Origin of the sequence: Croceitalea dokdonensis DOKDO 023 (assembly GCF_001306415.1) — a bacterium.
In the GTDB taxonomy this organism is placed as follows: Bacteria; Bacteroidota; Bacteroidia; order Flavobacteriales; family Flavobacteriaceae; genus Croceitalea; species Croceitalea dokdonensis.
This window is the reverse complement of the sequence record NZ_LDJX01000004.1, coordinates 210,515-325,857: the sequence shown is the minus strand read 5'-3', so window position 1 is coordinate 325,857 and position 115,343 is coordinate 210,515. Positions and strand designations below refer to the sequence as shown.

Annotated in this window: 95 protein-coding genes and 1 other RNA gene (2 of these 96 running past the window's edge); 47 read left to right on the top strand and 49 right to left on the bottom strand. The window is 42.9% G+C overall.

The genetic code is table 11. The features are described 5' to 3' along the window. The 9 genes from secE to I595_RS10405 all read left to right on the top strand — a co-directional run. Positions 1 to 12: the 3' portion of a preprotein translocase subunit SecE gene (gene secE, locus I595_RS10445; RefSeq protein ID WP_054559365.1), read on the top strand. 177 nt of this gene lie to the left of the window's left edge; only the last 12 of its 189 coding nucleotides appear in the window; its start codon lies off the left edge, out of view; the stop codon is at positions 10 to 12. Between the two features lie 4 nt (positions 13 to 16). Continuing rightward, positions 17 to 568 (top strand): transcription termination/antitermination protein NusG, encoded by a 552-nt coding sequence (nusG, locus tag I595_RS10440; protein ID WP_054559364.1) that lies wholly within the window; start codon positions 17 to 19, stop codon positions 566 to 568. A 149-nt stretch (positions 569 to 717) separates the two neighbouring features. Next, positions 718 to 1,155 (top strand): 50S ribosomal protein L11, encoded by a 438-nt coding sequence (gene rplK, locus I595_RS10435; protein WP_054559363.1) that lies wholly within the window; start codon positions 718 to 720, stop codon positions 1,153 to 1,155. 20 nt (positions 1,156 to 1,175) lie between these two features. Further along, complete coding sequence (gene rplA, locus I595_RS10430) at positions 1,176 to 1,865, top strand: 50S ribosomal protein L1 (protein WP_054559362.1); 690 nt, start codon at positions 1,176 to 1,178, stop codon at positions 1,863 to 1,865. Positions 1,866 to 1,891: 26 nt separating this feature from the next. After that, entirely contained in the window at positions 1,892 to 2,407 is a 516-nt protein-coding gene (gene rplJ, locus I595_RS10425) for a 50S ribosomal protein L10 (protein WP_054559361.1), read from the top strand. A gap of 52 nt (positions 2,408 to 2,459) precedes the next feature. After that, positions 2,460 to 2,840, top strand: coding sequence for a 50S ribosomal protein L7/L12 (gene rplL, locus I595_RS10420; protein ID WP_054559360.1), 381 nt, complete (start codon positions 2,460 to 2,462; stop codon positions 2,838 to 2,840). 130 nt (positions 2,841 to 2,970) lie between these two features. After that, positions 2,971 to 6,780 (top strand): DNA-directed RNA polymerase subunit beta, encoded by a 3,810-nt coding sequence (gene rpoB, locus I595_RS10415; protein ID WP_054559359.1) that lies wholly within the window; start codon positions 2,971 to 2,973, stop codon positions 6,778 to 6,780. A gap of 61 nt (positions 6,781 to 6,841) precedes the next feature. After that, on the top strand, positions 6,842 to 11,140 hold the full coding sequence (gene rpoC, locus I595_RS10410; RefSeq protein ID WP_054559358.1) for a DNA-directed RNA polymerase subunit beta': 4,299 nt from the start codon (positions 6,842 to 6,844) through the stop codon (positions 11,138 to 11,140). 86 nt (positions 11,141 to 11,226) lie between these two features. Continuing rightward, positions 11,227 to 11,538, top strand: a complete 312-nt coding sequence (locus tag I595_RS10405) for a DUF3467 domain-containing protein (RefSeq protein WP_054559357.1) — start codon at positions 11,227 to 11,229, stop codon at positions 11,536 to 11,538. A gap of 27 nt (positions 11,539 to 11,565) precedes the next feature. Here the strand turns inward: I595_RS10405 and I595_RS10400 are convergent, their stop codons facing one another. Beyond that, on the bottom strand, positions 11,566 to 13,155 hold the full coding sequence (locus I595_RS10400) for a peptide chain release factor 3 (RefSeq protein ID WP_054559356.1): 1,590 nt from the start codon (positions 13,153 to 13,155) through the stop codon (positions 11,566 to 11,568). 358 nt (positions 13,156 to 13,513) lie between these two features. Here I595_RS10400 and I595_RS17400 point away from each other — a divergent pair, with 358 nt between their 5' ends. From I595_RS17400 to I595_RS10345, 11 genes are all read left to right on the top strand, one after another. Beyond that, positions 13,514 to 17,965 carry a T9SS type B sorting domain-containing protein gene (locus tag I595_RS17400; RefSeq protein ID WP_054559355.1) on the top strand — a complete coding sequence of 1,484 codons (4,452 nt, stop codon included), beginning with the start codon at positions 13,514 to 13,516 and terminating at the stop codon, positions 17,963 to 17,965. Between the two features lie 25 nt (positions 17,966 to 17,990). Further along, complete coding sequence (locus tag I595_RS10390; RefSeq protein WP_083467569.1) at positions 17,991 to 18,926, top strand: PorP/SprF family type IX secretion system membrane protein; 936 nt, start codon at positions 17,991 to 17,993, stop codon at positions 18,924 to 18,926. A 14-nt stretch (positions 18,927 to 18,940) separates the two neighbouring features. Continuing rightward, positions 18,941 to 20,941, top strand: a complete 2,001-nt coding sequence (locus I595_RS10385) for an OmpA family protein (protein WP_054559353.1) — start codon at positions 18,941 to 18,943, stop codon at positions 20,939 to 20,941. Between the two features lie 361 nt (positions 20,942 to 21,302). Then, positions 21,303 to 27,743: a beta strand repeat-containing protein gene (locus I595_RS10380; protein ID WP_172675934.1), complete on the top strand. Its 6,441-nt coding sequence runs from the start codon at positions 21,303 to 21,305 to the stop codon at positions 27,741 to 27,743. 26 nt (positions 27,744 to 27,769) lie between these two features. Continuing rightward, positions 27,770 to 29,554, top strand: a complete 1,785-nt coding sequence (locus I595_RS10375; protein ID WP_054559351.1) for an autotransporter outer membrane beta-barrel domain-containing protein — start codon at positions 27,770 to 27,772, stop codon at positions 29,552 to 29,554. A gap of 29 nt (positions 29,555 to 29,583) precedes the next feature. After that, entirely contained in the window at positions 29,584 to 31,602 is a 2,019-nt protein-coding gene (locus I595_RS10370) for a T9SS type B sorting domain-containing protein (protein ID WP_054559350.1), read from the top strand. A gap of 32 nt (positions 31,603 to 31,634) precedes the next feature. Beyond that, a complete protein-coding gene (locus I595_RS10365) occupies positions 31,635 to 32,567 on the top strand; it encodes a PorP/SprF family type IX secretion system membrane protein (RefSeq protein ID WP_054559349.1) in 933 nt (310 codons plus the stop codon). Between the two features lie 66 nt (positions 32,568 to 32,633). After that, the gene (idi, locus tag I595_RS10360; protein ID WP_054559348.1) at positions 32,634 to 33,155 is read left to right on the top strand and encodes an isopentenyl-diphosphate Delta-isomerase; all 522 of its coding nucleotides are present in this window, start codon (positions 32,634 to 32,636) and stop codon (positions 33,153 to 33,155) included. 4 nt (positions 33,156 to 33,159) lie between these two features. Further along, the gene (locus I595_RS10355; RefSeq protein ID WP_054559454.1) at positions 33,160 to 33,567 is read left to right on the top strand and encodes a 6-pyruvoyl trahydropterin synthase family protein; all 408 of its coding nucleotides are present in this window, start codon (positions 33,160 to 33,162) and stop codon (positions 33,565 to 33,567) included. A 13-nt stretch (positions 33,568 to 33,580) separates the two neighbouring features. Further along, entirely contained in the window at positions 33,581 to 34,549 is a 969-nt protein-coding gene (locus I595_RS10350; protein ID WP_054559347.1) for a type I phosphomannose isomerase catalytic subunit, read from the top strand. Between the two features lie 28 nt (positions 34,550 to 34,577). Beyond that, positions 34,578 to 34,850: a hypothetical protein gene (locus I595_RS10345; protein ID WP_054559346.1), complete on the top strand. Its 273-nt coding sequence runs from the start codon at positions 34,578 to 34,580 to the stop codon at positions 34,848 to 34,850. A gap of 101 nt (positions 34,851 to 34,951) precedes the next feature. On the opposite strand, the gene I595_RS10340 is transcribed toward I595_RS10345, so the two are convergent. The 10 genes from I595_RS10340 to I595_RS10300 all read right to left on the bottom strand — a co-directional run bounded on the left by I595_RS10340 (position 34,952) and on the right by I595_RS10300 (position 45,152). Beyond that, the gene (locus tag I595_RS10340) at positions 34,952 to 35,650 is read right to left on the bottom strand and encodes a DUF4369 domain-containing protein (RefSeq protein ID WP_054559345.1); all 699 of its coding nucleotides are present in this window, start codon (positions 35,648 to 35,650) and stop codon (positions 34,952 to 34,954) included. A 348-nt stretch (positions 35,651 to 35,998) separates the two neighbouring features. Then, positions 35,999 to 36,361 (bottom strand): DUF3667 domain-containing protein, encoded by a 363-nt coding sequence (locus I595_RS10330; protein ID WP_245628265.1) that lies wholly within the window; start codon positions 36,359 to 36,361, stop codon positions 35,999 to 36,001. Between the two features lie 162 nt (positions 36,362 to 36,523). Beyond that, a complete protein-coding gene (locus I595_RS10325; RefSeq protein ID WP_054559342.1) occupies positions 36,524 to 37,786 on the bottom strand; it encodes a DUF819 family protein in 1,263 nt (420 codons plus the stop codon). Positions 37,787 to 37,959: 173 nt separating this feature from the next. Continuing rightward, entirely contained in the window at positions 37,960 to 40,158 is a 2,199-nt protein-coding gene (locus tag I595_RS10320; protein WP_054559341.1) for a DUF5916 domain-containing protein, read from the bottom strand. Positions 40,159 to 40,280: 122 nt separating this feature from the next. Next, positions 40,281 to 42,479, bottom strand: a complete 2,199-nt coding sequence (locus tag I595_RS10315) for a DUF5916 domain-containing protein (protein ID WP_054559340.1) — start codon at positions 42,477 to 42,479, stop codon at positions 40,281 to 40,283. A gap of 65 nt (positions 42,480 to 42,544) precedes the next feature. Beyond that, positions 42,545 to 42,718: a type II toxin-antitoxin system antitoxin gene (locus I595_RS17160; RefSeq protein WP_083467568.1), complete on the bottom strand. Its 174-nt coding sequence runs from the start codon at positions 42,716 to 42,718 to the stop codon at positions 42,545 to 42,547. Beyond that, on the bottom strand, positions 42,711 to 43,640 hold the full coding sequence (locus tag I595_RS10310) for an alpha/beta hydrolase family protein (RefSeq protein WP_054559339.1): 930 nt from the start codon (positions 43,638 to 43,640) through the stop codon (positions 42,711 to 42,713). The genes I595_RS17160 and I595_RS10310 overlap by 8 nt, the downstream gene beginning before the upstream one ends. Continuing rightward, positions 43,637 to 43,795: a DUF4177 domain-containing protein gene (locus tag I595_RS17155; RefSeq protein ID WP_083467567.1), complete on the bottom strand. Its 159-nt coding sequence runs from the start codon at positions 43,793 to 43,795 to the stop codon at positions 43,637 to 43,639. Before I595_RS17155 ends, I595_RS10310 begins: the two co-directional genes overlap by 4 nt. Further along, complete coding sequence (locus tag I595_RS10305; RefSeq protein ID WP_054559338.1) at positions 43,782 to 44,288, bottom strand: hypothetical protein; 507 nt, start codon at positions 44,286 to 44,288, stop codon at positions 43,782 to 43,784. The genes I595_RS17155 and I595_RS10305 overlap by 14 nt, the downstream gene beginning before the upstream one ends. Positions 44,289 to 44,291: 3 nt before the next feature. After that, complete coding sequence (locus I595_RS10300) at positions 44,292 to 45,152, bottom strand: SPFH domain-containing protein (protein ID WP_054559337.1); 861 nt, start codon at positions 45,150 to 45,152, stop codon at positions 44,292 to 44,294. A 323-nt stretch (positions 45,153 to 45,475) separates the two neighbouring features. Between I595_RS10300 and I595_RS10295 the strand changes: the two genes are divergently transcribed. Further along, the gene (locus tag I595_RS10295) at positions 45,476 to 46,249 is read left to right on the top strand and encodes a S1/P1 nuclease (protein WP_054559336.1); all 774 of its coding nucleotides are present in this window, start codon (positions 45,476 to 45,478) and stop codon (positions 46,247 to 46,249) included. Positions 46,250 to 46,445: 196 nt separating this feature from the next. On the opposite strand, the gene I595_RS10290 is transcribed toward I595_RS10295, so the two are convergent. The 3 genes from I595_RS10290 to I595_RS10280 form a co-directional block, all read right to left on the bottom strand. Next, complete coding sequence (locus I595_RS10290; RefSeq protein WP_054559335.1) at positions 46,446 to 46,724, bottom strand: TIGR03643 family protein; 279 nt, start codon at positions 46,722 to 46,724, stop codon at positions 46,446 to 46,448. Positions 46,725 to 46,803: 79 nt separating this feature from the next. Further along, entirely contained in the window at positions 46,804 to 47,403 is a 600-nt protein-coding gene (locus I595_RS10285; RefSeq protein WP_054559334.1) for an alpha-ketoglutarate-dependent dioxygenase AlkB family protein, read from the bottom strand. A gap of 1 nt (position 47,404) precedes the next feature. Next, entirely contained in the window at positions 47,405 to 48,292 is an 888-nt protein-coding gene (locus I595_RS10280; protein WP_054559333.1) for an AraC family transcriptional regulator, read from the bottom strand. A gap of 207 nt (positions 48,293 to 48,499) precedes the next feature. On the opposite strand from I595_RS10280, the gene I595_RS10275 reads away from it, so the two are divergent. Further along, complete coding sequence (locus I595_RS10275) at positions 48,500 to 48,871, top strand: hypothetical protein (protein ID WP_054559332.1); 372 nt, start codon at positions 48,500 to 48,502, stop codon at positions 48,869 to 48,871. A 57-nt stretch (positions 48,872 to 48,928) separates the two neighbouring features. Here the strand turns inward: I595_RS10275 and I595_RS10270 are convergent, their stop codons facing one another. The 4 genes from I595_RS10270 to htpG form a co-directional block, all read right to left on the bottom strand. Continuing rightward, entirely contained in the window at positions 48,929 to 49,561 is a 633-nt protein-coding gene (locus I595_RS10270; protein WP_054559331.1) for an MOSC domain-containing protein, read from the bottom strand. Between the two features lie 11 nt (positions 49,562 to 49,572). Continuing rightward, positions 49,573 to 49,932 carry a DoxX family protein gene (locus I595_RS10265; protein WP_054559330.1) on the bottom strand — a complete coding sequence of 120 codons (360 nt, stop codon included), beginning with the start codon at positions 49,930 to 49,932 and terminating at the stop codon, positions 49,573 to 49,575. Between the two features lie 3 nt (positions 49,933 to 49,935). After that, on the bottom strand, positions 49,936 to 51,267 hold the full coding sequence (locus I595_RS10260; RefSeq protein WP_054559329.1) for a tetraspanin family protein: 1,332 nt from the start codon (positions 51,265 to 51,267) through the stop codon (positions 49,936 to 49,938). A 105-nt stretch (positions 51,268 to 51,372) separates the two neighbouring features. After that, complete coding sequence (gene htpG / locus I595_RS10255) at positions 51,373 to 53,262, bottom strand: molecular chaperone HtpG (protein WP_054559328.1); 1,890 nt, start codon at positions 53,260 to 53,262, stop codon at positions 51,373 to 51,375. A 366-nt stretch (positions 53,263 to 53,628) separates the two neighbouring features. Between htpG and I595_RS10250 the strand changes: the two genes are divergently transcribed. Both I595_RS10250 and I595_RS10245 read left to right on the top strand, forming a co-directional pair. Then, positions 53,629 to 54,285, top strand: coding sequence for a TetR family transcriptional regulator C-terminal domain-containing protein (locus tag I595_RS10250; protein WP_054559327.1), 657 nt, complete (start codon positions 53,629 to 53,631; stop codon positions 54,283 to 54,285). A gap of 24 nt (positions 54,286 to 54,309) precedes the next feature. Then, complete coding sequence (locus I595_RS10245; protein WP_054559326.1) at positions 54,310 to 55,620, top strand: ABC1 kinase family protein; 1,311 nt, start codon at positions 54,310 to 54,312, stop codon at positions 55,618 to 55,620. Between the two features lie 118 nt (positions 55,621 to 55,738). Here I595_RS10245 and I595_RS10240 read toward each other — a convergent pair whose 3' ends face one another. Next, positions 55,739 to 58,180 (bottom strand): alpha/beta hydrolase family protein, encoded by a 2,442-nt coding sequence (locus I595_RS10240; RefSeq protein ID WP_054559325.1) that lies wholly within the window; start codon positions 58,178 to 58,180, stop codon positions 55,739 to 55,741. Positions 58,181 to 58,433: 253 nt separating this feature from the next. On the opposite strand from I595_RS10240, the gene I595_RS10235 reads away from it, so the two are divergent. Next, on the top strand, positions 58,434 to 59,441 hold the full coding sequence (locus I595_RS10235; RefSeq protein ID WP_054559324.1) for a 3-oxoacyl-ACP synthase III family protein: 1,008 nt from the start codon (positions 58,434 to 58,436) through the stop codon (positions 59,439 to 59,441). A 418-nt stretch (positions 59,442 to 59,859) separates the two neighbouring features. After that, a complete protein-coding gene (locus I595_RS10230) occupies positions 59,860 to 60,219 on the top strand; it encodes a CoA-binding protein (RefSeq protein ID WP_054559323.1) in 360 nt (119 codons plus the stop codon). Positions 60,220 to 60,382: 163 nt separating this feature from the next. Here I595_RS10230 and bglX read toward each other — a convergent pair whose 3' ends face one another. Further along, the gene (gene bglX, locus I595_RS10225) at positions 60,383 to 62,629 is read right to left on the bottom strand and encodes a beta-glucosidase BglX (RefSeq protein ID WP_157449719.1); all 2,247 of its coding nucleotides are present in this window, start codon (positions 62,627 to 62,629) and stop codon (positions 60,383 to 60,385) included. Between the two features lie 210 nt (positions 62,630 to 62,839). On the opposite strand from bglX, the gene mazG reads away from it, so the two are divergent. The 5 genes from mazG to I595_RS10200 all read left to right on the top strand — a co-directional run bounded on the left by mazG (position 62,840) and on the right by I595_RS10200 (position 67,641). Beyond that, entirely contained in the window at positions 62,840 to 63,625 is a 786-nt protein-coding gene (mazG, locus tag I595_RS10220; RefSeq protein ID WP_054559321.1) for a nucleoside triphosphate pyrophosphohydrolase, read from the top strand. Positions 63,626 to 63,809: 184 nt separating this feature from the next. Beyond that, a complete protein-coding gene (locus I595_RS10215; RefSeq protein ID WP_054559320.1) occupies positions 63,810 to 65,177 on the top strand; it encodes an MATE family efflux transporter in 1,368 nt (455 codons plus the stop codon). A gap of 3 nt (positions 65,178 to 65,180) precedes the next feature. Next, on the top strand, positions 65,181 to 65,408 hold the full coding sequence (locus tag I595_RS10210) for a hypothetical protein (RefSeq protein ID WP_054559319.1): 228 nt from the start codon (positions 65,181 to 65,183) through the stop codon (positions 65,406 to 65,408). A gap of 5 nt (positions 65,409 to 65,413) precedes the next feature. Beyond that, positions 65,414 to 65,986 carry a phosphatase PAP2 family protein gene (locus I595_RS10205; RefSeq protein WP_054559318.1) on the top strand — a complete coding sequence of 191 codons (573 nt, stop codon included), beginning with the start codon at positions 65,414 to 65,416 and terminating at the stop codon, positions 65,984 to 65,986. Beyond that, positions 65,983 to 67,641: an ArnT family glycosyltransferase gene (locus tag I595_RS10200; RefSeq protein WP_054559453.1), complete on the top strand. Its 1,659-nt coding sequence runs from the start codon at positions 65,983 to 65,985 to the stop codon at positions 67,639 to 67,641. Before I595_RS10205 ends, I595_RS10200 begins: the two co-directional genes overlap by 4 nt. On the opposite strand, the gene I595_RS10195 is transcribed toward I595_RS10200, so the two are convergent. The 3 genes from I595_RS10195 to meaB form a co-directional block, all read right to left on the bottom strand. Continuing rightward, positions 67,624 to 68,514 carry a lysylphosphatidylglycerol synthase transmembrane domain-containing protein gene (locus I595_RS10195; protein ID WP_054559317.1) on the bottom strand — a complete coding sequence of 297 codons (891 nt, stop codon included), beginning with the start codon at positions 68,512 to 68,514 and terminating at the stop codon, positions 67,624 to 67,626. The genes I595_RS10200 and I595_RS10195 overlap by 18 nt on opposite strands. After that, positions 68,495 to 69,451, bottom strand: a complete 957-nt coding sequence (locus I595_RS10190) for a glycosyltransferase family 2 protein (RefSeq protein ID WP_054559316.1) — start codon at positions 69,449 to 69,451, stop codon at positions 68,495 to 68,497. Before I595_RS10190 ends, I595_RS10195 begins: the two co-directional genes overlap by 20 nt. A 157-nt stretch (positions 69,452 to 69,608) precedes the next feature. Next, complete coding sequence (gene meaB, locus I595_RS10185; protein WP_054559315.1) at positions 69,609 to 70,634, bottom strand: methylmalonyl Co-A mutase-associated GTPase MeaB; 1,026 nt, start codon at positions 70,632 to 70,634, stop codon at positions 69,609 to 69,611. Positions 70,635 to 70,822: 188 nt separating this feature from the next. Between meaB and I595_RS10180 the strand changes: the two genes are divergently transcribed. From I595_RS10180 to I595_RS10165, 4 genes are all read left to right on the top strand, one after another. Beyond that, positions 70,823 to 71,245: an Ohr family peroxiredoxin gene (locus I595_RS10180; protein ID WP_054559314.1), complete on the top strand. Its 423-nt coding sequence runs from the start codon at positions 70,823 to 70,825 to the stop codon at positions 71,243 to 71,245. Between the two features lie 131 nt (positions 71,246 to 71,376). Then, complete coding sequence (locus I595_RS10175) at positions 71,377 to 71,919, top strand: RNA polymerase sigma factor (protein WP_054559313.1); 543 nt, start codon at positions 71,377 to 71,379, stop codon at positions 71,917 to 71,919. Further along, complete coding sequence (locus I595_RS10170) at positions 71,903 to 72,490, top strand: hypothetical protein (protein WP_054559312.1); 588 nt, start codon at positions 71,903 to 71,905, stop codon at positions 72,488 to 72,490. The genes I595_RS10175 and I595_RS10170 overlap by 17 nt, the downstream gene beginning before the upstream one ends. Then, entirely contained in the window at positions 72,462 to 74,075 is a 1,614-nt protein-coding gene (locus I595_RS10165) for a hypothetical protein (RefSeq protein ID WP_054559311.1), read from the top strand. The genes I595_RS10170 and I595_RS10165 overlap by 29 nt, the downstream gene beginning before the upstream one ends. An 8-nt stretch (positions 74,076 to 74,083) precedes the next feature. Here the strand turns inward: I595_RS10165 and msrA are convergent, their stop codons facing one another. After that, positions 74,084 to 74,758: a peptide-methionine (S)-S-oxide reductase MsrA gene (gene msrA, locus I595_RS10160; RefSeq protein ID WP_054559310.1), complete on the bottom strand. Its 675-nt coding sequence runs from the start codon at positions 74,756 to 74,758 to the stop codon at positions 74,084 to 74,086. A gap of 73 nt (positions 74,759 to 74,831) precedes the next feature. Next, positions 74,832 to 75,515, bottom strand: coding sequence for a metal-dependent hydrolase (locus I595_RS10155; RefSeq protein WP_054559309.1), 684 nt, complete (start codon positions 75,513 to 75,515; stop codon positions 74,832 to 74,834). A 94-nt stretch (positions 75,516 to 75,609) separates the two neighbouring features. Between I595_RS10155 and I595_RS10150 the strand changes: the two genes are divergently transcribed. Continuing rightward, complete coding sequence (locus I595_RS10150) at positions 75,610 to 76,278, top strand: peptidoglycan DD-metalloendopeptidase family protein (RefSeq protein ID WP_054559308.1); 669 nt, start codon at positions 75,610 to 75,612, stop codon at positions 76,276 to 76,278. Positions 76,279 to 76,462: 184 nt separating this feature from the next. After that, positions 76,463 to 76,705, top strand: a complete 243-nt coding sequence (locus I595_RS10145; RefSeq protein ID WP_157449718.1) for a hypothetical protein — start codon at positions 76,463 to 76,465, stop codon at positions 76,703 to 76,705. A gap of 167 nt (positions 76,706 to 76,872) precedes the next feature. Here the strand turns inward: I595_RS10145 and I595_RS10140 are convergent, their stop codons facing one another. The 9 genes from I595_RS10140 to I595_RS10100 all read right to left on the bottom strand — a co-directional run bounded on the left by I595_RS10140 (position 76,873) and on the right by I595_RS10100 (position 90,312). Then, positions 76,873 to 78,432 carry an amidohydrolase family protein gene (locus I595_RS10140; protein ID WP_054559306.1) on the bottom strand — a complete coding sequence of 520 codons (1,560 nt, stop codon included), beginning with the start codon at positions 78,430 to 78,432 and terminating at the stop codon, positions 76,873 to 76,875. A gap of 50 nt (positions 78,433 to 78,482) precedes the next feature. Further along, the gene (locus tag I595_RS10135) at positions 78,483 to 80,996 is read right to left on the bottom strand and encodes a M14 metallopeptidase family protein (RefSeq protein WP_054559305.1); all 2,514 of its coding nucleotides are present in this window, start codon (positions 80,994 to 80,996) and stop codon (positions 78,483 to 78,485) included. A 59-nt stretch (positions 80,997 to 81,055) separates the two neighbouring features. Further along, the gene (locus I595_RS10130; protein WP_054559304.1) at positions 81,056 to 81,934 is read right to left on the bottom strand and encodes a sensor histidine kinase; all 879 of its coding nucleotides are present in this window, start codon (positions 81,932 to 81,934) and stop codon (positions 81,056 to 81,058) included. A gap of 152 nt (positions 81,935 to 82,086) precedes the next feature. After that, positions 82,087 to 85,449: a preprotein translocase subunit SecA gene (gene secA / locus I595_RS10125; protein ID WP_054559303.1), complete on the bottom strand. Its 3,363-nt coding sequence runs from the start codon at positions 85,447 to 85,449 to the stop codon at positions 82,087 to 82,089. 223 nt (positions 85,450 to 85,672) lie between these two features. After that, a complete protein-coding gene (locus tag I595_RS10120; RefSeq protein WP_010520089.1) occupies positions 85,673 to 85,897 on the bottom strand; it encodes a DUF2795 domain-containing protein in 225 nt (74 codons plus the stop codon). Positions 85,898 to 86,017: 120 nt separating this feature from the next. Further along, positions 86,018 to 86,578, bottom strand: coding sequence for a cob(I)yrinic acid a,c-diamide adenosyltransferase (locus I595_RS10115; protein ID WP_054559302.1), 561 nt, complete (start codon positions 86,576 to 86,578; stop codon positions 86,018 to 86,020). 163 nt (positions 86,579 to 86,741) lie between these two features. Beyond that, on the bottom strand, positions 86,742 to 87,239 hold the full coding sequence (locus I595_RS10110) for a hypothetical protein (RefSeq protein ID WP_157449717.1): 498 nt from the start codon (positions 87,237 to 87,239) through the stop codon (positions 86,742 to 86,744). A gap of 29 nt (positions 87,240 to 87,268) precedes the next feature. Next, the gene (locus I595_RS10105; RefSeq protein WP_054559300.1) at positions 87,269 to 89,146 is read right to left on the bottom strand and encodes an ABC-F family ATP-binding cassette domain-containing protein; all 1,878 of its coding nucleotides are present in this window, start codon (positions 89,144 to 89,146) and stop codon (positions 87,269 to 87,271) included. Continuing rightward, the gene (locus I595_RS10100; protein ID WP_054559299.1) at positions 89,143 to 90,312 is read right to left on the bottom strand and encodes a lipoprotein N-acyltransferase Lnb domain-containing protein; all 1,170 of its coding nucleotides are present in this window, start codon (positions 90,310 to 90,312) and stop codon (positions 89,143 to 89,145) included. Before I595_RS10100 ends, I595_RS10105 begins: the two co-directional genes overlap by 4 nt. A gap of 95 nt (positions 90,313 to 90,407) precedes the next feature. On the opposite strand from I595_RS10100, the gene I595_RS10095 reads away from it, so the two are divergent. The 3 genes from I595_RS10095 (at position 90,408) to I595_RS10085 (ending at position 92,691) form a co-directional block, all read left to right on the top strand. Next, entirely contained in the window at positions 90,408 to 91,136 is a 729-nt protein-coding gene (locus tag I595_RS10095; protein ID WP_054559298.1) for a CDP-alcohol phosphatidyltransferase family protein, read from the top strand. Next, positions 91,133 to 91,735, top strand: coding sequence for a hypothetical protein (locus tag I595_RS10090; RefSeq protein ID WP_054559297.1), 603 nt, complete (start codon positions 91,133 to 91,135; stop codon positions 91,733 to 91,735). The genes I595_RS10095 and I595_RS10090 overlap by 4 nt, the downstream gene beginning before the upstream one ends. A gap of 149 nt (positions 91,736 to 91,884) precedes the next feature. Further along, on the top strand, positions 91,885 to 92,691 hold the full coding sequence (locus I595_RS10085; protein ID WP_054559296.1) for a DUF4198 domain-containing protein: 807 nt from the start codon (positions 91,885 to 91,887) through the stop codon (positions 92,689 to 92,691). 74 nt (positions 92,692 to 92,765) lie between these two features. Here I595_RS10085 and lptB read toward each other — a convergent pair whose 3' ends face one another. From lptB to I595_RS10065, 4 genes are read right to left on the bottom strand one after another with little or no spacing between them, the layout of a single operon-like run. Then, positions 92,766 to 93,506, bottom strand: a complete 741-nt coding sequence (gene lptB / locus I595_RS10080) for an LPS export ABC transporter ATP-binding protein (RefSeq protein WP_054559295.1) — start codon at positions 93,504 to 93,506, stop codon at positions 92,766 to 92,768. 55 nt (positions 93,507 to 93,561) lie between these two features. After that, on the bottom strand, positions 93,562 to 93,912 hold the full coding sequence (locus I595_RS10075) for a carboxymuconolactone decarboxylase family protein (RefSeq protein ID WP_054559452.1): 351 nt from the start codon (positions 93,910 to 93,912) through the stop codon (positions 93,562 to 93,564). Then, positions 93,902 to 94,738, bottom strand: a complete 837-nt coding sequence (gene tatC, locus I595_RS10070; protein WP_054559294.1) for a twin-arginine translocase subunit TatC — start codon at positions 94,736 to 94,738, stop codon at positions 93,902 to 93,904. The genes I595_RS10075 and tatC overlap by 11 nt, the downstream gene beginning before the upstream one ends. Further along, entirely contained in the window at positions 94,738 to 95,703 is a 966-nt protein-coding gene (locus I595_RS10065) for a KpsF/GutQ family sugar-phosphate isomerase (protein ID WP_054559293.1), read from the bottom strand. The genes tatC and I595_RS10065 overlap by 1 nt, the downstream gene beginning before the upstream one ends. A 196-nt stretch (positions 95,704 to 95,899) precedes the next feature. Here I595_RS10065 and recQ point away from each other — a divergent pair, with 196 nt between their 5' ends. Beyond that, a complete protein-coding gene (gene recQ / locus I595_RS10060) occupies positions 95,900 to 98,101 on the top strand; it encodes a DNA helicase RecQ (RefSeq protein WP_054559292.1) in 2,202 nt (733 codons plus the stop codon). 101 nt (positions 98,102 to 98,202) lie between these two features. Here the strand turns inward: recQ and I595_RS10055 are convergent, their stop codons facing one another. Genes I595_RS10055 through I595_RS10045 form a run of 3 tightly spaced genes read right to left on the bottom strand, consistent with a single transcriptional unit; the run spans position 98,203 to position 99,200 of the window. Then, positions 98,203 to 98,520 carry a CCC motif membrane protein gene (locus I595_RS10055; protein ID WP_054559291.1) on the bottom strand — a complete coding sequence of 106 codons (318 nt, stop codon included), beginning with the start codon at positions 98,518 to 98,520 and terminating at the stop codon, positions 98,203 to 98,205. A gap of 7 nt (positions 98,521 to 98,527) precedes the next feature. Next, a complete protein-coding gene (locus I595_RS10050; protein ID WP_054559290.1) occupies positions 98,528 to 98,866 on the bottom strand; it encodes a CCC motif membrane protein in 339 nt (112 codons plus the stop codon). 16 nt (positions 98,867 to 98,882) lie between these two features. Continuing rightward, positions 98,883 to 99,200, bottom strand: a complete 318-nt coding sequence (locus I595_RS10045; protein WP_245628264.1) for a DUF2752 domain-containing protein — start codon at positions 99,198 to 99,200, stop codon at positions 98,883 to 98,885. A gap of 89 nt (positions 99,201 to 99,289) precedes the next feature. On the opposite strand from I595_RS10045, the gene I595_RS10040 reads away from it, so the two are divergent. Continuing rightward, on the top strand, positions 99,290 to 99,829 hold the full coding sequence (locus I595_RS10040; protein WP_054559289.1) for a Smr/MutS family protein: 540 nt from the start codon (positions 99,290 to 99,292) through the stop codon (positions 99,827 to 99,829). Here I595_RS10040 and I595_RS10035 read toward each other — a convergent pair. Next, positions 99,826 to 100,335: a hypothetical protein gene (locus tag I595_RS10035; protein ID WP_083467566.1), complete on the bottom strand. Its 510-nt coding sequence runs from the start codon at positions 100,333 to 100,335 to the stop codon at positions 99,826 to 99,828. The genes I595_RS10040 and I595_RS10035 overlap by 4 nt on opposite strands. Before the next feature lie 114 nt (positions 100,336 to 100,449). On the opposite strand from I595_RS10035, the gene I595_RS10030 reads away from it, so the two are divergent. Beyond that, positions 100,450 to 101,598, top strand: coding sequence for a cysteine desulfurase family protein (locus I595_RS10030; protein ID WP_054559287.1), 1,149 nt, complete (start codon positions 100,450 to 100,452; stop codon positions 101,596 to 101,598). 104 nt (positions 101,599 to 101,702) lie between these two features. Here I595_RS10030 and I595_RS10025 read toward each other — a convergent pair whose 3' ends face one another. The 3 genes from I595_RS10025 to I595_RS10015 are packed head-to-tail and all read right to left on the bottom strand — an operon-like array spanning position 101,703 to position 106,526. Beyond that, the gene (locus I595_RS10025) at positions 101,703 to 102,365 is read right to left on the bottom strand and encodes a hypothetical protein (protein ID WP_054559286.1); all 663 of its coding nucleotides are present in this window, start codon (positions 102,363 to 102,365) and stop codon (positions 101,703 to 101,705) included. After that, on the bottom strand, positions 102,362 to 104,830 hold the full coding sequence (locus I595_RS10020) for a TonB-dependent receptor (RefSeq protein WP_054559285.1): 2,469 nt from the start codon (positions 104,828 to 104,830) through the stop codon (positions 102,362 to 102,364). Before I595_RS10020 ends, I595_RS10025 begins: the two co-directional genes overlap by 4 nt. 4 nt (positions 104,831 to 104,834) lie before the next feature. Further along, on the bottom strand, positions 104,835 to 106,526 hold the full coding sequence (locus tag I595_RS10015) for a M23 family metallopeptidase (protein WP_054559450.1): 1,692 nt from the start codon (positions 106,524 to 106,526) through the stop codon (positions 104,835 to 104,837). Positions 106,527 to 106,806: 280 nt separating this feature from the next. Between I595_RS10015 and I595_RS10010 the strand changes: the two genes are divergently transcribed. From I595_RS10010 to rny, 4 genes are all read left to right on the top strand, one after another. Next, on the top strand, positions 106,807 to 107,097 hold the full coding sequence (locus I595_RS10010) for a hypothetical protein (protein WP_054559284.1): 291 nt from the start codon (positions 106,807 to 106,809) through the stop codon (positions 107,095 to 107,097). Positions 107,098 to 107,113: 16 nt separating this feature from the next. Continuing rightward, positions 107,114 to 107,410, top strand: a complete 297-nt coding sequence (locus I595_RS10005; protein ID WP_054559283.1) for a cell division protein ZapA — start codon at positions 107,114 to 107,116, stop codon at positions 107,408 to 107,410. 50 nt (positions 107,411 to 107,460) lie between these two features. After that, positions 107,461 to 107,571: non-coding RNA, 6S RNA (gene ssrS, locus I595_RS17150), on the top strand. A gap of 51 nt (positions 107,572 to 107,622) precedes the next feature. Beyond that, positions 107,623 to 109,194, top strand: a complete 1,572-nt coding sequence (rny, locus tag I595_RS10000; RefSeq protein ID WP_054559282.1) for a ribonuclease Y — start codon at positions 107,623 to 107,625, stop codon at positions 109,192 to 109,194. 76 nt (positions 109,195 to 109,270) lie between these two features. On the opposite strand, the gene I595_RS09995 is transcribed toward rny, so the two are convergent. The 4 genes from I595_RS09995 to I595_RS09980 form a co-directional block, all read right to left on the bottom strand. After that, the gene (locus I595_RS09995) at positions 109,271 to 110,533 is read right to left on the bottom strand and encodes an amidohydrolase family protein (RefSeq protein ID WP_054559449.1); all 1,263 of its coding nucleotides are present in this window, start codon (positions 110,531 to 110,533) and stop codon (positions 109,271 to 109,273) included. A gap of 124 nt (positions 110,534 to 110,657) precedes the next feature. Then, positions 110,658 to 113,597: an amidohydrolase family protein gene (locus I595_RS09990; protein WP_054559281.1), complete on the bottom strand. Its 2,940-nt coding sequence runs from the start codon at positions 113,595 to 113,597 to the stop codon at positions 110,658 to 110,660. 68 nt (positions 113,598 to 113,665) lie between these two features. Next, positions 113,666 to 114,742 carry a DUF3810 domain-containing protein gene (locus I595_RS09985; RefSeq protein ID WP_083467564.1) on the bottom strand — a complete coding sequence of 359 codons (1,077 nt, stop codon included), beginning with the start codon at positions 114,740 to 114,742 and terminating at the stop codon, positions 113,666 to 113,668. A gap of 109 nt (positions 114,743 to 114,851) precedes the next feature. Beyond that, on the bottom strand, positions 114,852 to 115,343 hold the end of the coding sequence (locus tag I595_RS09980) for a peptidylprolyl isomerase (RefSeq protein ID WP_054559280.1). The gene runs 621 nt beyond the window's last position; only the last 492 of its 1,113 coding nucleotides appear in the window; its start codon lies beyond the right edge, outside the window; the stop codon is at positions 114,852 to 114,854.

The following is a 115,343-nucleotide window of genomic DNA, read 5'->3' as shown; positions in this document are numbered from 1 at the left end:
TTAATAGGGTAAGGCGATGTCTGAGGTATTGGAAAAAAAATGGTATGTGGTTCGTGCAGTAAGCGGACAGGAAAACAAAATCAAAGGGTATATTGAAAGTGAGGTCGAGAGACACGGTTTCGCAGACTATCTAGAGGAAGTTCTTGTGCCTACTGAAAAGGTAGTTCAAATAAGGAACGGCAAAAAAATCAATAAGGAAAAAACCTATTTCCCAGGTTATATTATGATTAAGGCCAATTTGGGAGGTGAAATGATTCATATCATACGTTCCATTACCAATGTCATAGGTTTTCTTGGTGAGACCAAAGGCGGTGATCCCGTTCCATTAAGAAAGTCGGAGGTAAACAGAATGTTAGGAAAAGTAGATGAGCTTGCAGTGAACACAGATAGTGTGGCCATCCCTTTCATCATTGGCGAAACCATAAAAGTGATAGACGGTCCTTTCAACGGTTTTAATGGTACCGTGGAAAAAATAAATGAAGAGAAACGTAAACTTGAGGTCATGGTGAAGATTTTCGGAAGAAAGACACCATTGGAATTAAGTTATATGCAAGTAGAGAAAGTATAATTGAAGAATAACGGTAAACCAATCCAATATCTGTTGATTAAGGGTTACTCGTATTCTTATTTTTTAGGTAGAAAGTAAAAAACAGAGAGCTGTTACATATAGAAATTGTGTCGCTTCCAATTGGCACAGATTTACATTAATTAGAAACAATGGCAAAAGAAGTAGACAAGGTAGTTAAATTACAAGTTAGGGGAGGTGCAGCGAATCCGTCGCCACCGGTTGGACCCGCCTTAGGTGCTGCCGGTGTTAACATAATGGAGTTCTGCAAGCAGTTTAATGCTAGAACCCAAGACAAGCAGGGAAAAGTTTTGCCTGTGGTTATCACGGTATACAAAGACAAATCTTTCGAATTTGTTGTTAAGACACCTCCAGCGGCAGTTCAATTGATGGAAGCAGCTAAGATCAAAAAAGGATCTGGCGAACCTAACAGAGTTAAAAATGGTTCTGTATCCTGGGATCAGATAAAGCAAATCGCCGAAGATAAAATGGTGGATTTAAATGCTTTTACCGTGGAATCAGCAATGAGTATGGTTGCTGGGACCGCAAGGTCCATGGGATTAAAGGTAGCCGGTAAGAGACCCTTTTAAGAATCTTAAAGCAATTTCAAATGGCAAAATTGACTAAAAAACAAAAAGAAGCGCAAGCTAAAATCGATAGGAATAAATTGTATTCCATTGATGAAGCTGCGGCTTTAGTAAAAGAAATAACCAACGTTAAATTTGATGCGTCGATTGATTTAGCTGTTCGTTTGGGTGTAGATCCCAGAAAGGCAAATCAGATGGTTCGTGGGGTGGTAACATTGCCCCATGGTACTGGTAAGGACGTAAAGGTTTTGGCCTTGGTTACACCGGATAAGGAAGCAGAAGCGACAGAAGCTGGTGCGGATTACGTAGGACTGGATGAGTACTTGGATAAAATCAAAAGTGGTTGGACGGACGTAGATGTCATCATCACCATGCCTAGTGTTATGGGGAAGTTGGGTCCGTTGGGACGTATCTTGGGTCCAAGGGGCTTAATGCCAAATCCAAAGACTGGAACGGTTACCATGGATGTTGCCAAAGCGGTATCTGAGGTTAAAGCTGGTAAAATTGATTTTAAAGTTGATAAAACTGGAATCGTCCACGCTGCCATCGGTAAGGCTTCTTTTTCTCCTGATAAAATTGCAGGAAACGCTAAGGAGCTTATTGATACTTTGAACAAACTAAAGCCTGCAGCGGCTAAAGGCGTGTACATGAAGTCACTTTACATGTCAAGCACTATGAGTCCTAGCATTCAACTTGACCCTAAAGCAGTTTAATTACTGGGTAGTCTAAAAATAGAACAATGACAAGAGAAGAAAAAGCAACGGTAATTGAAGATTTGACTGCACAGTTGGCCGAAACCCCTAATATTTACCTTGCGGATATTTCGGGGCTGGACGCATTGACCACTTCTAACCTTAGAAGGGCATGTTTCAAGGCAAATATTAAACTTGCAGTCGTCAAGAATACATTGCTCTCAAAAGCAATGGAAGCTTCTGATAAGGAGTTTGGCGAACTACCTGCGGTGCTCAAGGGGAATACATCCTTGATGCTGTCTGAAACAGGGAACGCTCCGGCGAAACTTATCAAAAACTTTAGAAAGAAATCGGACAAACCTTTATTGAAAGGGGCGTTTATAGAGGAAGCCGTTTATATTGGCGATGAGAATTTGGAGGCTTTGGTTAACATCAAATCCAAGGAAGAGGTCATCGGAGATATTATTGGTTTATTACAGTCACCAGCCAAAAATGTTATTTCTGGACTTAAATCTGGAGGTGGTAAACTAGCTGGTATCCTTAAGACGTTGTCTGAAAAATAAATAGTACGCACTTAACAATTATATATTAAGAATTTTATTAAACGATAGAAAAATGGCAGATTTAAAAGATTTTGCAGAACAATTGGTCAACCTTACCGTAAAAGAGGTAAATGAATTGGCTGATATTTTAAAAGAAGAGTATGGTATAGAGCCTGCTGCTGCGGCGGTAGCTGTAGCTGCTGGTGGAGCTGCAGGTGGTGGCGAGGAAGCTGCTGAGGAGCAAACAGAATTCGATGTAATTTTGAAAGCTGCCGGTGGTTCTAAATTAGCTGTTGTTAAATTGGTAAAAGAATTGACAGGTCTTGGTCTTAAGGATGCAAAAGAGATTGTTGATAGCGCACCAAAAGCAGTAAAAGAAGCTGTCTCAAAAGATGAGGCAGAAGGTATCAAGAAATCTTTGGAAGAAGCAGGAGCAGAAGTTGAGCTTAAATAATAGCTTTCACATAGACACTATGGTTAAGGTCTTTCCGCTAAAAACGGTCAGACCTTAGCCTGTTTTTATAGCAGCATGTGAAGGCACATGCTTCCCGTAAAGAGAATTCACTATCAAAATTTGTCCATAGATGTTCACAAATCAGACTGAAAGAGTAAATTTTGCATCCGCTAAGAACATACCGGAATATCCGGATTTCTTGGACATTCAGATTAAATCTTTTCAAGACTTTTTTCAACTTGAAACTAAATCTGACGAAAGAGGCAACGAAGGTTTGTACAATACCTTCATGGAAAACTTTCCAATCACAGATACCCGTAACCAATTCGTACTTGAGTTTCTAGACTACTTTATAGATCCACCAAGATATTCCATCCAAGAATGTATTGAGCGTGGACTAACGTATAGCGTTCCTTTAAAGGCACGTTTGAAACTCTACTGTACCGATCCGGAACATGAAGATTTTGAAACTATTGTGCAGGATGTATATTTAGGTACCATCCCATACATGACGCCTAGTGGTACCTTTGTTATCAATGGTGCGGAACGTGTAGTGGTTTCTCAATTGCACCGTTCACCAGGGGTATTTTTTGGACAATCCTTCCACGCCAATGGAACAAAATTGTATTCAGCAAGGGTGATACCGTTTAAGGGGTCTTGGATTGAATTTGCTACAGATATCAATAGCGTTATGTATGCGTATATTGATAGAAAGAAAAAATTGCCGGTAACCACCCTTTTCCGTGCCATCGGCTTTGAACGGGATAAGGATATTCTTGAAATTTTTGACCTTTCAGAGGAGGTAAAAGTTTCAAAGGCCGGCCTAAAAAAGGTATTGGGTAGAAAATTGGCCGCTAGGGTGTTAAATACCTGGCATGAGGATTTTGTGGATGAAGATACCGGAGAGGTAGTATCCATTGAACGGAACGAAATTGTTTTGGACCGTGATACCATTCTTGAAAAAGAGCATATAGATGAAATAATTGATGCTGACGTAAAAACAATACTCCTTCACAAGGAGAACAATACGCAATCTGATTATGCGATTATTCATAACACATTGCAAAAAGACCCTACAAACTCCGAAAAGGAAGCCGTAGAACATATATATAGGCAACTACGTAATGCCGAGCCACCAGATGAAGAAACGGCACGCGGGATTATTGATAAATTGTTCTTTTCCGATCAACGTTACAACCTAGGGGAGGTTGGTCGTTATAGAATGAACAAAAAACTGGGTCTTGATATTGGTATGGATAAGCAAGTGCTTACCAAGGAAGATATCATTACCATAATCAAATATCTTATCGAGTTAATCAATTCCAAAGCTGAAATTGATGATATTGACCACTTATCCAATCGTCGTGTAAGGACAGTTGGAGAACAATTATCGTCTCAATTTGGCGTTGGTTTGGCGCGTATGGCAAGAACCATCCGTGAACGTATGAACGTTCGTGACAATGAGGTATTTACCCCAATTGATTTGATCAACGCAAAGACCTTGTCTTCCGTAATCAATTCTTTCTTTGGGACCAACCAGTTGTCTCAGTTTATGGATCAAACCAATCCGTTAGCTGAAATCACCCATAAAAGAAGATTATCCGCACTAGGTCCTGGTGGTCTATCAAGGGAACGTGCAGGTTTTGAGGTACGTGATGTCCATTATACACATTACGGAAGATTATGTCCCATCGAAACCCCGGAAGGTCCAAATATTGGTTTGATATCTTCCTTGTCCGTTTTTGCCAAGGTGAACCCTATGGGCTTTTTGGAAACACCTTATAGAAAAGTTAAGGATGGTAAAGTAGATACCAAAAACTTCACCTACCTAAGTGCTGAGGAGGAAGAGGGAATGAAAATTTCACAGGCCAATATTCCGTTGAAGGAAGATGGTTCCATTGATCAAGAAAAGGTTATTGCAAGGGAAGAAGGGGATTTTCCGGTGGTAGATCCTTCCGAAATTAATTACACGGATGTTGCGCCTAATCAGATTGCCTCCATATCGGCCTCATTGATTCCATTTTTGGAACATGATGATGCCAACCGAGCACTAATGGGCTCAAACATGATGCGCCAAGCGGTTCCATTGTTAAAACCGCAGTCACCTATTGTCGGTACAGGTCTAGAACGCCAAGTTGCCACAGATTCCAGGGTATTGATCAATGCGGAGGACAACGGGGTCATTGATTACGTAGACTCGCAAAAAATAACTGTGAAATACAGCAGGACTGCTGAGGAAAAATTAGTAAGTTTTGAAGATGACTATAAGTCTTACAACTTAATTAAGTTCCGTAAGACCAACCAAGGAACCAGTATTAACCTAAAGCCAATTGTTAAAAAAGGTGATAAGGTTAAAAAAGGACAAGTGCTTTGTGAGGGTTATGCCACGGAAAAAGGAGAACTTGCCCTTGGTAGAAATATGAAGGTGGCCTTTATGCCTTGGAAGGGGTACAATTTTGAGGATGCCATCGTAATTTCTGAAAAAGTGGTTCGTGAAGACATCTTTACGTCTATCCATATTGATGAGTACTCTCTGGAGGTTAGGGATACTAAGTTGGGTGCGGAGGAATTGACCAATGACATACCCAACGTCTCCGAGGAAGCTACCAAAGATTTAGATGAACATGGTATGATTCGGATTGGAGCGGAAGTAAAACCAGGAGATATCCTCATCGGTAAGATTACACCTAAAGGAGAATCAGACCCTACGCCCGAAGAGAAATTACTTCGTGCTATTTTTGGTGATAAAGCTGGTGATGTAAAAGATGCATCATTAAAAGCCTCACCTTCATTAAGAGGTGTTGTCATAGACAAAAAATTATTTTCCCGTTCCATTAAGGATAAGCGCAAGCGTTCTGAAGATAAAGAGGCCATCGCTAAATTGGAATTGGAGTATGAGGTAAAATTCCAACAGTTAAAAGATGTGTTGGTAGAAAAACTGTTCACCTTGGTAGGTGGAAAAACGTCTCAGGGAGTGATGAACGATTTGGGTGAGGAGGTACTGCCAAAAGGCAAAAAGTACACCATTAAAATGTTGAATTCCGTAGATGATTTTGCTCACTTGGTGAGTGGAAGTTGGACTACAGATGACAAGACCAACCAGCACGTTGCGGATTTGTTGCACAACTATAAAATTAAATTGAACGACCTTCAAGGAAACCTTAGGCGCGATAAGTTTACCATCTCTGTTGGGGACGAGTTACCTGCGGGTATCATGAAATTGGCAAAAGTTTACATTGCCAAAAAACGAAAGTTAAAAGTTGGTGATAAGATGGCCGGGCGTCACGGTAATAAAGGTATTGTGGCCCGTATCGTTAGGCAAGAAGACATGCCATTTTTAGAAGATGGAACACCGGTGGATATTGTTTTGAATCCGCTTGGGGTACCTTCCCGGATGAATATTGGCCAAATCTATGAAACAGTGTTAGGCTGGGCCGGAGAAAAGTTGGGCCGTAAATTTGGCACCCCTATTTTTGATGGGGCTACCTTGGACCAAATCAACGAGCTTACGGATGAGGCTGGGGTTCCTAGATTTGGACATACTCATCTATATGATGGTGGAACAGGTGAACGTTTTGACCAAGCAGCAACGGTAGGTATTATCTACATGTTAAAGCTAGGGCATATGGTAGACGATAAAATGCACGCGCGATCCATTGGGCCGTACTCGTTGATCACGCAACAGCCATTAGGCGGTAAAGCACAGTTTGGAGGTCAACGTTTTGGTGAGATGGAGGTTTGGGCACTTGAGGCTTATGGTGCTTCATCTACCTTACGTGAAATTTTAACAGTAAAATCCGATGATGTCATAGGTAGGGCCAAAACATACGAGTCTATCGTAAAAGGTGAAACCATGCCAGAACCTGGGTTGCCAGAATCTTTTAATGTATTGATGCACGAACTTAAAGGTTTGGGCTTGGATATAAGATTAGAAGAGTAGTAGTATAGTTCAAGGACTATTTTAAAGAGAACATTTTTAACATTTACATCTTTATAGCATTATGGCTAGAATAAAAGATAATAACGCACCTAAAAGGTTTAATAAAATTTCAATTGGGCTTGCCTCCCCAGAATCTATTTTGGCAGAGTCAAGAGGTGAAGTTTTGAAACCGGAAACTATTAACTACAGAACCCACAAACCTGAGCGTGACGGACTCTTTTGTGAGCGTATTTTTGGGCCTGTAAAGGATTACGAGTGTGCCTGTGGTAAATACAAACGGATTCGATATCGCGGGATCGTTTGTGACCGTTGTGGGGTAGAGGTAACCGAAAAAAAGGTACGCCGTGATAGGGTGGGCCATATTAATCTTGTGGTACCCGTTGCCCATATTTGGTATTTCCGATCGCTTCCCAACAAAATAGGATATTTATTAGGTCTACCGTCCAAGAAATTGGATATGATCATTTATTATGAGCGTTATGTGGTGATACAGCCTGGTATTGCCAAAGGGCCAGAAGGGGAGGAAATCAATAAAATGGATTTCTTGACCGAAGAGGAGTACCTAAATATTTTGGAAACAATACCAGCTGAAAATCAGTATCTAGAGGATTCTGACCCCAACAAGTTTATTGCTAAAATGGGCGCGGAATGTTTGATTGATCTTTTGGGAAGAATTGACTTGGAACAACTCTCCTATGACCTAAGGCACAAAGCCAATACGGAGACTTCAAAGCAGCGTAAGACAGAAGCTTTAAAAAGACTCCAAGTGGTTGAGGCACTTAGGGAGTCCCAGGAAAATCGTGAAAATCTTCCAGAATGGATGATCATGAAGGTAATTCCGGTAATTCCGCCAGAACTTCGGCCATTGGTTCCATTGGATGGGGGGCGTTTTGCAACTTCCGATTTAAACGATTTGTACCGTCGTGTCATTATACGGAACAATCGATTAAAACGATTGATGGAAATTAAAGCACCGGAGGTAATCTTAAGAAACGAGAAGCGGATGCTTCAAGAATCTGTGGATTCTTTATTTGATAATACCAGAAAGGCCTCTGCTGTGAAAACGGAATCTAACCGACCACTGAAATCGCTTTCTGATTCGTTAAAAGGTAAACAAGGTCGTTTTCGTCAGAACCTATTAGGTAAGCGTGTGGATTACTCCGCCCGTTCGGTCATTGTCGTTGGTCCAGAAATGAATCTTTACGAGTGCGGACTGCCTAAGGACATGGCTGCGGAACTCTACAAACCTTTTGTCATTAGAAAGTTAATAGAAAGAGGTATTGTAAAGACGGTAAAGTCGGCCAAAAAAATTATTGATAAAAAAGAGCCTGTTGTTTGGGACATACTGGAAAACGTATTGAAAGGGCACCCAGTTCTATTGAATAGGGCTCCAACTTTGCACCGCTTGGGTATCCAAGCGTTTCAGCCTAAATTGATAGAAGGTAAGGCAATAAGATTACACCCCTTGGCCTGTACGGCTTTTAACGCAGATTTTGATGGCGATCAAATGGCGGTACATTTACCCTTGGGCCCAGAGGCTATTTTAGAGGCACAATTGTTGATGCTCGCCTCACAGAACATATTGAACCCTGCAAATGGATCGCCAATCACGGTACCTTCACAGGATATGGTCTTGGGTCTGTATTATATGACCAAACACCGTAAATCTACTGATGAGGTTAAAATTAAGGGAGAGGGCTTAACTTTTTACTCTGCAGAGGAAGTGGAAATTGCCTTTAATGAGAAAATGGTAGACCTTAACGCAGGGATTAAAGTACGTGCAAAAGATTTTAATGAAGACGGGGAACTTGTTAACCAAATTATAGAAACTACGGTTGGTAGGGTGTTGTTCAATAGCCATGTTCCGGAAGAAGCTGGTTTTATCAATCAAGTATTGAACAAGAAAGCACTTCGTAATATTATTGGTGATATTTTGGCGGTTACCGATGTACCCAGAACAGCAGAATTTTTGGATAAGATCAAGACCATGGGATATCAGTTTGCCTTTAAAGGAGGATTATCTTTCAGTTTAGGTGATATTATTATTCCAAAGGAAAAGATTGATATGATAGAGGAGGCCAATGGCCAAGTTGATGGTATCATGATGAACTACAACATGGGGTTGATCACTAACAATGAACGTTACAACCAAGTTATTGATGTTTGGACTTCAACAAACGCCATGCTAACAGAGTTGGCCATGAAACGTATTCGTGAGGACCAGCAAGGATTTAACTCGGTGTACATGATGCTGGATTCTGGTGCAAGGGGTTCCAAGGAGCAGATTCGCCAGTTAACAGGTATGCGTGGTTTGATGGCCAAGCCAAAAAAATCGACTGCTGGTGGGGGCGAAATTATTGAAAACCCCATTCTTTCCAACTTTAAGGAAGGATTATCTATTTTGGAATATTTTATTTCTACCCACGGGGCTCGTAAAGGTTTAGCGGATACCGCACTGAAAACGGCCGATGCGGGGTACCTTACCAGAAGATTGGTGGATGTGTCACAAGACGTAATCATCAACATAGAAGATTGTGAAACACTCAGGGGAATTGAGGTTCAGGCACTAAAGAAAAACGAGGAAATCGTTGAGACTTTGGGCGAACGTATCGTTGGAAGGGTTTCCTTGCATGACGTATACGATCCTATCACGGAGGAACTATTAGTTGCTGCAGGACAGCAAATTACTGAGGTGGAAGTAAAGAAAATTGAAGCTTCCCCAATTGATAAAGTGGAAGTACGTTCCCCATTAACATGTGAAGCCCCAAAAGGGATTTGTGCAAGATGTTATGGCCGTAACCTAGCGACCAATAAAATGGTCCAGCGAGGCGAAGCCGTTGGGGTGGTAGCGGCACAGTCCATTGGTGAGCCCGGTACGCAGTTAACTTTGCGTACGTTCCATGTGGGAGGTATCGCAGGAAATATTTCAGAAGAAAGCAAGTTAGAGGCTAAATTTAGTGGTATCGCGGAAATAGAGGATCTTAGGACTGTAGTTGGTGAAATCAATGATGGGGAAAAGGCAACCATCGTGATCTCAAGGACGTCTGAGGTTAAGATAGTGGATGAAAAAACGGGAATCACATTAAGCACCAATAATATTCCTTACGGTTCGCAGCTGTTTATTAAGAACGGTGCCAAGGTCACCAAAGGAGATGTTATCTGTTCTTGGGACCCTTACAATGGGGTCATAGTTTCGGAGTTTACCGGTCAAATCGCTTATGAAAACATTGATCAAGGGGTAACCTATCAAGTGGAAATTGATGAACAAACGGGCTTCCAGGAAAAGGTGATTTCAGAATCTAGAAACAAAAAGCTCATTCCAACCCTCTTAATAAAAGACGGTAAAGGAGAGACCTTGCGTTCGTATAACTTGCCTGTAGGCTCCCATATTATGGTAGATGACGGGGAAAAAATAAAAGAAGGTAAAACTTTGGTTAAAATACCACGTAAATCGGCTAAGGCCGGTGATATTACCGGTGGTCTTCCAAGGGTTACCGAGCTTTTTGAGGCCCGTAACCCGTCCAACCCAGCGGTTGTTTCTGAAATTGATGGTGTGGTCTCTTTTGGTAAAATCAAGAGAGGTAACCGTGAAATCATCATCGAGTCTAAGTTAGGCGAGATAAAGAAATATTTGGTAAAGTTATCTAATCAGATATTGGTTCAGGAGAATGACTATGTTAGGGCTGGTATGCCATTATCAGACGGTTCTATAACACCAGAGGATATCTTGGCCATCAAAGGCCCAAGTGCCGTTCAACAGTACCTCGTGAATGAAGTACAAGAAGTATATCGTTTACAAGGGGTGAAAATCAATGATAAGCACTTTGAGGTAGTAGTAAGGCAAATGATGCGTAAGGTTCGTATCCAAGACGCCGGTGATACCATCTTTTTGGAGAACCAATTGGTTCATAAAGACGACTTTATCCATGAGAACGATGAGATATTTGGTAAAAAGGTCGTTGAGGATTCAGGAGATTCCGAAAACTTGAAAGCTGGCCAAATTATATCGGTTAGGGAACTTAGGGATGAAAATTCCTTGTTAAAACGTGCAGACAAGAACTTGGTAACGGCAAGGGATGCGGTTGCTGCCACTGCCACGCCAATTCTGCAAGGGATAACAAGGGCTTCTTTACAGACCAAATCCTTTATCTCTGCGGCCTCTTTCCAGGAAACCACTAAAGTGTTGAACGAAGCTGCGGTAAGCGGTAAGGTGGATACCTTGGAGGGCTTAAAGGAAAATGTAATTGTGGGCCACAAGATTCCCGCAGGTACAGGTATGCGGGATTATGATAGTATTATTGTAGGGTCCAAAGAGGAGTACGATGAAATCATGGCGCGTAAAGAGGAGTTTAAGTTTTAACGAATAATTAGAATGGTTCAGGAGGGTCAAAGCTTAGGTTCGATAACTCAACCTGGTTTTGGCCCTTTTTTATAAAGTAATGAACAATGGCAGAGCAGGATAAAAAACAGAAGCAAATTAATATAGAGTTGGATGAGAAGACGGCGGAAGGGGTGTACTCCAACCTGGCGATAATTAACCATTCCGTTTCGGAATTTGTGGTCGATTTCATTAGCATGATGCCGGGTGCGCCTAAAGCCAAGGTTAAAAGCAGGATTGTGCTTACCCCACAACATGCCAAGAAATTTTTAAAGGCATTGAACGATAATGTCAATCGTTTTGAAAAAGCGCATGGTACAATCAAAGACTATGATCAGCCACCCATTCCAATGAATTTTGGACCTACTGGTGAAGCCTAATTCCCAAAGAACAGGACAAGGGCATCGTTAATCTCCAAATTCAGAGGTAAAGTGTAGCTTCACAGAAGGGTATTTCTGCTGCGTCATTTGAAGGGAAAAGGCTGAATCTGCCAAAAATACAAGTTGCCCCCTTTTGTCCTTAGCTAAAAACTTCTGTTTAATCCGTTTAAATTCCTTGAATTCCTCATTGTTTTCCTTCGCTTCAACCCAGCACGCCTTGTATACGGGAAAATTTTCATAAGTACATTTTGCGCCGTATTCATGTTCTAGGCGGTATTGGATGACTTCATATTGTAAGGCTCCAACGGTACCTATCACCTTACGTCCGTTTAGCTCGAGCGTAAATAGCTGTGCAACCCCCTCATCCATTAACTGGTCAATACCTTTGTACAACTGTTTGGCCTTCATTGGGTCCGCATTGTTGATATACCTAAAATGCTCGGGTGAAAAACTCGGAATCCCTTTGTAGTTTAATTCTTCCCCTGCGGTGAGGGTGTCACCTATTTTAAAGTTACCAGTGTCATGAAGTCCAACAATATCCCCCGGATAAGAGATATCAACAATTTCTTTTTTCTCAGCGAAAAAAGCATTTGGACTGGAGAATTTTAATTTTTTACCATGTCTCACATGTAAATAAGGCTTATTGCGTTCAAAAGTACCCGAAACAATTTTTACAAAAGCCAGCCGGTCCCGGTGTTTTGGATCCATATTGGCATGTATTTTAAAGACAAAGCCGGAAAAATCTGTTTCGTTGGCCTTTACTTCACGTTCTTCTGCCATTTTTGTTTTTGGTGGTGGGGCAATATCAATAAAACAATCCAATAACTCCCTAACCCCAAAATTGTTCAAGGCAGAACCAAAAAACACAGGTTGCTGTGAGCCGTTAAGATAAAGTTCCCTGTCAAAAGCAGTATATACCCCTGAAACAAGTTCTAGATTGTCACGCAGCTCTAAAGCCGCCTTCTCGCCTATAATCTTCTCTAGTTGGGGGTTGGTAATGTCGTCAAATGCTATGGTATCTTCAATGTTTTTTTTACTGTTTCCGCTAAAAAGGTTAATATTTCTTTCATAGATATTGTAAATGCCTTTAAAATCATACCCCATACCAATGGGAAAGCTCAACGGGGTCACGGAAAGCCCTAACTTTTGTTCTACCTCGTCCAATAAATCAAAGGCGTCTTTACCCTCACGGTCCAATTTGTTGATAAAGACAATCATTGGTATTTTGCGCATCCTACAAACCTCCACTAACTTTTCCGTTTGCTCCTCTACGCCTTTGGCTACGTCAATGACCACGATTACACTATCAACGGCCGTGAGCGTTCTAAAGGTGTCTTCTGCAAAATCCTTATGACCTGGGGTATCCAGAATGTTGATTTTCTTATCACGGTAAATAAAAGCAAGAACGGATGTAGCCACAGAGATACCCCTTTGCCTCTCTATCTCCATAAAATCACTAGTGGCAGCCTTTTTTATTTTATTATTCTTAACTGCTCCCGCCTCTTGGATGGCACCTCCAAAAAGGAGTAGTTTTTCAGTCAATGTAGTTTTTCCCGCATCTGGATGGGAAATAATTCCAAAGGTTCGTCTTTTGGCAATTTCTGTTTGGAAACTCATCCTAATAGTTTGGGCAAAAATAAACTAAATTCTCTTGTGACTTTACAATTGTGGGGGTGTCTTAAATGTTGATATGTTGAGTAAAAAAAGTACATTTGGTAAGGGAAATCGGTAAAAATCAGCTTATATTTCCACACCAATCCAAACTTTAAAAATAGGGAATGAACTATTATTGCCGCGGTGGACGTATATAGTTAAGGGATGGAAAGAAGTAGTTTGTCGAATAAAATCGTAGGGCTCATGTGAATGGAGTAATTATGTAATACAGAACACCTTATGGGTGTTTTTGAGATTTCCCAAAATCTTACTTTTAAATCTGCAAAGGCTGTGGTGATAAGTTTCAACTAAACTGTCATTTATGAAAACACAGATTGCCCCTTTGAAAAAAAGTGCGACAATTACCTATCTGTCATTCCTTTTAGCGATAGGACCGTTTTTTACGGTTGCTGTTCACGCAAAAAATCCATCCATTTTATCAGAATCCGCATATAACTCTTTGGATGACGACGGGGACGGTATTTTAAATGCTACAGAAGATGCGAACCTGGATGGTGATAACGACCATTTAACAAACCCAACGGATTCCGATGGGGACGGCGTTCCCAATTATTTGGATATTGATTCCGATAACGATGGAATCTTGGACAATATAGAAGGACAATCATCATCGAGCTACGTGGCACCATCTGGTGTGGATAGCAACGGTAATGGTCTGGATGATGCCTATGAAGGCACTTATGGTTTTGGAATTGTTCCGGTGAATAGCGATCAAGGTACAGGTGCTTCTGGGGGTATACCGGATTATTTGGATATTGATTCTGATATTGATGGAATACGGGATAATATTGAAGCACAGTCCGTAGAGGGTTTTATAGCTCCATCAGGATTGGATACCAATGCCAATGGACTGGATGACGCTTATGAAGCAAATGGTCTATTTGGACTACAACCCATTAATTCTGATGATGATGCTTTTCCTGACTTCAGGGATTTTGATTCTGACAATGATGGAATAAAAGATAAACAAGAGGCCCAGACCTCGGAAGATTATGTGCCACCAACGGGAGATAGTAATGGGAATGATATTGACGATTCCTACGAAGATGGTTTAAACCCCATAGATACTGATGGTGATGGGTTTCCAGATTATAGGGATATTGATAGTGACAATGACGGTATTTTAGATAATATTGAAAGTCAAGATGTTGATGACTACATTCCCCCTTCTGGAAATGACACGAACAATAATGGCCTCGATGATGCTTATGAAGGTTCAGGTATAAATCCCATAAATACCGATAATGACGCGTTTGATGACTATCGCGACATCGACTCGGACAATGATGGCATCCCGGACAACGTGGAGGGCCAGCCCACGGATGGTTATGTACCACCGAGCGGCAACGACACGGACAACGACGGCCTTGACGATGCGTACGAGGGCACTGGCGGTGACCAGGGCATTGTGCCCGAGGACACCGATGGCGACACGGTTCCGGACTATCTGGACGGTGACAGCGACAATGACACGGTCCCGGACAACAACGAGGGGAACGATTTTGACAACGACGGCGAGGCGGACCAGACCTTTACAGGCGAGGATACGGACGGCGACGGTCTTGACGACGGCTACGAGGGCTCGGACGTTGACGACGGTTTTGACGTGAACGACGAGATAGACGACCCTGCGACGGACCTTCCGGACACGGACGGCACGGAGGACGTGAACTACCGGGACCTTGACGATGACGATGACGGCATCGACACCCCCGACGAGGATGCAGACGGGGACGGCGACCCGACCAACGACGACAGTGACGGCGACGGCACACCGGACTATTTGGACCCCACTGGAGACGGTACTGACACGGATGGTGACGGCGTTCCCGATGTAACGGACATTGACGACGACAACGATGGCATCTTGGATACGGTAGAGGGAGACGGCACTATAGACACAGACGGTGACGGCATCCCCGACAGTCTGGACATCGATGCGGACAATGACGGCCTTCCTGACAACGTGGAGGGCCAGCCCACGGATGGTTATGTGCCACCGAGCGGCAACGACACGGACAACGACGGCCTTGATGATGCGTACGAGGGCACTGGCGGTGACGAGGGCATTTCGCCTGAGGACACCGATGGCGACACGGTTCCGGACTATCTGGACGGTGACAGCGACAATGACACGGTCCCGGACAACAACGAGGGGAATGATTTCAATGAGGATGGCCAACCGGACCAGACCTTTACAGGCGAGGATACGGATGGTGACGGACTTGACGATGGCTATGAGGGCAGTGATGTTGATGACGGTTTTGATGTCAACGATGAGATAGACGACCCGGCAAATGACTTACCGGATACGGATGGTACGGAGGATGTCAACTATCGCGATTTGGATGATGACGGCGATGGCATTGACACGCCGGACGAAGACGCAGATGGCGACGGTGACCCCACGAATGACGATACGGACGGTGATGGTACACCGGATTACCTTGACAACGATGATGTTGACACGGACGGTGACGGCGTTCCCGATGTAACGGACATCGACGACGACAACGATGGCATATTGGACACTGTTGAGGGCGACGGCACCCCGGACACGGACGGTGACGGCATCCCCGACAGTCTTGACATCGACTCGGACAACGACGGTATCCCGGACAACGTTGAGGGCCAGCCCACGGAGGGCTATGTACCACCGAGCGGCAACGACACGGACAACGACGGCCTTGACGATGCGTACGAGGGCACTGGCGGTGACCAGGGCATTGTGCCCGAGGACACCGATGGCGACACGGTTCCGGACTATCTGGACGGTGACAGCGATAACGACACGGTACCTGACAACAACGAGGGCAACGATTTTGACAACGATGGCCAACCGGACCAGACCTTTACAGGCGAGGATACGGATGGTGACGGACTTGACGATGGCTATGAGGGCAGTGATGTTGATGACGGTTTTGATGTCAACGATGAGATAGACGACCCGGCAAATGACTTACCGGATACGGATGGTACGGAGGATGTGAACTATCGCGATTTGGATGATGACGGCGATGGCATTGACACGCCGGACGAAGACGCAGATGGCGACGGTGACCCCACGAATGACGATACGGACGGCGACGGCACGCCGGACTATTTGGACCCCACTGGAGACGGTACTGACACGGACGGTGACGGCGTTCCCGATGTAACGGACATCGACGACGACAACGATGGCATCTTGGATACGGTAGAGGGAGACGGCACTATAGACACAGACGGTGACGGTATCCCAGACAGTCTGGACATCGATGCGGACAATGATGGCATCCCGGACAACGTGGAGGGCCAACCCACGGATGGTTATGTACCACCGAGCGGCAACGACACTGACAACGACGGCCTTGATGATGCTTACGAGGGCACGGTTGGTGACGAGGGCATTACGCCAGAGGACACTGATGGAGATACTTTACCTGACTATATTGATGGTGACAGTGACAATGACACGGTACCTGACAACAACGAGGGCAACGATTTTGACAACGATGGCCAACCGGACCAGTCCTTTACGGGCACTGACACGGACGGCGACGGTCTTGACGACGGCTACGAGGGCTCGGACGTTGACGACGGTTTTGACGTGAACGACGAGATAGACGACCCTGCGACGGACCTTCCGGACACGGACGGCACGGAGGACGTGAACTACCGGGACCTTGACGATGACGGCGATGGCATTGACACGCCGGACGAAGACGCAGATGGCGACGGTGACCCTACGAATGACGATACGGACGGCGACGGCACCCCGGACTATTTGGACCCCACGGGAGACGGTACCGACACGGACGGTGACGGAGTTCCGGATGTAGTTGATATTGATGATGACAACGACGGGATATTGGACACTGTTGAGGGCGATGGCACCCCGGACACGGACGGTGACGGCATCCCCGACAGTCTGGACATCGACTCGGACAACGACGGTATCCCGGACAATGTAGAAGGTCAGCCCACGGATGGTTATGTGCCACCGAGCGGCAACGACACGGACAATGACGGCCTTGACGATGCGTACGAGGGCACTGGTGGTGACGAGGGCATTTCGCCTGAGGACACCGATGGAGATACTTTACCTGACTATATTGATGGGGATAGTGACAATGACACGGTCCCGGACAACAACGAGGGGAACGATTTCAATGAGGATGGCCAACCGGACCAGACCTTTACAGGCGAGGATACGGATGGTGACGGACTTGACGATGGCTATGAGGGCAGTGATGTTGATGACGGTTTTGATGTCAACGATGAGATAGACGACCCGGCAAATGACTTACCGGATACAGATGGCACGGAGGATGTCAACTATCGCGATTTGGATGATGACGGTGACGGCATTGACACGCCGGACGAGGATGCTGACGGGGACGGCGACCCTACCAACGACGACAGTGACGGCGACGGCACACCGGACTACCTTGATCCGGATGTTAATATTGAGATAGAGATTGATCAGTACTTAGAGGTAGGAGGGTCAAATAACAGCTTTCTTTATATTAATAATGTAGACCGAGCCCTGAATAATAGTTTTAGAATTTATAACCGTTGGGGAGTACTCGTGTACCAAGGGGATAATTATAATAATATCAATAATGTTTTTGACGGAAGGTCACGGGGACGTTCCACCTTAAGTGCAAATGACTTTTTACCTTCTGGAGTGTATTACTATGTATTTCAATACGACACCACTGATGGAAGTAGAGTGACGCAAAGTGATTACTTTTATATCAACAGTAAATAATTAAGAGAACTAAAACACTGGAAAATTGAGAAAAATCATAACATTGCTCGTATGTATGGGGTGTGGAATTCTTGCTGCCCAACAAGACGCCCAATACACCCAATATATGTTTAATACGATGAGTGTCAATCCTGCTTATGCAGGTTCAAGGGGCCAGTTAAGTATAGCTAGTTTGTATCGCTCTCAGTGGGTAGGTTTAAATGGGGCCCCAGAAACGTTCACCTTAAATATGCACTCTCCCATTAGAAACAGTAGGGTGGGTTATGGAATATCTTTGATAAATGACAATATTGGTGATGGACTCGTGCAAGAAACGACTCTTGACGCGGTAGTCTCCTATACCATTGATGTCGGTTTGGACAAAAAACTGTCTTTTGGGGTGAACGCCAATGGCAACTTTTTAAGCCTGGATTTTACTGGACTACGTAATTTTAATGAAACAGGCGAAAATCAACAGATAACGGAAAATGGAACAACCAGTGAATTCAATCCTAATTTTGGTGCCGGGATTTACTATCATACGGACAAGTTTTACCTAGGCCTTTCCGCCCCAAGCTTGTTCCGAAATGAGTATTTTGATGCCAATGGACAAAATTTGTTATCCGCTAATAGAATCAATTATTACATGATTACGGGATATGTTTTTGACATTAACCCTAATTTAAAGTTTAAACCGGCCTTGCTTACCAAGGCCGTTGGAGGGGCACCGTTACAGGTAGATGTTTCAGCAAATTTTTTGTTCAATGATAAATTTAGTGTTGGTGCCGCCTACCGATGGGACGCCGCGGTAAGTGCATTGTTTGGTTTTCAAATAACAGATCAAATTATGCTTGGTCTCGCTTATGACACCCAAACCACGGAATTGGTAGGTAATCGCTTTAACGATGGTTCGTTTGAACTCTTTTTGCGTTTTGAGCTTCTCCGAAATTTTCAAAGAACAGTTTCCCCAAGGTTTTTCTAAAAAAGCAATTGACCATGTTTAAAAAATATCTACTTTTTTTCCTTTTTTTATCCACGTTGCCCTCAGTCCTTTTTGCGCAAGAGCGGGTAATAAATAGGGCAAATGACAAATACGAGGAATACTCGTTTAAACCTGCGATTGACATCTACAAAAAAGTATATGAAAAAGGATTTGAGTCACCAGACCTCCTAAAAAGACTTGGCAACGCCTATTATTTTAATGCGGAGTACAAAGAAGCGGCACCTATTTACAAATTGCTTTTGGACAAGTACGATTCTATTATCACACCAGATTATGTGTTTAGGTATGCACAAGCTTTAAAAACTATTGGGGAGTATGAGGAGGCTAGGTCGGCAATGGAAAGGTTTGCAAAACTGACCAATGATACAGCGCTGGTGAAACGTCTGTCTGAAGATTATTTGAAGGTCATTGAGGAAAACTCTGGTCGTTATGACCTCCAGAATTTTCCCTATAATTCTAAATATTCTGATTTTGCTCCTTCGTTTTATAAAGAGGGACTCATCTTTTCTTCGGACAGGGATACCGGGAATTTTGCAAGATACAGGCATACTTGGAATGCAAAGGATTTTTTGGATTTATATAAAGTAGATGTCCAAGGGTTGTCAGAAAATAAAGTGTTTAAAATTGATGCCTTGGAGACGGCCACTCAAAATGCGGATTTAACTGAAACTGAGACCGAAAGGCTACCCAAGAAAAAAAATCGTATCAATTCAAGGTTTCACGAATCCACTTCTGTGGTTACTAAAGACGGAAAGACCATGTATTTTACCAGGAATAATTTTTTGGATGGTAAAAAGTACAAAGACGAAGCCGGAACTACTAGATTAAAAATCTATCAGGCCACGATGATTGACGGAACTTGGACCAATATAACGGAACTTCCATTTAATAGCGATAGTTATTCCGTTGCGCATCCAGCATTAAGTCCGGATGAAAAGATGTTATATTTTGCCTCTGATATGCCCGGAAGCTTTGGCGAATCCGATATCTTTAAGGTGCAGATTATGGGTGATGGTACTTTTGGAACGCCAGTGAATTTAGGGGCCACTATTAATACCAACGCACGGGAAACATTTCCATTTGTAACACAGAAGGATATTTTATACTTTGCTTCGGATGGGCATTTAGGGCTTGGTGGATTAGATGTTTTTGCTACCAAAATAGCTTTTGATGAGTATGATCAACCCGTGGTCAATGTGGGAAAACCCATAAATTCACCGTATGACGACTTTACCTTTATTATAGACGAGGAAACCTCAGAGGGCTATTTTGCCTCCAATAGATTGGACGGAATGGGAGAAGATGACATCTATGCATTTAAGGAAACCTCCCCGTTGAGGTTAGATTGCAGGCAACAGGTCACGGGTACGGTAAGGGACAGAATTTCCAATGAGTTATTGGTCAGCGCAAAGGTCAATATTATAGACGAGAATAATATGGAGGTGAATTCCGTAATGACCAACGAAAAAGGGGAGTACATCCTAGAATTAGACTGTAATCAGGGCAATTTTGTCCGTGCCTCCATGGAAGGGTATATTCCCTCAGAGGAGTATTTGCCAAAATCTTATGGTAAACCACAAATTGTTGATTTCTATTTGGAAAGGGATGTTGTGAGCGGAGGCTTTGGTGATGACTTGGCGAAGTTATTGCAACTTAGTACCATTTATTTTGACTTAAATAAATATGATATACGGCCTGATGCAGAAGTTGAAATTCAGAAGGTAATTGCTGCCATGGAAAAATATCCAAGTTTAAAGATAAAGGTCAATGCACATACCGATAGCCGAGGAAATGATGATTATAACTTATGGCTTTCCGAGAAAAGAGCTGCTGCAACCGTGGATTATATGATTGCCAAGGGTATCGCAATTGATAGACTGGAAAGTGAAGGTTACGGAGAGCAAAAGTTACTTAATGAATGCGAGAATGGTGTACGGTGTTCTGCTGAGAAACATCAATTAAACAGAAGGTCTGAGTTTATTATATTGGATTAAACACTAAATAGTGTATTACTTATTAAATCCCAATGAATCTATTTTCATTGGGATTTTTGTTTTATTACGTTCCTTTTGGAGGCTTATTTAAACACAAACAAGTAAGTAAATTCTTTCATATTGAAAATAACGGTTTCCCGCAATCTGTTGATATACCTTAGAATATCGATTAAATACACGGTTTGGGTTTAGGTTGACTTCATCTTTTAGTTCCTAGACGTTGCCATTTTATAGATACACAACAATTATTTTCTACCGGTTGGCTTAAAATTAATTTTGTAGAGTGTAGTCATATTTCACCTAAAGTGAAAACAAGGTTGAATGGTACTGCAAATTAAAAATGACAATAATTAAGCCTAAGATGGAGTATAGAATCTTACATACTAAAAAGTATACACTTGTAGCCCTTGCCTGCATGCTTTTTAGTTTAAACGCCATAGCACAAACTACAGTTACCTTACAAGACCAGTGCAATTGTGAAGTCTTAAGTGGAACTGATGTTTCCACCGCCGGAAGTATAAGTCCAACGGGCGCAGATTTAGGTGACCTTTACGTAAACACCGATACTGGAACTGTATTCTATTGGGATGGGGATTCTTGGGAATTCACAGACCGAGATAATCAGCAGTTAGTGGGTTTCGCTTTTGATGACGCTACCAATATCCTCACTTTAGACTTGGAAAACAGTGCGAGCGTAGATGTAGATTTATCGTCGCTTAGGGATTCTTTTACCGATACCAACACCGTCATAGTCGATTTTTCGGCCGACTCTGCTATGGGTGAATTGGTAATAACCGATAGTGATGGCTCTGAATTTAGGGTGGATATAGCTGCTTTATCATCCATAATAAACACCAACACCACGAACACCAGCTTAACGGAGGACGGCACCAACCTTATCCTCACGGACAGTGACGGCAACACGGTGACCTTGGCTCTTGCGGATTTGGCCGCGGAAATTGATACGGATACAAACATCACCAACGCCACCTTTGCAGTTGTGGGCACCGACCTGGTCATCACGGACACGGACGGTGGTACGGTAACGGTCGCCTTGGCGGACATCACCAACGGAGTCGACACCAACACCACGAACACAAGCTTAACGGAGGACGGCACCAACCTTATCCTCACGGACAGCGATGGCAACACGGTGACCCTCGCCCTTGCGGATTTGGCCGCGGAAATTGATACGGATACAACGAACGCGACTTTTGCGGTCGTAGGCACCGACCTCGTCATCACGGACACGGACGGCGGAACGGTAACGGTCGCTTTGGCCGACATTACCAGCGGAGTTGACACCAACACCACAAACACCAGTTTAACGGAGGACGGCACCAACCTTATCCTCACGGACAGTGACGGTAATACGGTGACCTTGGCCTTGGCCGACATCGCAGCGGAAACCGATACGAATACAACGAATGCCACCTTTGCAGTTGTGGGCACCGACCTGGTCATCACGGACACGGACGGTGGTACGGTAACTGTGGCCTTGGCGGACATTACCAGCGGAGTCAACACCAACACCACGAACACCAGCCTGACCGAGGACGGCACCAACCTTATCCTCACGGACAGTGACGGCAACACGGTGACCCTGGCCCTTGCGGATTTGGCCGCCGAAATTGATACGGACACGAACATCACCAACGCAACTTTCGCGGTAGTCGGCACGGACCTTGTGATCACGGACACGGACGGCGGTACGGTAACTGTGGCGTTGGCCGACATCACCAGCGGAGTCGACACCAACACCACGAACACCAGCCTGACCGAGGACGGCACCGACCTCATCATCACGGACAGTGACGGCAACACGGTGACCTTGGCTCTTGCGGATTTAGCCGCGGAAATTGATACGGACACGAACATCACCAACGCCACCTTTGCGGTCGTTGGCACCGACTTGGTAATCACGGACACGGACGGCGGTACGGTAACGGTCGCCTTGGCGGACATCACCAGTGGAGTCGATACCAACACCACGAACGCCAGCCTGACCGAAGACGGCACCAACCTTATCCTCACCGACAGTGACGGAAACATGGTGACCCTCGCCTTGGCTGATTTGGCCGCCGAAATTGACACGGACACGAACATCACCAATGCCACCTTCGCAGTCGTTGGCACCGACCTCGTCATAACGGACACTGCCGGCGGTACGGTAACGGTCGCTTTGGCGGACATTACCAGCGGAGTTGACACGAACACCACGAACACCAGCTTGACCGAGGACGGCACCGACCTTATCATCACGGACAGCGATGGCAATACGGTGACCCTGGCCCTTGCGGATTTGGCCGCTGAGATTGATACGGATACGAACATCACCAATGCGACCTTTGCGGTCGTAGGCACGGACCTCGTGATTACGGACACGGACGGTGGTACGGTAACGGTCGCTCTGGCGGACATTACCAGCGGAGTCGACACCAACACCACGAACACCAGCTTAACGGAGGACGGCACGAACCTTATCCTCACGGACAGCGATGGAAACACGGTGACGCTTGCCCTGGCCGACATCGCAGCGGAAATTGATACCAACACAACTAACGATAGACTGGAAATCAGTGGTTCAGATTTAGAATTGGAAGATTCTGACGGAAATGTGCTTAGCGTATCCTTGGGGGCTTTGGCTGCTGCAACAGATACGGATGACCAGAACCTACAGAACTTTCAGGTGAATGGGGCGAATCTGGAAATATCCATTCAGGATGGGAATACAGTTACAGTGCCTTTGGCGGACATCGCAGGAGGAACGGACACCAACAGCACGAACACCAGCCTGACCGAGGACGGCACCGACCTTATCCTCACGGACAGTGACGGCAACACGGTGACCTTGGCTCTTGCGGATTTAGCCGCGGAAATTGATACGGACACGAACATCACCAACGCCACCTTTGCGGTCGTTGGCACCGACTTGGTAATCACGGACACGGACGGCGGTACGGTAACGGTCGCTCTGGCGGACATCACCAGCGGAGTTGACACCAACACCACGAACACCAGCTTGACCGAGGACGGCACCAATCTTATCATCACGGACAGCGATGGAAACACGGTGACGCTTGCCTTGGCCGACATCGCAGCAGAAACCGACACAAATACAACGAATGCCACCTTCGCGGTCGTAGGCACCGATTTGGTGATCACGGACACTGCCGGAGGTACGGTAACGGTCGCTTTGGCGGACATTACCAGCGGAGTTGACACGAACACCACGAACACCAGCCTAATCGAGGACGGCACGGACCTTATCCTCACGGACAGTGACGGCAACACGGTGACCCTGGCCTTGGCCGACATCGCAGCGGAAACCGATACGAATACAACGAACGCGACCTTCGCGGTCGTAGGCACCGATTTGGTCATCACGGACACGGATGGCGGTACGGTAACGGTCGCCTTGGCGGACATCACTAGTGGAGTCGATACCAACACCACGAACACCAGCTTAACGGAGGACGGCACCGACCTTATCCTCACGGACAGCGATGGCAACACGGTGACCCTGGCCCTTACGGATTTGGCCGCCGAAATTGACACGGATACGAACATCACCAATGCCACCTTTGCAGTTGTGGGCACCGACCTGGTCATCACGGACACGGATGGCGGTACGGTAACGGTTGCCTTGGCGGACATCACCAGTGGAGTCGACACCAACACCACGAACACCAGCCTGACCGAGGACGGCACCGACCTTATCATCACGGACAGCGATGGCAACACGGTGACCCTGGCCCTTGCGGATTTGGCCGCCGAAATTGACACGGATACAAACATCACCAACGCCACCTTTGCAGTTGTGGGCACCGACCTCGTCATCACCGACACGGACGGCGGTACGGTAACGGTTGCCTTGGCGGACATCACCAGTGGAGTCGACACCAACACCACGAACACCAGTTTAACGGAGGACGGCACGAACCTTATCATCACGGACAGCGATGGCAACACGGTGACCTTGGCCCTTGCGGATTTGGCCGCCGAGATTGATACGGATACGAACATCACCAACGCCACCTTCGCGGTCGTGGGCACCGACTTGGTCATCACGGACACGGACGGCGGAACGGTAACGGTCGCTCTGGCGGACATCACCAGTGGAGTCGACACCAACACCACGAACACCAGCCTGACCGAGGACGGCACCAACCTTATCCTCACGGACAGTGACGGCAACACGGTGACCCTTGCCCTTGCGGATTTGGCCGCTGAGATTGATACGGATACGAACATCACCAACGCCACCTTCGCGGTCGTAGGCACGGACCTCGTGATCACGGACACGGATGGCGGTACGGTAACGGTTGCCTTGGCGGACATCACCAGTGGAGTCGACACCAATACCACGAACACCAGCTTAACGGAGGACGGCACCAACCTTATCCTCACGGACAGTGACGGCAACACGGTGACCCTTGCCCTTGCGGATTTGGCCGCTGAGATTGACACGGATACGAACATCACCAACGCCACCTTTGCAGTCGTGGGCACCGACTTGGTCATCACGGACACGGACGGCGGAACGGTAACGGTCGCTTTGGCGGACATTACCAGCGGAGTCGATACCAACACCACGAACACCAGCTTAACGGAGGACGGCACCGACCTTATCCTCACGGACAGTGACGGCAATACGGTGAGCTTGGCCTTGGCTGACATCGCAGCGGAAACCGACACGAATACAACGAACGCCACCTTTGCAGTTGTGGGCACCGACCTGGTCATCACGGACACGGACGGCGGTACGGTAACTGTGGCCTTGGCGGACATTACCAGCGGAGTCGACACCAACACCACGAACACCAGCCTGACCGAGGACGGCACCAACCTTATCATTACGGACAGCGATGGCAATACGGTGACGCTTGCCTTGGCCGACATTGATACTGACGACCAGGAAGGCACGGAGGTTAATTTAACGACGCCCATTGATATTGATGGGGATACCAATGATGAGTTGACCGTTGAAGATGCCATTAATGCCCTAAACGATAGGTTCGAATGGCGTCCCGTAACCACGGCTGACGGGGATAATGCTATTGAAAACGTATTCTTGGCGGACACCTATAACCGCTATGTATACTTGACCGAGAACGGACAGTTGGCCATTACAGATGATAATACGTTGCCCAATTTTGGGGCTGGTGGGGACCCCGGCCTTGTAACGGTCAATGATAAAACGGGAACCGTGCCAACCGGTTTTTATACGGAACTGCTCAATGCAACCGGTAATGCCAATGTGGAGATGAACGGCGCCTATTTGGATGTAAAATACCAAGGTACCGGAAACGCCACAAATTTGCGTGCTATAATGCCCTATGCCATTGCCGAACAAGGTTCCGGTTCCATTGGAAAAATGGTCAGCTCTGATGGTTTGTTCTTGGTACGTGACGGTTACAGTGGCACTATTACCAACGCAAAGGTCTATGATGCAAACGCCATTGTTGCGAATACCGCTTCAGGTGCCAGTGTAAACAATATGTATGGGGTTCATGTTCGTGGTAGTGCGTTTACATCTCCAAATCCCAACATCAACTCAAAATATGGGTTAAAGATTGAGGACGTAGTTCCAAGTACCTCTGGCACCAATGCCAATGTTTACAGTATCCATACCGGCCTTGGCCAGCATCACTTTGGGGGCTATGGTACGGGGGCATATACGGGTACGGCCACCAATCTTCTTGCCGTAGACGCCGATGGTGATGTTATTGAAGTTGCCACTTCTGGTTTGGACACCAACACCACGAACACCAGCTTAACGGAGGACGGCACCAACCTTATCATCACCGACAGTGACGGAAACACGGTGACCCTCGCCTTGGCCGACATCGCAGCGGAAATCGATACCGACACACAGTATACTGCGGGTACTGGTCTGGATTTGACCGGCACTGAGTTTAGTGTTAACGATTCTGAATTGAACCCAGATTGGACAAACATTACGAATATCCCGGCAGGGTTTAGTGATAATATTGATAATGTAGATGATGCTGATGCTGTCATAGGAAATGAATCCGTAACGGGTCTTACTTTTGACGGAACAACACTTACCTTAACCCAAGATGGTGCACCAAATGAGACCGTGACCTTATCAAGTGTTAATACAGATAACCAAACGTTGACACTTTCCGGAACTACATTAGGCATTACAGGAGGAAACACCGTTAACCTCAATACACTTTCTGATGATGATGTAGCTGTTACAAATACGGTCGCGGGTAACAGAATTGCAACAATTTCAGAACCTGGAATTACTGCGGTGGATATCAATGAAACGGTGACAAGTTTGTCCCAGGATAACGGCACGGGCGTTATAACTTATCTGGACGAAGATGGTGGACCTGCCCAAACGGCCAATGTCGTTAGTGCTCAAGCCAATAACCAGATTACGGTTGGGTCAGATGGGGGCGCCTTTCTAGTTGCGATGCCATCTATTTATGCCACGGGAAAAGTAGCCATTGAATATGTGGGTACCCCTGGTGTGGACGCAGGCAATAGCAGTTTGTACCAAGCTACGGTAACAAGAATAAATGAAGGTGATTATCAAGTAACTTTTGATACCGCTTTGGCTAATTCCAACTACGTGATTCAGCTTTCGACCTTGGACTGCGGTGGTGACTGCCCTGGAAATACAACAACAAATTATGACGACCCTGGGATTACCTATTATAACCAGACGGCAACAGGATTTAGGGTCAATATTGGGGACAGTGATAATGGCGGTACGCAGAAAGACGATATCGATTTAGAGTTCATGTTCACGGTAATCTTAATTCCTTAAGTAAAAACTAACCACAGTCTAAAAGAATGAAAAGAGTAATAATAGCTATTGGGTTGTTTATTGTTGGTGTCTCGGCAAGTGCACAGATTGAGGGTACTTCGCTTCCAAGTTTGCCTAACCTAACTACAGCCGAAATGAACGGTGCAACCGGGGTTTATGTTGGATCTTCTGTGTTTAACACGGATGAACAACGGATATACACCTATACCAGTTCGGGCTGGGTCACCAATACGGATAGTCAACAACTTACATTGAATTCCGCTAACCTGGAAATTTCAAACGGTAATAGTGTAGACCTTTCTACCATAACTGGCTTCGGGGATAATATCTATACTATAGATGGTATTCTAACTGGTGATAGAGCGGTTACCCAGAACAATTTCGACCTCAATTTTGATGCCAACACCTTGGTGGTAAGTGGTGATAACGATAGGGTTGGTATTGGTTTGGTGAATCCAAACTCAAAATTACATATTAATAATGTTGGCACTGGTTTGGCCAGGGGTCTACAGCTTGATACTGATCAAGGCAATAGACATACAATATCCATTCGCAGAACGGACAATGCCCTTGAGACTGGTATAGGATTTCAAAATGCAGGCCTTGCATATGGTGCAACTATTTTTCACCGTAATCAAAGCGAAGGTGGAGGAATTGGAGAATCGTTGAGCATTGCCACCATTGGCAATGAAACAGACCCCACATTGCTTGGTGAAACGGCTACCTTTAAAAATGATGGAACGGTACGCTTACATGATTATGGCAGTGGTACCAATGCGGGAACCCTTACTCAAATTCTAGGTGTAGAGGCAGATGGTGATGTTATAGAAGTTGCCGCTGATGGATTGGGTTCGGACGATCAGACGGCGGCCGAGGTAAGCATCACGGATGCCGGAGGAAACTTTACCGCTGCGGATGTTGAAGGAGCTTTGGCCGAACTAGCCGCCACTGCTGGAGATAACATGTATACGGCAGATGGCACCCTAACTGGCGATAGAACAGTGACCCAAAACAATTTTGACCTAAATTTTGACGCCAACACCTTGGTGGTAAGTGGTGATAATAATAGGGTAGGAATTGGTACAAACGCACCTACGGCAACTTTATCGGTATCGGGAGGTATCAATACTTCAAATGCTATAGAAATTGGTGAGTTGGGAACTGGCGATCGAACTTCCTTCTTGGATTTTCATGCAGAAGATGGCGTAGACCGTAGTTTTAGGATTCGTAGGTTATCGGGTGCTGATGGCGACGTTCAAATCCAAAACAATGGAACGGGAGGAATACAGTTTTTAACTGACTTTTCAGATACACGTATGTCCATTGGTTCAAGTGCCAATAACGGTAACGTGGGTATCGGTATTACCAATGCTGCGGCACGGCTAGATGTAAATGGCAACGCAAGAGTACGAACGTTACCGGCAAGTGCTGATACGGACCAATTGGTCTCCGCTGATGCTAATGGAAATCTAAGAAAAGTAAACTCTTTAAAAGCTTCAAAAGTATTTTATCCACCATCCATCGCAATAGATGCTTCAACACCAGACCCTGCAACAAATAGAACAATTGATTTGCATGCACAGTACATCGCGCAATTTGGTTCTCCCGTTGTCAGTAGTGCTGGCACTATACCTACGTATGCAGCTACGGAACTAGATTATCATGTCACATTTGCCGATCCGGATGTTTTTGGGGATGGTACCAACGTATTGAATATGAGCATAGATGCCAATGGTATTTTAACCTATCGCATCTACAATTCACCTGCGGATTACAATGCATTGATCAATGTTGTATTCGTAGTAAAATAATTTAATCACAACAACGACCTCAAATCGATTTGAAACATATCACTACATATAAAACCCTGGTTCTTAGTATTGTTTTTACAGTGTTAGGGACATTTGTTTCCAATGCCCAGTTTTTATTGCAGGCGCCCAGTAGTGGGGATGAGAACAACTACCAGTGGTTTGAAGCCTCTGATACCGCAAATGTACTGGGAACGGATTCTTTTTACGAAGCCACCCAACCTGGGGTCTATTTTGCCACGTATGATGGTACCCTTTGCGGATCCAACGCAACAGGCTATTTTATCCTCACCAATTGCAACGCACCTGACAATGAGGTTACTTTGGATATATCTGCCAATGTTCCGGCAAACGCAACGGTTAGTTGGTCACCCCCATTAACTGGTGATCAACAGCAACCAACGGTTACTGCCACGCAAGCGGTGGAACGTTATGTGGCCACCATTGTAAAGGCTGGGAACTCCATTGCCCTACCAAGGTTTACCGTGGTCTGCTTAAACCAAGCGGCCAACCTTGTGGATGATGTTGTTACGGTGAATGAAGACGATTCTGTCCTGGTTCCCATTTTTGATAATGATACGGATATACCTACCGTAGGCACCCTAGAAACTACAGATCCGGCCAATGGAACTATTACCATTGATGACAACGGTACACCAAATGATCCATCCGATGATATTGTAACCTATACCCCAAATCCAGATTTTAACGGTACCGATACTTTTGACTATACGGTGTGCAATAGTGCAGGGGATTGTAGTACAGCAACGGTAACCATAGATGTATTGCCCATTGTGGATACCATTGACGATAGTGTTGCCACAAATATAGGTGAAACCGTTGCCGTACCTTGGAGCTTAAACGATAATGACCTCCCAACCAGCGGAACTTTTACCAATACGGACCCTGCCAATGGCACCGTAAACTATGATGATAACGGTACGCCCAATGATCCATCTGATGATGTGGTTACCTATACCCCAAACCCTGGCTTTGAAGGAACGGATAATTTTGAGTATACCATTTGTGACGATTTGGGTAATTGTGATACGGCCGTCGTGACCATAATTGTTTCTGCCAATGCGGATTTAGATAGTGATGGCGACGGTATTGCCGATAGTTTTGAGGATTTAAATGTTGATGGGGATAATGACCCAGCAACCAACCCAACGGATACCGACGGAGATGGTGTTCCAGATTATTTGGATATTGACAGCGATAATGACGGTATCCCGGATAATGTGGAGGCACAGACCACTGCAGGTTATATTCCACCAAGTGGCGAAGATGTTAACGGGAACGGTATAGACGATGCTTATGAAGTAGACGGTACTATTGGTATTATCCCCGTTGATACAGACGGTGATGGTATTCCGGACTATGTGGACGAAGATAGCGATGATGATGGCGTTCCAGACAATATAGAAGCCCATGATTTTGACCAAGATGGTCTGCCAGATAGGGTGTTTACCGGGAACGATGAAGATAATGATGGCCTGGACGACGGTTACGAAGGTGCTGAGACCAATGATGTGGACGTTAACGATGAAATAGATGATCCATTAACTGATTTACCCGATACTGATAATGATGATATTCCGGATTATAGGGATACCGATGATGATGGAGATGGGATTGAAACCATTGATGAGGACAATAACTCGGATGGTGATTTTGCCAATGATGATGCAGATAATGACGGAACACCAGACTATTTGGACAGTGATTTAATTCCAACAACGGATTCCAGAATAACGGTATTCAATGTGGTCACACCTAATAATGACGGCATACATGATGAGCTAAGGATTGAGAATATTGAGAATTTCCCAAACAATACGGTCAAAATATTCAATCGTTGGGGGGTATTGGTCTTTGTTACCAAGGCATACGGCACTGCTGGTAATGTTTTTGATGGTACCTCTCAAGGTAGGGTCACCGTGGATAAAGACAACAAACTACCTGTGGGAACCTACTTCTATATCATTGAATATGAAGATGAAACTGGCTTTACGCGCCAAGAATCAGGTTATATCTACATCAATCTATAAGAGGTGACCTCATGGGGAAACAGAAATTTATGATGACAAAATATTTCACCTTGTTGCTATTTATAGTGTTGGTCGGTAGCCAAAGTGCTTTGGCACAACAAGATGCCCAGTACACCCAATACATGTATAACACGGTAAGTGTTAACCCTGCCTATGCAGGTTCTAGGGGGCACATGAGCATCGGCGGGCTTTATCGCTCGCAATGGGTAGGTCTAGAAGGAGCTCCGGTTACGCAAACCTTTAATATCCATACCCCATTATCCATCCGTGGCGTTGGTGTTGGAGTATCATTTGTGAATGATGTTATTGGGCCAACGTCGGAACAAAATATAGACCTAGATTTATCCTATACTATCCCTACAGGTTATGAGGGCAAATTAAGTTTTGGTTTTAAAGCTAGCGCCCATCTGTTGGATATTCGCTTTTCCGAGCTAACCGTGGATAATACCCAAGGGATGGATGGTACCTTACAAATGGATATTGACAACCGTTTTTCCCCAAATTTTGGTGCAGGGGTATACTACCATACAGATCGTTTCTACGCTGGTTTGTCCATCCCAAGATTGTTGGAGACGGAGCATTTTCAAGAATCCACGCTCTCCGTGGCCCGTGAGCAGATGAACTGGTACTTTATCACCGGTTATGTTTGGGATTTAAACCCTTTTTTAAAATTTAAGCCTGCCTTGTTGACAAAGATGGTTCAAGGTGCTCCGTTACAGGTAGATGCCTCTGCCAATTTTTTGTTCAATGAAAAATTTATTTTGGGAGCTGCCTACCGTTGGGATGCCGCTGTCAGTGGCATGTTTGGTTTTCAGGTGAGCGATCAATTGTTGATCGGTGTCGCCTATGACAGGGAAACCACGGCGCTAGGTGGTACTACCTTCAATGACGGTTCTTTTGAGGTGGTGCTTAGGTATGATTTTATACGCGCTATAGGCAATTTAAAATCACCGCGTTTCTTCTAGAATATTCTTGGATTATTTATAAACTCTTTGGCAAACCAAGTGGGGTAAAGGTCATATTTTTGCTCTATGGAAGAGAAAGTTATCCTTGTCGATACGGAAAATCGGCAAATTGGTTTAATGCCCAAGATGGAGGCACATGAAAAAGCAGTGCTGCATCGGGCATTTTCGGTTTTTGTGATGAATGAAAAAGGGGAGACCATGTTACAGCAACGAGCTGCCCATAAATACCACTCCCCCTTATTATGGACCAACACCTGCTGTAGTCACCAACGGGACGGGGAAACCAATATCGATGCAGGAAAACGGAGGTTAATGGAGGAAATGGGTTTTGTCACGGAACTTACCGAGCTCTTTTCATTTATGTACAAAGCCCCTTTTGATAATGGCCTAACGGAACATGAGTACGATCATGTGATGATGGGAAGGTTTGATGGAGAACCAAAAATCAATACGGATGAGGTAGAAGATTGGAAGTGGATGCATCCGCGGGATATTAAGCAAGATATTGCCTTACATCCCAACAATTACACGGCCTGGTTCAAAATTATCTTTGAACGTTTTTATGAACACTTGATTGAAAAAGAATAAAAAAATGAGAGTTAAAGTTAGTAGGAAGGCACATTTTAACGCCGCCCACAGATTATACCGTCCAGATTGGAGCTTTGAGAAAAACAATGAAGTGTTTGGCAAATGCAACAATCCAAGATTTCACGGCCATAATTATGATCTGATCGTAAGCGTTACCGGCGAAATAGATGAAGTAACAGGGTATGTTATGGATATGAAGGTGTTAAAGGATTTGATCAAGGAGGAGGTGGAAGAAGCTTTTGACCACAAAAACCTGAACATGGACGTTCCGGATTTTAAAAACTTAAATCCTACCGCAGAGAATATCGCAGTGGTCATATATGATAAGCTTCGCAAGCATATTGATGCCGACAAAGATATTGAAGTGGTCTTGTACGAAACCCCTCGTAATTTCGTTACCTATTCAGGTTAATGAATGAACAGTTATGAGCTTATACCCTTTAAAATTCACCCCTATTCTTAAAGAACGGTTGTGGGGAGGAACCAAACTAAAAGACGTATTGCATAAACCAAGCACTAGCGATATTACCGGTGAAAGCTGGGAGCTATCTGCGGTAAAGGGTGATGTGTCCATCGTGGAAAATGGTCCCTTTGCCGGCACTTCGTTACAGGAGTTGATCAATTTACATAAAGGGAAGCTTTTGGGAGACGCAGTGTATAAACGTTTTGGAACCGATTTCCCAATCTTGATAAAATTTATTGATGCCAAACAGGACCTTTCCATTCAATTGCACCCCAATGATAAATTAGCCAAGGAAAGACATGACTCTTTTGGGAAAACAGAGATGTGGTATGTCATGGACGCAGATCCCGGGGCAAAATTGATCGTAGGTTTTAACAAGGAGGTTACCAAGGGGGAATATCAAGATAGTTTGGCCCAAAATACGTTGTTGGACCTTTTGAATTATGAAGAGGTAGCTAAAGGGGATACCTTTTTTATCAACACAGGGAAAATCCATGCCATTGGTGGCGGGGTGCTGTTGGCAGAAATTCAACAGACCTCTGACGTTACTTATCGCGTATTTGATTTTAATCGGAAAGATAAGAATGGCCAATTACGGGAGTTACATACAGATTTAGCCTTGGATGCTATAGACTACACCAAAAAGGACGATTTTAAGGTGGATTATCCACGGGAAAAAGATTTGACCCACAAAATGGTACATTGTCCCTACTTTAAAACTGATGTGCTGTCACTCACCAAAGATATGACCAGGGATATTGCCAACCGGGATTCATTTACCATACTCATGTGCGTGGAAGGAGCGGCAAGCGTGGAAACGGAATTTGGAGCCGTAGTATTAAATAAGGGGGAGACCACTTTGGTTCCTGCCCTTACGAAGACCTTAACGCTAAAAACAACGGCAAGCACACTACTTGAAGTTACTATTTAAAGCTTATTTTTGTTGAAAATTTAGACCTATGGCTAGTATTCGCGATTTAAAAAAAGATATCAATTTTGTTTTGGGTGATATTATTGAAGCGGTTTATATCTGGGAGGCCGATAGTGGCAACACCAATTCAGCGGACGGGAACGCCATTATTGAGGAAGCAATTACGGTTTTTGATGGCTTAATGGATAAAGTAAACCAAAAAGTAGAAGGCAGTAAAAAGGCTCACTTTAAGACGGTCCGTAAGGAGTTAGAGGAAAAGGCAACCGTCCTTATTGAAAAATTGAATAAATTGGCAGCCTAGCGTTCCCAATAGGGTCTTACACGATGAGCATGTTAAAACGGACTCCGGCTCCCTATCCCTTCTAACTTTTTCTAGTACATCTCATTTGTGATGGTTATCCACTATTTCAATTCTGCAAGGTACTTTTTAAGTTGCTTACCGTATTTGGATGATGCCACTTTGGGAGTCAATGCGTTATAAATGGAATCCAGGTATTTTGGATTTGCGTTGGCAGCTTCAGTAAGTGCAACGTATGGGGTAACGTAACTGTCTGGCTTCGTAAGGGCAAAATTTAGGACGTACTGATAACGTCTGAGGAGGTTTTTGTTCAATAACTGATTTACAGAATCTATTTTTTCTTGCTGGGCTTCCGTATCGTCCGTTATGGTCAACTGGGCAAGGCTTAGTTCCCTCATATTAAATCTGGATAGCATCTGGTTAAATTGGGTATAGGTGTCATGTGAATTGGAACCAGAAACTTTGGCCTCCGTATCTATGGTATTCCAATTGGTGGCAACGCTGATTTCACCCTGTTCCCCAAAAAAAGTTATCCTGTCGTTCACGTCGTTGTTATCGGCCTTATCCAGAAATAAATAAAAAATTTCAGGGCTGTCAATATCATAAATAAACTCAAAATTACCATCTCCCCGTAATTGAACCGAGTCTATGTTGACCAAGGTAGAATCTTGGACACGTTGTAGGTAAAGGGTGCCTTTTTTTAGTCCGGCGATATCACCTTTTACAATCATGCTTTTACTCAAGTCCTTTTTGCAGGCAGTTATGGTGAGCATTACGGTGATTAAAACTGCAATTTTTTTCATCCTTAAAGTTTAGCAGGGCAAATATCGGTTTTCTTTGGTATTACGGCTGTCAATTTTTATAAAATTGCAGGATTCAAATGAAATTATAGACTTTCAATGATCTTAGAAACGGCAAGGCCGATCATCAAGAAAAGTTGAAGGAAAACCCCCAGTATCACATAGCAGAGTATCACCCTAAGTATCGCCTTCCATGTTGCCAAGACATTAAAGAAGGTCACAAAGGCAAACCTCGCATACAGAACTGCAGCCATAAATGGCAACAATTCGTAATAATAAACACCATCCATAAAAAACATTGGAATTGAAAAAACCGAGTAGATAAGGGCCTGCTGACCTAGGATAAAACAGTTAATCACCAAATGTTCCAAATAGTTGTGTGCTATATCGATAAACGCAAGTTTGGATGCACCGGCGTAAAAAGGGAAGAAACAGTAATACGGCGTAAGGGTAGTTATCCATTATAAGCTGAAAGAAAGCCGTACCAACAGCTTCGCCCTTTTGGTTGTTCCATCCCTCTGCGTATCCTGCTGAATACCCGTTAAGCAAATCATGAATCGGGGTATTGATTTCTATGAGCCTGGTGACCAGAAAATATAATGTTGACAACGTAAATGCGTAGGCAACGGGTTTAAAATAATTCTTTCGTTTTCCTTGGATAAAATCCCTAATGGCGTTTCCTGGGCGGATAAACAATTCTTTTATCGTGAACAAAAACCCACGGTCTATCTGGAGAATGCTCTCCTGAAGCTCTGTAAAAAATGTTTGTACGGTAAGTTTTGATACACGGGCATTTGGCCACATGACCCACAAAACGCGCCTCGTAACCTACTGTTGCAGTTCTTGCAGTACATCCCTTTTTCTCCTTCCATAGGTTTAAAAGCTAGAGGCTACTTCCATTAATAAGGCGCATAAATAAGCACCGCCCGTACCAACTACATAGCCAAAAACTGCCAATAGGATTCCTACGGACGTTAATGCGGGATGAAATTCTGCCGCTACCACAGGTGCCGATGCCGCCCCACCAACATTGGCTTGGCTACCAACGGCCAGAAAGAAAAAGGGTGCTTTGATGATTTTTGCCACAATGATGAGGAGTACGGCATGGATACTTATCCAAATAAGCCCAATAGCTATAAGCCCAGGGTTTTCCAAAACTGCTGCTAGGTCCATCTTCATCCCTATGGTGGCCACCAAAATATAAATAAAAACGCTGCCCAATTTGCTGGCTCCCGCACCCTCGTAATTTTTTGCCTTGGTGAAAGAAAGGCCAATACCAATGGCCGTGGCGACCACCACCATCCAAAGGAACTTGGACCCCAAGGAAGACAGCGCTTTTTCCTTGTTGCTTATCACCTCAAAATTCGTTTCTAAAAATTCCGCAAAATGATGGCCAAGGAAATGTGCCAAACCTACCCCTGCAAATGCAAAAAGAAGCAGGGCCATATAATCATGAAGGCTTGGTATTCTTGCTGTTTTTTCTGCATGGGCAGCTACCTTGGTCTTTAATTTTTCAATGGAAGAGGTATCTGCTTGTAACCAAGCATCAATCTTTTTGGTTTTGCCAACACCAAGCAAGACAATGGCCATCCAAATATTGGCAACCACAATATCCACCAAGACCATGCCTCCGTATTTTTCCTGATTAAACTCAAATACCTCTAACATGGCCGCTTGGTTGGCCCCACCCCCGATCCAACTACCGGCAATGGTGGCAAGGCCCCTCCAGACCGCATCAAAACCAGCACCTCCAACAGTCTCTGGTGACACCAAAGAAACCAATAAAATCGCCAGTGGTCCACCAATGATAATACCAACAGTGCCGGTCAAAAACATAATTAAGGCCTTGGAGCCCAAATTGGCAATGGCTTTTAAATCTATGCTCAACGTCATTAAAATCAACGCGGCCGGCAATAAATACCTACTGGCAATATAATAGGTATGTGAGCTTTTTTCATCTATGATACCAATACTGGCCAGAATGGACGGAAGTAAGTAGCACATGAGTACCGTGGGAACAATCCCGTAGAATTTTTTCCAAAAACCGGTCTTCCTGGAAGAGGTGAGGAAAACAAAACCTAGACACAGTGCCAAAAGGCCAAAAATTACCGTATCCTCCGTTAAAGGCAGTTGATTCATTGTAGTTGGTTTTAGTCTGCCTAAGGTAAAAAAGAATAATCGATTTTTAGCTTTGGGTTACTTCTGACAAGGTTAAGGGGTAAAAAACTGAATTTGTAAGTTAAAGGGACCGGAAATTAGAAAAGGAGTACTTAGCCTAAGGTATCACGCCTTACCATCCACGCGGCCGGACCTTAAATGTTTAACCAATAGGTGAATTTTAGGTTGATGGACCTGCTTCTGGGAGCAAAGGATTCCACAAAATAATTATCGTTGTACACGATAAACAGGTCTGATAATGGCGCAAAGCGCCATTGTAGCCTAGAATTAAACCCAAGGTTGTCCCGTTGGTTGCTGTACTGTACCAAAGTGGACCAGAAGATAGCTTTGTTAAAGGTAATGTTGATGCGGGGGCTTATGAGCCACAAGTTTGCACTGGGGAATGGGTTGGGCAATTGTATGCGATCATAATTAACGTTTAACGATAAAAACACCTTAGGTTGCAAGCGTAGGCTCATATCGCCCTCAAAAGAGAAGCGTTTGCCGTTATAGAAGTCTCCATATTGTGGTGCTGCGGAGTATGAAAACACTTTTCTGCGATCCGACTCAAATTCCGCTTCGAATGAGGTGTAATAATACCCGGTGTCCGCCGGAAGTTCCAATGCGCCCTCGGTACCCGTGGGGTCAAACGGATCCGTTAGAAAAGTGAACCGGTTGAACATGTTAAAGGAAATTTGTTGCTGTTCCTTATATTCTGCCCCCCAAGAGCTGAACATGACATAATCCGTATTTTGGTAGTCTAGGGTAGGCCTCCAGATGGCGTTGGGGCTAAACCGAAACCCATGGGTATTGATCTTCCCTTTTTTTGGCCAAAAATTATATTCTACAAAGGGTCTGGCGGCGATGATATCGCGCCTTCTTACAAAACCAAGGTCAGACCTAAAGTCGTTTCCCACATAATTGCCCCGCAAACCAAAATTAACATGTCTGGAATTATATTGTAGATCAACACCGCCAGAGCTGTCATCATTACCAATGTCTTTGGCAAAGGATTTGTGGTAAAAGAATTTGCCTACCCAGGTGTTGTCGGACGAGGCCAAGTTGTAGTCCAAACCAACCACCCTATTGTAACGGTCTGTTTCTTCCACAAAGTCATAGTCTTTAAAGGTCTGTCTATTCACAAAGATGAAACTTAGGTTAGACCTGGAAAACAGTTTTTTCTGCAAGGCAAGGACTGTATTGTTATTGCTGGCAATTTCATTTTGTAGGTCTTCTTCGGTCTGCAGGTTTAAAAAGCCCAGCCGCCAATCCTCATTTAATTTTCCACTTAACCTCATTCCACCAATAATGCCGTTCTCTATGGTTTCCCCGTCTGCATCCTCGGCAATGCCAATACGTCTGGAAAAAAAGGGATTGGAATCACGGCTGTTACCAAAACTGGCAAAAAGGTCGTTGTTGTCCACAAAAAATTGCCTCCTTTCCGGGAGGGCAACTTCAAACCTAGTGAGATTGGTGATAAAGTTATCCACCTCCACCGTGGAGAAATCTGGATTTAAGGTAAGGTCTAAATTTAAACTGTTCCCAACGGATATTTTAGCATCCGCACCAAAGTTGAGGGTGTTTAGGTTATCCCCAGTTTCAAAATCCTTGGCGCTGACCCCATTGGTGTAGGGAATAAGTGCAAATGGTGTGCGGTATTTTCCCAGTGGTTTCTCAAAAACCATGTCACCCATGAACGCCAAATTAAAAATGAGCTGGTTTTGGGGAATTTCTGCCCAAGTACTGGTTTCATTGGTCTGGGTATCAAATCTATAACTGTTCATCCGCCATTTGGTCTCGCCTTCATTGAACTTAAAGGAGGTTAAGGGTATGGCCCATTCCGTAACATAGTACCCATCATAAATTTGTGACTCTCCGCGCCATTTTACATCCCATGAAGTGGTGAAGCCGCTTAAGTCAAAACCCCCTCCGGAAATTAACGCTTCCCGTCTTACCCCGTAAGGATTGGAACCAAAAAGGAAGGCGTTGGTTCCATCATTAAAGGTATCAAAGAGGATGCTTATGTTATCGCTGCCGCCCGCCCTAAAGTCGCGCTCCAAAGAAGGTACTACGTAGTCGTCGCCTTCGGTAAACAGCGTAATCCCTATGTACAGGGTAGACTCGGAATACAGCATTTTTATGTCGGTCTGTTGTATGGCCAGAATGGAATCGGATGGGAAATACTGTTGGAAGTTATTGGCGCTTTCTGCGATTTCCCAAATAGGTTCATCTAGCTTACCGTCTATGTTGATTTCTTCTTGAATGAATTTAACCGTAAACGATTTGGGAGCGTCCTGCGCTGCTAGACCAAGGGCAACGAGGAAAGTCCATAAAAAAAAGTAACGGTTGGCCATGCACTATATTAGTCCAACAAAAGTAAAGGTCGTATAGTTAAGAAAATCATAAAATAACCTGAACGTGATTTGCTATGGGTTAAACGACGTATATGTTCTGGTTAAAGTAGGGGTTAAAGGGATTAAATATTCAACCAGTACGTCAATTTTAAATTGATGGAGCGACTCCTGGGTGCAAATGAATTCACGAAATAATTGTCGTTATACACAACAAATAAGTCTGATAGTGGGGCAAAGCGCCATTGTAAGCGGCTGTTAATGCCTAAATTATCCCTTTGGTTGCTATATTGGACCAAGGTGGACCAAAAAATGGACTTGCTAAATGTGACATCAAAATTTGGGCTTAGCAGCCATATATCTGCACTTGCAAAAGGTTGGGGAAGTTGAATTCTATCAAAACGCACGTCAAACCCAAAGTTAAACCTAGGCTGTATTCTAAGGTTGGCACTAGCTTCCATGGAATATCGCTCTCCGTTAAAGAATTGCCCTATGGTGGGCTCAAGGGAATAGGAAAATATTTTTCGTCTATCCGATCTAAATTCGGCACCAAAACTATTAAAGTAATAACCAACATTGGCCGGTAGTTCCGCCGCACCGGCAGTACCAGTTGGGTCAAATGGTTCTGTTAAAAAAATAAAATCGTTGGAGTATCCAATGGACAGTTCATCCAAACTGGTAAATTCTGCGCCCCATCCAATGTTTATTTGGTGATCGGTCTGCCGCATGTCCAAACCCGGCCTCCATGTATATACACCAAAGGCTTGGAATCCATGGTTGTTTATTTTACTGTCCTTAGGCCAAAACGTTCTACTAAGGCTCATGGCACTTTTAAATATATCTTTTCTAGGGATAAAGCCAAGATCGGAGGTGAACTCCTCGTCTATATAGACCAAATCCAAAAAGGCCCCATAAAATCTTGAATTATAGCCGGCAAAGGCCCCTAAGGAATAATTACCTTCATTATCGTCTGGTTGAAAGGATTTATGGGCATAAAACTTCCCTATCCAGGTGTTATCGGCAGAGGCTAAGTTATAGTCAATACCCATAACGCGATTATACGCTTCTGAGGAGTCCAGAAAATCGGGTGCATTAAAACTTTGGCGGTTAATAAAAAAGGCACTGATGTTAGACCGCGCAAAAACCTTTTGTTGTAGGCTAAACATCATATTATTATTGGAGGCTATGCCATTTTCGGCATCCTCCTCGGTCTGGATGTTCAAAAATCCCAGGCGAAGATTGTTGTTGATTTTTCCGCTCAATCGAACCCCTGCCAAAATGCGGTTTTCAATGGTGTTGCCGGCGGTATCCCTTGCGATGCCTATCCTTCTAGAAAAAAATGGGTTGGCGTCACGTCCTCCTCCAAAATTTCCAAAAAGATCGTTATTGTCAATGAAAAATTGCCTTCGTTCCGGTAATCCAATCTCAAACCGCGTTAGGTTAGTGATAAAATTATCCACTTCTACCTGAGAAAAATCTGGGTTTACGGTAATATCCAAATTCATTCCATTGCCAATGGCAACTTTGGCGTCACCGCCTACTTTAAGGGTGTTAATAGATTCACCGGTCTCAAAATCCTTTGCGGAAAGCGTATTTACGTAAGGAATGAGTGCCAGCGGGGTTCTGGATTTGCCAAGCGGTTTCTCAAACACCATATCTCCCATAAAGGCAAGATTAAAAATCACTTGGTTCTGTGGGATTTTTATCCATGTGCTGCGTTCATTGGCCTGCATATCAAAACGATAGCTATTGAATCGCCATTTTGTTTCCCCTTCCCGGAATTTAAAGGAGGTTAGGGGAATAATCATTTCCGCCGTGTAATACTTGTCATAGATTTTGGACTCCCCTTTCCATTTTACGTCCCAGGAAGTGGTAAAGCTGCCATTTCCATCGCCTCCATTGAGGATAAGGGCCTCGCGTCTTACGCCATAGGGGTTCATGCCAAATAAAAAGGCATTGGTACCGTCGTTAAACGTATCGAACATTAAACTAATATTATCGTTGCCACCTGCCCTAAAATCCCTTTCAAGAGATGGGATAATGTAGTCTTTCCCCAAGGCGTTCATGCGTAGGCCTATGTATAGGTTTTTATCATCATATAGCATTTTGATGATAGTGGTCTGGGTGGCTGGAATGGAGTCCGAGGGGAAATATTGTTGGAAGGTGTTGGCACTTTCTGCAAATTCCCAGATTGGTTCGTCCAAGGCCCCATCTAGCGTAATGGTTTCCTCTATGTATTTAACCGTAAAGGACTTTTTGGTTTCCTGTGCTTTTAATTGTGTGACGGTCAGAAATACAATTAGAGCTAATAAACGGCTTGCCATCGGGAGTTTTATAAAATGCGATGGCAAAAATACAGGGCATAGGCGTTAAAAAAATGTAAAAGGCCTTACTCTTTTTCCTTGGTTTGTGGTTTTGGAGTGCGTTTTGCCTGTTTTAGACTCTGCATCAACATCCATTCTATTTGACCATTGGTACTGCGAAATTCGTCAGCCGCCCATTTTTCAATGGCTCTTAACATATCCTCGTTCACCCGCAACGCGAAAGCCTTTTTTTTAGCCATGAGTGGTAATAAAATCGGTCAATAATGAGATCAAGGTAGTGGATATTGGAAATTTTGGATTTTGGTAGGATGTGATATTGTCTGCATCATTCTCAATGTGTTTTAGGATATGGTTCATCTTCGGGATAATGTGTAACACTGCGTCCGGTATTGCGGCTTTTAACCGTTGGGCCTCGCCAATGGAAACTTGCAGGTCTTTGTCACCATTGAGGATACAAATGGGTACCTTAAGTTGTTTGATTATCTCTGTAGGTTGGTAACTTGCCCAGTCTTTCAAAAATTTTTGGTTTTGGGGAGCAAATAAGGACAATAGGAACGGATTGATATTGACTATGGAATCCTTTGCCTTTAATTCTTGGAAATGCTTTGTAGCAATGCTTGCGAGTGTACTATCTTGCTGTTTAATTTGATCGATGATAAGGTGATCAATAGTTTTTGCCGCACCGGCCAAGGATATGTAGGAGGTAATGTTTTTATCCAGAGCTAACATGGCAACCAATGAACCCTGGCTGTGCCCTATAAGATGAATGCCACTAAATCTTGAATCGGTGGCAAATTGTTCTATGGCCACCTTGGCATCCCCAACAAAATCTAACAGTAAGATGCTGTTCTGTTTCTTGATGTTTTCTGGGTTTGAGGTGCGCTTGTCATACCTGTAAAAACCAAATCCTTTGGTATTGAGACTATCTGCGAGCAATTTAATGTAATTGCCCTGTACAAGTGGTCCTTGGTTACCATTTCTGTCAATATTACCGGATCCATGGATAAAAAGGACCAAGGGAACTTTATGATCTACCGATGGATAGCTCAGGGTGCCTGGCAAATCAATATCACCATGAACAAGATGTACTTCCTCGGAGACGATTTCTTGACCAAAACTATGGAGATGCGCAAGAAGTAAAAAGGCTATAATATGTTTCATCTATTCTTATCCCTTTCAAAAATTATTCTCATGGTTTGTTCGGCAACATCCTTAACCACCCAACCTTCTCTGGCATGCTGATTAAGGATGTCTTCCAAATGTTGATTGTTACCGCTAAATTTTAAAGCGTAACTCACTACTTTATACTCTTTCATTTCTAAAATATTTTTTAATGATGCGTTGGGCATCATCCGGTTTTTGCGTACCTATCAATAGTTTTGTCCCATTCTTTTGTTTGGTCTGGATGCCCTGGTTTCCTTTAACGTTCAGGGCTTTTCCGTTGCCTCTTCCAAACCTATAGCCCCAACCGCCATACTCGGTGAGGGGCCGGTAAGTTCTGGTATAACATTCTTCAAGATCGGTCCACCGGATGGTTTTAAAACTCCTATGGATGGGAAGAAACCTGTAGTGTATTCCCTGTTCATCCATGCGGGTTTCCAGCTTAAAAATATAGATGAGACCTATGCTAAGCAATACGGCAATAAGAACAACTACTTGGCCGGTTAAGTCGTTTGGACCAACATTGCCAGAGGCTGTGCCCACAAAATACCACGTGTAGGCACAATAGGCCAAAAATCCCAAAAGCGCAATATTAATCACTTGCAGCCACCATTGGTTAAACCACTGTGTTTCTTCAAAAATGCGCATACCCTAGTGGTTTAAGGTTCCAGTGTTAAGCACGGGCGAAGCGTCTTTGTCCGAGCACAAAACCACCATAAGATTGCTCACCATGGCTGCTTTACGTTCTTCGTCAAGATCAACAATGCCCTTGTTTCCAAGCTCGTCCAACGCCATTTCTACCATACTCACCGCACCTTCAACAATTTTGTGTCTGGCGGCGACAATGGCCGTTGCCTGTTGTCTTTTTAGCATCGCGTTAGCGATTTCTTGGGCATATGCCAAATACCCAATCCTAGCTTCAAGCACTTCTATACCAGCCATTTGAAGCCGGTCTTGAATCTCTTTTTCAAGTGCCTCGCTAACCTCGTTCACACTTGATCGCAAGGTGATGTCTTCCTCAATACCTTCATCCGCAAAATTATCATAAGGGTACATGCTTGCCAGTTTCCTTACGGCTGCATCGGTCTGTACGCGTACAAAGTTTTTATAATCGTCCACATCAAAAGCCGCTTTATAAGTGTCGGTCACCCGCCAGACCAAAATGGTACTGATCATGATGGGGTTCCCCAATTTATCGTTCACTTTTAACCTTTCACTATCAAAATTACTGGCACGTAAAGAAATTTTCTTTTTGGTGAACAAAGGATTTACCCAGAACAAACCATTCTTTTTAATGGTGCCCACGTATTTCCCAAAAAGTAGCAGTACCCTAGAACTGTTAGGGTTGACCAAAACTAGGCCCGCGGATAGCAGTAGGCTCAAGAAAATTAAGCTACCGGACCATAGGTTCCCTGTTTCAATCAGCATAAAAATCCCAGCACTTAAAAGTGCTAAGCAGACAAATAGCATAAAATAGCCGTTTAAGGCGGTTATGGTTTTTTCGTTTGACATGGCATATGATATTAAAATGATATCATAAATATACTATTATAAATATAATTTTCAAAAAATTATTTGAAGGTAAGCCGTTGTACATGTTTGTAATATGTTTGCCATTGGGGTGGGCTGTACTTAGCTATAGCCTAAGATGTATCTGGTAATCAGAATAGTAGCCTTAAAAACGGTTTGTGATACTATTTTTAATTCCTCAACATCAACCAAACCTACAATTTGTTTTTAGCGGAGCTCTATATGCACAACGGTTGATATTATTGCGACACCTATTAGGCTTTCTTTGGCGGAAGTTGGTATTTTTACCCTCAAAATAGGAGGTTATGAGACTTGCGGTGTTATTCATTCTTTTTATGGGCCATTTTTGCAGTGCCAACCTAATCTGGTCTAAAACTGGACACCGGGTTACGGGGCATATTGCCCAAAAACACCTTAGCCGCAAAGCGGAAAGGGCTATAAATGATCTTTTAGACGGTCATTCACTTGCTTTTGCGGCAACTTACGCGGATGAAATAAAGGCAGACCGTAGTTTTTCCAAATATTCTGCTTGGCATTATGTAAACTACCCTATGGATATGGGGTATGAAGATTCTGAAAAAAGCCCCTACGGTGATGTGGTACAGGGTATTGAATTCTGTAAAAAGGTGATATTGGATGGGGCCAGCTCGCGAAAGGACAAAGTTTTCCATTTAAAAATGTTGATTCATCTTATAGGAGATATGCACCAGCCCATGCATGCGGGAAGGGCAGAGGACCGCGGCGGTAACGACATACAAATTCAATGGTTTGGGGAAGGCACCAACCTACACCGGCTGTGGGATAGCAACATGATCAATTCCTACGGAATGACGTACTACGAGCTGGGCGATGAGCTGGAACAGAGTGTGTCCAAACAAGAAAGGAAACGCTTACAGGAAGGCACCATCTATGAATGGGTGGACGAATCCCATACCCTTGCAGCTCAGGTATATGCCTCCGTAAGCGTTGGTGAGGACTTAAGATATCAATATGGATATCAATATAATGACCTATTGTTTTCCCAGTTGCAAAAGGCAGGCTTCCGTCTGGCCAAGGTACTCAACGAATTGTTTTCCTAACCGTTTGTTGATTTGTCTTAGTAGTCCACAAAACAGCCTACGGTAATAACTACCTAGGGTCAACGTTCCATCCAAATGTGGACTTCAAAGCCAAATATGGTGCTTCTGGTGGTTTTGGTATAAAAGGGTGTTGAAGAGGGCTATCATCCCCAAGTCACTAAAGATGAGGATTCATTTTTTTTCCAAGGATCTTGGGTTATCTTTTGGAAATTTTATTTCCGGAAATATTCCGTTGTCTAGAACATTTAAAGCGATCCACTCCATTACCCCTTAATTTAGCATGTTTGGTACTGCGGCCCTGAACGCGCTTACGCCACATCCTAAAACTACTGGGTTTCATCTCCCTGCGCATGATTTCAATGGTCTCCTGTTCCGAAATACCAAATTGAAACGTAATGGCATCAAACGGTGTACGATCTTCCCAGGCCATTTCTATTATACGGTCTAATTCCCTTTCTGTAAAATCTTTGTCCATAGCATTGCAAAGATACTAATGTTTCTAAAGCTGATATCCAAATAGGTGCATTGCGTCCGTAGGTTGGTAGATACCCTAATTATGTGATGACCCTAAAGGTAAGGTTGATGCGTTCGCCAATTTTTTTAGCTGTTTTTGGAATTTGATGTTGCCAGAAGTGCTGTGTTGTGCCGGCCATAAGAAGTAGACTGCCATGTTGTAGGAGTATTTTTTGTTTGATGGCCTTGTCCTTTTTGTACCTGAGGTGAAACCAACGTTCCTGCCCAAAGGTAACGGAGGCAATTATGGGGTTTTTACCTAACTCCTTCTCATCATCTGCATGCCAGCCATTACTGTCTTGCCCATCCCGATATAAATTTAAGAGACAAGTCGTAAAAGTGACTGGGCTGTGCTCCTCCACTTTTGTTTTTATTCGCAGTAACTCCTTAGAAAATAATTTGGGTTGCATGACAATGTTAGCGTACCCATAAGGTTTCTCATTTGCTGCATACAGCGCGGTTAATCTAGGCTGTGGATACACCTTTCCAAAAACCTTAATATCATCCTGTTGCCAGGCAATACTCTTTTTTAAATGTGAGAAAAGGGAATCTGCCTCTTCCTGATCAAATAATTGTGGATAGTACACAATGTCAGCGTCCGGGAGGTTGAATTTTTGTGATTCAGTAAATAAGGTGCCCATATTACTCTATCACCGTTTTAAGCTGTTTCCGATATTCCGAAGGGTTTTGCCCGCTGTAGGCCTTAAACAATTTATTAAAATGGGAAAAATTGTTAAAGCCACTCTCGTAGCAGACCTCAGTAATGCTAATGGGCTGTTCTGCCAACAGTTTTGATGCATGTACCAACCTGTATTCATTAACGAATTGGGTAAAGGTCTTGCCAGTAATTTTTTTAAAGTATCTGCAAAATGAGGGAACCGTCATGCTTACCTTATCCGCTATCTCTTCCAATGGAATTTCATCCTTAAAATTTGTTTTTACATGGTTTAAGACTACGTTGATGCGGTCATTGTCCTTAACCTCACTTTTTACGGTAAAACCATCGGCATTTAATATTTTATATTCTTCGGTGGCCCCAAGTTCGTTCAGAATATTTAAAATGCTCAAAAGACGGTTAAAGTCTGATTGGTATTCCATCACCTCCATTTTTTCGCCCACCTTCTTTTTTATTTTTCCAGAAAAGGCAATGCCACTTTTAGCGACCTCAAATAATTTTTGGATTTGGCGCATTTCCGGGATATTAAAAAAATCATTTCCCAAAAAGTCCAATTTCATTTGTATCACCGTCTCACTTTTATTTCCGGTGAGTTTATCCGTAAATCCGCAGTGGGGCAAATTGGACCCGATAAGGATTAAATCCCCGTCCCTAAAATAGGATACATGGCTGCCGATTTGGCGTTTACCAGCACCCCCATTAATGTATACCAGCTCTATCTCTGGATGGTAGTGCCACTGGGTGTACTCGTTTATGTTTTCTTGATCATACCTTTTATAGGTGTAAGAATGTCCAAAATTTGGGGCAATGGCCTCTAGGGCCGGTTTTTGTTTTAACACTGTGGTATTTTTCATTGTCATACTACAAAGATATTTCAGTAAGGTACGCTACAATCAATACAAATTTAACCAAAATCTATTGTAAATTATCCTTTAAGGTTTTTTTAGGACTGTCAAGGGTTAATTTAGAATACAAATTGGATAAAACTGTCGTAGTAATGGACTTAGCTTCTTGGTATGTTTGTACTGTAAATTTTTTACAAATCATTTAATACAAGTGTTATGAAAACAATCATGAAAAACACCGTTTTAGCAGCCTTAATGTTTACTACAGTAGTAGGCTTGGCAAAAGAACCTGTTAGTACTTTTGGAAAAAAGGCTTTTGAGGTAGAGAAGAAACTGGTCCATATAAATACAGATCCGGTATTTACGCAAAAAGGACAAAAGGTTTTTGTTAATCTCTTGAATTTAGACCAGGAGAATGTTGTCGTTAAAATTTATGACAGCGAAGGCAGGGTGGTATTTAAAGAGGTCTTCAAGGGCGAAATGATTGTGGAAAAAGCTTTCAATTTTGAAAAAGCTTATAAAGACAATTATACCGTTGTTGTTATTGATAACGATAAGAAATTCACAGAAAAAATTGAAGTAAAGTAGTCTAGTTTTTAGTTAATCAATTCAAGTTTGGCCCCAGCACCCTGTGTTGGGGTTTTTTTAGCTTAATTTTTGAAGTTTTTTACGTTTGGATTCTGGGACATTAGGATGGTCAATTAAGCATCGTAAAACTTTTTGGTCTTTTTCTTTAGCATACAACAACCGGTAAAAATCAGCAATGGATACAGAATTGATCGCTTCATTTACCAAAACCATGGAATCCCCTGCTTTTACCTCACCCGGCTCTAACACCTTAACGTAGGTGCCTGGACAATTGTGCGCTATAAAATCCTTTAAAACAGATTGGTCTTTAAAGCGTATGCCTAATTTATAGCAGGGTTCCCTGGGAAGTGTAATTTGCACAAGCGCTTTTCCCAAGCTGTAGGTGCTGCCAACCAACAGATGGGATTCCTTAAGCCCCTTTATGGTTATATTTTCCCCGAACATGCCCCAATCCCATTCTAAATGGGGATATTTCTCTTTGTAGTGGGAATAGTTGTCTGCACTGAACAAATAGGCAGCCTGAAATTCTCCACCATGATATTTCCTATCAACTACACTATCACCCTTTACATCTTCCTTTTCTAGGTGAATGGCACCGGATATCGGAAATTTATAAATACCGGTTTCAATGGTTTTTCCTTTCCATTCCGTTTTAGTTTTTTCTCCTATGTTAACAGCAATAACTTCCATCACAAAACAATTTAAAATGCTAAATATCCATATGCCCAGTACATGAGTCCAAATTGCAGTGGAATCCGTAAAACTAGAATCCATTTAGGTACGCCTGCGGAAGCCTTTTCGCCAGAAAGCATATAAAAATGAACCAATAAAAAAACGAGAAGCATAGCTATGATGCCCCAAATAGCCACATTCTTTGTAAGGCTAAAACATAAACCAATACCCAATAAAATCTCTGCAACCCCGCTCCAAAAAACCAGTGCTTTAGGGTTGGGTAGGTACCGTGGCATAATACGCAGGTAGGCTTTAGGTTTAATAAAATGCATGAAGCCTGCAAAAATATACATTGCCGCCATTGTGTAGAGGTGCCAAGGGTAGATCATACGCTATTCTTTATAGTACCAGAAAGGAATCTTTACCCGTACCGTCTCTACAAAAGTGTCTTTTTTTCTTTCTTTCCGCAACAGTTGCAACAGGTGTTGGCCTTCTGGTAGTTCTTTAATAGGAATATAGGACTCAAACGTAACGCGTTCTTTGTTATCGGTGGCTAAAATAAAGTTCCCCGGAATGTTCAAAGTATCAATTTTGAACGAATAAATGTCATTAAAGGTTTTTAGGTATATTTTTCTGATACTATCCTTATTTTTTATGCGATCAAACCAATCATTGGAACTAAAGTTAATATTGTTGGATATTAGGCCGCGCCTGTCTTTTTCGGGCTTTAAGGAATCATTAAAGCCGAGCACCCTATCTTCAATAGCCTCGGTATACCCAATAAATACATTAATATAGGGAGCCCTAATGACCTTTGATTGTATGGTCATTTGTGCAGGGATATCATCTGTATCGGTAATTAGGTCACGGTAATTTTCGTTATTGGCAATGAAGGCGCTTGATTTTAACTCCGCATTAAAATAATTGGATGTCCTTACTTCCAATCCCGTAAGAAGTAGAATACCAATATAAATAGGGGTCAACATCATAATTAACCGTTTCCCGAATTTATTGTCCAAAAAATTATAAAGAAGGGGTCTGTATAAAAAGGACAGGGTGATGTAGCTAAAAACCCAATATACCGGGAAATATATTTTAGCCACCCATTTGTTGCGCTTTAATAGTCCAAGGCTTATAAAATCAAAGAAAGTCAAAAGCATACCAACCACAAGAAACACCATTAAGGGAATCCCAACAAAGTTTGAAATCCAGTTGGGCAGGTCTTGGTTATCTATGATAAAATTACCTACCAGCGCAATGGCCAAAATCATTAAGGTAAGACCAAGAACAAAGAATATGGTAAGGAATGAAAGGGCAAAAAGGACACTGCAATAGTTCTCTAAGGTAGCAATGTAACGATCAAAGGAAATAATACGTTTTTTAAGATAATTTTTAAACTGTGCCCCGTATTTCAATACCTCAAAATCAATATCCCCAGATACATACCGCAACCCCAAGGCCCCAATCCAGACCCCTCTTAAAACAACATGGAGCAGCAGGTTAAAAATTAAAATGGAGCAAGCGATAAGGGCCACTAGATTAATGACGAACGTAAACACCTGTCCGTTACTTTCCGCGTTGAGCATTTCGGTCAATATGGGGTGGTATGCCGTAAAAAGACCAAAAATCGCAAAACCCGATATAATAAGCTCTAGTTCCCAACTTTGTTGTTGGAGCGAGTCTAGGAGCTTTCTAAAGGCAGGACTTTTATAATCGTTGTTCATGGGTTGTTAAAGATAACAGCATGAACAAGATATCGTTTTTGCACAAAAAAACCGCAGCAACCCAACTAAAGTTGTGCGGTTTTTTTGGATTATGGTGGTCAGGAGTTACTTGATCATGTCATAACTACGACTAATAAATTTGGTCAATTCCTCCCCTTTGAGCAAACCTTTTGATAACCTTGCCAAATCTAACGACTGGTTAATAAGGCGCTCCCGTTTTTTTGCGGTCTTGGTGTTCAAAATTTCACTCACCAACTCATGGTTGGTATTGACAATAAGGTTAAACATATCTGGCATATTGCCCATGCCAAACATACCACCACCTCCGGTTTGCTGCATATCCTTCATACGGCGCATAAATTCTGGCTCCGTAATCATAAAAGGTTGAGCGCTACTATCCATGGCCTCCATTTGCACGGTAAACCCATTGTGCGCTTCTAGGACGGCTTCAATCTGTTCCTTTACCTTTTCTTTTTCTTCATCAGAGAGTTTAGAAATGGTAGTGTCCTCTTTTTTAATAAGATTGTCCACATGATCTGCATCCACCCTGGCAAAGGAAATCTTTTCCTTAGAGGTTTCCAGTTTTTGCAGTAGATGCGGTACTATGGGAGAATCCAACAATAAAACTTCATACCCTTTGGCCTTAGCCGCTTCTATATAGCTGTGCTGGGATTCTTTATCTGATGCATATAGGATCACCATTTTATCATCCTTGTCCGTCTGGGTATCCTTAATTTTGGCCTCCAGTTCCCCGTAGGTAAAATAAGTGCCATCCACGGTGGGGTACAGGGCAAATTTTTCGGCTTTTTCAAAGAACTTATCTTCGGAGAGCATTCCGTATTCAATGACAACCTTAATATCGTTCCATTTTTGCTCAAAATCCCCACGACTGTTTTTAAACAAGGAATTTAGTTTGTCGGCAACCTTCTTGGTAATGTAGGAGGATATCTTTTTTACTGCTCCATCTGCCTGTAAGTAAGACCTTGAAACGTTTAGTGGAATATCTGGAGAATCTATCACCCCACGTAGCATGGTCAAAAATTCAGGAACAATACCCTCTACGTTGTCCGTTACAAAGACCTGATTTTGATAGAGTTGAATTTTGTCTTTCTGTATGTTCATATCATTGGTCAACTTGGGGAAATACAAAATTCCGGTAAGGTTGAACGGATAGTCCACGTTAAGGTGGATATTGAACAAAGGCTCTTCAAATTGCATGGGGTAGAGTTCCCTGTAAAAATTTTTATAATCCTCCTCTTTTAAATCTGCGGGTTTCTTGGTCCATGCAGGATCAGGATTATTAATAATGTTATCTACTTCCCGTGTTGGTGCTGGGTCATCCTCTTTGGCATCCTTGGGCTTGGGAAGTGTTTCAGTTTTTGTGCCGAATTTTATGGGTATCGGCATAAATTTATTGTACTTAGAAAGTAAAGCGGTAATTCTGGCATCTTCCAAAAACTCCGTAGAATCATCCGCAATATGTAGCACAATTTCAGTACCCCTTTCTGTTTTGTCACTTTCTTTAAGTTCAAACTCCGGGGAGCCATCACAGGACCAATGCACCGCAGGCTCATCTTTAAAACTTTTAGTGATGATGTCCACCTTGTCAGCTACCATAAAAGCAGAATAGAAACCTAAGCCAAAATGACCTATAATCCCTGCATCCTTGCCAGTATCTTTGTATTTGTCCAGAAATTCCTCAGCACCGGAGAACGCTACCTGATTAATGTATTTCTCAACCTCATCCGCTGTCATACCAATACCTTGGTCAATGATGTGTATTTTTTTGGCCTCTTTATCTACCTTAATCTCTATTTTCGGATTGCCATATTCCACCTTTGCTTCCCCTATGGACGTAAGGTGCTTTAGTTTTAAAGTGGCATCTGTTGCGTTGGACACCAGCTCTCGAAGGAAAATCTCATGGTCGCTATACAAAAACTTCTTTATCAAAGGAAAAATGTTCTCTACGGAAACATTTATTTTACCTGTAGCCATATGATTTATTTTTTATGGATGTAATGAATTATTAATATTTAAGCTCACTTATCCACAGGGCAATAAAAGTACCAAGCTGGGCAAGGTGACAAAGTGACATTTACACGATGGGCGTGTTCCCTAAACTTTAACAATAATTTTGTTTAATAAATATCAATAATAATTAAACAACATGTATATTTGTAGTGGTTGTGGTAAACTAATTGCTATGAAAAAGATTTACTTACAACAAGTTTGTTTATTTATTGGTTAGGTTGTTGAAAACGCGCTTCATCTTAAGGGGCGCGTTTTCCTTTAATAGCTATTTTTGGAGGGAGTAATGAGCAATAAGTAGAATAAATTAGATTTTTAATTCAACAAAATACTATGGCAACGAAGGCAAATCCTAAAATCACAAAAGAAAAAATTATAGGCATGTATATGGATTATGTGTTGGAACACGAAATGCACCCAAAATCCGTTTACAAATTTTGTAAGGAGAACAAGATTTCTGAAGAAGGTTTTTATCAGTTCTTTGGTTCTTTTGATAGTTTAAAAAAGGGCATTTGGAATGCCTTTTTTGAGAATACTTCCAATTTGCTGAATAAGAATAAGGACTACGCTAGTTTTAGCAACAAGGACAAGATGCTTACTTTTTTCTACACCATGTTTGAGCTGTTGACCCTAAACCGTAGTTATGTCCTATTTGCTTTGGACAATGACCGTAAGATGTTGGATAAAATGACGGAGTTAAAAGAACTGCGTTCCCATATTAAGGGGTTTGCCACAGAATTGATTGAAGAAGGTAATGCGGACAAGACCCTAAAAATAACCAAACAGAGCCCAAGGATATTCTCAGAAGGTGCTTGGGTGCAGTTTCTTTTCTTGTTGAAATTTTGGATGGACGATTCTTCTGCAGGTTTTGAAAAGACAGATCTGGCCATAGAAAAGTCCGTGACCACCATATTTGATGTTTTTGATAATACTCCTCTGGACAGCATCATAGATTTTGGCAAATTTTTGTACAAAGAAAATTTTGCGTAAACCTTATTATTTAGACTTGTACCTATGAAAACATTGGATAAAATACCTACTGGAAAAATAGAACGGGCGGGAAAGCTGGTGAAAACCGGTGTTAAAATAGGTGGGAACTACGCTAAATATTACAGTAAAAAATTGGTAAATCCAGACTTGGGCAAAGACCAACTAAATGAGGACAACGCAACGGATATCTATGATGGTCTTAAAAGTTTAAAGGGGAGTGCCCTAAAGGTTGCCCAGATGCTGAGCATGGAAAAAAACCTACTGCCCAGTGCCTATGTGGAAAAGTTTTCGCTTTCACAGTTTTCCGTACCGCCCTTGTCCGCCCCTTTGGTCCGTAAAACATTTAAAAGATATTTGGGAAAATACCCAGAAGAGGTGTTTGATACCTTTGAGCGCAATTCCGTGAATGCGGCAAGTATAGGCCAAGTTCACAAGGCCACCAAAGACGGAAAAACCTTGGCCGTTAAAATACAATATCCAGGGGTTGCGGAGAGCATAAGCAGTGATTTGGCCATTGTAAAGCCCATTGCCATTCGCATGTTCAACCTAAAAGGAAAGGATTCGGACAAATACTTCAAGGAAGTGGAAAATAAGCTGGTGGAGGAAACGGATTATATCCTTGAGCTAAAACAGAGTAAGGAAATTACGGAAGCCTGTAGCATCATTCCCAACATGGAATTTCCAAAATACTATCCAGAATTGTCCAGCGAACGCATCATTACCATGGATTGGATGAAAGGACTGCACCTGAGTGAATTTGCGAAAACAGACTTTACCAAAGAAGTGGGCAATACCTTGGGCCAGGCATTATGGGACTTTTATATGTTTCAAATTCATGGCCTGCGCAAAGTGCACGCGGACCCACATCCCGGTAACTTTTTGATCAGTGCGGACAATACCTTAATTGCTATTGATTTTGGTTGCATAAAGGATATTCCGGATGAATTTTATGTTCCTTATTTTGAGTTGGCAGAAAAGGACAACATCAACAATGAAGTGGTTTTCTCGGAAAAATTATATGAGTTGGAAATTTTGTCGCCAACCGATTCCCAAAAGGAGCTCGACTTTTTTAAGGCACTGTTCAAGGAAATGTTGAGTTTGTTTACTTCTCCTTTTAACCAAGATAGGTTTGATTTTGGTGCGGATGAATTCTGGTCGCAGATTGCAGATTTGAGCGAACGCTATTCCAAGGACGAACAAATCAGAAAAATGAACGGAAACAGGGGTTCCAAACATTTCCTATACATCAACCGTACTTTTTTTGGTTTGTACAATCTGCTCCATGATTTAAAAGCAACGGTGAACGTCAATAATTTTAGGCAGTACCTAGATTAACAGTATCTTTTTTATGCCAGACTCATGTCAATAAAAAAGGTTAAGTTGAGGTTCAATAGGCATTACGTTTAACAAAAAGGTTGCCCAAAACACCTGCACGGACGTAACTTAACCAAAGTTAATTTTTCACTGGCTGCCTAACATCAAGGGTTTTAGATTGCTTTACATATTTTTCTAGCCATTGGTCCTGCTCCCAGAGTAGATGCAGGATGCTTTCTTTGGCACGGTAACCGTGGCTCTCTTTTGGGAACATGACCAACCTTACGGTGGCGCCCAGTCCTTTTAGCGCGTTAAAGTACCGTTCGCTTTGCATGGGATAGGTGCCGGAATTATTGTCTGCCTGTCCATGGGTGAGTAATAATGGGGTCTTCATCTTATCAGCGTGCATAAAGGGGGACATGGTGTAATATACTTCAGGGGCTTCCCAATAGTTTCGCTCTTCACTCTGAAACCCAAATGGTGTCAATGTCCTGTTGTATGCGCCACTCCTTGCAATTCCTGCGGCAAACAAATTGGAATGTGATAATAAATTCGCCACCATAAAGGCGCCATAACTATGACCGCCCACAGCTACTTTTTTCCTGTCTATATAACCCATGTTGTCCACGGCATCAATTGCGGCCTTTGCGTTGGCCACCAACTGTGTTCTAAAGGAATCGTTAGGTTGTTCTTTGCCCTCACCGATTATGGGGAAAGCCGCGTCGTCCAAGACCACATAACCTTTGGTTACCCAATAAATGGGCGACCCCCAGTACGGATAGGTAAATTCATTTGGGTTCTGGGTGTTTTGTGATGCACTTCCCTTGTCTTTGTACTCTCTTGGATATGCCCAAAGAATCATTGGCATTTTCTCTTTCTTCTTTTTATCATAGCCTACAGGCAAGTAAAGTGTTCCCGTGAGTTCCAGTCCATCCTCTCGTTTATAGGTAATTACCTCTTTATGTACCTCTTGTATGCTTTTAAAAGGGTTCTCAAAATTTGTTAATTGTTCTGGACGCTTATTCTTTTTGATACTTTTAAAGTAATAGTTAGGGTATTCATTGGCAGACTCTACACGCACCAAAAGCTTGTCTTGGCCCACATCATAATCCATTAAATCCTCTTTTTTGCCCCTCAGCGTGGAGGTGTACAGCCTGCGGGTTTCCTTGGTTTTTAAATTAAGCTCATTTACGAAGGGAAATTGACCTTCCTTGGTATACCCGTCTCCCAACAGGTAGGCATTGGTGCCATCTAAGGCAAGAATGTTTTGGCCATATTCATTACGTTTTGTGACAAATACTCCAGGGTCACTATAGACATCTTGATAGTTTCTATCCGTAATGATTTCTGGTGGCGTATTGGAGTCAGAAGGGTCAAACAGATAGGTTTTTGTATTCCTATTGTTCCACCAGTAGTCATGGGCAATCGCTGTATGGGTATTGCCCCACTGTATATACCTAAACCGGTTTTTGGTTTTTAGGAGTTCTTTTGCTTCACCATCAAAAGGAGCATCCAATTGATAGACCGCATCCCGCCAAGCCACCTCATTTTCAGGATTTCCTTGATCTAAAGCTTTGGCATAAATAAGGGAGGCTGGTTGGTCTGCACGCCAAGAAATACTTCGCATACCCATTCTTACCGCCATAAATCCCTTGGGTAGGTCCTCTATCAAGGGAACTTCCAGTAACCGTGTTACCAAACTTCCGTCTTTCCGATAAATGGTGGTGGCGGATGGAAATCTAGAGTAGGGCACCAAATAGGAGAACGGACGGTCAATGGTCACTACCTTTACATAATTTCCATCCGGGGAAAAACTAATGTTCCCGTAAAGATCGGTATCCATCCATTTGGATGTAGCACCATCCAAACTTACTTTGTAGAGTTCAGATTTGGCAAGTTGTTCAAAGTTGAATTCGTCATTTGGGTTTTTTAACAGGTCTTGATAGGTTCTATTTTGCGCTTTTTTACCATTGTTGGAGGATATGGTTGGGCCTTCTGGAACAGCCTCCAAAACATTGATCAAAGGTTTCCTGTCCGGGGGCAGCATCTTAACCAAAAGGGATTCCCCGTCCTTAAACCAATTAATAACATCACGCATATTGGCATTGACATTGGCATCCGTTAATTTGGTGACCGCTGCTTTTGCGATGTCAAGAACCCATACTTCCACACCATCTTTGGTCGTATTGGTAACCGCCACCTTGGATTGGTCCGGTGAAAAGCTAAAGTTTGCCAATCTGGGATCAGACGGCAGGTTGGCCACCTGTAGGGTCTCATTGCCACCTATTTTTTTTACCTTGATGTTGTTGTAGTAGGTTGTTCTGCTGCCAATATTGGTTTTAGGGTTAATGCGGAGGCCGGCAAGGCGCAGCTCCTGTTCCGATAGTTCTGCAATACTCTTGTAGGCGTCCCTGTACAACAAAACCATATGCTCCCCGTCATCTGTTAGAATGACCGACGGCGCAAGGGGTGCGTCTACAAGCTCCAAGATTTCTTCAGAAGGTTTCTGGTAGGTGAGTGCTTCTTGGGCCAACAAACCAGAAGAAAACAAAATACAACAAAGACCAATTAATTTTTTCATAGTAAGTGTATCTAAATTTAAGTGCCAACATCAGCCTTAAAAATAAGGGATTTTAGGCAATGATTTTATGGTAAATTGTTAAGGTTGATGCTCTTTAAGCACGGGATAACCAATTTTTTTCGATTTTTTTCGATTTTTTAAACTGACCTTGGCCTTGGTTCATTTTATACCAAACCTTCCTACTACCAATATATTTTTTTACATTACGTAAAATATAGACGTGCTGGTGTAACAGCACATTAGAAACTAGGATATGTACAACTCTAAAATTACCGGTCTGGGCTACTATGTGCCAGACCATGTGGTGACCAATGATGATTTGTCCAAAGTGATGGATACCAATGATGCATGGATTCAAGAACGCACGGGAATCAAGGAACGTAGACATGTAAATAGTGAAGCGGATACCACAACCTCCATGGGCGTTGAGGCGGCAAAAATTGCGATTGAACGAGCGGGGATTGACAAGGATGATATTGATTTTATCGTATTTGCCACCTTAAGTCCAGATTATTATTTCCCAGGCCCAGGGGTCTTGGTACAGCGAGATTTGGGTATTAAAACAGTAGGCGCCCTAGATGTGCGCAACCAGTGCTCTGGTTTTGTATACGGGATTTCCGTGGCGGACCAGTACATCAAGAGTGGGATGTATAAAAACGTTCTGGTCATTGGTTCCGAGGTCCACTCAAGAGGGTTGGATTTTACGACCAGGGGCAGAGGGGTTTCGGTCATTTTTGGTGATGGTGCTGGAGCGGCGGTTTTAAGTCGTGAAGAGGATACCTCAAAAGGAATTTTATCCACACATTTACATTCAGAGGGCCAACATGCAGAAGAACTTTCCCTGATTGCTCCGGGTATGGGCAAACGTTGGGTAACGGATATCTTAAAAGATAATGACCCAGATGATGAGTCTTATTTGCCTTATATGAACGGACAGTTTGTATTTAAAAACGCAGTGGTGCGTTTTAGTGAGGTTATCATGGAAGGCCTGCAAAAAAATAACTTGGAGGCCAAAGACATTGATATGTTGGTGCCACATCAGGCCAATCTTAGAATCTCCCAGTTTGTACAGAAAAAATTTGGCCTAACGGACGGTCAAGTGTACAACAACATCATGAAATATGGGAATACCACCGCTGCCTCCATCCCAATAGCACTAACGGAAGCTTGGGAAGCCGGAAAGATTAAAGCGGGCGATCTTGTTGTTTTGGCCGCTTTTGGAAGTGGGTTTACTTGGGGTAGTACCATTATTAAGTGGTAAATGGGAAACGGCGTTCTTAGAGATTGCCTTACTGGCTTACCCCCTGGGCAGTAGGTTGCCTACCTGCAGTGCTTTACCCAAAACAAGGGTTTTTGGTCCATATGTAATTTTAGTTCGTATGGCTATGTGCCTCCCAATAATGAACGCCTACCGTATTTTCTTTTGCCAAACCAAACTATGGCGACGTTTTTCATAGGTACGTTAGGTAAAGTAATTTGGGTAAACCAATTAAGGTATTGAAAGAAGTAACCCCAGCAAACCTTTCGGCGCTGGGGTTGTACATTGATAAGCCATACTAAACACTAACCATTAACTATAAAAATACAGTCTTACCAATGATATCTAATTCTTATATAAAGGACGTAATTTGCCGCTCTTTCTTACTACAAAAACCAATGTTTAACAAGAATTTAAAATCATGAAAACTACCTTAGTTTTTGGTGCATCACTAAAACCCACGAGATATAGTTACATCGCCATTAAAAGGCTATTGGAAAACGGCCTTGAAACTTACGCTTTTGGTATCAGGGCAGGTAATGTTGATACAGTGCAAATTAAAACTAATTTAAGTGAACTACCAAAAATTGACACTGTAACGTTGTATTTGAACCCTGAACGGCAAAAACAATATTATGAAAATATTATTGAATTAATGCCTCAAAGGGTCATCTTTAATCCAGGGACGGAGAATCCCGAGTTCTATCAAAGGTTAAAAGACAACGCTATTACCGTGGAGGTGGCTTGTACCCTGGTTTTATTGGCCACCCAACAATATTAAAGGATTATTTTGCCATTACAAATGCCTCAGTCACTTAAGGTAAGGCTGTTTTATGCAACGCGGATTCGGGTGTTTACAACCAATAAGGATGCAGGAAAGAACGGTAATGACCACTCACCATTATTTTTTTGCGGTAGCGTTGTATAACTTCAGAGCATTTTTCCTATTCCAGTATAAAACTTGCATGTACACCTTCTTGGGAATTGCTTCCAATCATAAGATGAAAACTTCCTGGTTCTACCACCCATCGGTAATCTTGGTTGTAATACCCCAACTCTTTATGGGTCAAGGAGAAGCTAACCTTTTTTGATTCTTTGGGGCCAAGTGTTATTTTTTCAAATCCTTTCAGTTCTTTAACGGGGCGGACAATTCTAGAAACGGGGTCATTTAGGTAAAGCTGTACCACTTCCTCACCGGCTACATCGCTTGTGTTGGTTACAACCACGGATACTTTAATGTTCTCTGGCTTGGCAGCATCAATTTGTACATCGGAGTATGCAAAATTTGCGTAGCTCAAACCAAAACCAAAGGGAAACAATGGCTCGTTCTTTTCATCTGTATAGTGGGTCCAAAACACAATGGGCTCTTCTTTGGCTCTTGCAGTACTGTAATGATTGTAATAAATTGGGATTTGGCCAACGCTTCTTGGGAAGGTCATGGGTAATTTACCACTTGGATTATAATCCCCAAACAATACCTGGGCAATGGCGTTACCTGTTTGTGAGCCCAACTGCCAAGCTTCTATGATTGCAGGTAAATTTTCTGCTTCCCAAGGGATGGTTAGGGGCCTTCCATTCATCATTACCAAAATAATATTTTTATTGACCGCATGAATCTTCCGTATCAGTTCATGTTGTAGGCCGGGTAAACCTATGGTTGTTCTGCTTCGGCCCTCACCACTCATAAATCCGTGTTCGCCTACAACCAACACAATGGTTTCCGCAGATTTTGCCGCTTCAATGGCCTCTTCCATACCAGAACGGTCATCACTATTGATTTTTACATGGTACAAAAAGTCGGTATCATCATTAAAATATTTGGGACCTTGCACAAACTTGTAATCCTTGGTGTACTGGTCCAAACCTTCCAATACGGATACCGCTGTATCATTATCGGAAGCCAAGCGCCAACTACCTAGAGGACTATTCTTATCATCGGCCAAGTCACCAATGACCAATATGTTTTTTTGGTCTTTTTGTAATGGCAGTAGCTTCCCTTGGTTTTTAAGTAGGACGATGGACTTTTTTGCCATGTCTAAAACCCCTTGCTGGTGGGCCTTGTTATAAAGCAACTCTTTCTCCCTTTCCAAATTACAATAGCGATAAGGGTCATCAAACAAACCCAATTCAAATTTTACCTTTAAAATGCGTCTTACCGCCTCATTGATGATTTCCTCATCCACTTTGCCCTCTTCCACAAGACTTTTTAGGTGCTGGATGTATGCCTTGGATTCCATGTCCATATCGGAACCCGCTTCGGCACCCAATTCTGCCGCTTCCTTTAGGTCCTTGGCGTAACCGTGTGGTACGAGTTCCCCTATGGAACTCCAATCAGAGATCACAAAACCATTAAAGTTCCATTTTCCCTTTAAAATGTCCCGTTGTAAAAAGCTACTTGCGGTGACGGGTACCCCATTTAACAAGTTAAATCCGTTCATGACAGAAGAAACATTTGCGGATACCGCTGCCTCAAAAGGGGGAAGTACAAAATTATAAAGGGTATTGGTTCCAACCTCTGTGGTGTTATATTCCTTGCCAGCCTCTGCAAATCCATAGGCTGCAAAGTGTTTAGCGGTTGCAGCAATGGTATTGGGTGCGGAAAGATCATTGCCTTGAAAGCCCTGAATTCTGGCAATGGCAATTTTAGCTCCTAAATATGGGTCCTCTCCGGCACCTTCCATAACACGGCCCCATCTGGCATCCCTAGATATATCTATCATTGGGGCAAATGTCCAATTTAAACCAACTGCTGCCGCCTCGGTAGCCGCTATGGATGCGGATTGCCTTATGGCTTCCAAATCCCAACTTGCGGCCTCGGCCAAAGGAATGGGAGCTAATGTTTTATACCCATGGATAACATCAAAACCAAAAAGAAGTGGAATCCCCAACCGAGATTCATTGACCACCAGTTCCTGGAGTTTACGGACCTCCCCAACGCCATGCACGTTTAACATAGACCCTACCCATCCTTTTTTAAGATGCTCATACTTTAGGGCGGCGTTGCCACCTTGGGGCGCAGGCCCCGTGGCATCATAAAAACCGTTGTATTGGTTCATTTGACCTATTTTTTCCTCCAAGGTCATTTTTGCTAAAAGCGCATCTATTTTTGCGTCATATGTGGACTGGGCATGCATAAATACAGAAGCTAGTATTGGTAATAAACTGAATTTGTATCGATTTAATAGACTCATAATCGTGACGATTTGCATATGCCGCAATGTACAATGATACGGCAATACCAACACAGAACATTTGTCAGGTTTTGACAGGTTTTCCTTTAAAATAATTTTGTTGCCCCTAATTTAGGTATTGCCATAGGACATAGTATCTTGGTTGATAATTCTACAATTTCTTTTTATTCTTGGTTCCAGATATCATTTTTGGCTTTGTAGTTTTGTTCCATGAATAGTAGAGCAGCACAATTACAGGCTTTTGATCGGTTATTGACCATAATGGACGAGTTAAGGGAGCAGTGTCCCTGGGATAAAAAACAGACCATGCAAACATTGCGCCACCTCACCATAGAGGAAACTTATGAACTTGGGGACGCTATTTTGGACAATGACCTGGAGGAAATCAAAAAAGAGTTGGGAGATGTTTTATTGCATATTGTCTTCTATGCAAAAATTGGCTCAGAAGCAAAAAGTTTTGATATCGCTGATGTAGCCAATGAAATATGTAAGAAATTGATCCATAGACATCCACATATTTATGGGGATGTTAAGGTTAAGGATGAAGCGGATGTAAAGCGCAATTGGGAAAACATTAAACTCCGGGAAGGCAAAAAGAGCGTCTTGGAAGGAGTGCCCAAAAGTCTGCCAGCCTTGGTCAAGGCCAATAGAATTCAGGAAAAAGTGGCGGGGGTAGGTTTTGATTGGGAAGAACCCCACCAAGTGTTTGAAAAATTGAGGGAGGAACTGGCAGAATTTCAACAAGAGGTAAAATCAAACCATAAAGAACGTATGGAAGCGGAATTTGGCGACGTACTTTTTTCCATGATCAACTATGCTCGTTTTTTGGATATTAATCCAGAGAATGCCCTAGAAAGAACCAATAAAAAGTTTATGGAGCGCTTTCAATATGTAGAACGGAAAGCCAAGGATATTGGCAAGTCCCTTCAAGAAATGACCCTAGCAGAAATGGATGTGTTTTGGGAAGAAGCAAAAACAATGGATAAGCGTTTTTGATGGCTCCAGGATGTTTGCTAACAACTGCGAAACAGAATGATGTAGGTCTGGAAAAAAGACCAAAAAAAAAGAACAAATACACTAGAAAAGGGCAAAACCTGCTAAGCGAGGCGTCCTTAATTGATGTAAATGAGTATTAAAATACCAGAAATCAACTTGTGTTCTAGACACTGTACCTTGACCCTTGAAAAACTACACCAGAGAATTTAGCTATAACCTTAAACTGGCCTATCCCGTAATTTTGGGCATGCTGGGGCATACCTTTGTCGCTTTTGCGGACAATATTATGGTAGGCCAATTAGGTACGGCAGAGCTTGCGGCGGTTTCTCTGGGCAACAGCTTTGTTTTTATTGCCATGTCTTTGGGGATAGGGTTTTCTACGGCTATAACACCCTTGGTGGCCGAGGCAGACGGTGCCAACAATGCGGCAGCCGGTAAAAGTGCCTTAAAGCACGGTCTGGTCCTTTGTGCCATATTGGGTCTTTCCCTGTTCTTTATCATACTCATCTGCAAGCCCTTGATGTACGCTATGCAACAGCCAGAGGAAGTAGTTGTACTGGCAATGCCTTATTTAGACTTGGTCGCTTTTTCCCTGGTACCATTGATTGTTTTTCAGGCATTTAAGCAATTTTCTGAAGGACTGTCACAGACTAAGTACCCCATGTACGCCACTATTATAGCCAATGTCGTCAATATTGTTTTAAATTACTTATTGATTTTTGGGTCCTTAGGGTTTCCAAAGTTGGGAATCGTGGGCGCGGCCATAGGCACCTTGGTTTCCCGTGCCATAATGGTGCTGTATCTCTGGATGCTCTTAAAACGTAAAAAACGATTTACGGTCTATGTTACGGATTTTAATTTTCGCCAGATTGATAAACGGGTAATGAAAAAAATTATCGGCCTTGGCTTTCCTTCTGCGCTACAAATGTTTTTTGAGGTGGCCATTTTTACCGCAGCCATTTGGTTAAGTGGCGTATTGGGTAAAAATGCCCAAGCTGCCAATCAAATTGCATTGAATCTCAGTAGCATGACATTTATGGTAGGTATGGGCCTAAGCGTTGCTGCCATGGTTAGGGTTGGCAACCAGAAGGGCTTACAAAATTTTAAGGACTTACGAAGAATTGCACAGTCCATATTCCTGCTAACACTTTTACTGGAGATTGTCTTTGCTACCTTATTTTTGGTAGGGCGGGAGTGGCTGCCCACCATGTACTTGGATATTGATGACGTGGCCAACCAAGCAGATAATTTAGCCGTTGTTGGCCTTGCGGCGCAGTTGCTATTAGTGGCGGCTATCTTTCAAATATCCGATGGGATACAAGTTGTTGTCTTAGGTGCCTTACGTGGATTGCAGGACGTAAAAATACCTACCTTAATTACCTTTGTCGCTTACTGGTTGATTGGATTTCCCATGAGTTACTATCTAGGTTTGCATACGGATTTTGGAAGTACCGGTATTTGGATAGGCTTGTTAGCGGGTCTTACCGCATCGGCAGTTATGTTGTATCTTAGATTTGAATTTTTGACCAAGCGATTAATCCTTAATTCGTAACCCATGGAGTTGCCAAAGTTTTTACTCGGTGATAATACCGATTATCCCAATGGAATTTATATTGTACACACAGAATTTCCACGATTTGTCATCAACCTAGAAAATGATGAGGTGGAATGGTTGGAAGAGTTTTCCAAAGAGGATGAGAAGGAATTGGAACTGGAGGCGGAACAGTTGATTGAAGCGGCAACGGCGTTTTACGACCGTGAAGTTTCCCGTTATGATGCCTAGTTGTATTGGAAACTCTAGTTCAATTAGATAAGGACCTTTTTTTATTTCTCAATGGATTGGGAACTCCTGGTTGGGATGGTTTCTGGTTGTACCTGTCCCAAAAGGTGAGTTTTATTACCGTTCCTTTGTATCTATTGCTTTTATTTTTATCCCATAGGGCATTTGATATAAAAAAAACGCTGCTCTTGCTGGTTTTTGTTGGCCTCACTATTTTGACGACCGATCAGTTGGCAAATTTTTTTAAATATGGCGTGGCACGTTTTAGACCCTGCCATGATGAAACCATCAGTCAGCTTATGCGTTTGGTGAAAAGCTATTGTGGCGGTAAGTATGGTTATTTTTCTGCCCATGCTGCCAATTCCTTTGCTTTGGCATCCTTTTTTATGTTGGTTTTTACTGGCCGGTTTAAATGGCTTCTTGTGCTATTGCTGGTGTGGGCCCTGTTGGTGAGCTATAGCCGCATATACATTGGGGTGCATTTTCCCTTGGACGTAATCACCGGGGTAGGCATTGGTGGTTTTTTGGGATGGCTATATGCCAGGTTGTTTACATTTGCAGCCCTTAAATGGAGTTTATGATTTCTACAGCTAGATATTGGTTTTTGATTGTCTTGACCCTACTGGTGTATGCCGCCGGTATGTTCGTGACCTTAATGGAAAATGATTCTGCCCAGTTTGCTGTGATGGCCATGCGTATGGTCCAAGAAAATGATTTTATCAACCTTTTTAAAGGCACCAAAGAATACTTGGATAAGCCCCATGTGCACTATTGGTTGGCGGCACTGTCCTATAAGATTTTTGGTATTCATGATTGGGCATATCGTATTCCCGGCCTGTTGGCAACCATATTGGCGGCCTACAGCTGTTTTGGATTAGGGAAACTATTGTACAACACCAATGTGGGGCGTTTGGCCGCTTTGGTCTTTATGACCTGCCAGACCATTGTGTTGGCTGTTACGGATGTTAGAACGGATGCGGTATTAACAGGTTTTACCATTTTTGCCATTTGGCAGCTTGTTGCGTATGTAGAAAAAAGTTCTGTTTTCAACATTATGCTAGGTGCCTTTGGTTCCGGTATGGCATTTTCTACCAAAGGGCAAATTGCCCTTTTGGTCATAGGGCTTTGTATCTTATGCCATATAGCGTATACTAGAAAATGGAACCAATTTTTAAGTTGGAAAGTCTTGGTGGCATTGGCTGTTTTTGTATGTACTATTTCACCCATGCTTTATGCCTATTACCATCAATTTGATCTACATCCAGAGAAGGTAATCCGTGGCAAAAATAATAGGAGTGGTATCTTCTTTATCTTTTGGGAGCAAAGTTTTGAACGGCTTAGCGGTGAGGGCATTGGAAAGAACAGTAGCGATTACTTTTTCTTTTTCCACACCTTTTTGTGGGTATTTCTTCCCTGGACGGCGATTGCACTTTTAGGCTATGCCCATAAACTAAAGTCAATTATGGGCAATAGGTTTGCTTTTAGGGCAAACCAAGAGTTTCTGACCCTTGGAGGTATCTCGGTGATTTTCTTTATCATCAGCTTTGCCCAATTTAAATTACCACACTATATGAATATTATGATGCCCTTATTTGCCATATTAACGGCATCATACCTGCACCATTTGGCTACATCAAATAAAAAGAAAACCATACAAGTGTTGTTGGGGGTGCAGTACGTGGTTTTGGCAGTGGTTTTCATTGCGGTTCTGATCCTTTGTTTTTATGTCTTTAAAATTAAAAATTGGTACGGTTATTTGCTGTTGGCAGCACTTCTTGCCGTGGTAGGCCATTTCTGTTTAAAGAAGGAGGAATACTATCAAAGGGTAATTACCCTTGGCGTCCTAACCTCGGTTTTGTTGAATGGTGTGCTCAATTCCCATTTTTATCCCAATCTTCTAAAATACCAGGCGGGCTCTGAATTGGCGGATCAAATAGCACAACAAGGAATATCCGTAGACAAAGTGTATAAACTAACGGAGGACTATAGTTGGAGTTTGGATTTTTACAACAAGAAACCCGTCAAAATCATGGATATAAAGGCGTTGGCTAATGCAAAGGATATCTGGTTGTATGTAAATGGCGAGCAGCTTCAAGAATTAAAGGATGCAGGTTTTCAATGGCAGGAAGAACTAACCGCTGATCAATTCAGAATTACACGTTTGCAATTAAAATTTTTAAATCCCGCAACAAGGAAGTCCAAATTAAACCAACGTCATTTAGTTCACCTCCAATAATTGGATAGTTGAAGTTAATTCCGGCTTCTTAAAATGATAGATAATACCAAATAGGGACACCAAGGCCGTTATCAAAAAAAAGATAAAACTGACTGCGATGGCAGAACCCGCGTCTAGTGAAAACCACGCTGCACCATAAAGAAAAGTAACCTCACGGCTTCCCACCCCACCAATGGTCAACGGAATAACGGAAACCATAGAAGAGAGGAGGAAAACCAACAGATAAGCCAGTTGTCCAACCTCTATGGCAAGGGCCTTAATAATAAAAAAGACCGCCAATAACTGCACTGCCTGTAACAACGCAGAGTAAAGGAACGACTTCCAAAAAACGGCAAGTACGTAGCTAAAAAAAAGCTTTTGTAGCATCCAAAACACAAAAATAGACAAGGGTGCCGCTACATAAAAAAGCCAATTATAATCTGCAATTACTGGGTTTTTAATCAATAATGCCAAGGCGCAGGAGTAGATGAAAATGAGAAGCATACCACTTAAACGGTCCAAGATCAATACGGTTACTACTTTTTTGGTGCCAGCATTGAATTTTTTTTGAATCACATAGCCCTTATAGGCGTCCCCACCAATTCCTCCCGGTAAAAAAAGGTTGTAAAACATTCCCAATAGGTATAATTTAAGATTGCTTTTTTGGGATAGGGGAACCAAAATCTGGTGAAAATAAAGGTTTAACCTTAACGCGTTCAATACTTTAGAGACAATATAAAAGAACACCGCAACCAATAAAAACAAAACATTTGCCTTACCGATGGTTTCCAATATATCCGTAAAGCTGATTTTGGTGAAGATAAAATACAGTAAAACGGCACTGATGACCACCTTAAGGATGGTCTTAAAGAGTTTACGCTGCTTTTCCGTCACCTATGGTAATTTTTTTAATTCGATATGGCCTTTTGGACTGCGATTCGTAGTAGGTGCGAATCAACAGTTCCATTACAATACCAATGGTAAATAGTTGAATACCACCTAGAATAAACATCATTCCAAAAATTAGTAGGGGTCTTGTTCCAATATCTTGGCCAAATCCAAATTTAACCACCAATAGGTACATATTGATTAGGATGCCCAAGATGATGAGCAAAACCCCAAAAATCCCAAAAAGGTGAATGGGACGCTGAAAGTATTTTCTAATGAAAAGCAATAGCATCATATCTGCCACCACTTTAAAGACACGCTCCAATCCGTATTTGGATACCCCGGCGTGCCGCGCGTGGTGCTTTACGGGTATTTGCTTTATTTGCGCTCCTTCCAAAAATGCCAAGAGTGTGATAAACCGGTGCATTTCCCCGTAGAGATTAAGCCCCTTTGCAATATCTTTTGTAAACACCTTTAGAGCGCAACCGTTGTCCTTGATATCCAGTTTAGTGACCCGGCGCACCAAGAAATTGGCAATCTTGGATGGAATTTTTTTCACTAAAGAATCTTTTCGCTTTTGGCGAATACCCGTTATCAAATCAAATTCGCCCTCTTCTGCCAATGCTAACATTTCGGGAATATCAGATGGGTCGTTCTGTAAATCTCCGTCCATGGTAATGATGTAATCCCCCTCTGCGTAGTCAATGCCAGCGGCAAGCGCCAAGCTTTGTCCATAGTTTTTTTTGAGTTCAATGAGGTGCACTAGGTCATCTTCCATGGCTTTTACCACCTGTCTGGTACCATCGGTAGAAAAATCGTCTATATAAATAATCTGATAGCGATAGCCCAATAGGCTTTCGTGAATTTTTTTGGTTAAGAGCACTACATTGTCCTCCTCGTTGTATAACGGAACAACAATGGATAAAAAGGCATTGGTCACCATAGGTTTGGTATCATTTTGGGCAAATTTAGCTTTTTAATCCTTTATGGGGGGTTAGACCTTGGTATTGGGTGGGTAAAGACCTATGGGTCTTAATCCATACTGTATAGCTCCAAGTTGTGCTTTTTGGTTTTGTACGTACTTGGTTTTTGTTTCATAGTTATTTCTGCACCAGTGCCTTAGCGGCGGCATAGGGAGATATTTGGTTGGTTTCCACTTGGTTTAGGAGTTGTTTTAGCCTATCCTTGGTTTGGCTATTGGCGTAAAACTGATGTTTTAATAAGGCGTCAACAGATTGTAAGAACCAATTTTTGTTCTGGTTGGTGCGGTTCTTGGCAAAATGACCGTTGGCTTTGGTCATGGTCATAAAATGGGAAATTGTTTCCCAGACCGCTTCAATACCAAGGTTGTGCAGCGCAGAACAGCTCAATACTGTGGGTGTCCATTGATTCTCCTTTGGGGGGTAAAGGTGTAGTGCTCTTTTAAACTCCCCTCGGGCTATTTTTACTTGGTTCAAATTGCTTCCGTCTGCTTTGTTGATGACAATGGCATCGGCCATTTCCATAATGCCACGTTTTATTCCCTGGAGTTCATCTCCCGCCCCTGCCAATTTCAATAACAGAAAAAAATCCACCATACTGTGCACGGCCGTCTCACTTTGTCCCACTCCTACGGTTTCTACCAAAACCACATCAAAAGCTGCCGCCTCACAAAGGATAAGGGTCTCCCGGGTTTTACGGGTAACACCGCCCAGTGCATCGCTTGCGGGTGATGGTCTAATAAAGGCATTTGGGTCTTTGGCCAAGGTTTCCATTCTGGTCTTATCGCCCAAAATGCTTCCTTTGGTAAAAGAACTGGAGGGGTCCACGGCTAGAACGGCTACTTTTTTGCCCATGGCCGTCAAAAAACCGCCCAGCGCTTCAATAAAAGTACTTTTGCCCACACCAGGAACACCGGTAATGCCAATCCGTATCCCCTTGGAAGGAATGGTAAGACATTGGTTGACCAAGTTTTCCGCAAGCTGGAAATCGCTTTCACGGGTACTTTCTATAAGCGTAATGGCTTGGGCCAACGCTGTTTTATCACCAGCAATAAGTTTGTTAAAAACAAGGGTAACATCTATGGATGCTTTCCTGAGTTTTCTGACTTTGTTGGCAATATGGGGTGCAGTATACTTGCTGGGCATTGTGTGTAAAGTATATGACTAAGATATGGTTTTCAGGGCAAATTTGTCTGTCTTTACCTTCTAGCTGATGCTGAACCTGATTTCTTGTATGGCATTGGGTTTTGGATTTCAATTTCACATAAGTTTAATAGGTCTTTTTGGGAAGGCTCATCGATATTCGTTAATTTTTCCATCAAATAAATAGAAAGATGAAAACGATATTTGAAGCAAAGGCAACAAACGAAGGAGGCCGTTCCGGCCATGTAAAAAGCGAGGATGGCGTATTGGATTTTAGCGTGGAAATGCCCACCTCCAAAGGAAAGGCAAATCCAGAAAGCAGTAATCCGGAAGAGCTGTTCGCGGCGGCATATGCCACCTGTTTTGCTGGGGCTTTACAACATGTGGCACAGGCAGAGGGTATTCAAGACCTTGGTGCTTTTCATGTGGCTGCTACGGTTTCCTTTAATAAAGATGAAGATGGGTTCTTTTTGGAAGCGACCTTGGATTCTTATCTGCCCACCTTGGACAGGCAGGCCGGGGAAAAACTCATCAATGCTGCCCATGACATCTGCCCCTACAGCAATGCAACAAGGGATAACATCACGGTACACTTGAACCTATTGGAAGATTAACCACTTTTTTTTAATGGTGCATCTAAAAAAGGTCGTGAAAACGACCTTTTTTTTGTTTTTAATTTTTTTGCCACATCAGAAAAAAAAGCGCGTCTTTAAGATAACCAAAAGCAAACAACAGCAGTCCAAGCATGCAGCATTCAGAACTGGTACACCAGTGTAAGGCCAATGACCGCAAGGCACAGCTTACCCTTTACAAGCAATATTGTGATGGTATGAAGTGCGTGGCTATGCGCTTTATAGATGATGGCGATGATGCTGAAGATGTGGTGCAAGAGGCATTCATCAAGGCCTTTCAGCGTATTTCACAATTTAAGGCAGAGGTCAGTTTTGGGGCCTGGTTAAAACGGATCGTAGTGAATCAAAGTTTGGATTTTATCAAGGCAAAAAAAGTGACCAATATAGCAATCGATGATAGTTATTTGGAGTTTTCAGAGGATTCCAGTTGGGAAGTGGAAGACGAAGCGACCGTAGATGAAGTCAAACACAGCATTCTGTCATTGCCTGAAAAGTATCGTTTTGTGGTTCAGCTTTTTTTGGTCGAAGGCTATGATCATGCAGAAATTTCGGAGATACTGGGCATTTCAGAAACCGCTTCTAGGACCCGGTTAATGCGTGGTAAAGCACTGGTAAAGGCATCTTTAAAAAAAATGAATTATGGCACAGGATCTTAGGGAACTATTCAGAAAACAGCGTCAGGAAAATACGCACCGAATGAAATCTGGTCATGAGGCTCGGTTTCTAGAACGGTTAGAGACTGAGCTTCCGCAGAGTAAAGGGCGGGCTCATATGAAATGGTTGGGAATAGCTGCGTCCATAGTGGTGCTTTTGGGCGTCATACTTTTTGTATTTCTTCAAAATCAAGAACCCCAAAGGGATATTCAAAATGAAGTGGTTGAGGTGAATACGGCGGAAAAAAAGACCATCTCCTTAGGCGATTTATCGCCACAACTCAAAAAAGTAGAGCAGTATTATGTGGCCAATATTAATTATGAACTTTCAAAACTGGAAATATCCGAAGAAAACAAAGAAATGGTGGACGCCTATTTAAAACGATTGGATGACCTCGATAAAGAATACGAAGCCTTGAACAGCGAATTGAACGATTTGGGGCCAAACGATCAAACCATTGAAGCTGCAATTACCAATTTAGAGTTGCGTTTGCAGCTTTTGATCAAGTTAAAATCAAAATTAAATCAATTAAAATCATCAAAAAATGAACAGGAATCAACAGCAGTTATGTAGTGTCTTACTGGCCGTATTGCTTACCACTGCGGCGGTTTGGGCACAAAAACAGACAAAGACCTTTACCGAACGGTTCAATGTGGATAGGAATACGGTACTCGCTCTAAATACCACCCATACAGATATCACCTTTGAAACTTGGGATAAGGATGAAGTTGAAATTATTGCAGCTGTTGTGTTGGAAGGGGCTACAGAAGAGGAGGCTGCATCCTATTTTAAGAATTCACCGTTTTACATAAAAGGTAATAGCAGGCAAATAGATGTTAGAACTACCGGTACCAATCATTGGGCAAATAATTTTGGTTCTATTTCAGAGTTTAATAGCGCTATTGCAGGTATAGAACCTTTATTCCTAGATTTAAAACTGCAAGAACTACCTGAAATGCCAGACTTAACCGAACTACCTGAAAGGCGCGAATTATCAGAAATACCCATTGAAAAGTTTGATTATGATGCTTATGAGATACAAGGGGATACCTATTTAGAAGAATGGACTACCAATTTTAAAAAGCATTTTGAGGAACGTTATGAACAACAGTTCAAATCTTGGGGCGAAGCTTATGAGCGGCAGGTGTTGCTAAGGGCGGAACAATTGCAACTGCGTGCGGAAGAGCGGGCCAATAGATTGAAATCAAGATTAGGAGCACCAAAAGAGCGTATGACAGCTTATGAAGAAAGAAGAAAAAAACTAGTTGAGGAACGAGTTGAAAAGCTAGCTGATCGGGCATCACAAAGTGCAGAAAAAATAACTGATTATCAGGCAAAAAGGAATAAACTAGTGCAACAAAGAAGGGAATCTTTGGATTTAGAAGAATCAAAAAAATCTCCGGCCACGTTAAAAATAAAGGGTGCGTCAGAATCCAAACAAAAAGAAATTTTAAAACAATATGAACTATTGGGTTTTAAGGTTGTACCATTTGAAACAAAAAGCAATATGTTCTACCTGTTTGATAAAGATAATGGCAACGAGAGTAGGAAAATTAAAAAAAGTATTCATATTAAATTACCTAAATCCGTTCGTTTAAAGCTGGATGTAAAACATGGAGAAATTCTACTGGCAGATATTACCGAAAATATTGATGCGCGGTTAAAATATGTGAACTTTACAGGATTTCAAGTCGATGGAAAAAAATCTAAAATAGAAGCCAATTATTCCCCTATCTCCATAAGCAAGTGGTTGAACGGTACTTTAGAGGCAAATTATTCCAAAGGCATTTATGTGGGTGAGATTGAAAACATCAACCTTAAAACCACAGCTTCTGAGGTTACCATTGATAAGATACTAAAGAATGCCCGTTTGGTTTCGGATTTGGGTAGCCTTAATGTGAATAGTATTTCACAAGGTTTTAAAGAATTTTATATAGCAGTTACCAATGGTGACCTTGAATTGAATTTGCCATCAAAACCTTTTAATCTGTATTTAGTTGAAGAATTTTCAGAAGTTAACTATCCTAAAAGTTTAGATATTAACAAATATACAGTACCAAATACCAGTTCGGATTTTACATCCTCTGGCTCCAATAAACGCCGTGACCCCAGCGTTATCATCAGTGCTAAATACAGTGAAGTAACCCTTAAGCAATAACAGGGTGTTTAATGCGCCCCTTCCTCCTTTAAAAACGTTGGAAAATTTTCTTTAAACCTATTTAATCTTGGGATGGAAACCGCTTTGATATACCCTTGGTTTGGGTTTCTGCGTTCAAAATCCTGATGGTAATCCTCTGCCTTCCAAAAGGTATCGAACTTTACCACTTGGGTCACGATAGGGGAGTCATACACCATTTCCTTTTCCAAGGCTTTGATATAATTGCGAATCACTTTTTCTTCTCTATCGTTTTTAAAAAATGCAATGGAACGGTATTGTGCACCACGGTCCGGACCTTGCCGGTTTAACGTAGTGGGATCATGGGATCCAAAAAAGACCTGAACCAATTCCTGGAATGAGATGGTTTTTGGATCATAATACACTTCTACCGCCTCTGCATGACTGGTCCTGCCATAGGCCACATTCTCATAAGTTGGATTCTTTTCTGTCCCTCCGGAATAACCGGAAATAACCTCTTTTACCCCTTTCACACTTTCAAAAATTGCCTCTACACACCAAAAACAACCACTTGCAAAATAAGCAGTTTCGTACTCTTGGAGAGCTGCCGGGGACAGTATCAATTTGGGGGCATCAGCTTTGGCCGTTTCCACTTCTTTTTTATTGTTTTTGGATTGGCATGATAGCCCTAAAAGTAGGCTAAAGGCCAGTATGGCATATTTCATCGGAACGCAATTTTTTATTTTGTCGAAAAATACATAGCCCATTACGGTTTTCGTAGTAAAAAAATGTTAAGTTTTAAAGTTTGATAGTCTCCCCAATGTTGGGCAATAACAATTGTTTTCCGTTTTCCTTAAAATACCGTATCGCCTTTTCTTTATCTAATTGAATGGGAGGGAAGGTATCATAATGGCAACCAATCACTTGATTGCACTGCACAAAATTCGCGGCAAGGAGCGCGTCCTCATAACCCATGGTAAAATTATCACCAATAGGTAAAATAGCGATGTCCAGTGAAGGACATGTTTTAGGAATAAGTTGCATGTCTAGGCTTAGGGCGGTATCTCCGGCAATATAGATACAGTGTTGCTGGTTGCTAAGGACAAATCCGCCCGGATTTCCACCGTAGCTGCCATCTGGCAACATACTGGAATGAATGGCATTTACGAATTTGAGCATGCCAAAATCAAATAGTTTTTTACCGCCATGGTTCAGCGGATGGCCTAAAATTCCTTTTTTTCCAAACCATTCCACAAGTTCATAGTTAGCGATTAAAAGGCAATTGGGATTGTTGGAAACAATGGTTTCAACGTCCAATATATGATCTTGATGCCCATGGGTGAGCAGGATATAGTCTGCCTTAAGACTTTCCACAGCGACTGATTTTGCCAATTCATTTGCCGTGATAAAAGGGTCGACAATAAGTCTTTTCCCCTGTATTTCTATTAAAAAAGATGCGTGTCCAAGAAATGTAATCTCCATATTTTTGTGATGTTCATTTTTTCATTATTAAAAATACAAAATTGAATGCTGATCCCGATACTGGTCTTTAGGTCACCATTAAAATTGAAATGGTATGCAGTTATCCCATGTTTTTGAAGGCAAGCCCTCTATTGCTATTTTGGACCATGGTATTCCGTTGGCCAATTATGTAGCGCTGGATTTATCAGAGGGCAACAACGCCCTTAGTTCTATTGATATAACCAATCCCAAGGTTTGTGAGGCCTACATCACATCTGTTTTGGAACGCCAAGGCGCTCAGGTAGCTTATGGGGGATATTTGGAGAAAAGGAATCTGTACAGCGCCTCCGCACGGTTTAGTGAGGGTGACCAGCGTAAAATTCACCTTGGGCTGGACTTTTGGTGCAGTGCGGGTACCAAAGTAATTACCCCCCTGACTGGAACCGTACATAGTTTTAAAAACAACCATGATACTGGAAATTATGGCCCAACCATTATCCTTAGGCATGAAATTGGGCCCCATAGCTTTTACTCACTTTACGGCCACCTCTCTCTAGACTCCCTATACAACCTTTATGTGGGTCAGCTATTTAAAGAGGGTGAAGTGCTGGCCACCCTTGGCACGCCAGATATCAATGTGGGTTATGCACCACATCTGCACTTTCAACTTATATTGGAACTGGGAGATTACGTGGGCGATTATCCCGGGGTATGCAGTGAAAAGGACCTTTTATTTTATCAAAATAACTGTCCAAACCCCAATTTGGTCTTAAACCTGGTTTAGTTTTCATCGGTAAAATACCTAGCAATTCGGTGAGTGGTATTGGCTTGTCTTTACACTGGTCGATGCTTTGGTACACTTTGTCCTTTTTTAGGTTTTTTACCGAGAAATATAAGGTTCACAGCGAGTTAACTACTTATGACCTACGCTTCTAGGGTACTTTTAGATGGAATTAAGTACCCAAATTATGAAACCCATCTTAACCACAATCGTCATTTTTGTTTTTACTGCACTATCCTTTGCCCAAGAAGTTAAACTGACCAATAAAACCAGCGATACCATAAAAGAATCCAGTACTGTGGATGCAATCCAGAAATCTACAACCAAGGTAGAAGAGGACCAAATGGTACGTCTTTATATGTTTAAAAATTCCAGAATTAAAAAGGAGCTGGCTTTTAAAACCATACGTAACAAAACTAAAATAGCATAATCATGACCCCATTAGCCTTACTTTCTGTATTCATATTTTTGGGACTAGGTCTAGCACTAAATCTATTAATTCCATCCTTAAAGGGGGTAACAATTCCCACACGCTCCGAAGGGCTAAATAATAGCAACAAGCCATAGTGCCAAAACACATTAAATGATTGATAAAGCCTATTTCATTCCAGGCTGTTTAATCTCATAATTTTCTTCCGATTTTTTGGCATCGACCATTTTTTTTACTTCCTTCAACAAACCTTTGGCATCATAAATAATTCCATCCTTAATGGTGTATTTTACACCACCAGCGCGAACCACTTTATTGTCATCTGTTAGTTTTATGGCTCCCGTTCCGTATAGCACCTTTAAATTTTTTAGTGGATTTTCTTCCACAATTACAAAATCGGCAAGCTTGCCAATGGCCACTGTGCCTATTTCATCTGCCATTCCAAGGGCCTCAGCTCCGTTTAAGGTGGCTGAGCGTATCACCTCCAAAGGATGGAAACCCGCCTCCCGAAGCAATTCCAGTTCCCTAACATAGGCGAAACCATATAGTTGAAAAATAAATCCGCTATCCGAACCTGCCGTTACGCGGCCGCCGCGGTTTTTGTATTCATTGATAAAGGTCATCCACAACTTGTAGTTGGCGCGCCATGCCACTTCTTGTTCCGTGCCCCAGTCATGCCAATAGGAACCATGGCTGATTTTACTGGGTTGGTAAAATTCCCAAAGGGACGGTAGTGTATAATCCTCGTGCCATTCTGCCCTTCTTGCACGATGCAAATCACGACTGGCCTCATAGATATTAAAGGTGGGGTCCAGGGTAAAGTCCAGTGCTATAAGTTCATTCATCACGCTATTCCAATGGTCAGAGTAGGGTGGGGCCGCCTGTGTCCAAAGTTTACCGGCTTCTTCAAACCTATGCTGTTCATTTTGGTAGTTGTAGTCTAGGGGGTAGTCTTGTAAGGTCCTGTCCGTAAATAGGGCTTCTGGCAACCCATACCAGTGTTCCATGCTGGTAAGACCGGCCCTAGCGGAATTTAAGACATTCCAACGGGCAACATCCATTTGGGCATGATGGCAGGCAGATCGCAGTCCGAGTTTTTTATTTTCATCCAATGCGGCCGACATGATTTCTGGAGGGGCGCCAAAGAATTTAATGCCATCGGCACCTTTTTTAGCATTGGCGCGCACCCATTCCCTTGCCTGTTCTGGGGTGCTAATGGGTTGGTCACTACCTTGTCCAAAGCCAGTATAGACCAAGACCCTAGGAGCAATAATCTCGTTTTTGGCACTTCTTTCTTTTAAATCCAAGGCCCAGTCCACACCCCGGCCGCTAGGTTCCCTTACAGTGGTAATGCCATGGGCCATCCAAAGCTTAAACACATAATCATAATCTGCTCCTTGGGACACCCCTCCAATATGCCCGTGCATATCCACAAACCCAGGTAGAAGGTACATGCCCGTACAATCCAATTCTTTTCCACCTGCTTTTAATTTGGGTCGGCGAGCCTCATTGATAGCTACACCAGGATACCCCACTACTTGAATTTTGACGATTTTGTTGTTTTCTACCACAATATCAATTGGTCCCCTTGGTGGGGCACCGTTACCGTTTATCAAGGTAACACCCCTGATGATAAGTTGTGGATAGGGGCCTTCTTGCAGTTTGTCTTGTGAAATTGCGGCCTGGAAAAGGCAAAAAACGATTAGAAATGCAAAAGGTTTTTTCATGGGTGTTGGTTTATAATTTTTTACGAATGAGGAACTTCACGTTTTGAACATTATTCGGGAACATCAATCTTATCACCTAAGAATAAAGCATTAAGAAACAAACGATTAGTGCCATACCAAGTTCCCCTAAAATTTGGATTGTCCGCAAACAGAATTGCCCTTCCCCTGCCCATTTTACTAACGACCAAGGACGCAGCTTTGTTTAAAAACTCCTCTTTGTTCTTTTCTGTAATAAAGCCATCTATATGCGCATCCTTACTATACTTTGCCACAGTAGCGTATTCATTTTTACTGGGCTGTACCCATATGCTATTGTTCTTATACACCGGTATTTGCTGGTCTCTATATCCAAAGGCCAGTGGATGGGTCACATCCAAGTCCACCTTTAGAATAATGCCACCTACTTCTTCCTTGCCAATATTTTCAGGGGCATCCACGTAGGGCTTTCGGCTTACGGTAGCTGTTGAATCCTGTTTGGAGGGAACCAAACTTTCTTTAACCAATTTCTTGTCTATGGCCCATTTTGTCGCAGTGCCTATGGTGATTAAGGTGTTGCCCTTGGCTACCCAGGTTTTGATACGTTCCAATTGTGATGTCGTTAGATTGTACCTGCCAGAAACCATAACTAGCGTATTGTAGTTATCGAACCTGATACTGTTAAAATTCCGCAAGGGTATTTTGGTAATGGGCATGTGTACCCTGGTATCCAACAAATGCCAAACTTCACCAGCCTCATAGGACCTTACCCCATCACCAATGAGCATCATGGCTTTTGGTTTGGTTAAGGGAGACACATATCTACTGCCCAAATCTATGCCTTTTGTGTTGTATCCCGTTTCAACGCCAAATGCAGGAATTTTGAATTTCTTTTGGGCTTTCGCCACTAGCTCAAAAACGGCCTTTGCGTCTTTTTTCTGTAAACTGACGGGGACTACCAGTGCCCCATAATTAAAGCTCTTTTGTCCTGCGTTGGTTATGGTGCTAAATGGTTTAAATGATGACGAAACCACCAGCCCATTGGACTGTAAATAATGCAAGGCAGCAACAGCATTATAGTCATCATAATCCAAAATATAGGCATAGTCAGACGCTACAACAGGGGTATTGGTCACTAAATTCTCTGTGGATTCAACTTTGTTGCCAAGGTTTAGACTATTGGTGGGCCTATATTTCATATTGTAGAAATTGGCAACGGACCAAGCAGAAGCATCATAGTAGACACTATCTTGGTATTTGCTGTACGTTTCAAACATGGTCTGTACCATACGGTATTGGGGTTGGTTGGTGGGCACCACATAGCCATTGTCTTGTTGGTATACATCTACCTTGTGCAATAAAAGTTTATCTATAAAGGCTTTTACGCGGTTTTGATCAAAGTCGTCCTTAAAATAATAACCCTTTATCCTTCCTTTTGTGGCGTTGGTAAGAGCGCTTTTAAAGAACTTTTGTTGGTATTTTCTTAGGTATGCCTTGTTTTCCACTGCGGCCTTTACCGTTGTCATGCTAGAGGTGTATTGGTTACGAATGGTGAAAGGGAAGGTGATCTCACCAAAGGCTGTGGTCTGTTTGTGGCCTCGAGAACTTGCCTGTTCAAACAGTAACCCTAGACCACCTTGGAGATCTGGATAGGAGGATCCGTAGCCTGGATATGTGCCATCAAACACCTCCTTGGTAAAATAAAAGGAGCCAATACTGTCCAGTGCTTTTGCAAAATAATCCCCAAAAAGGTTGTTTAAATCCTCATAGTTTTCTTTCGGCATTATGGGATTTAGGGAGCCATTGGTTTTCATCGGCTCAAAAAAGTAACTGCTCTGACTTCCCATTTCATGAAAATCAGTAACTACATTAGGATACCATTGATGGTACCACGTTAATTTTCCACGACTTTCTGGATGTATGCCCAAAAGCCAGTCCCTATTAAGATCAAACCAGTAATGGTTGGTTCTCCCTCTTGGCCAATACTCGTTATGTTCCGCATCTGCCGGATCTGCCACCAGTGGATTTCCCTGATAGCTGTTTGCCCATTGGGTATGCCTATCCCTTCCGTCAGGATTGATCGTTGGATCAATCATGATAATGGCATTTTTTAGGTAGTTGGAAACTTCGGAATGGTCAGACGCCACTAGGGTATAGGCGGTAAGCAGGGCGGCTTCTGAACTGGAGGGTTCGTTACCATGCACGTTATAGGCTAGATTGATAAAAATGGGTACTTCATCATAATTGGTGACCGATTGGTTAACGTCGTTGAAAGCTAAATGCTTTGCCTTTATATCGGACAGATTAGCGTGGTTCCCAGGTGTGGTCACGGTTAACATTACCAGCTTTCTCCCTTCATACGTTTGCCCGTATTCATAAAGCGTGGCGCGGTTGGATACTTCTGCCAGTTTTGTAAAGTAGGCAACGATCAAATCATGTCTGGTATGCCTTTCACCAATGCCATAGCCCAAAAATTCTTCTGGTGATGGAATGGCTTCATTAAAGGGTCGGTATTTTTCAAAAAAATAATCTTGGGAAAATGTGTTGGCACTAAAAAGAAGCGCCAAGAAAAGTAATCTTTTGGACATTGGGCGGATATTTTTTGAGTTAGCACTTAAAGATAACCAACTACCAGAAAACACACCAATTAATCTATGGAATTAAAATCGTCCACCACTTCTTGAAAAATAACTTGATAGTATGTTCCGTTGGTGGTGGTATCTCGCTGGGCGGAACCTCTTAGTTGCTTGGAAAGATTATGGATTAATTTTAATCCCAAGGATTTGGTGTTCTTTGGGTTCACATCTTTAGGGAAACCGATGCCATTGTCCCCAAGGTACATTTCATAGCTGTTGTCACCTTTTTTACTGAGTTGGACCAAAATTTCCCCTTTGGCGTCTCCAGGTAACCCATATTTTAATGCGTTGGTCACGGTCTCGTTCACAATTAAGCCTAAAGGAATTACCGTATCTATGCTCAATTTAAAATCACCTACATCTAATTTAAGTTTAATGTCCTCGCTGTTGCCTTTTACGGAGCGAATCAAATACTCGCAAAGTTCCTTAAAATACGGTTTTAAGGTAACCTTGGAACTATAGTCATCCCTTTTGTGCAACATTTCGTGCACCATGGCCATGGATACCACTCTGTGCTGGCTACTCTTGATAATACTGCCTATTTTATCATCTTGGATGGCCCGGGACTGCAAGCTCAATAGGCTCGATACAGTTTGGAGGTTGTTTTTAACCCGGTGGTGCACCTCTTTTAGGAGCATATCCTTCTCTAGGATTTTAGCTTCTAACTGATTGTTGTTTTCAAGGCTTTGCGCTACTGTTTTTGAAAAAAATATACTGAAAACCAAGCATATGACGATACAAGATATCGCTAAGGTAAGCCATATATTGCCCACAGTAATGGCCACGAAAATAGCCGCGCCAATAGCGATACATAACCCAATAAGGTTAATTACCTTAAATTGGTCCAGTTTTGACTTTAAGCCGTTTTGGTGCTGGGTCGGTTTTTCCATTAAAAAGTCAAATTACACAAATAAAAAGACATTTGTGGCAGAAAATTAACGGGGTGTAATCTAAGGGTAAAACTACAGCGTTTTTTATGGATAATCAAAAACGGCGACCAATAATAAGCCGCCGTTCATTCTTGCAGTGCACATGGGTGTATCTACCCATTGGTCAATACCCATTCCCCTTTTTCAATAAGAGGCTCTGCCTGTTTGTACTTTACCGTCTTACTTTCTCCGGAAAGGACATTTTTTATGGTGACCCGTTCATTTCTACCAATTTTGGGTCGTTCCCGCGTAATGGTTTCCGTTTTTTGCGGACGTTGCCCTTGGGTCTGTCCTGCCGCCCTACTTTTAGCTGCAAGCTCATCACTATTGGGGATTTCTTCCTTAGAGGTTTTTAAATGCTGTTTGGGACGCCTTACAGCGCTTGCCGCCTGAACTTGATTTGGATTTTCTGACGGAAGCTCTCCTTTGAACAGGAAGGAGATGACCTCTTTGTTCACTTTGTCTATCATGTTCTTAAAAAGCTCGAAGGCCTCAAACTTATAGATCAAAAGTGGATCTTTTTGCTCATGGACCGCCAATTGCACGGATTGCTTTAACTCGTCCATTTTACGCAAATGGGTTTTCCAGGATTCATCTATAATGGCAAGGGTGATGTTCTTTTCAAAGTCATTGATCAATTGTTTTCCATTACTGTCATACGCCTCTTTAAGGTTGGTCACCACGCTCAATGTTTTGATACCGTCCGTAAATGGAACTACTATTCGCTCAAATTTATTGGTTTGGTCCTCATAGACATTTCTAATAACGGGAAAGGCTATCTCTGCACTACGTTGCATTTTAGTCTGGTAATGCTCGTAGGCTTGTTCATAAACCCTATTGGCGATTTCTTGAAAACCTAGTTTCCCAAAATCTTCCTCGCCTACGGGAGAGGTGATGGAGAAGTACTTAATTAGCTCAAATTCAAAATTTTTAAAATCTTCCGCCGCTTTGTTGGTTTCCGAAATCACCTCACAGGTATCATAGATCATGTTGGCAATATCTACCTTGAGCCGCTCTCCCTGTATGGCGTGCCTTCTTCTTTTATAGACCACCTCTCGTTGGGCATTCATCACATCATCATACTCCAATAAACGCTTGCGGATACCAAAGTTGTTTTCCTCCACTTTTTTCTGGGCCCGCTCTATGGATTTGGTCATCATGGAGTGCTGAATGACCTCACCTTCTTCCAGTCCCATTTTATCCATCATTTTTGCAACCCTGTCCGAACCGAACAGGCGCATCAAATTATCCTCTAGCGATACGTAAAACTGCGAACTTCCAGGGTCTCCCTGACGCCCGGAACGACCACGAAGCTGTCTGTCCACACGTCTGGAATCATGCCTTTCCGTGCCAACAATGGCCAAACCTCCTGCAGCCTTCACCTCTGGTGATAGTTTAATGTCCGTACCACGCCCTGCCATATTGGTGGCAATAGTGACCACTCCGCCCTTACCGGCCTCGGCAACCACATCTGCCTCTTTTTTGTGTAGTTTGGCGTTTAATACGTTGTGCGGTACTTTACGAACGCTCAAGAGTTTTGATAATAATTCCGATATCTCTACGGAGGTGGTGCCTATCAATACAGGCCTTCCCGCTTTTGAAAGTTGGGTTACCTCTTCTATGATGGCATTGTATTTTTCACGTTTGGTCTTATAAATAAGGTCATGCCTGTCATCACGCGCTATGGGTCTGTTGGTGGGTATCTCAACAACGTCTAATTTATAGATTTCCCAGAATTCTCCAGCCTCTGTAACCGCGGTACCCGTCATCCCCGCCAGTTTATTGTACATCCTAAAGTAGTTTTGAAGGGTAATGGTGGCAAAGGTCTGGGTAAGGGCTTCAATCTTTACGTTTTCTTTGGCTTCAATGGCTTGGTGCAATCCATCTGAGTAGCGCCTGCCATCCATAATACGGCCCGTCTGCTCGTCCACGATCATCACCTTGTTATTCATGACCACATATTCCACGTCTTTTTCAAACAGGGTATAAGCCTTTAAAAGCTGGCTCATGGTATGGATGCGTTCACTTTTTACGGCAAACTCCTTAAATAGATTTTCTTTAAGTTCTGCTTCTTTTTCAATGTCCAGGTCTTGACCTTCAATCTTTGCAATTTCCCCACCGATATCCGGCATCACAAAGAAATCCGGGTCTTGGTCGCCAGAAATGTACTCTATACCCTTATCGGTAAGCTCTATTTGGTTGTTTTTTTCTTCTATGGTAAACAGCAAGTCCTCATCTACCTTGGGCATTTCACGGTTGTTGTCCTGCATGTAAAAATTTTCGGTCTTTTGCAACAATTGCTTCACCCCTTCCTCGCTCAAAAATTTAATGAGCGCTTTGTTTTTGGGCAGACCACGATGTACGCGTAACAACAGGAAGCCGCCTTCCTTGGTGTCTCCGGCCGCAATACGTTTTTTGGCCTCTGCCAGTACGCCCGTTAAATGCTGTCGTTGTTTTTGGACAATATCCGCCACCTTGGGTTTTAGTTCATTGAATTCATGGCGATCCCCTTCTGGAACAGGCCCTGAAATAATAAGTGGTGTTCTGGCGTCATCGATTAAGACGGAATCGACCTCATCCACAATGGCGTAATGGTGTGGGCGTTGCACCAAATCTGTTGGGGTATGTGCCATGTTGTCCCGGAGGTAGTCAAAACCAAATTCGTTGTTGGTGCCATAGGTGATATCAGAATTATAAGCTTTTCTCCTTCCGTCAGAGTTAGGTTGGTGCTTATCAATACAGTCTACAGAAAGCCCATGAAATTCAAAAATAGGTGCCATCCAAGCGCTGTCCCTTTTGGCCAAGTAGTCATTTACGGTAACCAAGTGCGCGCCCTTGCCGGATAGGGCATTAAGGTATAAGGGTAAGGTTGCCACCAAGGTCTTCCCTTCACCGGTCTGCATTTCTGCAATTTTACCTTGGTGCAGTGCAATGCCCCCAATGAGCTGAACATCATAATGTACCATGTCCCAAGTGACCTCTTTGCCAGCAGCGTCCCAAGTGTTTTTCCAAATGGCACTGTCCCCATCAAGCGTTACGTAATCTGCGGTACCGGACAGGTGGCGGTCAAATTCTGATGCGGTAACGGTAATGGTCTGGTTGTTGGCAAAGCGTTTTGCCGTTTCCTTGACCACTGCAAACGCTTCTGGAAGTATTTCGTTAAGTACTTCTTCCGAGATTTTATAAGCTTCCTCGGTGAGCTTATCAATCTCGCCATAAATTTCCTCATTTCTGTCAATGTCCGTTGAGGTTTCCACCTCCGCTTTTAAGCCATCAATTTTTTCATTGGTTGCCGCGCATCGCTCTGCGATACGTTTTTTGAAATCTACCGTCTTTTGGCGGAGTTCATCATGGCTCAATCCTTCTAAGGCAGCTTCAAAGGACTTTATTTGTTTTACCAAGGGCTGCATGGATTTCACATCTTTTTCAGACTTATCGCCAACAAAAACCTTGAGTACGGAATTTAAAAAACTCATAAAAACTATTTTATATTTCCAACGGATGGGACAAATGTTCTAAGGGACTTTTGTGTTACCCAACCATTTATGGTTACAACCATCGGATGTAGACGGCTAAGCTTTGTAAGGTACAATAGCCGTTCCAGATTTAATATTCACCAATTTTGTCCAATTGGCTGTCAAAATTACATAAAAAAAGCCTCAAAAATGAGGCTTGTCAATGTTGTTATATGAGGAATGTTTAATATTCGTCTTCATTCCAGAGATAATCCTCCTCTGTTGGATAATCTGGCCAGATCTCTTCGATGGATTCGTAAATTTCGCCACCTTCTTCTTCCATGGATTGTAAATTTTCTACAACCTCTAAAGGCGCCCCTGTCCTAATAGCATAATCTATTAATTCGTCTTTGGAGGCTGGCCATGGCGCATCACTTAAATATGAGGCTAATTCTAACGTCCAGTACATAGTAACGGTTTGATTTTAAATTTTTTGCAAAAATAATTTTTAAACCCAATTGGCCAAGTAAATCAGCAATTATTTAAAAATATTTTAAATAACTAGTGCAGTAACGAAAAAAACGATAGTTTATTTGTCTGTTTTTTCCGGAATCCACTTCACCTCTTTGGCCTGCAATTCCATCGCCAATTTTCGTGCCAAGACAAAAAGATAGTCAGATAACCTATTTACGTACCTTAAAACACCTGAAGGAACAGGCTCATTTTCATGCAATAGGGAAATCATACGCTCCGCCCTCCTACAAACCGTTCTGGCAATGTGACAGTATGACACTGTGGTGTGGCCACCAGGAAGTATGAAATGGGTCATTTCCGGAAGGGAATCGTTCATCATGTCCATTTCTTTTTCCAATAGGGTGATGTCTTCCTCATGAATCCTGGCTATTTTAAGCCTATTATCTTTTGTGGGCTCTGTGGCGAGTATGGCACCCACGGTAAATAGCTTGTTTTGGATTTGGGCAAGTATTTCCTTGTGGTGCCCAGCCATATTTTGATCCCGGACCAGTCCCAAGTAACTATTGAGTTCATCTACGCTACCATAGCTCTCTATCCTAATATGGTGTTTGGGTACCCTCTTGCCCGTAAAAAGCGAGGTGGTTGCCTTATCCCCAGTCTTGGTATAGATTTTCATTCTTTGTGTCTTTGTTTGCCCTCCATAAATTTTCTTGACCTACGCGCCCTGTTCCTACGCTTGTTCTGAAACAAGATGACCAAATAGATAAGGGCAGCCCCTCCAAATATGTAGTAAATGATATCATCCATAGTGTCTTCCTTTACTTTCCGAAATTACTTTTTTATATCCGTATCGTAAAATGTTGTTTTTCTTGTTCTTTCCTAAAAAATATCATCCCACAGGAATAAAAATCAATGCTTACGGAGATTTGTGGCCATTCTATAAGGGTTCGCCACGCGTGGAAGGCATGGGAATCCTTTCTAATATGGTTAATTAGGACAAAGCTATCATTGTGAACGTCTTCCGCTGACACCAAGGAAAGCGGCTCCTTTTCCATATGCTCTACATAGATGACGTCCAATGGGGCCTCCTGTCCAAGGATTGGATGTTTTTCCACTAGTTTGGCTGTGTAGCCCTCGTTCCCAATAATGCGAGCTCGTCTGATATTAAAATAGCGACTGCTTTTCAATAAAATATCCAGTGTTTTATCTTTTGAAAGCTTTGGTTTTTGATACAAAGCTTGGGTTAAAAAATTAAAGACAAAAGGGGAGTGCACATCATGCTCATTGGTAGCGCGAACTATGTACTTAACGTAGGATTGTAATTTGAACAACATCATAAGGTCTTATAGCTTTTTCCCTAGCGATATCAGCCCTCTAATTGTGCGCCCAGCTCAAACCAACGCTCGGTTTTGGTATCTATGGCTTGTTCCAGCTCGCCCAGTTCAATGGACAATTGGTTAATCTCATCCCCAGAAAGTGTGGCATCCGTAAACTTTTCCTGCAAGGTTTGCTTTTGGTCTTCTAATTGCTGAATTTCCTTTTCTAGCCTGTTGTATTCTTTCTGTTCGGTATAACTTAGTTTTCCGGTGTTATCCTTTTGCTTCCAATGCTGTTTTTCCGATTTTTCCTTGTTTCCACTTTTTTCTTCACGTTCTTCTAAAAGTTTACTGCTTTCATAAGAACGGTAGTCAGAATAATTGCCGGGGAAATCCTCGATAACCCCATTGCCAAGGAATACAAACAAATGATCCACTATTTTGTCCATAAAATACCGGTCATGGGAAACCACGATCAAACAGCCGGGAAAATCCAACAGAAAACTTTCCAAAACATTTAGGGTTACAATGTCCAGGTCGTTGGTGGGTTCGTCCAAAATTAAAAAGTTGGGATTCTGGATAAGTACCGTACATAAATACAAACGCTTGCGCTCCCCACCGCTAAGTTTTTCAACAAAATCGTACTGCTTTTTTCGGTCAAATAAAAATCGCTCCAGCAGCTGTTGGGCAGAGATTTGCCGTCCCTTTTTTAAAGGGATAAAATCCCCGTAGTCCCGGATAACATCAATTACCTTTTGCCCCTCTTTTGGGGCGATGCCCTTTTGGGTATAATACCCAAATTTAACGGTATCGCCAATCACGATCTTCCCGCCCGCACTTGGTTCCCTTCCCGTAAGAATATTTAAAAAGGTGGATTTGCCGGTGCCATTTTTTCCAATGACACCAATGCGTTCCCCTTTGGTAAAGGAGTAATCAAACTTATCCAGCATGATGTTGTCCCCAAAGGATTTGGACACCTTGTGGAGCTCCACGATCTTACTGCCAAGGCGTTCCATGTTCAGCTCTAGTTGTACCTGGTGTTCCTGCCTCCGTTTACTGGCCCTAGACTTTATTTCATGGAAATCGTCTATACGGGATTTGGATTTGGTGGTCCTTGCCTTGGGTTGCCGCCGCATCCAGTCCAGTTCTTTTTTGAAGAGTAGCTTGTCCTTGTGCTGTTCCACGGCCTCCCGTTCCAAACGGGCTTCCCTTTTTTCCAAATAGTAAGAATAATTGCCCTTGTAACTGTACAGTTGGTTGTTGTCCAGCTCTATGATTTCATTACAGACCCGTTCCAAAAAATAACGGTCGTGGGTCACCATAAATAGGGTGATGTTTTCTTTTTTAAAAAAATCTTCCAACCATTCGATCATTTCCAAATCCAAATGGTTGGTAGGCTCATCAAGAATCAGCAAATCTGGTTTGTTGATGAGCGCATTGGCCAGTGCCAAGCGTTTCTTTTGGCCACCGGAAAGCACGCCCACTTTTTTATCCAATTCGTTTAAATTGAGTTTAAAGAGGATTTGTTTGTACTGTGTTTCAAAATCCCATGCCTGAAAACGTTCCATGGCCTCAAATGCTTTCTGGAACGCCTCTTGATCATCCGGTTGTTGCACCGCTTCTTCATACCGTGCGATTACGGATAGTATTTCATTGCCAGAATCAAAGATGGTTTCTTCTACCGTAAGCTTTGGATTGAGGTCTGGCTCCTGCTCAAGAAAGGATATTTTAATTCCCTTTCTGGTGGTTACCTGTCCCGTTTCCGTGCTGTCTTTTCCGGATATGATATTGAGAATGGAGGTTTTACCACTTCCATTTTTGGCGATCAAGGCTATTTTCTGGTCTTTGTTGATACCAAAGGAGATGTTGGAGAAGAGCACAAGTTCCCCGTATGATTTTGATAGGTTTTCAACGGTGAGTAGGTTCATGCTTTTGCCATTTTAAGTAAGAATAGGTACCTCGTGGCCAAAACAAGCATGAGCACTATGTTTAATGGCGATATTATTTGAATACCAATAATCCAAATGATGATGGCCATGACCATTAGGCCCAGTGCCATTTTTACATAAATGCCGAGCCACACTGGTTGTTCCTTTGCGCGCAACAGCGCAAAACTTACAAGGAGGTTAAGGGGTAAAAGCCATAAAAAGTTAAAATTGAGCTCGGTCACTTTATGGTTGGTCGCAAACCAAAGCAGCATCACAATAAGCCCAGCCATTCCACTACTGAAAAATAGGGCAAAGTCTAGCCATCGGCTACGACTGTTATGCTTTATATCAATGTAGGTGATAACGCTTACAAAGAGCAGCACGGCCAAAAACCAAAAAAGGGGAGTGGTCAGAAAATGGGATCGGTAACGGATATCCGCATAATCAAGGATACTACGTTCCCTTAGCACCAGGGGTTCACCTTTAATGCTGGCATTATCTAGTTGGTCCATGGCGTAATAGGGCAAAAACATGTGCTGGCGCAGTGTTGCGGTTTTATCCGTGATACCACCAAAGGCCAAATCTATGCCAAACGCCCCCCAGGTGTTGGAATCAATGTATTGGTGCACCAGTTGCCTAAAGGTATACAGTTGCTTAAGGTGGGTGTCATGGAATACAACATCGCTTCCCAATCTGTCTTTTAGGATGTCTCCCGTTATGGTAGAACAGTTATTGAACAAGGGGTCATAGGCATAATCCCGGTTTTCTGGTCGGTAATCTTTTTCGAATAAAGCAAATAGGGCATTGGTTTCTTGCTGGGATAAATTGAGCAATTGTTCCTTTACCCATCGTTTTTCCAGTTCATAACCGTATAAAAAGCCCTCAAAGCTTCTGCGCGATAGGGAATAGATGAGTTTCCCCTTTGCAAAATTCAGATAAAAGTTAGGTTGGTCAAAATCAAAGGTGCCATAATTATATACCACATCTATACCAAGGCTGGTATCTTGGACCCTAAAGGCGGTATGTCCAAATGCGGTATATAAAACGTCTCCAGAGGAGCAGGTGAGAACGCTGATCTGGGCTTTTTCCGTTAAGGTAGGCAACTTGGCTCCCAAGGCATAAAGCCCGGTACACAGCCATAAAAAAATAAAGATATTTTTTTTCATACCAACAGGGCAAATATCAACATATTTGTTGGAGTGCAAATAGTCCCAACCAACTAATCCCTAATTTTTAGTTTATTTTTACAAAAACTATATTTATGAAGAGGCATATTCCTAATTTCATTACCCTGCTCAATCTTTTTTGTGGTTGTATCGCCACCGTTTTTGCAGTAATGAATCAGTTGGAATTTGCTGCCATTTTTGTGTTTATGGGTATTTGTTTCGATTTTTTTGATGGCCTTGCAGCGCGCCTCCTTGATGTACGAAGCGAATTGGGCGTTCAACTAGATTCCCTTGCTGACATGGTTACCAGTGGGCTTGTGCCGGGCGTCGTTATGTTTCAACTATTGAATTTGGCCAGTAAAGGTGGCTGGAATCTGGATTTATTTGGTATGCATACGGAGGTGCAACTGCTTCCTCTTTTCGGTTTTATCATCACCTTGGCATCTGCATATCGTTTGGCCAATTTTAACGTGGATGAAAACCAGGTTTCCTCTTTTTTGGGTTTGCCAACGCCTGCAAACGCCCTGTTGATTTTGTCTTTGCCGTTGATTTTATTTTATCAAAATACCACGGTGCTTCATGAGGTTATTTTAAACCAATGGGTGCTTCTGGGGATTACTTTGATCAGCGCATACCTGCTCAACGCCAACATACCCTTGTTTGCCCTCAAATTCTCTAATTGGTCTTTTAAGGACAATGCGGTAAAGTACCTTTTTCTCCTAGCAAGCCTAGTGTTACTGATCACCCTTAGGTTTTTGGCTGTTCCTATCATCATTTTACTTTACATTGTAATGTCCTTATTGGATAAAAAATCGATGGCATGAAATTGTACGTCCATTCTATTTTAGCCTCTTTTTCTGTGCTATGCGCATCTTTGTGTGGCTGCCCAGAAGATGATTATGTGCCGCCCGTTACCTATGAGGTACAACAAAACCAACTTGTATTTGTGGATGGTGATAGGTTTAACTATGCCGTGGGGGATACCTTATGGTTAAATGTACAGGTTCCGCAACGTGTCATAGATGAAATAACGGGACAGTCATATGATATTTTTGAAATAACGGGTGCCACAGAGGCGAGAATATCCCTAAAACTGGAAAAGGAAAGTAGTTTCACCAAGCCCTTTTTGGTTAATTTTTCGCAAGAAGATTTGGTGCTTGAAGCAGGTGTCTTTCAGATTCCAGAATTTGAAACCACGCAATTGGCATTGGATGTGAACTACCAGGACGATGCGTATAGGCTGCGAATAGGGTTTCTTTTAAAAGAGGCGGGGGTTTACCAGTTATCTGGGTTCTACGGCAACGATTGGCAGTTTGGTTTTTATGATACCGATTTTGGTAAATTGCCCCAAGAGTATGTTTTTGTGACGACTACCGTACGTGGTGCTGCAAATGGAGCACTTCGCTTTACCGTGGTAGAATAGTCTTTTCCACAGTCGCTATGGTACACAACCCTATACCTTTTTCTATTGGAATTGCTTAGTTTTTACAGCACAAACGCAACAATGCTTTTAGGGAAATAAAACCCCATATTGGTTTTTATCGTACATACGGTAAACAAAACCAGATTCCCATGAAACGATTTCTTTCCCTATGCGCAATTGTTGCAACCTATGTACTATGCTGTTCCCATGAACTTTTTTTTAAAGCCGATTCTTATTTTTTCAGCCCAAATACGCAAGCTACGCTTTTCTTGTTTAATGGGACTTTTGATAAAAGTGAAAATACTATTGATCGAGACCGAATTTCTGATGCACAACTGCTTGGTCCAAACTATAAGCTAGCGCTTAAAGAGGATATGTTTTATGATATAAACCAAACCACGTATATGAGATTTTCGGTGGGTGACGTGGGTACCTATGCAGGGGGCATTTCTACCAAGCCAAGAATGATTTCCATGGACGGCCAGGCGTTCCAAGACTATTTGGAACATGAAGGATTGGAGGATACCATGGCGGAAAGAATGGCAACGGGTACCCAAGATGTTGCGGTCAAGGAAAAATATGCAAAGCACGTAAAGACGTTGTTGCAGGTGGGTGATAAAAATACGCCAGAGTTTGGTGCCTATTTTGGGTTTCCTATAGAGTTTGTGGCAAAGACCAATCCTTATACCGTGGGTAAAGGAGAAGCGGTAAGCTTTCAATTATTGAGCGCCGGTAAACCCCTTGCGAACCATATTTGCCATTATAGTACAAGCATGCCGGGTTTAGACGCACATGACCACGAACGTTCTGCACGTACCGATGCCAACGGTATCATCAAGATATTTCCGAATCGCAGCGGCCAGTGGTACATAGCTACCATTCACATGGAAAAAAGTGCGGAGGACGGTGTGGATTATGAATCTAACTGGGCTACCCTGACTTTTGCGATTAGATAGGTGTTCTTTAGTGTGAAGTTTGGCAACCAATGTGCCCACCTTTGGCAAATTTAGTATTGTGCGTGTGGATGCTCTTAAAAGTCCAACTTCTTTTTACGAAGCTCAAAGTTTTGCCCTAAATAAACTTGCCGAACCATTTCGTCTTTGGCCAAATCCTCTGGAATCCCTGCTTTTAGGATACCACCTTCGAACATGAGGTAAGAGCGTTCTGTGATGGCCAAGGTTTCCTGCACGTTGTGATCGGTAATAAGGATACCTATGTTTTTGTTCTTTAATTGGGCTACGATGCGTTGTATATCCTCAACGGCAACGGGGTCCACCCCGGCAAAGGGTTCATCCAAGAGGATGAACTTAGGGTCCGTGGCCAAGGCCCTTGCAATTTCCGTACGTCTGCGTTCGCCACCAGAAAGCAGGTCACCCCGGTTTTTGCGGATATGCCCCAAGCTAAATTCATCTATGAGCGATTCCATTTTCATATGCTGTTCCTTCTTGGAAAGCGTGGTGGTCTGGAGTACGCTGAGAATGTTTTTTTCGATGCTTAATTTTCTAAAGACAGATGCTTCTTGCGCCAAATACCCAATACCGTTCTGTGCCCTTTTGTACATGGGGAAATTGGTGATTTCCATATCGTCCAGATAAATATGGCCCCCATTGGGCTTGATCAAGCCAACGATCATGTAGAAAGAGGTGGTTTTACCGGCACCGTTAGGCCCCAACAAGCCAACAATTTCACCCTGGTTTACCTCCAAGGAGATGCCTTTTACCACTTTCCTGCCGCGGTAAGCTTTCATGATATTTTCTGCGCGTAACTTCATCTAGTATTCAAATCTAAACATATTCATATTCAATGAAAATGCCTTTGGGAATAATTTAGAGTTCCGTGGCTTCAAGGTTTTCCCAATATTCGTAGGCCCTTCTAAGATGCGGGATAACAATGGTACCGCCAATAAGGGTGGCAATGCCCAAGGTTTCCATCACCTCTTCTTTATTGGCCCCACTTTTTTTGGAGCTCTCTAAATGGTACTTTACGCAATCATCACAACGCATCACGGCAGAGGCCACCAGACCTAACAATTCTTTGGTCTTAACATCTAGGGCACCGGGCATAAATGCGTTGGTGTCCAAATTAAAAATACGTTTGATGAGCTTGTTGTTTTCCGCAAGCAATTTATCGTTCATTTTTGCCCTGTAGGCATTGAACTCCTCTACGTTATTTTGCATATTTTTTGGCTTCTCTCTTTGCGTCACGCTTGATGACCAGTTTAGAAATATAAATACTGACTTGATATAAAATAAGTACCGGAATGGATACCACAATTTGGCTGGCCACATCTGGCGGTGTGATCACCGCAGATAAGATAAGGACCACCACTAAGGCAATTTTACGGTATTTCTTCAATATTTCTGGGGTTACCAGCCCCACTTTGGTCAGAAAATAAATAATGATAGGAAGTTCAAACATGACCCCACATGCAATGACCGATGCCCGGACCGTGGCTATGAACGAACTAATGTCAATTTCGTTGGATACCTCCTGACTTACTTGATAGGTGCCTAAAAAATTAATCGATAAAGGCGCAACTACGTAATATCCAAACAATACTCCTATAAAAAACAAAAGGGATGCCACGAGAATAAAACCCCTGGAGTGCTTACGTTCATTTTGGTGCAGACCAGGACTGATAAAACGCCACACTTCCCACAAAACATAGGGGAACCCCACAATAAAGCCTGCCCAAATAGAGGTCCAAATATGTGCTGAAAATTGGCCGGCCATTGTCCGGTTTTGGATAGTGAACGGTAGGGTATCTGCACAGAACTCTGAGGTAATCCCAAAAAAGGTAGCGATATTACAGAAGAAGCGGTAGGTGGGAAAGTCCATTTTTTTTGGACCGAAAATGACCGTATCAAAAATAAAATCCTTCATAAAAAATGCCACACAAGCAATCAACACTACAGCAAGCACAGAGCGGATTAAATGCCATCGCAATTCTTCCAAATGATCCAAAAAGGACATTTCGTCAGGGTTTTTTGCCACTTTTGCCATTACAGAATCCCTTCTTTTATCAAATTATGAATATGTACTACACCCCGGTAGTCCTCCCCATCAATGACCAACAGCTGGGAGATGCCAAGGTCTTGCATGGTATCCAAGGCTTTTACGGCAAGCGCATCGGAATGGATAAACTTAGGGTTGCTGGTCATGATATCCCTGGCCGTTAGACCGCCAATATTTTCATGACGGTTTAACATTCTTCTAATATCGCCATCGGTCACAATGCCCACTACCTTGTCATCCTCCATCACCGCGGTGACCCCTAACATCTTTTCAGAGATTTCAACGATGACCTCCTTTACCTTTGCCTCTGAACGTACTGCCGGCTTTTGGTTGTTTTCCACAATATCAGAAACACGGAGGTATAACTTCTTTCCTAAAGAGCCGCCAGGGTGGTATTTGGCAAAGTCCGCACTGCTAAAACCCTTAAGTTGGAGCAGACAAATGGCCAAGGCATCGCCCATTACCAATTGGGCCGTTGTGCTGGTAGTGGGGGCCAAGTTATTGGGGCACGCCTCTTTTTCCACATACACATTGATGACATGGTCACACCGTTTCGCCAAGGCAGAATCTAGATTTCCAGTTAATCCGATCAGGGTATTATTTCCCCTTTTGATCAAGGGCAGTAACATTTTAATTTCCTCGGTATTGCCGCTTTTGGAGATGCAAATGACCACATCGTCCTTAAGGATTGTGCCTAAATCCCCGTGAATGGCATCGGCCGCATGCATAAAAATGGCTGGAGTCCCTGTGCTATTAAAAGTGGCCACAATTTTAGTGGCGATCAATGCGCTTTTACCAACGCCCGTAATGACCACACGCCCTTTGGATTTTAAAATACAGTGCACCGCATTTTCAAAATTTTCATCCAAAAGTTCCGCTAGGTTGGTAATAGCATTACCCTCATTTTTAATGGTGTTTTTAGCGATATCGAGAATAGAGAGCCTGTTGTTCAAAGTATGCTAAATCGTTATTACGGTTGTGAACCTAAAAGAATGTATTATCTTTAAGAATACAAAATTAAACAAACATAACTGTTTTCATCTTGCATTTACAATAAAATGGCACACTGCAAAACACGAAATTAAGTAGACACTTTAATCTTTCGTGCTGCCGGTGCCATTAATATTATTCTTTAACGGATTACAACCTATGGGTGCTACCACATACGATCTTCATGCCTCTTTAAAGAAGTACTTTGGTTTCTCAAAGTTTAAAGGGTTACAGGAAGAGGTCATACAAAATATATTGGACCGCAACGATACCTTTGTCATTATGCCCACCGGCGGTGGTAAATCCTTATGTTACCAACTACCAGCTATTATGCAAGAGGGAACGGCCATTGTGGTCTCGCCGCTCATTGCATTGATGAAGAATCAAGTAGACGCCATACGTGGCGTTTCTGCGGAGCATGGAATTGCCCATGTCTTAAATTCCAGTCTTAACAAAACAGAGGTGCGCCAAGTAATGTCAGACATTAGCAATGGTATCACCAAGCTATTGTATGTTGCCCCGGAATCCTTGACTAAGGAGGAATATGTTAATTTCCTACAAACGGTGCCTCTTTCTTTTGTGGCCGTGGATGAAGCGCACTGTATTTCTGAATGGGGCCATGATTTTAGACCGGAATACCGCAACCTAAAAAGTATCATTAGCCGCTTTGATGATGATATCCCAATTATTGGTCTAACCGCCACGGCCACCCCAAAAGTGCAGGAAGACATCATCAAAAATTTGGCAATGACCAACGCCAAGGTGTTTAAAGCCTCCTTTAATAGGCCCAATCTGTTTTATGAAGTACGTCCAAAGACAAAAAATGTAGATGCTGATATTATTCGTTTCGTGAAGCAGAATGAAGGTAAATCTGGAATTATTTATTGTTTGAGCCGAAAACGTGTGGAAGAGCTTGCACAGGTTTTACAAGTAAATGGTGTAAGTGCCGTTCCATATCATGCAGGTTTTGATGCCAAAACCCGATCAAAGTACCAAGATATGTTCTTGATGGAAGATGTGGACGTTGTGGTAGCCACCATAGCGTTTGGGATGGGGATAGATAAACCGGATGTACGTTTTGTGATACATCATGATATTCCTAAGAGTATAGAAAGTTACTATCAGGAGACGGGACGCGCCGGGCGTGATGGTGGTGAGGGGCACTGTTTGGCCTATTACGCTTACAAGGACGTGGAAAAGTTGGAGAAATTTATGTCCAACAAGCCCGTGGCGGAGCAGGAAGTGGGCAATGCCCTGCTACAGGAGATTGTTGCCTATGCGGAAACCTCCATGTCCAGGCGCAAGTTTATCCTACACTACTTTGGCGAGGAGTTTGATGAGGTGCACGGTGACGGTGCGGATATGGATGACAATGCCAGAAACCCAAAGCCCAAAGTGGAGGCCAAGGAGGATGTGGTTAAACTGTTAACGGTGGTCCAAGGTACGCTAGAAAAGTTCAAGACAAAGGAAATTGTAAAGGTCTTGGTAGGCAAGACAAATGCCTTAATTTCCGCACATAAGGTACAGGAAAAGGAGTTTTTTGGTATTGGTGATGACAAGGAAGAGGCTTATTGGATGGCTTTGACAAGACAGGTATTGGTGGCTGGGCTCTTGAAAAAGGAAATTGAACAATATGGGGTACTCCATCTCACCGCAATGGGAACTGCTTTTATAGCGGCACCAGAGTCCTTTATGATGACCAAGGACCATGTGTATAGTGAGGCCAACAACGATGCCATTGTTACGGCGGCAAAGTCAGCCGGCGGTGCTGCGGACGAGAAGTTGTTAAAATTACTGAAAGACCTTCGAAAAAAGGAGGCCAAAAAATATGATGTGCCACCCTTTGTTGTTTTCCAAGATCCATCTTTGGATGATATGGCCCTAAAGTACCCCATTACCGCAGAAGAATTATTAAACATCCATGGAGTGGGGGAGGGAAAGGCCAAGAAGTACGGAAAACCATTTATTGCCCTTATCTCCAGTTATGTGGAGGAACATGAAATTATTAGGCCAGATGACCTGGTGGTTAAAAGTACGGGCGCCAATTCTGCCTTAAAGCTTTACATCATTCAAAATGTGGACCGTAAACTTCCCCTTGACGATATTGCTGCGGCAAAAGGCATAGCCCTTGATCAATTGATTAAGGAAATGGAACAAATTGTCTTTAGTGGTACAAAATTGAATCTTTCCTATTGGGTGGATGAGGTTTTGGATGAAGATCAGCAGGAAGAAATCCATGATTATTTCTTGGAAGCGGAATCCGATTCCATAGATGAGGCCATTGAAGAGTTTGATGGTGATTACGAGGAAGAAGAACTGCGTATTTATCGCTTAAAATTTATGAGCGAGGTGGCCAATTAGAAAAGGATGGAACGATTGCGATTTATAAAAACCCCGTCCAGCACTAATGTTGGACGGGGTTTTTTGAAAGATGTGGTGTTGTTTAAGCTGCGCTTTATCAATTACTGTAAAGAGTCAAAATCACCACTGGCCAAAATTGCTGCGATCGTACCAAAATATAGGATGACAAGGAACAGGTAAATGACTGCAAAGGCGATGCCTATGTAAGACAGCAGCTTGCCTGTCTTTACGTTGCTAACATCCGTATACTGTCCCGGGTTTTCATTGATAAGGCGTTCTGCTGTTTTTGCCTTAACCAGTCCAATAATTCCAAATATCCCACCAAAAGGGCCACAGCAGAATAAGGTCAACACTATGGACAAAATACCCATGGTTAAAATGGTACTGGCTTCCGGTAGGGGTTGTTGGTATTCCGCCATAACCCGTCTACTGATTTAAATACTCATTGAGTTTTTCTTGTATCAATTCTTGGTCATTTGTCATTATCACATCCCAACCAATAATGGAAATCAGCCAAACTACAAATAAGATAAGAGCTAAGCCCAGTATTAAACCTAGGATGCCCAAAATCCTACCGATTTTGGCATTGCCTTCCCCTATATACATACCTGGATTTTCCTTATGCTTTTTTAATGCCGCGTTTCCTAGGATAATGGCCAATAATCCAAATAATACCCCGAAAATACCGTAGCAACAAAATGTTACTAGGGACAGGATACCAAATACGAGAACCAGCGTGGAGTTTGGTAATTTTTCTTGTTCCATAATTTAAATTGTTTATTTAGTTGAAATAATTGTTCATTTTCAAGATATAGCTCAAAACAATGCTACCCACCGTAACAACGGAAAGGAAAATTTTAATGGGATACCCGTTTTTTGGTTTGACCAACATATCGAATACCAAGAAGAAAGCCAAAGCCAAAATCGCATAAATAGCCGGATACATATCAAAAGCAGCCTTAAATTCCCCTTTTGCCAAAAAAACCAAGGAGCGCTGCAGGCCACAACCAGGACAATCCAATCCAAACAACTGCTTGCTCAAACAGGGCAGCATATAATCCTGAATGCCCAGGTAAAGGCCCAAAAGATTGTTTATCATGTCTTAAATTTCACTTTAGGTCGTCAAAATACTACTATTTTTGAATACTGGAATGGCAAACCTCCGTTTTTCTGTAAACAACGCAATACATGACCACTTTTAAACTAGGAGATCAAGTTGAAGTTTTGGACGATGCCATTGTGGGAACCGTAACGGCATTGAACAAGGATACGGTTACCCTAACGGATGTTGATGGTTTTGAGTTTGAGCTTTTGCGCAAACAATTGGTAAAACGGGGAAATGACATACAGGTCACTAATTTTGAGGTAGCACAAATGGTTAAGGAAAAGGAAACCAAAAAACGTGCTAAGGGCCCTACTGTAAAGCCTAAAAAGCGGAATGAGCCCAAAATGGAAGTGGATTTGCACATTCACCAATTAACAACTTCCGTAAGGGGAATGAGCAATTTTGATATGCTGAACCTGCAATTGGAAACCGCCGAGCGCCAATTGGAATTTGCCATTTCCAAAAAAATCCAAAAAATCGTGTTTATCCATGGCATTGGCGAGGGTGTTTTAAAGGAGGAACTCATCTACCTGTTTAAAAAATATCCGGTGGATTTTTACGATGCGGATTACCAAAAATACGGTCTGGGCGCCACGGAGGTCTACGTTTACCAGAATGTTTAGTTGGCCGATGTGGTTACCGTACCAAAATCCGAAACGGTTTGGTCGATAATTTGTTCTCCCAAACTATTTTCCAAAACCAGCCCCTGCAGTTTTATGTTGTGCAGAAATTCAAGGCTGTCCACAGCGGTTGTGGTAATGAGCACTTGGCCTCCCTGCGCGGATATTTGTTCTAGGACACTGGGTTCCACGGGTGGGAAAAGGGAGCAAAAATAAGAGGAATTTACAGTTTCGGAAAAAACGCGGTAGAATAATTGTGAGCCAGAGGTGCTTATGGGACTCTGTATCGTATCGGTGCTTACTTCGTTCCGTAATAGGCCACTGGCCAATTGTAGAATTAACGCTTCATCCTGGTTGATTTTAAAAAATACCCTAGTAGAGGTGGTCAACGGGCTACAGCTCTGTACGCTGGTGTCATCAAAATCAAGGGTCTCAATTTGCAGGTCCCCGTCGTCACAACCAACAATCAACCAACAAAATCCCAAAAGCGCTAAAGCTATTTTTTTCATGGGCATAAAGTTACGGGAAAAGCCGTTTTCTTTTATGGGGTTGGCGCAAATATTAAAATGAAATTAACGCAATAATGGCTATTTTTGGCAAGTTTTGAAAATTCAATATGGCATATGGAAAAGGTTTATTTAGATAATGCGGCCACTACCCAGGTAAGGCCGGAGGTCATCACCAAAATGCAATATGCCTTGGCCACATTTTACGGTAACCCATCTTCTACCCATAGTTTTGGGCGTTCTGCCAAAACAGCAATAGAAAAGGCAAGGAAGACCATTGCAAAATACCTCAATGCCCAACCTTCAGAAATTATCTTCACCTCCGGTGGCACGGAAGCGGACAATATGATATTGCGTTGTGCGGTACGGGACCTAGGGGTGCAAACAATCATCACCTCGCCAATAGAACACCATGCCGTACTCCATACTGCCCAGGAATTGGAAAAGGAGTGTGGCATTCAGGTTTCTTATGTAAAGTTAGACGGTTTTGGCAATCCTGATTCTAACCATCTACGCACGTTATTGGCTGCGGATGACCATAAAAAACTAGTGAGCTTAATGCACGTAAACAATGAGCTTGGAAATATCATTGATATGGATGAGCTAGTGGATATTTGCAAGGAATATGGCGCCTTACTACATTCTGATACCGTCCAATCCGTTGGGCATTTTGAGTGGGACCTTGAAAAGACCCAAGTTGATTTTTTAACCGCGGCCGCGCATAAGTTCCATGGTCCAAAAGGAGTGGGGTTTGCCTACATCAGGAAAACCTCAGGCCTGCGTCCCATGATTTTTGGCGGTTCCCAAGAGCGTGGTGCCCGTGCGGGAACGGAGCCCTTTCATAATATTGTAGGATTAGAGGAAGCTTTTATTGCCGCTTATGATAACCTGGCTGCGGAAAGAGCGTATGTCAGCGGGTTAAAATCATACTTTATAAAACGGCTTAAAGAAGAACTGCCAGAGGTCGCCTTCAATGGGTATTCTGGAGACTTGGATCATAGTACTTATACACTGACGAATGTCCGTCTGCCTTTTGATGCGCAAAAATCATTAATGCTTCTTTTTCATCTGGATCTAAAAGGTATTGCCTGTTCCAAAGGTAGTGCCTGCCAATCTGGGAGCACTATGGGTTCCCATGTGCTTACCGCCATATTACCAGAGAAAGAACTCCAAAAACCATCACTTCGTTTTTCGTTCTCAAAATACAATACCAAAGAGGAGCTAGAATACACCGTGAAGGTCTTAAAGGAATTTTCAACCTCCTAAAGCTGCCAACTTGGTCGGCCAACATAGGCCCTATTTAATCTTAATGTGCGTAGGTGATTGGAATTGTGTGGCCGGGTTACATCGTATTGACCTAAAAGCTTTTCTTATTTTTTCTTTTTGCGCTTTCTTTCCTTGTCGTATGGGAATTTTTTTGCCGCAAGTTTCATCATGCGGTCAATAAGCTCAGAAGTGTTTTTACCCGTTTTTTTGTTGATTTCTTTTTCATAGCGCCAAAGGAGTTTACCGGTGGGGCCGTCACTTATTTTGATGCCGATACGGCCATAGTCACTATCCTCGTTGAAATAATCAAAAAAACTAAATTCCGTAGAGACGCCTTTGGACAGAAGAATGTTTAGGTCTATGCTGCCACTTATAATCCCATCCACCCCCAAAATAGCAGCGAGCTGTTTGGTGGTAAACACATCAATATTGGCATAGGTGATGTTGTTTTGGGCCAGAATGGCGTTGGTATTTTTGGTGTTTTGGAACGCTACGTTGAATCGCTTCTTTTTCTTACGTCTGGAAAAATAACCTTCCAAGGCGTCCTGTACCGCATAGCCCTCTCGTTCTGCCAGTTGTCTATTGTCCTCTGTGGAGATTTTCTCTTTAAGGTTCAGCTGGGTTAAAAACGGCACTATGGCCAATACTTGGTGGTCTGCTGTTAACTCATCAAACCTTCTGCTTTCATAAATATTTTTTTGCCCGTAGCTAGCGGTGCCCGTAAGAACAAAACTAAGGAGGACTAAAAAAAATTGCGTTGCTTTCAAAATTGCATGTGTAGTTTAATGTTAAAAATTCTGGAGGTCAAAAAGTTGGGCACCGCAAACTGTTGCTGGGTATCCACGTCCCGCACCCAGGTGTTGGTGATGGAATTTTGGTTGTTGAACAGATTAAAAATTTCAAAGCCAATATCCAATGCTTTTGCCCTTCTTAACCAATGTTCTTCCCCAAACCTCTTGGTCGCCTTGGCAAAAGTATAGGAAATTCCTAAATCTGCCCTTTGGTAATCCCTTAATCTGTTCTGAAAATCATAGGGGTCCTCATTATTTGGGGAGCCTCCTGGCACGCCAGTATTGTAAACCAAGTTAAGGTATAGTTTTAAATCTGGTATGGTGGGCATATAGTCCTGAAACAATAGGCCCAGTTTTAATCTACTGTCCGTAGGTCTGGAAATAAAGCCTCTGTTATTTTGGTTTTCTTCCGTTCTTAGGTAGCCAATACTTAACCAAGATTCCGATCCGGGAACCAATGCACCGTTCAACCTAAAATCAAACCCATAGGCAAAGGCATTGGCCAAATTATTGGCAAGGTAGCGGATTCTGACATCTTCAATGGTGTAGGGATTTACTTGGGTAAGCCCTTTGTAGTAAAGCTCGCTAGTGAGCAAAAATGGGCGCTCCCAGAGGTTAAAGCTATACTCGTTCCCCAAAACAACGTGAACTGATTTTTGGGCTTCCACTTCTGGGTTAATGTTGCCGTTTAGTGTTCTGAGTTCCCGGTACAGGGCTGGTTGTTGATAGCTGCCAATGGCAAGCCTAAAAAGCACATCCTTTTGCCAGTTGGGCTTTAGGGCCAACTGTGCCCTAGGGCTGATCAGGAATTGGGTGTTGCTTTGAAACCCACGACCGCTTAAATGCCACACCTGTGACCTTAGGCCGAGGTTGTAATAGACATTGGTATTGCCCAAGACAAAGCGGTTGTCCATTTGCATGTAGGCCGAAACCCGGTTGGTTTGGGTAAAGTTGGTGGCCTGTACCTGATCAAACGCCAGAATGGGCGCATCAAAGGGTTCCTCTGGTTGGTTGTTGGGGAGGTTTAGATTTGGCGGCCTAACAAAAAAACCTGCAGAGTCTAAAAATTCCGATTCCCTCAATTGGTCCCTAAAATCCTCATTGGTATAGGAAAGTCCCCAATTGAGTGTTTTCTCCCCTTTTTTTAGGATGCCATGGTGGGTAAGGTTTATGATTAGGGCGTCCAATTGGTTTCTTGCCCTGTTTTGTTGGGCACCTATTCCCCTGGATTGCGTTACTTGACCAAGATTCTCGCTTTCTAAGTTGGTTTCCACGGTACCCAGCTCATATGCGGCAATGATATCGGAAAACTCTTCTTCCGTAGCGTGGTACACAGAGGCCGTAAAATCAACTTTAACATCATTTGTGGGCAAATAATCCAGTTGCAGGGCGGCCATTTCTGTTTGGTATCTATTGTTCTCCCTTCCTTCGTAAAAGACCAAAAGTGCCCTTGGCTCGTTAACCGTACCAAAATTGGTTTGTCTGTTTAAGGGTTCGTTTTCATAGTCGTTTATGGCGAGGTGGGCCAAAAAATTCAGTTTCAATTTTTCAGAGACGGCAAAAGTGAGAAAAGTCTGCGCATCCACAAAGGTGGGATTAACATTGGTCTGCGTCTCAAGGCTATTGATAAAGAGGGCATTGTTCCTATATCTTACCCCGGTGAGGCTAGACCACCTCTTATTGGCAGAAAGGGATTCTAGGGTGGTGCTGATTCCCAGTAAACTGGCATCCAAATCCAAAGAGAAATCTGATGGAATCTTATAGGTAATGTCAAGTACGGACGAGAGTTTGTCCCCATACTTGGCCTGAAAGCCACCCGCTGAAAATTCCAGATTGGAAATCATATTGCTATTGATGAAGCTAAAACCTTCTTGTTGCGCAGAACGGATAAGAAATGGCCTGTAGATTTCTATTCCGTTTACGTATACTAAGTTTTCATCAAAATTACCGCCACGGACATTGTATTGTGTACTGAGTTCGTTGTTAAAGGAAACCCCTGGTAATAGCTTTAAAATATTTTCAACCCCTGCATTTGCCCCTGGGATGTTGCGCACCACTTCTGGCGCAACGGTTAAAACACCATCTAGCTTGCGTTCTCCCGTTGGGGTAACCTCCACCTCTGCGATCTGATACGTCCTCACCTGCATAACGGGGTTAAACTCAAGGGTTTCGTTGGTTTTTAAGATTAAATCTTTAAGCACCACGGCCTCATGACCAACATGGGAAAATGTAATGGTGTTTTTGGTGTCTGCCGTTATTGTTAGTTCATAGCCGCCACCTTGAGTAGTTGTTGCCGTAGCATTTGCGCCACGTATGTTCACATTGGGCAGAGGTTGGTTTTGTTCATCCAATACCACGCCAAAAAGGGTTGCTGTCTGCGCAAGCGCCAAATTCGAGGCAATGAGTAAAAACCAGGTTAAATAGGTTTTTGGGGCTGTCAAAACATTATTTTCTAAAGAAGGTATCCTCAAAGGTAGCAGAATTACCCACATTATCGGTGACCACCACTTTTAGTTCACATTTGGTCTTATTGGTAATCCTATCATCAAAATTATAGGTGATGGTATTGGTTTTTGGTTCGTATTCCATCAGAATCCATTCGCCGTTTAAATAGGCGTCTATGGTGTTAATACCACTTAAATCGTCCATGATTTTAAGACTGAGGTACTTATAATTGCTTAGCCATTCCTTGGGTTTAAAGTTTTTAGGCTGAATTTTTGGGGCTATAGTATCCTTTGCCAATGTGTAAGTGCCCAAGGTCTTAGTTCTGGTACTAAACGTATTTTCCCTTTTATAGGTTCTATTATAGCTTAATCTCCCTTTTTTGGCAATCCTGGCAATGAACAGCTGCTTTCTTTCCTTTTTGCTGTATTTAGAAACGTCAAAAGTGATGGTAAAGTTACGGTGCGCAGGAACAATAGGGGTGTGAATCTGCACGGTATCCGCTCCTTTTTTTAAATCGATAAAGAAATCGTCATAAAACGTACTGGCAGGAAAGTACACTTTGGCACCTCCCAAATCAAAACTTATGGGCTTGCTCGCCTTGATAAAATGGTCTGTTGTTTTAAGGGGAGGTGTTAAGGTCTTATTGCTTTTTTTACCTTCTACTGGAATCATCACTTTTGTGGTATTTCCCTTGAAGTCCGCAATAAGGATGGTCACTTGGTAGGTAAGGCCCTCTTGGACCAAAATTTTCCCATCCAAAAAGAGGTTTTTGTAAATGGAAAGTTTGTTGGCATCGTCCTTAAAGCATTTATGAATACGTTGCCTGTATTTTCCAAAATGTTCGTAATCGATCAAGGTATTGATGTACCTAGTTTCCCCAAAGGAAAAGGTTTCAAAATCATGTTCAGCAGTAACCTTTCCGTTTACCAACTGTTTTACGGAATACACCCCGTTTTTATTGGCCGCCATATCCTGCCGATCAAAACCGTGAAACCCAAAACCTATCATACCCAGTGCAGTGACCTTATCTGCCAAAAAACTACCATCTGCCTGTTTGGTAAAGTTCAATTGTACCTTGTCCTGATTTTGGTTGATATGGGTTCCATTTTCAAGGGCATAGCCGTAAAGCCCCAATAATGTGGGGTCCGTGGCGTCCCTCACCTCATAGCCATACAATAAGGGGTTTGTAGGCTTTTCCGTGATGCTATTTCTAATCTCAAAATGTAGATGGGGCCCAGAAGACCCACCCGTATTTCCGGAGTAGGCAATAACCTCTCCCTGCTTCACCTTAAACTCCCCATAATCGGGGAATACTTCTACTTCATACGATTTTTTACGGTACTGTTCTGCTTTGATGAATGCCTCTATTTCCGGGTTAAATTTCTGCAAATGGGCATAAACGGAGGTGTAACCATTGGGATGCGCCACGTACAAGGCTTTTCCAAAACCCCAAAGGGATACTTTAATCCTGGTTACCGTTCCATCTGCAATGCTATATATTTTTAGCCCTTCCCTTCTTTGGGTCTTAATATCAATACCGGAGTGAAAATGATTGGAACGCAGTTCACCAAACGTTCCTGCCAAAATTACCGGAATATCAACCGGGGGGATAAAGGCATCTTGCGGATATTTCCCTTGCGAAAAAATGAAGGTGGATATTAAACAAATTCCTATGACTATGGATGATCGCATATGTTCTTTTGTAATGTTGTACGAAAGTAGCAATTAGTGGCCAAGGGTAAAAACCATTGCAGCTTGGTTTTGTAACCATTCCCATTGCCAGTAAGGAGTATTTTTCTCCATATGCTTTACCAATTTAGGAAAAGGCTACCGCGCAAAAAACAGCGTTTGCCCCATTATAATATGGGCAAGCCTGTCGCATCCCAATTTTGTTGTGATGATAAATACGTAAAACTATTGGTAGGTTGATGCAGGTTAGTTAACTTTGTTTAGTAAGTATTGTAAAGCGAGCATGGGCGAACTTATTGATATTGTAGATTCGTTAGAAAACAAGATAAGTAAGCTTTTGCACAAGTTAGAGGTGTTGCAACGATCCAACCAACAACTGGAAGAAGCGTTAAAAGAGGCAACTTCCAAGAGTGAACTCGCGCAAGGGTCCATAGAGGTTTGGCAGGAGAAGTACAATTCCTTAAAAATGGCTAGTACAATGCTTGGCAGTAACCAAGATAAAAAAGAAGCAAAGCTCAAAATAAATACGCTAATCCGCGAACTGGACAGTTGTATTGCCCAGTTGGCAGAGTAGTGTTGCACAGTGTAGTATGCAAGAAAAGCTCAAAATAAAGCTTTCCATAGCTGATCGGGTATATCCATTGACGATAGACCCCAAACAGGAGGAAGGTTTAAGAAAAGCGGCTAAAAACATCGATAATTTGGCCAAAAAATTTGAGCAAAACTATGCCGTTCGAGATAAACAGGATGTATTGGCCATGTGTGCCCTACAGTTTGCCTCCAAAATTGAGCAAAGTGGAATAAATGAATCTGAAAACGTAAAGGATGCCCAAGAACGTCTGCAACATCTGGACGAACTATTGCGCACCAAACTGACATCGGAATAAGTTCTTTAAAATAAAATTTACTGCCCACATTGGTATTTATTTTTTGACAAACTCAACGTTATTACATTTAAAAAGGGTGAGTTTAAGTTGTGAAAGCGGGCCCTACTCGTATAGGGATTATTGAGCAGCTTGTTAGCCCTAAACCTGTTATTTAGGAGTTTGTACAAAACTTCAACCGTGTGGGCTTTTTTTTTAACTAAACATTCAATTTCATGGATAATACCATTATCATTATTATAGCTGCAATCGTAGGGTTGGCCTTAGGTTTTGTGATTGCAAAAATGCTTGAAAAGGGAAAGGCCTCAAAGATAATCTCTGGTGCCAAACGTGAAGCGGGCACTATTATCAAAGAGGCCCAAAAAGAAGGGGAGAATATTAAGAAAGATAAGATCTTACAAGCAAAGGAGAAGTTCTTGGAACTAAAAGCAGAGCATGAAAAAGTGATTATTGGCAAGGATAAGAAAATTGCCGAGGCCGAAAAAAGAACCCGAGACAAAGAATCCCAAATAAGTGGTGAACTATCCAAGAACAAGCGCCTTAACGATGAATTGCAGAAGCAGTTAAAGGAGCTTGATTATAAGAGCGAAATACTGGGAAAAAAACAGGCTGAAGTAGAAAAGCTCCACAAAAGCCAAGTACAACAATTGGAGGTGATTTCTGGTTTATCTGCGGAAGATGCTAAGAGCCAGCTATTGGAATCCCTAAAGGATACCGCCAAGACCGATGCCATGGCCTATTTGCAGACCACATTGGAAGAAGCCAAACTCACTGCCCAACAGGAGGCCCGTAAAATTGTCATCAACACCATACAGCGCATTGGTACGGAAGAAGCGGTGGAGAATTGTGTCTCCGTGTTCAATTTGGAGTCGGATGACGTCAAGGGAAGAATCATTGGTAGGGAAGGAAGAAATATTAGGGCCATAGAAGCGGCAACCGGAGTGGAAATTATTGTTGATGATACTCCAGAGGCTATTATTTTATCTTGTTTTGATTCTGTTAGAAGGGAGGTCGCCAGATTGTCCTTGCACCGGTTGGTAACGGATGGTAGAATACATCCGGCCAGAATTGAGGAAATTGTTAAGAAGACGGAAAAGCAGATCAATGAGGAAATTGTAGAGATTGGAAAACGTACCGTAATAGATTTAGGCATCCATGGCTTACATCCAGAATTAATAAAGGCGGTAGGTAGGATGAAATACCGATCCTCGTATGGACAGAATTTATTGCAGCATTCCAGGGAGGTGGCCAAACTTTGTGGAGTGATGGCGGCAGAACTGGGCCTAAACCCTAAAATTGCCAAACGTGCAGGTTTATTGCATGATATAGGTAAGGTTCCAAATACAGAGGTGGAGGTAGAGACCCCACATGCGATACTTGGCATGCAGTGGGCAGAGAAATTTGGAGAGAAAAAAGAGGTTTGTAACGCTATTGGAGCCCACCATGATGAAATTGAGATGACCACCCTGATTTCACCCATTGTACAGGTCTGTGATGCCATTAGTGGAGCTAGGCCTGGCGCAAGAAGGCAGGTTTTGGACTCTTACATCCAACGTCTAAAAGATCTGGAAGACGTGGCATTTGGATTTAACGGTGTCCAAAAGGCATATGCCATCCAAGCTGGCCGGGAATTACGTGTAATCGTAGAAAGTGAAAAGGTGAATGACGATAAGGCAGCTGAACTATCATTTGAAATTTCCCAGAAAATACAAACAGATATGACCTATCCGGGGCAGGTAAAGGTTACGGTTATACGGGAAACTAGGGCGGTGAACGTAGCAAAATAGATATTCCCTAATAGTAAAGACAAAAAATCCCGTTCCATATCTTGGACGGGATTTTTTGTGGTTGCTAATGGGCTGCCTATTTCCCGTCGTATTTGCCCATGTATCTTTTATAAAGTGTGGTCTGGTGCGTTTCCAATGAGATGTCACGACCGTCTATAAAGGCTTTGCTCAACTGGTTGCCCACCATATCCAAAGCATCGCCCTTAGAGATAAATAGGGTGGCACTTTTGCCCACTTCAAGGGTTCCGTAGGTATCATCAATCCCTAATATTTTGGCTGTATTGCCCGTAATCAATTCCAAGGCCTTTTCTTTGTCCAAGCCTTGGGCCGCAACATGGCCGGCATAGAAAGGTAGGTTTCTTGTGGCAAAGTTGGAATCGTCTGTATTTTGTAGCGCTACCAATAGCCCTGCCTCGGATAATAATTTGGGCAGTTTATAGGTAAAATCATAGTCATCATCCTCAAAAAATGGAAGCGTATGGGAATAGCGCACCAAAACAGGAATGTTGTGTTCCTTTAAAAAACTGGCCACTTTATGGGCTTGGTAACCACCCACCAAAACAATTTTCGCCACTCCGGCCGCCTTTGCCTGGGTAATAGCGTCTATGATTTCCTTTTCTCCATGGGCGTAAATGTATAATTTCTGCGCTCCGGAAAATAGCCCTTGCATGGCAGCGTATGCCAAATTTACTTCTTTCGCGGTATCGTTATCATACGCTTTGGCATTTGCCATAAACGTGGCCACCTCTTTAACGTCCTTTTGATAATCCTTATTAGGTTGGAAACCTCTGGGCTCCCCTAGCCACCATCTTCCCCTACGAAAGGTATTGGGCCAGTTTAGGTGGATACCATCATCCGTTTTAACGGCGGCGTCTTCCCAGTTCCAAGCATCAAACTGCACAATGGATGAGGTCCCTGAGATACGCCCTCCCTGCGGGGTAATCTGTGCCAAAAGCACTCCATTGGGTCTCATGCTCTCTACCACCTGTGATTCTGCGTTATAGGCAATAAGGCTGCGTATGTGGGGTAGAATGCCTCCAATTTCATCCTGATCGTCCGTTGCCCGTACCGCATCAATCTCAACCAGTCCCAAGGGTTTTGCGGGTGCAATTAAGCCAGGGTATACGTGTTGCCCCTTGGCATCAATTACTTTTCCGGTTCTGGCAATTTTCATTTTGGCGTCGCCAACAAAAGTCAATTTTCCATCGGCAAACATGATCAAGGAATTCTCTATAATTTTCCCATTGCCCAAATGTGCGGTAGCCCCCTCAATGGTAATGGGTTGCACTTGGGCAGGTGCCGGTGTTTGCTGTCCAATGGCAACCGCTATCCAAAGCATGCAAATGCTGCCAAACACTCTTTTAAGTAGTCTGGGGGAGTGCCCTCGGTTAAGGTTGTTTAAAAAATCGGCTTTCATGTTATTAGATTTTTTAGGATATGTAAATGGTATCATTGTTTTTGTATTATAGGGTTTCACAAACAAACCGTTGTTTTTTGCTCTGTCTGGGCCCTTGTGTTTTGGCTCCGCCGGCTTTTTCATTGAGCATCATGGTAATGAGCTTGTTGCGTTCCTCCTCTATTTTTTTACGCTGTGCTTGATCCTTTTCCATATCAAAATATACCGCTCCCTCAATAAGTGTCATTTCTGATTTGGCATAAATGGACATGGGATAATCTGACCACAGGGCCAGATCTGCATCTTTACCCACCTCAATACTGCCTACCCTATCATCTATGTGCAACAGTTTTGCAGGGTTGAGCGTTACCGTTTTCCAAGCTTCAATCTCTGACATTCCCCCATACTTAATGGTTTTGCCTGCCTCTTGGTTAAGGCGTCTGGACATTTCTGCATCATCACTATTAATGGCAACCGTGACCCCTTGGCTTGCCATGATGGCAGCGTTATAGGGAATGGCATCCTTTACTTCGTACTTGTAGGCCCACCAATCGCTAAAAGTGGAACCGCCCACCCCATGTTCTGCCATTTTATCGGCTACTTTATAGCCTTCCAAAATATGGGTAAAGGTATTCACCTTAAAACCAAAATTCTCTGCTACCTTCATCAGCATATTGATTTCACTTTGTACATAAGAATGACAACTGATAAAACGTTCTCCATTTAGGATTTCTGCCAAGACCTCCAACTCTTCATCATAGCGAAAGGGTTGCCCGGATTTTTTTATGTTATCATATTCCTTGGCCCGTTGAAAGTAGTTCACAAACACCTGTTCTACCCCCATTCTAGTCTGCGGAAAACGCGAGTAGCTTTGCCAGTTGCTCTGTTTTACATTTTCTCCCAGCGCAAATTTTATAAATTTTGGCATGTTGGGAAATAAAAGTCCTTCGGCACTTTCTCCCCATTTTAAGCGGAGTATGGCAGACCGTCCTCCAATAGGATTGGCAGAACCGTGTAATAATTGAATGGTAGTGACGCCACCCGCTAAATTACGGTAGAGATCTATATCATTGGGGTCCACCACATCTGCCATCTTAACCTCTGCAGTAGAGTTATGTCCGGCCTCATTAATGGCAAGCGCCCCAATATGGGAATGTTCATCAATAATGCCTGCAGTTAGATGCTTGCCCGTGGCGTTAATTTCCCTGGCGCCAGAAGATGTAAGGTCTTTACCAATTTTATGGATTTTACCGTCCCGTACCAAAACATCCGTATTTTCCAAAATAGCTTCCCCGGTCCAGACCGTGGCATTTTTAAAGAGCAAACGTTCTTGTTTTGGTTTTTTTGCATATCCATAGCCTATGTTTGGATAGGTCATGGGCACCAACTCGGGTGTTTTTTTTGTTTTTTCCGCGGTCTTCTGCTTCTCTGTAAAGGAGGCGGTTCTCATAGCCTTAAAGTTGCTTGCGCTGCCGTCCGGAAGTACCAGTTTTCCCGTAAGGTTATCACTATCCATGGCTACCTTGGCATTCATCCGGTACATTTTGCCAGACTTATCCTTAAACGAAAAATTGAGCCAATCTCCCTTATAGGCAATTTTAGAGGTTAATGTGGTGCTATCTTTTTTAATTTCAAGTTTCGGATTTGTTGCCTCCCCGGTGATGGACATGGCGTAGGTGCCATCTGCCGTAAGCGTGTAGTCTCCACGTAGGTCTTTTTGATCTTTGTCATTGATGACGTAAGCGCGTCCCTGCACCCAGTTTTCGAAGAGCGTGGTACCTTTTTCAAAGATATCGCCAGAGGTGATTAAAAAATTGGCCTGTTTGCCCGTTTCCAAGGTCCCAACCATGGTTTCTTTTCCCAAAATGGCCGCCGGTACCGTGGTCAAAGCTGCCAAGGCGGTTTTTTTGGAAAGTCCATAATCCAAGGATTTTTGGAGCATTTCCATAAAATTATTGGGTGATGCCAGTCCATGTAGGGTAAAGGAAAAATCAATCCCATTGGCTTCCAGCAACTTTGGATTGTTAGGGGCTAGGTTCCAATGGCGCATATCCTTTAAATTCACATAATTGGCCGCGTAGGGGTCAGACACATCAAAGGCTTTGGGAAAGTTTACCGGGATTACCAAAGTGGCGTTGGCTTGTTTTAAGGCTTCTAGGTGTTGGTATTCATCGCCACCGCCCATAATCGTATATGGAATACCAAATTGCTTTCCAATTTTGGCTGCCCTTAGCACGTTCCCATTTCCGCCGGCGGCAAAAAGTTGTGGTAGTTTTTGATTGGCCAATAATGCCTCAATAGCGCGGTCTTTTGTAGTTACGTTTCCTTTGGCATACCAGTCCACATCATGGTACAACTGGCGAAGTAGGGCCGTGGCGCCCATGAGTGAGGTAGGATAACTCTGTTTTTTTACCACACTTTTGGAAAATGAAAAGTATTGTGCGGATTGATCTTCCAAAATTCGTTCCCCATCAGTGGCCATGCTGTTAAGGGCTACCATAACGCCTGTACCACGGGCAATACCATCCTGCAAGTGGGTATTGACCACACCAAAACCAGATTTGCGCAAGGCTTCGGCTTTTTTATCATCAAATTTAAAATGGGCTATACCTTCAGTTTCTGGCATAATATGGTCGTTCCAGTAGAAACCCTCACGCGTGGCCTCATACTGTGGGGAGCGTCCTCCCCCTTGCCGTTTGGGCTTTTCAATTCCAAAATCGGAAAAAGTATCTATAAAGGAGGGGTAAATGCTTTTCCCCGATAAATCTTGTACTACGGTGTTTTTTGGCAGGTTGACCGATTTACCCACTTGGACCACCTTACCATTCTGAATTAGTAGGGTTCCGTTGGATATGACCTGCGCCAGACTTACATGGATAGTGGCGTTGGTAAAAGCCGTGTAATTGTTGTTTTTTGATTTTACGCCATCATTTTCAGGAAAGTAATCTTGGGAAAATAGCGTTGCACCGCACCAGAGGAGTGCCAGCGATAGCAGTTGCAGTTTCATTTAATTGAGTTTTGAGTTCGTTGCACTAAAGGTAACGGAACAGGTTTAGCTGTGCAACAAAGGGGTTCTTACTTTACATGAATCCAATAATCCTTGTAAAAATTTACTAATAAACCTACTACAGCGTTATAACTTTCTATTCCTTGATTTTGGTTATTGGACTTTAAAAAAGCATCAAAAATCCATTTAAAAACAGGTTCCATGGGATTTTGGTACTGTTTCCAGAAAACTGCAATTTCTTGATAGTTTATTTTTACACCGCTATTAAGTTTATTGTAGATGATTGAGTGCAGCTCATCATCTATCTTTTTTAAGTCTGATAGACAATAACCTAGCACATGGAAAAGCGAGGCATACTTAAAGTAATTATCGTTACTACCGTAGGTAACTAACAAACCTATGAAGTTAGTAGCACTTTCTGATGAATACCCTATTTGATGTCCAATTTCGTGCGCACTTATGGACGGCAATCTTAGTTTAGGTACTATGGTATTGACCTGCGCCTCGTTGGTAAACGGATTTAGATAGCCGCCGTACCCCATATAAGTCAGTGGAGTGGAATAGATGGAAGCTTTTAGGCTAGGTTTAGTATATTTCAGGTTTTCAAATATTGTGGCAGCGTTGCGGTAACCATCAAAGGTTTTCTTGTAAATTTCGTTTATGTTGTAAGGAATTCTTACCGGAACAGTGCTATCTTGTGTGAGTATAACTTGCAAGTAATTAAGCTCCTTAACAGTGTTCAAAGTAAAATTGACTAATTCTTCCTTAGTATACTCAGTTTTAAAACCGAGTTTCTCATTTATGGGTAGTCGATAATAATTCATCCCCCAGAAAAGATGAAAGATAAAGTAGGCAATTGATAGGGTGATGCCCACATGTTGCAGGGTTTCCCTTGGTTTTAGAAACAATAGTTTTCCCCTGACCCATAAATACCTCAATAGGCTCAGTACCAAAATAGTATAAAAAATATCGCCCACGGAAAAGGGAATCCACCCAAATAAAGTCCTCAAAAATTTAGAAAGTACGGGGTATAAACCCTCTGAATAGTATTTTTCTACCAAATCTGGATAATTGCCCCACCACTTTACCAATAAAATTTGTGGAAGTATGGAGAATGCTGCAAAAGTCTTGAGGTTTTTTTTCACGTTACATAGCGCCTAAGAATGAATACTACGGTTCTAACGAATACTAGATACAAGGTACTGCAAACAAAAAAGACTGCCTAAACGCAGTCTTTTTATACTTTTTAAGGAACTACTGGACTCCTGTAATCTCAACATCGAACACCAGTGTGGAGCCACCAGGGATGGGGCCGTAGTCATTATCACCATACCCAAGGTATGAGGGTATAAAGAGGCGTTTTTTGTCACCAACCTTCATGGTTAACAAGCCTTCCCTAAAGCCGGCCGCCAATTGGGCATCTGGGCTATATTTCATGGGCGTGGGGCCGTACTGGCCTGCTTGGTCTCTCCTAGGGTTATATTTTTTGAACTTTTTTGATAGTTCTGCATCGCTGCTATCAAACAAATCCCCGTTCTGCATCAGGTAGCCTGCGTAACTCACCAAGACCATCTGTCCCACCTTAGGTTGCTCTCCGTTACCTTCCTTTAGGGTCACCATTCGGAGTCCGGAGTCTGTTTGTTCGGCAGTAGCTTCCTGTGCTTTAAACTCGGCCATTAAATCGGCCTTCATTTGGTTGAAGGCTGCCGCTTCCTTTTCCGCTACCTCAAAATAGTCTGACATGAT

Bases quoted from the DNA above. Each gene is read 5' to 3' on its own strand.
- I595_RS10340 (WP_054559345.1), bottom strand. From the start codon at position 35,650: ATGAAAAAAATTGCAGTTTTAATCACCGTAATGCTCACCATAACTGCC.
- I595_RS10385 (WP_054559353.1), top strand. From the start codon at position 18,941: ATGTTTAAAAAATATCTACTTTTTTTCCTTTTTTTATCCACGTTGCCC.
- rplL (WP_054559360.1), top strand. From the start codon at position 2,460: ATGGCAGATTTAAAAGATTTTGCAGAACAATTGGTCAACCTTACCGTA.
- I595_RS10165 (WP_054559311.1), top strand. From the start codon at position 72,462: ATGAACAGGAATCAACAGCAGTTATGTAGTGTCTTACTGGCCGTATTG.
- I595_RS10030 (WP_054559287.1), top strand. From the start codon at position 100,450: ATGGAAAAGGTTTATTTAGATAATGCGGCCACTACCCAGGTAAGGCCG.
- lptB (WP_054559295.1), bottom strand. From the start codon at position 93,506: ATGAAGTTACGCGCAGAAAATATCATGAAAGCTTACCGCGGCAGGAAA.
- I595_RS10040 (WP_054559289.1), top strand. From the start codon at position 99,290: ATGACCACTTTTAAACTAGGAGATCAAGTTGAAGTTTTGGACGATGCC.
- tatC (WP_054559294.1), bottom strand. From the start codon at position 94,738: ATGGCAAAAGTGGCAAAAAACCCTGACGAAATGTCCTTTTTGGATCAT.
- I595_RS10295 (WP_054559336.1), top strand. From the start codon at position 45,476: ATGAGACTTGCGGTGTTATTCATTCTTTTTATGGGCCATTTTTGCAGT.
- meaB (WP_054559315.1), bottom strand. From the start codon at position 70,634: ATGCCCAGCAAGTATACTGCACCCCATATTGCCAACAAAGTCAGAAAA.
- I595_RS10155 (WP_054559309.1), bottom strand. From the start codon at position 75,515: ATGGAGATTACATTTCTTGGACACGCATCTTTTTTAATAGAAATACAG.
- I595_RS10145 (WP_157449718.1), top strand. From the start codon at position 76,463: ATGAAACCCATCTTAACCACAATCGTCATTTTTGTTTTTACTGCACTA.
- I595_RS17155 (WP_083467567.1), bottom strand. From the start codon at position 43,795: ATGAAAGAGTATAAAGTAGTGAGTTACGCTTTAAAATTTAGCGGTAAC.
- I595_RS10190 (WP_054559316.1), bottom strand. From the start codon at position 69,451: ATGGTGACCAATGCCTTTTTATCCATTGTTGTTCCGTTATACAACGAG.
- I595_RS10110 (WP_157449717.1), bottom strand. From the start codon at position 87,239: ATGATGTTGTTCAAATTACAATCCTACGTTAAGTACATAGTTCGCGCT.
- I595_RS17400 (WP_054559355.1), top strand. From the start codon at position 13,514: ATGAAAACACAGATTGCCCCTTTGAAAAAAAGTGCGACAATTACCTAT.
- I595_RS10365 (WP_054559349.1), top strand. From the start codon at position 31,635: ATGACAAAATATTTCACCTTGTTGCTATTTATAGTGTTGGTCGGTAGC.
- I595_RS10180 (WP_054559314.1), top strand. From the start codon at position 70,823: ATGAAAACGATATTTGAAGCAAAGGCAACAAACGAAGGAGGCCGTTCC.
- I595_RS10230 (WP_054559323.1), top strand. From the start codon at position 59,860: ATGAAAACTACCTTAGTTTTTGGTGCATCACTAAAACCCACGAGATAT.
- rplK (WP_054559363.1), top strand. From the start codon at position 718: ATGGCAAAAGAAGTAGACAAGGTAGTTAAATTACAAGTTAGGGGAGGT.
- rplA (WP_054559362.1), top strand. From the start codon at position 1,176: ATGGCAAAATTGACTAAAAAACAAAAAGAAGCGCAAGCTAAAATCGAT.
- I595_RS10265 (WP_054559330.1), bottom strand. From the start codon at position 49,932: ATGATCTACCCTTGGCACCTCTACACAATGGCGGCAATGTATATTTTT.
- I595_RS10270 (WP_054559331.1), bottom strand. From the start codon at position 49,561: ATGGAAGTTATTGCTGTTAACATAGGAGAAAAAACTAAAACGGAATGG.
- recQ (WP_054559292.1), top strand. From the start codon at position 95,900: ATGGGTGCTACCACATACGATCTTCATGCCTCTTTAAAGAAGTACTTT.
- I595_RS10300 (WP_054559337.1), bottom strand. From the start codon at position 45,152: ATGTCAAACGAAAAAACCATAACCGCCTTAAACGGCTATTTTATGCTA.
- bglX (WP_157449719.1), bottom strand. From the start codon at position 62,629: ATGAGTCTATTAAATCGATACAAATTCAGTTTATTACCAATACTAGCT.
- htpG (WP_054559328.1), bottom strand. From the start codon at position 53,262: ATGGCTACAGGTAAAATAAATGTTTCCGTAGAGAACATTTTTCCTTTG.
- I595_RS10175 (WP_054559313.1), top strand. From the start codon at position 71,377: ATGCAGCATTCAGAACTGGTACACCAGTGTAAGGCCAATGACCGCAAG.
- I595_RS10095 (WP_054559298.1), top strand. From the start codon at position 90,408: ATGAAGAGGCATATTCCTAATTTCATTACCCTGCTCAATCTTTTTTGT.
- I595_RS10150 (WP_054559308.1), top strand. From the start codon at position 75,610: ATGCAGTTATCCCATGTTTTTGAAGGCAAGCCCTCTATTGCTATTTTG.
- I595_RS10355 (WP_054559454.1), top strand. From the start codon at position 33,160: ATGAGAGTTAAAGTTAGTAGGAAGGCACATTTTAACGCCGCCCACAGA.
- I595_RS10045 (WP_245628264.1), bottom strand. From the start codon at position 99,200: ATGATAAACAATCTTTTGGGCCTTTACCTGGGCATTCAGGATTATATG.
- I595_RS10210 (WP_054559319.1), top strand. From the start codon at position 65,181: ATGGAGTTGCCAAAGTTTTTACTCGGTGATAATACCGATTATCCCAAT.
- I595_RS10170 (WP_054559312.1), top strand. From the start codon at position 71,903: ATGGCACAGGATCTTAGGGAACTATTCAGAAAACAGCGTCAGGAAAAT.
- I595_RS10120 (WP_010520089.1), bottom strand. From the start codon at position 85,897: ATGTACTGGACGTTAGAATTAGCCTCATATTTAAGTGATGCGCCATGG.
- I595_RS10325 (WP_054559342.1), bottom strand. From the start codon at position 37,786: ATGAATCAACTGCCTTTAACGGAGGATACGGTAATTTTTGGCCTTTTG.
- I595_RS10100 (WP_054559299.1), bottom strand. From the start codon at position 90,312: ATGAAAAAAAATATCTTTATTTTTTTATGGCTGTGTACCGGGCTTTAT.
- rpoB (WP_054559359.1), top strand. From the start codon at position 2,971: ATGTTCACAAATCAGACTGAAAGAGTAAATTTTGCATCCGCTAAGAAC.
- I595_RS10235 (WP_054559324.1), top strand. From the start codon at position 58,434: ATGTACAACTCTAAAATTACCGGTCTGGGCTACTATGTGCCAGACCAT.
- idi (WP_054559348.1), top strand. From the start codon at position 32,634: ATGGAAGAGAAAGTTATCCTTGTCGATACGGAAAATCGGCAAATTGGT.
- mazG (WP_054559321.1), top strand. From the start codon at position 62,840: ATGAATAGTAGAGCAGCACAATTACAGGCTTTTGATCGGTTATTGACC.
- rny (WP_054559282.1), top strand. From the start codon at position 107,623: ATGGATAATACCATTATCATTATTATAGCTGCAATCGTAGGGTTGGCC.
- I595_RS10200 (WP_054559453.1), top strand. From the start codon at position 65,983: ATGATTTCTACAGCTAGATATTGGTTTTTGATTGTCTTGACCCTACTG.
- I595_RS10075 (WP_054559452.1), bottom strand. From the start codon at position 93,912: ATGCAAAATAACGTAGAGGAGTTCAATGCCTACAGGGCAAAAATGAAC.
- I595_RS10275 (WP_054559332.1), top strand. From the start codon at position 48,500: ATGAAAACAATCATGAAAAACACCGTTTTAGCAGCCTTAATGTTTACT.
- I595_RS10055 (WP_054559291.1), bottom strand. From the start codon at position 98,520: ATGGCGGAATACCAACAACCCCTACCGGAAGCCAGTACCATTTTAACC.
- I595_RS10015 (WP_054559450.1), bottom strand. From the start codon at position 106,526: ATGCGATCATCCATAGTCATAGGAATTTGTTTAATATCCACCTTCATT.
- rpoC (WP_054559358.1), top strand. From the start codon at position 6,842: ATGGCTAGAATAAAAGATAATAACGCACCTAAAAGGTTTAATAAAATT.
- secA (WP_054559303.1), bottom strand. From the start codon at position 85,449: ATGAGTTTTTTAAATTCCGTACTCAAGGTTTTTGTTGGCGATAAGTCT.
- I595_RS10130 (WP_054559304.1), bottom strand. From the start codon at position 81,934: ATGGAAAAACCGACCCAGCACCAAAACGGCTTAAAGTCAAAACTGGAC.
- rplJ (WP_054559361.1), top strand. From the start codon at position 1,892: ATGACAAGAGAAGAAAAAGCAACGGTAATTGAAGATTTGACTGCACAG.
- I595_RS10380 (WP_172675934.1), top strand. From the start codon at position 21,303: ATGGAGTATAGAATCTTACATACTAAAAAGTATACACTTGTAGCCCTT.
- I595_RS10090 (WP_054559297.1), top strand. From the start codon at position 91,133: ATGAAATTGTACGTCCATTCTATTTTAGCCTCTTTTTCTGTGCTATGC.
- I595_RS10350 (WP_054559347.1), top strand. From the start codon at position 33,581: ATGAGCTTATACCCTTTAAAATTCACCCCTATTCTTAAAGAACGGTTG.
- I595_RS10140 (WP_054559306.1), bottom strand. From the start codon at position 78,432: ATGAAAAAACCTTTTGCATTTCTAATCGTTTTTTGCCTTTTCCAGGCC.
- msrA (WP_054559310.1), bottom strand. From the start codon at position 74,758: ATGAAATATGCCATACTGGCCTTTAGCCTACTTTTAGGGCTATCATGC.
- I595_RS10310 (WP_054559339.1), bottom strand. From the start codon at position 43,640: ATGAAACATATTATAGCCTTTTTACTTCTTGCGCATCTCCATAGTTTT.
- I595_RS10405 (WP_054559357.1), top strand. From the start codon at position 11,227: ATGGCAGAGCAGGATAAAAAACAGAAGCAAATTAATATAGAGTTGGAT.
- I595_RS10290 (WP_054559335.1), bottom strand. From the start codon at position 46,724: ATGGACAAAGATTTTACAGAAAGGGAATTAGACCGTATAATAGAAATG.
- I595_RS10240 (WP_054559325.1), bottom strand. From the start codon at position 58,180: ATGAAAAAATTAATTGGTCTTTGTTGTATTTTGTTTTCTTCTGGTTTG.
- I595_RS09995 (WP_054559449.1), bottom strand. From the start codon at position 110,533: ATGCTTTGGATAGCGGTTGCCATTGGACAGCAAACACCGGCACCTGCC.
- nusG (WP_054559364.1), top strand. From the start codon at position 17: ATGTCTGAGGTATTGGAAAAAAAATGGTATGTGGTTCGTGCAGTAAGC.
- I595_RS10050 (WP_054559290.1), bottom strand. From the start codon at position 98,866: ATGGAACAAGAAAAATTACCAAACTCCACGCTGGTTCTCGTATTTGGT.
- I595_RS10035 (WP_083467566.1), bottom strand. From the start codon at position 100,335: ATGAAAAAAATAGCTTTAGCGCTTTTGGGATTTTGTTGGTTGATTGTT.
- I595_RS10375 (WP_054559351.1), top strand. From the start codon at position 27,770: ATGAAAAGAGTAATAATAGCTATTGGGTTGTTTATTGTTGGTGTCTCG.
- I595_RS10085 (WP_054559296.1), top strand. From the start codon at position 91,885: ATGAAACGATTTCTTTCCCTATGCGCAATTGTTGCAACCTATGTACTA.
- I595_RS10105 (WP_054559300.1), bottom strand. From the start codon at position 89,146: ATGAACCTACTCACCGTTGAAAACCTATCAAAATCATACGGGGAACTT.
- I595_RS10285 (WP_054559334.1), bottom strand. From the start codon at position 47,403: ATGGGCACCTTATTTACTGAATCACAAAAATTCAACCTCCCGGACGCT.
- I595_RS10280 (WP_054559333.1), bottom strand. From the start codon at position 48,292: ATGAAAAATACCACAGTGTTAAAACAAAAACCGGCCCTAGAGGCCATT.
- I595_RS10250 (WP_054559327.1), top strand. From the start codon at position 53,629: ATGGCAACGAAGGCAAATCCTAAAATCACAAAAGAAAAAATTATAGGC.
- I595_RS10400 (WP_054559356.1), bottom strand. From the start codon at position 13,155: ATGAGTTTCCAAACAGAAATTGCCAAAAGACGAACCTTTGGAATTATT.
- I595_RS10010 (WP_054559284.1), top strand. From the start codon at position 106,807: ATGGGCGAACTTATTGATATTGTAGATTCGTTAGAAAACAAGATAAGT.
- I595_RS10315 (WP_054559340.1), bottom strand. From the start codon at position 42,479: ATGGCAAGCCGTTTATTAGCTCTAATTGTATTTCTGACCGTCACACAA.
- I595_RS10305 (WP_054559338.1), bottom strand. From the start codon at position 44,288: ATGCGCATTTTTGAAGAAACACAGTGGTTTAACCAATGGTGGCTGCAA.
- I595_RS09990 (WP_054559281.1), bottom strand. From the start codon at position 113,597: ATGAAACTGCAACTGCTATCGCTGGCACTCCTCTGGTGCGGTGCAACG.
- I595_RS10245 (WP_054559326.1), top strand. From the start codon at position 54,310: ATGAAAACATTGGATAAAATACCTACTGGAAAAATAGAACGGGCGGGA.
- I595_RS10115 (WP_054559302.1), bottom strand. From the start codon at position 86,578: ATGAAAATCTATACCAAGACTGGGGATAAGGCAACCACCTCGCTTTTT.
- I595_RS10005 (WP_054559283.1), top strand. From the start codon at position 107,114: ATGCAAGAAAAGCTCAAAATAAAGCTTTCCATAGCTGATCGGGTATAT.
- I595_RS10345 (WP_054559346.1), top strand. From the start codon at position 34,578: ATGGCTAGTATTCGCGATTTAAAAAAAGATATCAATTTTGTTTTGGGT.
- I595_RS10320 (WP_054559341.1), bottom strand. From the start codon at position 40,158: ATGGCCAACCGTTACTTTTTTTTATGGACTTTCCTCGTTGCCCTTGGT.
- I595_RS10135 (WP_054559305.1), bottom strand. From the start codon at position 80,996: ATGTCCAAAAGATTACTTTTCTTGGCGCTTCTTTTTAGTGCCAACACA.
- I595_RS10260 (WP_054559329.1), bottom strand. From the start codon at position 51,267: ATGAACAACGATTATAAAAGTCCTGCCTTTAGAAAGCTCCTAGACTCG.
- I595_RS17160 (WP_083467568.1), bottom strand. From the start codon at position 42,718: ATGGCTAAAAAAAAGGCTTTCGCGTTGCGGGTGAACGAGGATATGTTA.